We start from the raw sequence: 115,343 nt of genomic DNA, 5'->3' as shown, positions 1-115,343 counted from the left end.
ATCTGCGTAATAGCTTACTATAGCGTTTGCTCCGGCTCTTTTAAAAGCAATCAAGCTCTCTAACACTGAGTTTTTATCTATTAGACCTTTTTTGATACTATTACTTAATAGTGAGTATTCACCTGATACTTGGTAAGCAAGAACAGGAATTTTAAAATTATCTTTAACTGTTTTAATTATATCAAGATAGGGCATACCGGGTTTAACCATAACCATATCAGCTCCTTCTTTAATATCTAGCGCCACTTCTCTTATTGCCTCATTGCTATTTCTAAAGTCCATTTGATAATTTTTCTTATCACCCTTTAACAAACCTTTAGAACCAACTGCATCTCTGAATGGACCATAAAAACTTGAAGCATATTTTACTGCATAAGAAAGTAGTTGAACCATTTCATGACCCTCCTTATCTAAAGCTTTTCTTATTTTACCTATTCTTCCATCCATCATGTCTGAGGGAGCCAGAATATCACAGCCAATTTCTGCTTGTAACAATGATTGATTTATTAATACTTCAATAGTTTCATCATTTAACACGTAGCCTGATTTTATTAAACCATCATGACCATGTGAGGTATAAGGATCTAAAGCTACATCACACATAATACCAATTTCATTTTTATATCTTTTTTTAATATATCGAATAGCCTTACAAACAAGATTGTCTTCATTCAATGCCTCAGTTCCAATTTCATTTTTTTTTGTTTTATTTGTATAAGGGAACAATGCAACCATAGGTATTTTGCTTTTGATTGCTCTATCAACAATAATTCCAAGTTTATCTATTGTGTATCTATAAACATCAGGCATTGTTTTAATGGATTGTTTTATATTTTTTCCATCAATCAAAAATATAGGTAATATAAAATCGCTAGATGACAGGCTATTTTCTTGAACTAATCTTCTAGACCAATCATTTTTACGACTACGTCTAAGTCTTAAATTTGGGTAATTTCCTGTAATCATGTTTAAATCTGCTTTTAAAATGCGACAAATGTATTATACAAATATATATTAAAAAAGGTAGAAAACAACTGCATGAGCTTAGACAACAAAAACATAATTGACTTAGATCTAAAAAAAGATCAAAAAGTTTTAGATTTTAGTGATTTTCAAAAACAAGATATTAAATTTGATATTAATAAACTCCAAGAGGCTTATAACCAAATTGTTCAAACAAGAAAATTTGATGATGGCGGTGGTATTGCTCACTTTGGGGCTATTTGTTTAACACAAATTCCTGGAGATCCAGATTCTATTAAAGGAAGCAAGGCTAGAGGTTCTTACTGGACAAAACCAGACAAATCAGGAAAAGAAGTTACTAGAGATGTTTCAATAGATGAGGCCGCATACTCTGAATTTATACCAGACTATGAAAACACTTATTTCAAGGAAGTATTTGATGCACTTTCTTCAAAATACAAATTAGGTAGAGTTAGAATTTTACTTAAGGAGCCAAGATCAACATTGAGTTGGCACAGAGATCCAGAGCCAAGGTTACATATACCTATAATTACAAACCCTGGTTGCTTAATGGTTATTGATAATGTCGCAAAACATATGCCTGCTGATGGCTCAGTGTGGGTAACTAATAATGTAAAATACCATAATGCCTTTAATGGTGGTGAAGAAAACAGAGTTCACTTGGTAGCCTGTGTTTTAGATTATAAGTTTAATTAAATTGAAAAAAATATTTTTATCCTCTGATCACGCTGGCTATAAATTAAAAGAATTAATTAAACTTCATTTAGATAAAAAGAAAATTAACTATACAGACTTAGGTCCATTCAATAGTGAAAGTGTTGACTATCCAGACTATGCTCATAAAGTTGCTAAAAAAGTTAAAACAAACAATAATCATGCAGGCATACTCGTATGTGGCTCTGGTATGGGAATGAATATTGCTGCGAATAGACATAAAAATATACGCGCTGCTCAGTGTTTTAATTTGAAATCAACTAAATTATCAAGATTGCATAACGATGCAAATATCATTACATTAGGTTCAAGACTTCTTACTAAAAAAACTGCTATAAATTGTGTAAGCGTTTTTTTAAATACAAAGTTTGAAGGTGGAAGACACGCAAAAAGAATTAAAAAGATTTAATTATGTCTAGTGAAAAAAACTATTTAAATGAAAATTATAAAAGCTTTTTTGAAGACAGCTTATCTGTAACTGATCCAGAATTACATAAAGCCATAAGTGATGAGCTAAAAAGACAACAACAACATATAGAATTAATTGCTTCTGAAAATATAGTTTCTCAAGCTGTTTTAGAGGCTCAAGGCTCTGTATTAACAAATAAATATGCAGAAGGATATCCTGGAAAAAGATACTATAATGGATGTGAGCATGTTGATGTTGCTGAAAATTTAGCCATAGAGAGATTAAAGAAAATTTTTGATTGTAAATTTGCAAATGCCCAACCACATTCTGGGGCTCAAGCAAATGGTGCTGTATTTTTAGCGCTATTAAATCCTGGTGATACATTTATGGGAATGAGTTTAAATTCTGGTGGACATATTACTCATGGGTTAAAAATATCAATGTCAGGTAAATGGTTTAATCCCATAGGGTATGACGTTGATAAAGAGTCTGAACTTATTGATTATGATAATGTTGAAAAACTTGCATTAGAACATAAACCAAAACTCATAATTTGTGGTGGTAGCGCTTATTCTAGAGTAATTGACTTTAAAAGATTTAGAGAGATTGCTGATAAAGTAGGGGCATATTTGATGGTGGATATGGCTCATTTTTCAGGTTTAGTTGCTGGTAAAGGTTATCCTAACCCATGTGAACACGCACACGTAGTTACTTCAACAACTCATAAAGTTTTCAGAAGTGCTAGAGGTGGAATTATTTTAACTAATCATGAAGACCTAGCAAAAAAATTTAATACTGCAGTATTTCCTGGTTATCAAGGTGGACCGTTGATGCATGTCATCGCTGGAAAAGCTGCTGGGTTTTTGGAAGCTTTAAGACCAGATTTTAAAGATTATATCAAATCAGTTTTGGCAAATGCCAAAATTTTATCTGAGACACTTAAGAATAATGGTTTTAAGATTTATTCTGGTGGAACGGATACTCATTTAATGTTAGTTGATCTAAGACCTTTCAATGTTAAGGGTAATGCCGCTGCTGAAAGCCTTTCAAATGCTAATATTACCTGTAACAAAAATGGAATACCTTTTGACTCTGAAAAGCCAATGATTACTTCTGGGATAAGACTTGGAACTCAAGCTGCAACAACTAGAGGCTTTGGTTTAAAAGAGTTTGAGAAAGTAGGTGAATTGATTACTAAAGTTGTAAAAGGTTTGTCCGAAAACCCTGAGGATAACAGTAAAATTGAAGAAGAGGTTAGAAATGAAGTTATAGATATTACATCTAACTTTCCAATATATAAAAATTTAAAATAATGATTTGTTCAATTTGTAAAAAAGGTGAAACATCAGTAGTAGATTCTAGACCTACAGAAGATGGAACTGCCATAAGAAGAAGAAGACTTTGTGTGTGTGGAGCTAGATTTACAACTTTTGAAAGAGTACAATTTAGAGAAATAATGGTCGTCAAAAAGAATGGAAGAAAATCATCATTTGATAGAGATAAACTTTCTAAATCAATTTATATAGCATTAAAGAAAAGACCTATTGATACCGAAACAGCAGAAAAATTTATTAGTCGAACTTCAAGAGCTTTAGAAGAGCTTGGTCAAAGTGAAATTTCATCAAATACAATTGGCACAATGGTTATGGAAGGCTTGAAAGATCTTGATCCTGTTGCATACGTTAGGTTTGCATCTGTTTATAGAAATTTTAGAGAAGAAAAAGACTTTGTGCAATTTGTGGACAAATTAGATGTCTACAAAAAAAGATAAATTTTCAATTAAAGATAAAATTTTTATGGAGCTTGCCTTGAATTTGGCAAAAGCTCGTCATGGACTAACTGGAATTAATCCTTCTGTAGGCTGTGTAATTGTTAAAAATAATAAAATACTTTCAATTGGTCAAACAGGTTTTAAAGGCACACCTCATGCAGAATTTAATGCCATTAAAAATACACATGAAAATTTAGAAGGCTCAAAAATGTATGTGACCCTGGAACCATGTAGTCATTATGGAAAAACTCCCCCATGCACAAATATTATAATTAAAAATAAAATTAAAGAAGTTGTCTATGGAGTTGAAGATATTGATAAAAAAGTTAAAGGTAAAACTTTAAAAATTCTTAAGTCAAAAAATATTTTGGTAAAAAAAGATTTACTCAAAAAACAAATTAATAAATTTTATGCACCTTATTTTTTTAATAGAAAAAAAAACCTTCCTTATGTTACTGGTAAAATTGCAATTTCTAAAAATAATTTGATATATAGCAAAGATACTAAAAGAATTTCAGATATTCATACTGATAAATTTACACATTTTCTTAGATATAAAAATGACTCGTTAATGATTTCCTCCAAAACTTTAAATAAAGATGACCCAAAACTCAATTGCAGACTAGAAGGTTTGAGTAAATTTTCTCCTAAAAGAATAATTTTAGATAGAAACTTAGAAATTAAAAAGAATTCATATATTTTTAAAACAGCAAATAAAAACAATACTATAATTTTTTATCATAACGCCAAAGCTGAGGTGAAATTAATGTTAAAAAAAAAAGGTATAACTTTAATCAAAAGTAAATTAAATAAAAATAGCTTTGATATTAAATCAATTTTAATGAAACTCTATGTCCTTGGCTGTAGGAATTTATTAGTTGAAGGGGGAAATGATCTATCTAAAGACATTATTAAAAAAAAATTATTTAATGAATTTTATTTATACAAATGTACTAAAAGTTTATCAAAGTTAGTTAATCATAAAGAGATTGGTTTTCTTAAAGAATTAAAGAAAAATTATAAAAATAAATTGAAAATTAATAAAAAGTTAGGCAAAGATGTGATTACACTTTACAAATAATATTATGTTTAATGGAATAATTTTTAATCAAGGTTTAATTACTAAATTTGAAAAAAGATCAAAAGGTATTAATATTTTTGTTAAATCTGATTTAAAGTTAACACGTAAAGATCTGGGTGTATCAGTTGCTTGTGATGGTGTTTGTTTAACATTAATCGATATCAAAAATCAGATAATGGAATTTTATCTTTCTGATGAAACTATACAAAGATCAAAATTTAAATTTTTGAAAATAAATGATAAAATCAATCTTGAACTTCCTTTAAAATTTGGTCAAAAGATATCAGGACATATTTGCCAAGGCCACATTGATGCGGTAGGTAAAGTACAGAATATTAAAAAAATTGATAAATCGTATTTATTTGATTTTGAAATTGTCAAAAAAGAACGAGCAAATTTAATTGATAAAGCATCTATATGTATAAATGGAATTTCCTTAACAATTTCCAAAGTAACCAAAAAAGGTTTTCAAGTTTGGGTTATTCCACACACCTTTAAGCTAACTAATTTATCTTCGTTAAAAAAAGGCAGTCTAGTTAATATAGAGATAGATATCTTATCTAAATACGTTAGAAATTATTTTAATGAAAAAAAATAATTATGCATCCATTGAAAGTATAATAAATATTGCAAAGAAGGGCGGTATGTTCATCTTAGTTGACGATGAGAAAAGAGAAAACGAAGGAGACTTAATAATATCAACCACAGACTCAAGTGCTAAAAATATAAATTTTATGGCAAAATATGGTCGTGGACTAATTTGTCTGGCGCTAGATAGTGTACAAGCAAAGCGTTTAAATTTATCTTTGATGTCACCAATAAATCAATCAAGGAATAAAACTGCATTTACAATTTCTATTGAAGCAAAAAAAGGAATAACAACAGGTATCTCAGCAAAAGATAGAGCAAAGACAATTAAAATTGCTTCAAAAAAAAATGCAAATAAGAAAGACATAGTTTCACCTGGACATGTTTTTCCAATTATTGCGAAAGATGGCGGCGTTTTAGTAAGAGCTGGCCACACAGAAGCCTCTGTTGATATTTCAAAACTTGCTAAAAAAAATAACTCTGCAGTTATTTGTGAAATAATGAATGAAGATGGGACAATGGCCAAAGGCCAAGATTTATTTGATTTTGCAAACAAACATAATTTAAAGATAGGTAAAATCGAAGACCTTATTGCCTATCGTTTAAAAAAAGAAAAACTAATTAAACTTAAAAAACAATCAGATATTAAAGTAAAAAATCAAAAATATAAAATTCGAATTTATGAAAACCTTTTAGATGGATCTGAGCATTTTGCTTTGATTAAAGGAAATATTAAAAAAGGGATAATACCAAGAGTTAGAGTAATTTCTTCTAACGTAGTTCAAAATTATTTAATCAATCAACAATTACCAAATTCATTTGATAAAACTTTAAATTATTTTAAGAAATTTAATAACTGTGTTTTAGTTTTTATAAAAGATACAAATTTAAAATCTGTTACACAAACACTTAAGGATTATAAAAACAAAAATTTCTATAAAAAAGGAAATGATAAGCTTATAAGAAATTATGGTATTGGTGCTCAAATAATTAAAGATTTAAAGATTAAAAATATGATATTAATTACTAAGTCTCTTAAAAAAGTTATTGGTTTGGAAGGTTATGATATAAAGATTACTAAACAGGAAATTATTTAATGAAAAGAAAATATTTAATAGTTATTGCTGATTATTATAAAGATATATCAAAGGGTTTACTTAGTAGTGCAAAGAGCATATTACCCAAATCTAGTTTAATAAAAATTATTAATGTTCCTGGTATTTTTGAAATACCAGTCACGATTTCAAAGAATATTAAAAAATATGATGCTTTTTTAGCTCTTGGTTGTGTTATTAAAGGCCAAACACCTCATTTTGATTTTATTTCTCATTCTTCAACTGATGCAATAATGAAACTTTCTGTAGATAGCAAAAAACCCATTGGTAATGGAATTATTACCTGTCTTAATATGCGTCAAGCTATAGCTAGGAAGAAAAAGGGTAGAGAAGCAGCTCAAGCTGTAATATCTGTTCTATCTCAATAACAATGAGAACTCCATATAATCCCAATCAAAGTCCGAGGGTAATTATTATCCAAAAATTATATGGAAATTTTTTTAATGATGACACAGACTTAACTTTTCCCAAACATAGATTTAAAAAATTCATTAAGGATGTTGTTTTAGGTACCATTGAAAGAGATGAAGTTATTAAAGAAGAGGTTAAAAAATATCTAAGTGAGGACTTAGAGTTAACTAATTTAGATCAGGTTTTTCAAGTGATAGTAAAATCTGCTATATTTGAGTTTTTATACAAACCTAAAGTTTCTTCTAAAATAATTATCAAAGAATATCTTGATGCATCAAACTTTTTTTTAGAAGATGGTCAAACTAAATATTTAAATGCAATATTAGACAAAATAGCTAAAAAAATAAGAATCACTAATGCATGAATTTGAATTAATAAAAAATTATTTTCAAAAACTTTCTAAAAAATCACCAAGTGCCTTAAATTTGAATGATGATGTTTTTTTTGATAGAAAAAGTAAATTAGCAGTATCTGTTGACACATATATAGAAGATAATCATTTCATAGACTTTAAAAGGCCTGAACTTGTCATTAAAAAAATAATTAGATCATCAATTTCAGATTTAATATGCAAAGGTATTAAACCAAAATATTATTTTATTTCTGGTTCTGGTAATAAAAAAAGTTTTTCTAAATTAAATTTATCAAAAATCAGCAAATCACTTAATCAAGAACAAAATAAATATAAAATATTTTTAAGTGGTGGAGATACAGTTTTTTCTAACAAGTTAAGTTTTACAATTACTTCAATAGGTTTTGCAGACAATATTATCTATAGAAACAAAGCTAAACTTTATGATGATGTATATGTCTCTGGAAATATAGGAGACAGCTATTTAGGGCTATTAGTTTTAAAAAATAAAATTAAGCTTAATTCAAGGTTAAAAAGATATTTTACTAATCAATATTTTATGCCAAATATTCAATTAAAATTAATTGATCAAATTAAAAAGTTTGCCAATACCTCAATTGATATATCTGATGGACTTATAGCGGACCTTGATAAAATGATTAATAATCAGAAATTATCTTATAAAATTTTTTTAAAAGATATTCCAATTTCAAGTAATCTAAAGAAGATACTTGCTCTTAAAAAACTATCTAAGATTAATTACATTTCTAATGGTGATGATTATCAGGTCTTATTTACAGCTTCTAAAGATAAGATGAGAATCATAAGAAAAATAGCTACTAATTGTAGAGTTAAGCTAACTAAAATTGGCACAATTCAAAGCCATGTTAAAAAATCATCCATTGTAGATGATGAAAATCGGCAAATTACCCTTAAAAATAAAGGTTATTTTCATAAGTTTTGAAAAGTTAAATATTGCCTTTTATTGCTTTTTTTGTATTGTCCGGACTTTAAAGAATAAAATTTAACAACCAAACAACCAAAGGCAAAATGAACTCACTAATAGAAACAATATTATTATTTACCATAGCAGCTGGATCTCTTTCAATCGTTTATGGTTTTTTTACAGGAATGAATATCCTTAACTCAAGTGCAGGAAATGCCAAGATGCAAGAAATAGCATCAGCAATTCAAATTGGTGCTAAGGCTTATTTAGCAAGACAATATAAAACAATTGCCGTGGTTGGAGTTGTTGTTTTAGTCATTATTTTCTTTGTGTTCAGTCCATTAGTTGGTTTAGGTTATTTTATTGGTGCTACATTATCAGGTATAGCCGGTTATGTTGGAATGTTAGTTTCTGTTCAAGCTAATGTTAGAACTGCTGAAGCATCAAGAAAAGGTTTAGCAAGTGGTCTTGCAGTTGCATTTAAATCAGGTGCTGTAACTGGAATGTTAGTTGCTGGATTAGCTTTACTTGCAATCGCAGTTTATTACTATTTTTTATTAAAAGCAGGCATTGATGACAGAGAAGTTATTAATGCATTAGTAGCATTAGGTTTTGGTGCTTCTTTAATATCAATTTTTGCAAGATTAGGTGGTGGAATTTTTACAAAAGGTGCTGATGTTGGTGCTGACTTAGTTGGTAAAGTTGAAGCTGGTATTCCAGAAGATGATCCTAGAAATCCAGCTGTAATTGCTGATAATGTAGGAGATAACGTCGGTGATTGTGCTGGTATGGCAGCAGACTTATTTGAAACTTACGCTGTAACAATTGTTGCAACAATGGTTCTTTCTTCGATATTTTTCTATGGTGATATAAATATGATGATCTATCCTCTAACTATTGGTGGGGCTTGTATTTTAACATCAATCTTAGGAACTTTCTTTGTTAAACTTGGAAAAAGTAAAAATGTTATGAACGCTTTATATAAAGGGTTTGTAGTTTCTGCTGTTTCTTCATTAATAATTTTATACCCTGTTACTGATTATGTAATCGGATTTGTAAGCGAATATACTGTTAATGGTAAAAGTTTTACTGGTATGAGTTTGTATTACTGTGGAATAATTGGTTTAGTTATTACTGGACTATTAATTTGGATTACTGAATACTACACTGGTACTGAATACAGACCAGTAAGAAGTATTGCTAAATCTTCTACAACTGGTCATGGAACAAACGTTATCCAAGGATTAGCTGTTTCTATGGAAGCCACTGCTGTACCAGCTTTAATTATTGTTGCCGGTATATTAGCAACAAATTCAATCGCTGGTCTTTATGGTATCGCTATTTCAGTAACTACAATGCTTGCATTAGCAGGTATGGTTGTTGCTCTTGATGCTTATGGTCCTGTAACAGATAATGCTGGCGGTATTGCTGAAATGGCTAAATTACCAAATAGTGTTAGAAAAACTACTGATGCATTAGATGCAGTAGGTAATACGACTAAAGCTGTTACTAAAGGTTATGCTATAGGTTCAGCAGGTTTAGGTGCTCTAGTATTATTTGCAGCTTATGTTGAGGATATCAAACACTTTTCAGGTGTAGCAGGTTCAAAGCTTGAAGGAATTGTTGTAACTTTTGATTTATCGAATCCTTACGTCGTAGTTGGGTTATTAATTGGTGGAATGCTTCCATATTTATTTGGATCAATGGGTATGCAAGCCGTTGGTAGAGCAGGTGGTGCAGTGGTTGTCGAAGTAAGAAGACAATTTAAAAAATATCCAGGTATCATGAAGGGTAAACAAAAACCTGATTATGCTAAATTAGTAGATTTATTAACTTTAGCTGCAATTAGAGAAATGATTATACCTTCATTATTGCCAGTTCTTTCTCCTATTGTTTTATACTTTGTAATACTAGCTATAGGCGGTCAGGTTGCTGCTTTAGCTGCAGTAGGTGCAATGTTGTTAGGTGTAATTATTACAGGTTTATTTGTAGCTGTTTCAATGACTGCGGGTGGTGGTGCTTGGGATAATGCAAAAAAGTATATTGAAGACGGAAATCACGGTGGAAAAGGTTCTGAAGCACACAAAGCTGCTGTAACTGGTGACACTGTTGGAGACCCGTACAAAGATACTGCTGGTCCTGCTGTAAACCCAATGATTAAGATTACTAATATTGTAGCTTTATTATTGTTAGCTGTAATTGCTGGCTAAGAAAAGATTAATTTCTTTTTCTTTTACCTAAGGGGTCGTTAATTTTCTGTCTCATACTGGATAGAAAGTCGTATACAAATGTGTTTTTCTTGTATTGATTTTCAGTGGTTTGTTCTGCAAATTTCAATTCTTGCATATTAGTGAGATCTAGAAACTCTTTCGTTTCTAGAAGACCCATACTGTTGATTTCTAATAATAGAACATTGTTTACAATAATTCTTTCACTGCCAAATTTTGTAAGAGATGAATTATCTGTTTTTCTTTCAATATAAATCCATAAATCATTGTCAAAAGTACTTTTAGTTGATGGTGAACCTAATAATCTTAAAATATCGTTTTTATTTGACTGATTAACAGTAAGTTTTTCTTGTTTTTTATTTAAAAAATGAACACCGTGGTGTTTTTCAACTTTTTTTAAAGTACAAGCTGAAATAAATAATGATATTATAATAAATACAAATAATTTTCTCATGGATAAAAACTATATAAATATTTACAACAATTTAGTTCAATTAACTAGAAATAAAGATTTGTATAAAGATTTTAAAAACCAAGACACTTTTTCTGATAGATTAATATTCTTTTTACTTCATTTTGCTTTCTTTTTGAAAGTTTATAAGGAAAATAATGATAAAAAAATACTACAAGAGATTTATGATTTTACCTTCAGACAAGTTGAATTAAGCATCAGGGAAATTGGTTATGGTGATCAATCAATTAATAAAAAAATGAAAGATTACCTAAACTTATTCTATGGAATGATCGACAAAATTCACAGTTGGGATGAATTAGATATAGAATCTAGAAACTCTATTTTGGTAAATTTTTTAGATAATTCATCTAATATTGAGTATTTGGTTAATTATTTTGAAAATTATAGGTTAAATTTAAAAAATAATACTTTAAATTCTTATATAAAAGGTGTAGTTAAGCACTAATTTTATTATGGCTGTACCTAAACGAAAACAATCACCGTCAAGAACTGGAATGAGAAGAGCTCAGAATATGAAGTTCAAATCTACCAATATTGTTGAGGATAAGAAATCTGGAGAATACAGATTACCTCATCACTTAGATCTAAAAACAGGCATATATAGAGGTAGACAAGTTTTAGATCCTAAGGAATAAAAGTCCAAAATTAAATGAGCAAAATAATAAAAATTGCAGTTGATGCAATGGGTGGAGATAATTCTCCAAAAAAAGTTATTGATGGAATTAATCATCATTATAAAAGTAACGCTAATACTTTTTATCAAATTTTTGGTGATAAGGAAAAAATCCAAAACTATATCAATCAATTACCCACATCTTCTTTTGAAATAATTCATACTAAAGATCTGGTTAAAGGAACTGATAGTCCTTTAGAGGGAGCTAAAAGAGGAAAAAATACTAGTATGTGGTTAGCCATACAAAGTGTTAAAGAAAAAAAATCTGACATAGTTATTTCTGCCGGTAACACTGGAGCATTACTTGTTATTTCAAAACTTAATCTAAAGATGATTGAAAACATTGATAAACCAGCTCTTTCTGCTTTATGGCCAAATAAAAAGAATATGAGTGTAGTGTTAGATTTAGGAGCTAATATCGAATGTAGTCCAAAAAATTTAATTGATTTTTCTATAATGGGATCTTCGTTATTTAAATCGTTATATCCTGATGATACCGCTAAAGTTGCTTTATTAAATATAGGGTCTGAAGAAATTAAAGGTAATGAGACCATCAAAGAAACTTACCAACAATTAAATCAAAGAAATAACACTGACTTTGAGTTTATGGGTTATATAGAAGGTAATCAGTTAATGAATGGCGATGTAAATGTTATCGTTGCAGATGGATTTACTGGGAATATTGCTTTGAAGACAGCCGAAGGTACTGCAAATTTTATTACCAGTGAATTAAAGAAAGCCATGACAGGTAATATTATTGGTAAAATTTCATCTTTACTAAATATTTCAAATTTAAAAAAATTTAAAGAAAGATTAGATCCAAGACTTTATAATGGTGCAATTTTCATAGGTTTAGATTCTCCTGTTATTAAAAGCCATGGTGGAACAGATTATATAGGTTTTTCAAACTCATTAAGTGTTTGTACTAGAATTGTCACTGGAAATTTAATAGAAAAGATAAGAAACAACATAAGTTAATGAAAAGAACTAACTTAACAAAAAAAGATCTTATAAATTCAATTTATATGCAAATTGGTTTTTCAAAAAATATATCTGAAAATTTAATTGACGATTTTCTAATTACAATAGTAGACAATTTAAAAATAGAAAAAAAATTAAAGCTCTCTAAATTTGGTACTTTTTCTATAAGAGCAAAAAAAAGTAGAATTGGACGAAATCCCAAAACAAAAGAACAAACAACTATATCTAATAGAGATGTTGTTTTATTTAAAGCTTCTAAGGAATTTAAAGATTTGGTAAATTCTAAGAATGATTCATAAAAATAGTGATGCTTATAAGTCAATAGGTGAGGTTGCTAAAATTCTTGGTCTTGTAAACAAAAAAAAAGGAACCTTGAATACTCATACTATTCGATTTTGGGAGAAGGAATTTAAGCAAATTAAGCCAAAAATTTTAAATGGTAATAGAAGATATTATAATAATGATACTATTGAGGTTTTAAAAAAAGTTAAATATCTACTCAAAGATCAAGGAATGACAATTATTGGTGTTAAAAAAGTTCTTAATTCTGATAAATCATTAAAACTTGACGAATTACCAAATAATTCTATAAATGCTGATTATAATTTAAAAAATAAACTTAAGAAGATTTCTGATTTAATAAAAAAAATAAAAAGTTTAAAATAAAATGGCAAAAAAAACGCACGTTAAAGTTAGATTAGTACCAGAGGCTAAACCTGATAGTCCTTTTTTTTATTATGTTAAAAAACCTGCGGGTGGTGAAAAAGCTAAAGTTAAATTGTCTGCAAAGAAATATAACCCTTCTACAAGAAAACATGAAATGTTTGTGGAAAAAAAATTACCTCCACACAGTAAATAGTACTATTTTTTTCTAAAATTTCTTTTTTCGTAATCAATAAAAGACCAAATCATATTTTTCCAAATTCTATTAGTGATTTTTGGGTCAATATTAGTTTGTATTGATTTTTTTTTAATTTTTTTAAGTATAAAATTGATCCTTTTTTGATCAATTATTTCTTTTTTATGGATTTTTACTTTTAGCACTTCATTGACTAATGAAGATCTTTTTTTGATTAATTTAAGTAAATCATTATCAAGTTTATCAAGCTTAATTCTAATCTGATTTAGTTTTTTTTTATTTGTAGGCGACATTTATTCAATTGGTTATTAAGATAATTATTATAAGTATAATTTATGTTTGTAAATAGCGACAACTATATAAAATATTTAAAATTGTGGTTAATAACTTTATTTTCATTAATTGTTCTTATGGTAGCTGTCGGTGGTCTTACTAGACTAACAGACTCTGGTTTATCAATCACAGCTTGGGAGCTTTTTACTGGAATACTCCCACCTATGAATATTAATGAGTGGAATTTTTATTTCACAGAATACAAAAAAATTCCTGAATATAAAAATATTAACTACGGCATGTCCTTAGATGAATTTAAAGTGATTTTTTATTGGGAGTATGCTCATAGATTGTTAGCAAGATTTGTAGGTTTGTTTACTTTAGTGCCTTTGCTTTTCTTTACTCTCTATTTTAAAAAAACTCTGCATTATTCTAATAAATATTATTGGATTTTTTTCCTTGTGTGTCTTCAGGGGTTCATCGGTTGGTATATGGTATCTAGTGGATTAATTGAAAATAATGACGTTAGTCACTTTAGACTTAGCATTCATTTATCTTTGGCTTTATTTATTTTATGTTTAATTTTTTGGTATATTTTAGATATTCATAAAATTAAAAAATTTGAAAATAAAATTCCAAATTTATTTTTATTATTCATACTTAAATTGATAGTTTTGCAGATTGTATTGGGTGCTTTCTTATCAGGTTTAGATGGTGGTCTCATCTATAATTCATGGCCTGATATGAATGGTAGTTTTTTTCCAAATGATGTTAGTTATGGTGATTTAATTACTACTCAATTATTTAACAACCCATCAATTATTCAATTTTTGCATAGATCAACTGCATATTTGCTTCTTTTTTTTATAATCATTTTAAATTTTATCTATTTTAAAAAACAATATGATTTTAAATATGTATTATTTTTTGATGTTGCTATCTTGTTTCAAATTTTTTTAGGAATTATAACTTTGATTTCTGGTGTAGAGATTACATATGCTTCACTACACCAGCTAGGTTCAATATTAGTTTTGAGTTCTTATTTTTTGATATTATATAAAAACTCTAACTAACTGCTTTCAAATTCCCTTTAGAAGATTTATTTAAAGCTTGGTCTAAATCCTCAATAATGTCATCTATATGCTCAATACCAATACATAATCTTACGTATCCAGGAGTTACACCTGAGGCTAACAATTCTTTTTCTGTTAACTGACTATGAGTTGTTGTTGCAGGATGAATTGCTAAACTTCTTGCATCCCCAATATTTGCAACATGATAAAACATTTTTAAAGACTCGATAAATCTCTTACCTGCTTCAATACCACCTTTGAGCTCGATACCAACTAAACCACCATTTCCTTCATTAAGGTATTTTTTAGCACGATCAGCAATTTTACCTTCATGTTCTGTTGGATAGATTACTCTTGTTACTTCTTTATTTTTCTTTAAATAGTCAACAACTTTTGATGCATTTGAGCAGTGTTGTTTCATTCTGAGAGCAACTGTTTCGAGCCCTTGAATAATTCCAAATGCATTGTCAGGTGATAGGGCAGAACCAAGATCTCTTAGTAATGTAACCCGCGCTCTTACTGCAAAAGAAACATTAGCCCCAGTTAATTCTGGAACCACTTTTCCCCATATAGCTCCACCGTAACTTGCGTCAGGTTCGTTAAATAAAGGTTGCCTTTTGGGATCAGCTGTCCAATCAAAATTACCTCCATCAACCAAAGCTCCACCTACAACCGTACCGTGACCACCTATATATTTTGTTAGTGAATAAACTACTACAGCAGCACCATGTTCTAAAGGTTTGCAAATTACAGGAGCAGCTGTGTTGTCCATTATTAATGGTATATTGTATTTTTTACCAATATCAGAAACTTCTTTAATTGGAAAAACTCTCAAATAAGGATTTGGTAAAGTCTCACCATAAAAAGCTCTAGTTTTATCATCAACAGCTTTTTCAAAGTTTTTTGGGTCAGAAGGGTCTGCATATCTAACTTCAATACCAAGTTTACTTAATGTATGCGTGAATAACGAAATAGTACCTCCATATAAATCCGTAGAGCTGACTATATTATCTCCGGCTTGTGCAACGTTTAAAATTGCAAAAGTTGATGCGGTTTGTCCAGATGCTACTGTTAAACAGGCTAATCCTCCTTCTAATGAAGCAACTCTTTTTTCAAGAGCATCATTTGTTGGATTCATTATTCTTGTATAAATATTTCCAAATTCCTTAAGAGCAAACAAATTTGCAGCATGTTCAGTACTATCAAATTGATACGATGTTGTTCTATAAATTGGAACTGCTACTGCTTTGGTTGTTGGATCACTTCTATAATCACCACCATGTATAGCTATAGTCTCAGGGTTTTGTCTTTTTGTACTCATCTTAATACTCCTTTTTTAGTACTTTTGCTTTATGCAAGGCGTACAATACAGTTCAAATGCGCCTACCGATAATGTGGTTAAAAAATCCTTTTTAGCAATAACTAGCCTGCAATAGGAACAAATCGGCTATATAAAAATATCATTTAAGCAAGATATTGCAAGAGAAATATAAAATTGACATTATATCTAATAATAGTATTAATCCTCGCACTATGACAAAATTTCTAAAAAGTGGTGATTTAAACAGTAACTGGTTTGAGATAGACGCTAAAAATGCTGTAGTTGGCAGATTAGCTTCTATTATTGCTTTGATTGTTAGAGGAAAAAACAAAACAACTTTTACACCTCATATGGATGATGGTGATTTTGTTGTTGTTAAAAATGTTGAACAAGCAAAGTTCACAGGAAAAAAATTTAAAGATAAAAAATATTATAGACATACTGGTCACCCAGGTGGAATTAAAGAAATTACTCCTGAAAAGTTATTAGAAAAAAATAAACCTGGTGAGACATTAAAATTAGCTATTAAAAGAATGTTACCTGGGGGAGTTCTAGGAAGAAAACAGTTAACTAAAGTAAAAATTTATGCTGGTGAAGAACACCCTCATGCAGCACAAAACCCAAAACTTTTAGACCTAGGTAAATTAAACAGTAAAAATTTAATAAGAAATTAATATGGTAACAGCAGCTACACCAAATAAAGTATCTACAAAAAAACCTAAAATTAAATTAGATTTTAAAGATAGTAAATACGCAACTGGTAGAAGAAAAAAATCTATTGCAAAAATTTGGGTGAAAAAAGGTACAGGTAAAATTTACGTTAATGGCAGAACTATGGATGAGTATTTCACTAGCGGAAGTCACAAAATGCAAATCACAAGACCATTTGAGATTATAAACCAAGCAACTGATTATGATGTAAGATGTAGCGTAGCAGGTGGTGGTCACACAGGTCAAGCTGGTGCAATGGTTCATGGTATTGCTAAAGCATTAATCTTATTTGATTCAGAGAATAGAGCAGTACTTAAGACAGAAAAGCTTAATACTAGAGACTCTAGATCAGTTGAAAGAAAAAAACCTGGTCGTAGAAAAGCAAGACGAAGCTTCCAATTCTCGAAAAGATAATTCTTTTTTAACTCTAAACTGTTATAATAAAAAAATGCCTAAGCTTAATGTTTTAGTTGCTGGATCAACAGGTTATATTGGTGTTCAATTAATTAAATTATTAGTTAAACACAGCAATGTTAATATTAAATATCTTTGTGGTAATACGTCTGTTGGAAAAAATATTTCTAGTTATGAAAAATCATTAAGTTCAAAAAAATTACCTAAAATTATTAGATACAATAAAGAACTTTTAAAAAACATAGACCTTGTTTTTACAGCTCTACCTAATGGTGAAGCACAAGATATTTCAAATGATTTATTAAAATACAATATATTAATTGATTTAGCTGCAGATTTTAGACTTAATAAAGCATCAGAATATCTAAAATGGTACAAACAAAAACACAGATCTGTTAAAAATATTAAAAAATCAATTTATTCATTACCAGAAATCAATGGTGATAAATTAAAGAAGTTTAATATCATTGGATGTCCAGGTTGCTACCCAACATCAATACTTTTACCACTTATTCCTTTAGTTAAGAAAAATTTGATAAAAACAGATAATATTATTATAGACTCAAAATCTGGTTACTCTGGTGCTGGGAGAGGTGTACATAAAAAATATAAGGATAAAAATCTTTATGAATCCTTAAGCGCTTATGGTGTGGGTTTCCATAGACATAACTCTGAAATTCAACAAGAAATCGAAAACTACACTAAAAAGAAATTTTCTTTTACATTCACACCCCATTTAACACCAATGTTTAGAGGGATACTTAGCACAATTTATCTAGACCTTAACAAAGGTGTAGGTATTAAAAATTTAGAAAACACTTTAAAGAGCCAATATTCAAAAAACAGATTCGTTAAAATTTTAAAAACAAATTCATTGTTAAGTACAAATGACGTAATTAACACAAATAATTGCTCTATAGTAATTTGTAAAACTAAGTATAAAAATAGAGTAATTATTTTATCTGTTATTGATAATTTGATTAAAGGTGGGGCAGGTCAAGCAATACAAAATATGAATATCAAATATGGTTTTAATGAAACAAAAGGATTAATTTGAAATACTTATTTTTATATTTGATTGTATTTTTAACTTCGTGCTCATTAAACAAAGACTCTGCTTATTGGAATGAAGATCCAATAAAAAAATCTGCTGAAGATAAAAAATTATCTAAGATATCATTGAAAACCGGTGATTATAAATCTATGACATTTGATGAATTTAACCTTTTTCTTAAAGATTATTCAAATAATGCAGAATATCCAGATATTAACCAATAGATGAAAAATATAATTAACATTGCTGTAGTTGGTCTAGGACAAGTTGGCATCTATTTGTTAAATGAACTTAACACTAAAAAAAAAGATATTGAACTTAAGACGGGTAAAAAGATTAATGTAGTAGCTGTTTCAGCAAGAAGCATTTCTAAAAAGAGAAGATTTAAAGTTAATAAGAAAATGTTTTTTAAAAACCCATTAGAAATTTTTAATAAAACCAAAGTAGATATTTTATTCGAAGCCATAGGTATGTCGGATGGGATTTCTAAAAAAGTTGTAGAAACTGCCTTAAAAAATAAAATACATGTAATCACTCCAAATAAAGCGCTCATCTCTAAACACGGCGATTATTTAGGAAAATTAGCAGAAGATAATAATGTTAATTTAGAATTTGAAGCATCAGTAGCAGGTGGCATTCCAATATTAAGAACCATTAAAGAGGGTCTTGCAACTAACAAAATTTCTAAGGTTTATGGAATTTTGAATGGTACTTCTAACTATATTCTTTCAGAAATGAGAAATTCTAAAGATAGTTTTTCAAATGTTTTAAAAAAAGCACAAAAACTTGGGTATGCTGAACCGGGTAATCCTAAATTAGATCTTAATGGTTTTGATGCTTTTGCTAAAGTAAGAATTTTGTCTGCTCTTGCATTTAATACTAAGATTTCAAAACACAAATGTTTGATGGAAGGTATTGAAAAGATTGAGTTAAAAGATATAGAAATTGCTAATCAATTAAATTCACGCATTAAATTATTGGGTATTTCTGAAATTATTAATAATCAATTGTTTGAAACTGTTCACCCATGCTTAGTAAGTAAAAATTCGTATATTGGTAATGTTGGTGGAGTTATGAATGCTGTTATTCTTGAAGGAAAACCTGTTGGTGAAAGTATATTACAGGGAGAGGGAGCTGGTCCTGGTCCAACTTCATCATCATTATTATCCGATCTACTTTCAATATTAAATGGGAATGTTAAAAAACCCTTTGGTATTCCAGGTAGCAAACGTAAATCAATTAAATGTTATAATGTAAATAATTATACAAATTCTCTATATTTGAGATTTGAAGTTAAAGATAAACCTGGTGTTTTATCAACAATTACTAATAGACTAGCTAAGTATAAAATTTCAGTAAAAAGACTAATTCAAACTCCTGATAAAAAAAATAATAAAGCCACTATTGTTATTATTACCCATAAAACTAATGAGCTTAATTCTAAAAATTGTCTTTCTGTTTTCAAAAAAGACAAACTTATTCTTAAATATCCTACATTGATTAGAATTTATAATTAATGGAAATATATCTAAAACTCTTTGAGGTGATATTTCCTGTCTTTTTTGTTGTTGGTATTGGTTATTATCTAGGTAAAAATAATTCAAAAATTGATACAACTTTCATAACTAATTTTGCTGCCAATATTGGAACTCCAGCAATGATTATATATGCTCTAACTTCAACTGGTATATCCTTTGAAATATTTAAAGATTATTCCTGGTACTTCTTAATAGCAATTGTAGCTTTTACTTTTATCGGAATAATTTTTTTATTTTTTTTAAAAACAAAAGACATCATCCGTGAGCTTCCACCATTCATAATGCCAAATACTGGAAATATAGGTATGCCTATTTGCTTATTTGCTTATGGTAATGAAGGTTTAGGTGTTGCAGCATCAATTGGAGCTTTAATAGTTTTATGCCACTTTACCTTGGGGATTTTCCTTGCTGATAGAAAATTCAATATTAATGTTATTCTTAAAAATCCACCATTTTATGCAATTATAATTTCAGTGATTTTTCTATATTTCAAAATAGAACTTCCAGTCTTTGTAGAAAACACAACTTTCCTATTAATGTATGCTACAATTTTTTTAATATTAATGTCTTTAGGAATTGCCTTAACTCGTTTTAAAGTTTTTTCTTTTAAAAAGGCTGTGATATCATCAATTGGAAGAGTTATCTTAGGTCCCATTGTTGCGTTATTAATAATTAAACATTTTGATTTATCAGGGTTTGCAGCTGGTGTTTTATTAATTCAATGTTCAATGCCTAGTGCAGTTTTAAATTATCTTGTAGCTTCAATTTATTCGCCAAAAAAAATTGTTGATAGCGTTGCTAGTACCATCGTTGTTTCTACAGTTATGTCATTTGCTACTATTCCAGTAGTCGTATTCTTTGCTTTAAAGTACTTTAATTAAACTGTATCAATTGGCTTATGAAAGCCATCATATTTAACCTTTTAGCCTGGGTAATGCTGCCAATCATGGATGGTTTTGCTAAATATTTAAGTGCCGATATGCCTGTTTTACAGATCACTTGGGCAAGATACTTTTTTACAGTCGCATTTACACTTCCAATAATGTTCTTCTTTTATAATAAGCAACTTGTTTGGACTGATAAGCCAAAATTACAAATAATAAGAGGATTAATACTGCTTTGTGCAAATGTTTGCTTCTTCTATGCAATATCTGTTATCTCTTTAGCTAAAGCTTTAACGCTCGCTTTTGTGGCGCCCTTAATTGTTACTGCATTTTCTCCAATATTATTGGGTGAGAAGGTGGGTATTAGGAGGTGGACTGCTGTTATTATAGGGTTTATTGGCTCTCTAGTCGTTATAAGGCCAGGATTTGTAGAGATTAACTTGGCTAGTCTAGCTGCATTAGGAACGGGTGTAATGTATGGCTTCTATTTGATAATTACACGTAAATTGAGCACTTCAGATAACCCTTTATTAACCCTATTATTGACTGGATTAGTTGGATTGGTTGCTGTTTCTGGCTTAATGCCATTTGTTTGGGTTAATCCAAGCGTCTCCCAATGGTCTATGATGGCCTCTATAGGTGTATTTGCATGCGTTGGTCACTTATTTCTTATATTATCCCTTAAATATGCTGATGCTTCTAAATTAGCTCCATTTAGCTACTTTGAAATCATTACTAATATCATTATTGGTTATTACTTTTTTAGTGACTTTCCTGATAATTGGACATTCTTAGGTTTATCTATTATTATTATGAGTGGAATTTACATATCTAAAAGAGAATCTTATATTAAATCCAATTAATTAGGTAACACTTATTTACTAATACTTAATATTATACATTAATAAAGTACTTTAAACTACTGTAATTATTAATTTAAATACAATAGTATAAATTTATAAAATTATAGTTAAAATATAATAATGCTTAACAAATAGTTAAATTATAGTTAACTAAAATAGGCCTAAAATAAAATAAGCATAGATCTTTTTTATATAGTTGAAAAAGTGTGAATTGAGAAATTTTTATTTTTAGTAAATTAAATATAGTTTTTAAACTGGCTAAAATGGTGATTTAGTATTGATATTAAATGCTTATTTCTATTAGTGGGGTAATTTAGTGAAAATTAGATTATATATTGGGTAGAATAGGGGGCTAAAAAAGACAGTAAAATGGTTTTTTTTACTCCTTCTATAATCGTTGCTATTGTTGATAAGTAGAGCAATGCAGTATGAGAATATACTGTTTAAACGTCCATAGGATAGTCTATTTTAGCTAAAAGACCATTTGCAGTACAACTGAAGGATGCATTACAGCAATTAGACAAAAATATAGCTAAATACCTAAAAAGTGTTTAATACCAGGAGTTTTTTAGGTTTTTTGTGGTTAAAACTACTATTTTATGAAGACCTTTTCAAATCTCAATAAACGTCGTTTTTGTTGAATTCCACCTTTTCCAGAGTATCCTCCGAGACTTCCATCTGATCTGATTACTCGATGACAGGGTATTTTAGGTGGATAGGGGTTTTTACCCACTGCATTAGCAACAGCTCTGAATGCCTTGGGTTTTCCAATGGCTTTAGCAACTTCTAAGTAGGTCTTAACTTTGCCCTTGGGTATTTTCTTTAGGTAATTCCAAACTTTTAGCTGAAACTTAGTTCCCTTTAAGTTCATAGAGTTCAAATCCAGTGTTATTGGCTATTTTATCGTATAGTTTCTTTGCATTTTCATTGGAAGAGTGGGTGATCCAACGAATTCCATTCCAATTATTGGCTTTAGATAAGGATTTTAAATGACTTATGAGTTTTTGAGCTATTTTTTGACCTCTAAATTCTGGCTCTACGAACAAATCGTCTAAAAAGCAAATATATTGGCCCTTAATTGGTCTTGGCATTGTTCTATAATGAGCAATAGCAACGATTTTACCCTCTAATTCAAAGCAAAGACCATTAACATCATGGCTTTCATCGTGAATCCATGCCCAAAGAGTATCTAAAATTCCTATATTCATTGGGACTTTATAGAAATCAGCATAACTATTGTATAATTTAGCCCAATTTTCTTTATCATTGTGTTCTAATTTTCTAATCATTTAGTTTAATTTATTATTGTAAGTCATTGAAATTAATAACCAAAAACTATTGCACTATCAATATTAAGGTAGTTTTCCTCATAAAAAAAATTCTCAACTTTTTTACAAACACTTTTATATATGTTTTTTGTGTGACTGACTTCAATTGGAACAAACAGAAATAGGTGATTAGCTTCTTCACAAATATGACATTTGTAAATATCAAGTAAATCCATGTTATTTGTTGTTGTTTTACCTCTTTCAACTTCCATCAAAATCCCATTTTTTCCTATTTTCTTATAAAAATCTGGTCTAAGTCCTGAATCTTTATACTTCTTGAATAAGCCTTGTTTTTCATCTTTAAAACCCAAAGGAATAGCTATTTCCTCTATTATTTTCTGAATAACCTGGCTGTCAGTACCTTTAACATTTGAATTTTGAATTCTTTGGTTTACTTCTTTCTGGTTAAGATATTCTTCAATTATATTTGATATTTTAAAGATCTCTTTAAGCTCAGATTTATCAATTTTTTTTTTAATAAACTTAGAAACTTTAATTCTCATAAAGTTATAATATTGTTATTGACAATCAAAATCACTTAATATATTACTAACGATAATTAATGGTTATCAATAGTAATAAAGATGAATAATATAATTACAGACTTAAAGGCTTTACAAGAAGAAACATTATTAAACTTACAAAACTCTAAAGCTAATAACACTGTAAGAGCTTACAAGTCAGACTTCAATGATTTTGGAATATTTTGTGCACAAAATGGATTTAAGTCTCTACCATCAGATCCAAAAATTGTTTCCCTGTATTTAACATATTTATCAACAAAAAATGCTAAAATGAGCACTTTGAAACGTAGACTTGTTTCAATAGGTGTTATCCACAAGTTAAAGGGTCACTATTTAGATACAAAACATCCAGCAATTATTGAAAATATTATGGGAATAAAAAGAAGAAAAGGCAGTCTTCAAAAAGCCAAAAAACCTATATTAATCAATAGTTTAAAAAAAATAATTAATGTTATAGATCAAGAAAAGAAGGAAGAAATTAAGAAATTAAGAGATAGATCTATAATACTGATTGGCTTTTCAGGTGGATTTAGAAGAAATGAAATAGTCTCAATAGATTGTGATGATTTAGATTTTGTTCCAGAGGGTTTAAAAATAAGCATTAGAAGATCTAAAACTGATCAGTTTGGTGAAGGTTTCACAAAAGCTCTGCCCTACTTTGATAATTCTCAATATTGTCCTGTTGTATCATTAAAAAAATTACTAGATCTATCAAAAATAAACACAGGACCCGTTTTTAGAAGATTTATTAAAGGGTCAAAGTTGTCAGAATACAGATTAACAGACCAAACAGTAGCTTTGCTTATCAAAAAATATATAAATTTAGCTGGTATAGATAGCAGAAATTATTCAGGCCATAGTTTAAGATCTGGTTTTGCCACATCGGCTGCTGATTCTGGAGTTGAAGAAAGAAATATTATGGCTATGACGGGACATAAGTCCGCTGAAATGGTCAGAAGATATATTAAAGATGCAAATCTATTTAAAAATAATGCATTAAATAAATTAAAATTTTAAAAATGTTTAATTATCTTAAAAAAATTTATTATGAAAAATACACAAAAAAATCTTATTCAATAAGCAATGTTGATTTAGTAATTGAAAGAATATTTAAAAATAAGAATGATGGTATTTATATTGATGTTGGATGTAATCATCCAATTAAATATAATAATACTTATCTTCTATATAAAAAAGGTTGGCATGGTTTAAACATTGATTTAGATAAAAAATCAATTGATCAGTTTAACAAACTAAGAAAAAGAGATATTAATATACTAACTTTAGTAACTTCAACTGATAATGAAGAAAAAGAATTATATTATTATCACGAAAGATCAGCAATAAATACTATTAGTAAAGAATTGGCTAAAAGTAGGAATCAACGACATAAAGAAATAAAGAAAATAAAAGGAATATCATTGAATTCTATTATTGAAAACTCAAAATTTAAGGAGTCAAAGATAAATTTATTATCAATTGATATTGAAAATTATGAATATGAAGCATTAAAAAATTTTAATTTTGATAAATATGAAATTGATGTCATTGTTACAGAAATAACTGATATTAATGTTAAGAATTTAGAAATATATAATTTATCATTAGAAAATATTGTAGAAACAAATCTATATAAATTAATGTTAAAAAATAATTATAAATTAATTAACTGGGTAAACGCTGATTTAATATTCATTAGAAAAGCAAGTAGTTTATTTATTTAGATAAAAGTACCTGATAGTCTGTTTCATAAATAATTTTGAAATTATTTTCTTTAAAATAATTTATTGATAAATTAGTTTTAGATCCTTTGTCATCTAGCAAAATTAACGAATTAGCATGAAGTTTAGTAATTGCAATTTGAGCTTCTTTTAATTGATGATTTGAAGCAGCAATAGGGTCATGACCATCTAAGGAATCAAGGTATAATAAATCAATTTGATCTTTAAATTCTTTTAAAAAAATCAAGCTATCTTCAATATAAAACTCTATATAATTGGAAAAGTTACTAGTAAATTTTTTCGCATTGTTAATATTTTCTGCAGAAATATCACAAGTATGCAACTTACTATTAGTAAATTTAGCATATTCCGCAAACATTGGAGTGCTCATTCCATCTTTCCAATTATATTGTTTAATAAAAAAAAATTTTGTTTTTCCTCTCGCTGTTCCAGTTTCAACAATAGTTTTAAAATTGCGCTTGAAAGAAAGTTCCAAAGTTTTTTTAAACGATTGGTAACGAATGTTTTTAATATTGTTATATTTTTTTAAAAATTTCACAACAAATGTATTATTTCATTAGATAATTTATAAAATTTATCCCTGTACAAAAAATTGTAATTTCTAAAATGACTTGTCCATTTGCTGTAATTATAAGATTTATCTATAATGTCTATCTGTTTTATATTTTTTGCAGCTGCAACATGTGAAATAGCACCATGACAAGAAATTAAAGTATTTGAATTTATTGTAATTTTTTTAAGTTCTGTAAAATCTAATCCTTCATATAAATTTACTTTTAGTCCATCAAGTTTGGGTTTAATTTTTTTTATAATATTTGGTAAATTAAAGCCTGTAGTTATTATTAAATTTTTATCACTTTTTTTAATTAATTTTTTTATAAAATCAATTAATTCGTTTTCAGGTGGCTCGATATCTACAAATTTTTTTATATAGTCATTAGTAATCCATTTTTCATCGAAATGTAATTGTATATAATTTTCATTACACAATTTTTTATTTTCTATATGACTTAATGTGTTTAAAGAATCATGAACATAATCAATATTAATCTTTTGAAGAATATCTTTAATTATTTGAATATGTGTAATTTTATTTGAATTAGAAATGTTAATTTTATTCAATGATCTTAAAAAAAAAGAAATTAATTTAGACCTCTTTTTATCATCATGAATAATTATAGTTTCATATTTAAATTTAAATAAATTAAAAAAAACATTCAATTTACTAAATAAATTATTATTTAATTGTATAACTTGATCCACATAAGGGAATGTTTGAATGTATTTTGAATTTTTATTTGAACCTACGACTATTATATTAGCTGTTGGATCGCTTTTCTTGATACACTTTAAAAGAATAGCTGAAATCAAAAAATCTCCTATCCTATCTGTTCTAAATATGAGATATCTATTCATTGTGTTTTAAGTTTAGTTTTCCCAAATAAATTTATTTTTACTTCTATAATCAAAAGTTTTTGAAAGAATAAAATCAGCTACAATTGTAGAGTTAAAATTTTTTAAATAAGTGTCACGACCATTTTTTGCAATTATTTTAGCTTCTTTTTTGTCTTTTTTATATTTATTAATTTTATAACTCAGGTCATTTATGTCATTATAAAAGATAATTTCTTTATTTGAGAGAAAATCATTAAAACAAGTTTTTTTATTAATAAATGTTAATAAACCATTCCCCAAAAGTTGTGCAATACGGTCACTACTATAGTATTTAACGGGCTCTCCCCTACTCAAGTTAATACCCATGCTTGATTTTGAAATTGCTTTTATAAAATTATCACCCCATACAGGCTGAATATTGTTCATGCCATAAATATCAAAATCAATTTCTTTATTTAAATTTTTAAGTTTATTAATGAATAATTCTCTATCATCAAATTTCCCTTTTTTAAGTTCCCCTCTATGAACACCATGACTCATTGCAAAAAAAACATCATTTTCACATTTATTTTCATAATTTTTTAAAATTTCAAACGATTCATCTGAAGGATTAGGCATGAAATATGAATTTTTAATTTCCTTACGTAAAGCGCTCGGGCTTGAAGTTAAAAATGTGCTATCAATAAAATTAACTTTATCTAAAATTCTCTTATTATTTTTAATATAGTCTGGGCCTTTTTTACCAATAGGGTCTAAGAACCATTGACAAATTTTCAAATTTTTATTTTTATTTCTAATAACGTCTAAAGTTTCATTTGTAATTGAATCTGCGTGTCCCAAAACTAGGCAGTCTGCCTTGAAATTAATTGAATTTTCGATCAAATCTTTTTGTAATTTTTTTTTACCTTTAATATCAAATATATTCTTATTATCATGGGTCAAATCTCTATCACTTACCGTTAATACGTTGTGACCAAGTCTTACAAATCCATTATTAAGTCTCCTACTTGTATTATAATGAAGTCTACCGTTAAAACGTCTATTAAAGTTTGTTGCATGTATTATTTTTAAAACAATTTTCTTTTTGATATTGAATAATTTGATTGATTTATCATGGTAATCAATTTTTCTTAAATCATCTATAATTTTAGTAACATAAGTGTGGGTAAATTTAAAATTTTTGTAATTTTTTGTTTGTAATGATAATAGTCTTTTTTTATTAAGAATAAGGGTTTCAATTTCTTTGAAAATATTTTCTGAATTCAATGCCTTTAGCTTTATAGCGTGAAGTGCTGTTTCGGGAAGACCTCCTCTATTACTTATTATTACAGCAGATCCTCTACTAGCTGCTTCCAGACTAGTTCTTCCAAATGGCTCCTCCCATCTTGAACAAATAACTGAAATACTGGCTTTTTTTAAATTATTAAGAATAATATTATTATCTTTAAAACCAGAAATTTTTAGATTTTTATGATTAAAAATATGTTTTTCTCTTGGTTCATCACCATAGACCATTGATTTCCAATTAGGGTATTTGTCTAAAATTTTAATTATTGCTTTACCAAATAAGTCATAACCTTTTGCTCGATTTAATTTACCAATAAAAGTGATTATATTTTTTTTCTTTTTAAAATTAATCTTAACTTTAGATGATGATTGAAAACATATGGATGATTTTTTAATGTAATGCTGATATTTATCTAAATTTATAAAGAATCTACTTCTAGTCCACTCACTATTAAATATTATTTTATCAACATTATTGAGTAAACTCATGCGCTCTTTACTAGTTCTAGAGCCATTCATTTGTAACGGGTCATTATGAAAATATAAAAATAACCTATTTTTATATTTTGTCCTAATTTTTTTAATATAATTAGGTCTATTATGAACTTCGATTAAATCTGAATTTAATGTTTCTTTGTGTTTTAAAAAACTTTTTACGTACTGATTATTAGAACTAAAAAATATCTTCTTTTTAAAAGTAAGGTTGATATAATTGTTAGACAGAATTTTTTTATAAATTGTATTGCCAAAAATTTTTGTAGTTTTTTGATAAATACTATTTTTAGTAATATCATTAACAAATAATGATACAGCACCTGCTTTATTAGAAACAAAATTTTCTTTATAAGGTAGTAATATAGAAATATTCATTAAATAGACTTCTCTAAAAGCTCCTTTCTTAATATTTTATTTTTTTTAAGGCTGTACTCAAAAGACATTGCTTCATTTTTAGTTTTAAATTTTTTACTATATATCAGGATCCATTTATATCCTTTTGTTGATTTGGCGCCTTTATTAGAATTGTGTTTATTTAGTCTTAAATTCAAGTTGTTAGTATACCCAACGTAAGTTTTTTTAACTCCTCTAGAAATAGATTTGAGCATATATGTGTAATAAAACATATTTTTGGCGGTCCCTGGGGGAATCGAACCCCCCTTTGCAGGATGAAAACCAGCTGTCCTAACCGATAGACGAAGGGACCATGTTGTGATCTTTTATTTTAAAAGTCAATATTTATCAAGTCCAATTAACTATAAGATAAGGTCCTTTATAGTTAATTGATTAGATTTTTTATTATTCCATATATTTTCATTGATTTGACCTATCACGTCAATTTTATTTTTATAATTCATTAAATATTCACCAACTTTAGTATTAATAGAGTTAAATGATATTGATTTAATTGAAAACCCTGTTTTTGATTTTAGTATCAAAGATACATGTTTATTATTTAATATTGTAGACTTAATTATTTTTAAGTCTCTTAATAAAAAAGTTGGTACCGGGTTTCCTGTGCCAAAAGGTTCTAATTTCTTAATGTCATCATAAAAATCCTGATTAAATGCTAGAGATGAAATCTCTGACTCATATAAAAATATATTACTATTTAAAATATTTGATTTTAAAAAATCCTCTGAAATATAATTTTCAAAATTTTTAAGTTTTTCTTTATTTAGAGTAAATCCTGCAGCCATATTATGACCACCACCATTTAAAATTATCTTTTGATCTAAGGAATTTTTAATTACACGGCCAATATTATAGTTATAAACTGATCTAGCAGAACCTTTTAATAATTTATTAGAAGCAGTAATAACAATAGAGGGTTTATTAAAGTAATCCTTTAATCTTGCTGCAATAATTCCTATTAAACCTTCATTAATATTTGGATTATAGTAAATAATTACATCTTTATTTTCTATTTCAATTTTTTTAAAGTCAATTTCTTCTAATATTGAATTTTCAATTTCTTTTCTTTTATCGTTTAGTTTAATTAGGGATTTTGATCTATCATTTACAACTAGATCATTATTAGAAGATAATAATTCTGTGGCATATTGAGACTTTCCTAATCTACCACCAGCATTTAATATTGGACCAATTAAAAATCCTAGATCATTAATATTAATTCTATTTTTTTTTTCATTTAATTTAAATAAAGTATTAATCGGTGAATTTTTTGTTATATCAAAATTTTTGAGAGCTTTTATTGCAATTAATCTATTAAGTTTTCTTAAAGGCATAACATCACATACTGTAGCCAATAAAACATATATTAAATAATCAGATATAATTATTTCACTTTTGATTTTTTTAATCAGTAAATCTAAAAAAAAATATGTAAGTGTTGTTGCGCACAAATAATCGTACTCTCTATAACCATCATCTTTTTTTGGGTTTATAATTGAATTTGCATTTGGAAAAGGCTTATCAATTTCGTGATGATCAATGATTAAAGATTTTATTTCATTCTCATTTAAGAAATCTATTGCATCATTAGATGTTGAGCCACAATCCACCATAATAATTAATTTAGGGTTTTCTAAGATCAGTTTTTTGAATAGTTTTTTTGTAGCTCCATAACCATCCTTTTCTCTATCAGGTATATAATAAAAAAATGGATGATTTATATCTTCAAAAAATTTAACAAATAAAGATGTAGCTGCAGATCCATCAACGTCATAATCGCCTAAAATGCATATTTTTTCATTATTATTGATAGAATTTACAACAAGATTAATAGATTGACTGAAATCTTTATTATTTAAAAAAACGTTGTTTAAATCTAAATCTGTATTGATTGTTGCTATTTCATCATTGTCAAATCTTCTTGAAATAATTAATCTAGATAAAATTTCACTAAAATTATATTCTTGTTTTAATTTATCAACAATGTTTTGATTAATTTTTTTTTGTTCCCACTTCTTACCTGAGACAGAAATCATTCTGAAATAAGATTTGTGCTCTTTAAGATTTTTGTAAATTTTAAACTTTTATGTGTAACTAATGTTTCGGTTATATATTTGTTATTATGAATTTTTACACCAGCTAACATCTCACTTGTAGTAATTCCTGTAGAGCAAAATATAGAGTCTCCTCTTATAATTTCATTTAATTCATATTTTTTGTTTAAATCAGTTATTCCCATATTGTTTGCATCTTTAATATCCTTGTCGTTATCAAATATAAATCTCCCTTGAAAATGGCAGTCAAAAGCATCAAGGGCTGATGCTGCTAACACTCCTTCTGGACCACCGCCAATACCCAAAAATATATCAACATTATATTTTGGATTTGTCACATACAATGCACCAAGAACATCACCATCAGTAATTAATTTAATATTTATATTTAGCTGCTTTAATTCATCAATTATTTTTTTGTGTCTTGGTCTGTCCATTACACAAGCTGTCAGTGATGAAATATCTTTGTTTAGAAAGTCCGCAAGATTTGTTACATTTTTCTTTAATGGAAAATCTAGATCAACTAATCCTTTTTCAATTGGGCCGGTTGCAATTTTATCCATATACGTTTCTGGCGCATTAAAAAGATTTCCTTTTTCTGCAATAGCAATAACAGAAGTTGCACCAGGCAAATTATTTGCTGCAAAATTTGTACCCTCTAAAGGGTCAACAGCAATATCAAAATAAGGTCCTTTTTTATTTCCAAGCTTTTCACCTGTATAAAGCATGGGAGCCTCATCGAGTGAACCTTCACCAATAACAACTTCACCATTCATATCTGTTTTATTTAATTCTGATCGCATTGCGTCAACAGCTGCTTGATCTGCTGCAATTTTGTCTTTTTTTCCAACCAAATAAGAAGAGGCTAGTGCTGCTTTTTCAGAAACTTTAACAATTTGATCAACATATTTTTTATCAATAGCCATTAATCTTTTTGAGTAATTGATTCTGTGGTATTAATTTTAGATTCAAATTCTTTTAATCTTTTATAAACACTGGCTAACTCTATGATTGTAGGCCATGATCTGAAAATATATTGCATGGACCCCTCTACTCTGCCAAAAGCTCTTATAATTTGTTGCATTACCCCTAATGTCACAACGCCTGCTACTATTGCTGGAGCTAAAAAAACATAGGCCGAGAGAACATTAGCTTGAAGATAAGTTATTCGACCTAGATTAAAGTAAAAATATCTTAAGTAAGATTTAAAATGAATTTTTCTCACATCATTAAATAATTCATCAAGGTTCTTTGGTCTTATTGTTATATCATCTTCAGCTATAACTAATAATTTTCTATAAGAAGCCTCATTCTTTTGAAGATCATACTCAACACCAACTAATCTTAAAATTGAACCTAATATAATTAAGAAAAGAGTTCCACCTACAGTCCATATAAATGCACCTGTAACTAAACCATAATTCCAATCCCCAAAAAATAAAATAGGTATTCCAATACTTAAACCAAATAAAATAGGAGTGAATTCAACAAGCATCATTATTGCTTCTATAAAACTTGTACCAAGTCCTTCCATAATTCTTGAAAATTTTATTGTGTCTTCCTGAACCCTTTGTGAAGCACCTTCAATAGTTCGGGCTTTATCATAGACGCTGTGATACCAATCAATCATTGCAGTTCTCCATCTGAATAAATAATGTGAAGTAAAAAAAGCAACAACTGTAGCTAAAGCCACGTAAATACCCGCTAATGTAATAAATGATAACAAGCTTGCCCAGTACTCACCAATTGTGATTGAGTTCGGGGCTGCTAAGGCTTTTTGTATCATGTCATAGAACTGACCAAACCATTCATTTATTTTAACATCAATTTGAACCTGAACCCAAAGCGATGAAAGAATAATAAATGAACCAACCCATGACCATAATCGCCATTCTTTTTGAGTGAAAAATTTAAACATTATTATTTTAAAAAATTATCTGCGTAAGATTTTTTGACCATTTTTCTTTTTTGAGGTTCAATGATTTCAAAGTCAATTTTATTTTTTTTTGCATATTCTATTGCTAATTCTTTAGAAGAAAATTCTAAATTTAATTCTGAAAGAGTATTTGAGTTAGTTTCCCAGCCCATTAAAGGATTAATTCCTGTATCTTCAGTTTCAAATTCAATTAACCATTTGTCTGATTTACCTAAACCAGACTGCATTGAATTTTTAGTGGGTATATAAATTTTTGCTTTTTTCATAAAATGGTCGGGGCGGCAGGATTTGAACCTGCGACCCTCTGGTCCCAAACCAGATGCGCTACCAGGCTGCGCTACGCCCCGATTGAGGTACTAATACATTAGATATTGATAATTTCAAAGAATAAAGAACATCAAAAATAAGGCTTTTTTACAAGAATCAGATATACATCATTTATGATCATCACTTGCAATATTTGTAATAAAAAATTCGATGTAGACTCAAGTTTAATTCCCAACATGGGTCGTTTATTACAGTGTGCTAGCTGTGATCATAAATGGTTTTTTAAAAAAGTAGTTCCTGAAAACACAGTAAGTTCAGCTGATGAAGATATTAGTAATGATAATGTTAATATTTTTAAACAAAATAATTCACCGATTAATGATGTAGAAAGTGTATCAGATGCGTCTAATGACGAAGTAGAAGTTAACTTAGAAGAAAAAACTATAGAAAAAATTGAGATAAATAAAGCTGAAAGCACACAAGTAAACAGAAAGCCAAAAAAACAAAAGAATTTTAAAATATTAAATATTTTCGTTGTATCAATTATTTCTTTCATTGCTTTTATAATTATTGTGGACACGTTTAAATATCCTATAGGGAAAATTGTCCCAAATATCGAATTTATACTTTATAATCTGTATGAAAGTATTAAAGATATCTCATTATTTATTAGAGATTTAATATAAAATTATGATTAAAAATCTTTCAAAGCCTTTTAAATGGTTTTTTCAATTAGAAGCAGCAAGTGGTCTTGTATTATTAATTGCAGCAATTATTGCTCTGGTAATAAGTAATTCTAGTTTAAGTAATTTATATTTTGATACATTAAACCAATACCTATTTATAGGTATTAATGATTTCGGTTTAAAACTTTCCGTACATCACTGGATTAATGACTTATTAATGGCAATTTTCTTTTTCTTTGTAACACTAGAAATAAAACGAGAGTTTATTCAAGGTGAGCTTTCTAATTTAAAAAAAGCATTGCTGCCAATTATAGGAGCTGTAGGAGGAATGGTGGTCCCTGCTCTAGTCTATGTTTTTATAAACCTTGATAATTCTGAAACATTGAATGGTTGGGCAATTCCATCTGCTACAGACATAGCATTTTCATTGGGAATTTTATCCTTACTTGGTTCAAGAGTTCCAATTTCTTTAAAAGTTTTTTTAACAGCTCTTGCTATAATCGATGATCTTGGTGCAATATTGATTATAGCCTTTTTCTACTCAGGTGACTTAAGCATAAGTTATTTAAGTTTAATCTTAATTTCATATATTTTATTACTTACATTAAATAAATTTGGCGTTAAAAAGTTTATTCCCTATTTAATAATTGGTGCCTTCATGTGGTTCTTCACATATAAGTCTGGAATTCACGCAACAATAGCAGGTGTTCTTTTAGCTTCAACCATACCTCACAGAATTAAAGAAAAAGATTTCTCTTTATTAATTAAATTAGAACATGCAATCAGTCCTTATGTTGCTTTTATGATAATGCCTATATTTGCATTTGCTAATGCAGGCGTATCTTTGGAGGGGCTATCATTAACTTCATTATTAGAACCTGTTCCATTAGGCATTCTTTTAGGGCTATTCGTGGGTAAACAGGTTGGGGTTATGCTTGTTTCTTTTATTGCTGTTAAATTTGGTGTAGCTCAAATGCCAGATAAGTCTACCTGGTTAAGCTTATACGGAGTTTCAATATTAACAGGGGTTGGTTTTACTATGAGTTTGTTTGTTGGAAACTTAGCCTTTGCCGAAAATATTCAATATATTGATGGAGTAAAAATTGGTGTTCTTGCTGGATCTTTACTGTCTACTGTATTTGGATATTTTATATTATTGTATGCTTCTAAAAAATAAGCAATGGTTTATAAAAATAATTTATTAATTCTATTAATTCTATCTATGTTTACATTTTTTGAAAAAGTTGATGCTAAATATGAAAAGCTATTTTTTGATCATTCAATAAAAAATATAAATAATGAAACTATTGATTTAAATCAATATAAAGGAAAAACTATACTTTTGGTAAATGTTGCTAGTAAGTGTGGATTTACAAAGCAATATACAGGCCTGCAAGAACTTTATGAAAAGTATAAAGACAGGGGCTTCTATGTAATTGGCGTTCCATCAAATCAATTTGGTGGTCAAGAACCAGGCACTAATTCAGAAATTAAAGATTTTTGTGAAACTAATTTTAATATTACTTTTCCAATAACAGACAAAACTGATGTTAAAGGTAATAATGCACATGACTTATATAAATGGGCAAAAAAAAATTATGGTAATTCTACTGTTCCTAAGTGGAACTTTCATAAGATTTTAATTAATAAAGAAGGAAAAATACAGGACACGTTCAATTCTTTTATTACACCAATGTCAGACAAGATAACAAAACAAATAGATTTAATTCTTTAAACTAACGGTCAAACCATCAAAACCAGGAATAATATTTTTAGGTAATTTTTTCTTAAGTTTTATATAATCTAAATCGCTATGCATGTTTGTTAATATAGTTTTTTCAGGAGTAAGGATTTTAACCATTTCTAAAACTTGATCTAAATTGAAATGGGCTGAATGATTTCGGTACCACAGACAATCAATAATCAAATATTCTAAATTTTTTAATTTTTTGTAATCTTTTTTAAAGAACAAGCTAATATCACTTGCATAGGCTAATTTATTATTAATTAGGTAGCAAATACTTTTAATCTTACCGTGTTGAACGGGTATTGATTCAATTTTAATTTTTTTATCTTTAATTGTAAATTCATGTTTTTTTTTAAGGCTATTAATATTTAAAGTTGATGGATAACCAAAAGATGATTTAAAACAATATTTAAAAGTTGAAAGCAAATATTTCTTAGTATTAATGTCCGCATAGACTGGAATTTGTTTCTTGTTTATCAAAAAAAATGGGCGCAAGTCATTAATACCATGTGTCTGGTCAGCATGAAGATGGGTATAAAAAACTTTACTAATAGATTTAATTTTATTTTTTAGAAGTTGTGACCTCAAATCTGGCGATGTATCTATTAAAATATTTTGATCATTAAATTTAATTAGAGCAGAACACCTTGTTCTAAAATTCTTTTTATTTTTTAAATCACAATCTCCAGAATATCCATCTGCTCTAGGTACACCCATGGAGCTACCACTACCCAAAATGACAAATTTAAGAGACATTATAGATTAAAAAGTTTATTAAAATTTTGAGTGGTTAAATCGGACATTTCTTGATCAGTTTTTTCTTTTAAAATAGATAATTTTTCTAAAGTATATTTAATAAAACTTGGTTCATTTTTTTTCCCTCTCATTGGTATGGGCGCTAAAAACGGACTATCTGTTTCAACAAGCAGTTTATTTAAGGGAATATTCTTAAAAGTTTCCTGAAGCTCTAAACTATTTTTAAAAGTAATTATTCCACTTGCTGAAAAAAAAGCATTTAATTCTATTAATTTATTTGCAAAATTTAACGAACCAGTAAAACAATGCATTAAAATTTTAAGTTTTTCTGATTTATATGATTTTAAAATTTCATATGTTTCTTTCTCTGCATTTCTAGAATGTATGATAATAGGCATATTAAGCTCTATAGAAGCCTCTATATGAGCTTTAAAGCTATCAATTTGCCTTTCTTTATTACTATGATTATAAAAAAAATCTAAGCCGGTTTCACCAATACCAATAATTCGTTCATTTTGATTTACTTGACTTGTTATATAATTTTTATCAATTAAATGACTTTTATCAGTCTCATGAGGATGGATACCAAAAGTTCCATAAATCATCGGGTCGGTTTTAATAATTTTTTTTATCCTATCAAAACTTTCAGGTGTCGTGCATATGGTTAATAATTTTGAGATTCCGACTTCTTTAGATCTTTTTATAACTTCATTTAAATTTTCAAGTAAAGGTTCATGATCTAAATGACAATGAGAATCAATCATGCTTCTTTTCAATTTTTTTAAACAAAATATCTATTTTGTTGATTGGTTTACCAGATATTAGATAGTCATGTTTTGCGATAGATTCTAAATTAATTGAATCAACATTTAAATCAAAAATCTTTAACGCTTTTTCTATTGAGCTTGGAATTATTGGATAAAGCATAAATGAAATTTTTCTAATCATTTCTAAAGATGTATAGACAATGGTATTTAATCTATCTTTATCATCTTTTTTTTTCCAAGGTTCTTGATCGTTAAAATACTTATTTGCTTCAAATAAAGCGCTAACAATGAAATTAATATAATAATTAATATTTTGATTATCAATTTCAGTTCTTATTAGATCTAAATTATCAGTAAATTTATTTAGCATCACTAAATCTTCATCATTAAATTTTGTATTAACTGGTACCAATGAAGAGCAATTCTTCTCAGCAAATGCAGTCACTCTTTGACATAGATTACCATAATTATTAGCCAAATCACTATTGATACAATCCTCTAATCTATCTTGTGAAATATTACCATCATTTCCAAATGAAACTTCTTTAATCAAATAATATCTTAATGGGTCAAGTCCATAAATTTCAATAATATCTAAGGGATCAAGAATATTTCCTTTTGATTTTGACATCTTTTCATCACCAGATAAAATCCAGCCATGACCATATACTTTCTTAGGTAAAGGTATTTTTGCAGCCATTAAAAATGCTGGCCAATACACAGAGTGAAATCTTAATATATCCTTACCTATTAAATGAACAGATGCAGGCCAAAATTTTTTAAACAGCTCATCATTTGTGTCTGGGTAGTTTAAAGCACTTATATAATTGGTTAGTGCATCAAGCCAAACATAAATTACATGATCTTGACTATTAGGAACCTTGATGCCCCAAGAGAATGCTTTACGGCTTATGGATAAGTCTTTTAAACCACCTTTTACAAAACTAATTACTTCATTTTTTCTGGATTTTGGTGAAATAAAGTCTGGATTTTTTTCATAATAATTTAGTAGTTCATCTTGCCACTTTGATAATCTAAAAAAATAAGACTCTTCCTCTATCCATTCAACCGAAGAACCAGATGAAATGGCTATTTTAACGTTTTCTTTCTCAATAATTTCTTCATCACTGTAATAAGCTTCGTCAGAAACAGAATACCAACCAGAATATTTTGATAAATAAATATCGTCATTTTTTTCAAGTTCATTCCACAGATGTTGAACTGTTTTTTTGTGTCTTTCTTCAGTAGTTCTAATGAAATCAGTATTAGATAAATTTAATGTTTTTGAAAGATCTCTAAACGTTTGACTAATTTCATCACAAAAAGTTTGAGGATCAATTTTTTTTCTCTCTGCTGCTCGTTGTATTTTTAAACCATGCTCATCCGTACCTGTTAAAAAATGAACATTGAACCCATCTATACGTTTAAATCTTGCAAAAAAATCAGCAACAATACTTGAGTATGCATGACCAATATGGGGTCTCGCTGAAGGATAATAAATTGGTGTAGTTATATAGTAATTTTTATCCATTTATAACAATTTTGATTTAAATTCTAAAAATAAACTTTCTTCATCTAGATTAAATTTTTCCGTATTATAAATTTTTTTTATAAATTTTTGATAAAAATTAATTAATGTAACCTTTGAATTTGTTATCAGATATTTTTTCAAAAAGAATAGCTCGATTAAATTTATTAATAAAATTTTGACAGGTTTATTTTTCTTATAGTAATTATTTTCTATTATCGAACTTATAAAACTTGAAATAGTGTGATCCTTTAAATTAATAGATTTTTCTTCTGCAAAATTAAACAAACTAATAATTTCACCGGGTGAATTATAAAAACTTAGTAAGTCGTAATTAATAAAATCAAGTACATTTTTATCCAGTATTAAATTTGAAATACTTAAGGACTCATTAAATGTAAAATTAATCTTGAATGTTAAACATCTTGATTTTAGTGTGGGTAGTATATTTTTTTCACTATTATTTATTAAGATAAAAAAAACATTTTCATTTGGTTCTTCAATAATTTTAAGTAATGCGTTGACAGAATTCTTATTTAGATTTTCAACATTATCTATTAAAATAAATCTTGCCATATTATTAAATGTTGATTTATTTGTGTAACTAATCATTTCACGTATTTGACCTACATCAATGCTTTTTTTTTCTGCTAATAAATCTATTAAATAGAAATTTGGATGGGAGTTATTTTGCAAAAGTTTATAAGATTTATTGTCCTTATGGATGCAAAAATTTTCTAAATTATATTTATAATCCTCATTTTCGGATAAAATATAGTTGATTAAATGATAGGCTAATGTTGATTTTCCTAATCCTTTTTTCCCAGACAGTAAAATTTTATTAGGCAATTTTTTGTGCTTATATAGTCCACTTAATTCATGAAAAAAATTATCCATACCATAAATTTTAGTGTTTTCAGATGGTTTTAAATTCATAAATCTAAATTAAGTCGTTAATCTTATTTAATATTATATTTTCATTAAGATCTATATCTAGATTTGAATTTATTCTAATATATTTTTTAGGATTTTTTTTTAATATCTTTATAAAACCATTTTGTACTTTTTCATAAAATTTACTGTTAAATTTATCATATCTGTTAAGCTTTTTTCTTAGTTTAAGCCTTTTTTTCATATTTGATAAATTTACTGTATTTAAAAAAGTAAAATCAATTTTAATATTTTTTAAAAGATGGTCGTTAATATTTTGTATTAACTTAAGGTTTACACCCATACCATAATGCTGATAGGCAATCGTTGAATCTGAAAACCTATCTATCAATATTATTTTTTTACCAAAATTTTTTCTTATAATTTCCATATTTTCACTTCTTGCCGAAAGATAAAGTAGTAAGTCAGTTTCTTTATTAAATGTAGATTTGTTATTAAGAATAAGATTTCTTATTTTTTCTGAATTTGTACTGCCGCCAGGTTCTCTAATTTGAATAAATTTAATCCTTTTACGTGTTAAGTAGTTAGCAACATTTTTAATATGATGAGATTTACCTGTGCCCTCTATACCTTCAAATACAATTATTGGTTTTTTAGACATCGCCCCAAATTAAAAAATTAATTGATTTCATTAACCTTGAAAAAACATTTAATTTCTTAATATCTTCATAAGCAAGTAGATCATATTCTTCAATAAGTTCACCATCAAAGATTAGCTTTAATTTTCCTAAGATATCATCCTTTTTAATAGGTGCTTGAATTGGACCATTATAATTCAATGATACCTTCAATAATCTTTTTTTTGCTTTAGGAATAGTTTTGTAGATATCATTTTTTATATAAGTTTTAACAGTATCCTTTTTACCCAACCAAACATCAATGTCTTCTATTGGTGTGTTTGCTTTTGTAATTTCAACCAGGTCAAAATTAGTTAAACCCCATGTTAAAAGTTTGGCACTTTCACGAGATCTATCATTTTTAGTATTGAAGCCACTACCTACAGCTATTAGTCGTCTTCCATTTCTTTCAACAGATGATGCCAGTGAATATTTTTCAACAGCTAAATAACCAGTTTTAATTCCATCGGCTCCAAGGCTTTTATATAATAACGGATTTCTATTACCTTGAGTAATGGGATCACCCCCTGTTCTATCCCAAGTAAATTCTTTTTCTGCAAAATACTTATATTCTTCAGGAAACTCTTTAATAAGATAATTAGACATAAGCATAATATCTCTTACAGTCGATAAGTTTTCAGTATTATTAATACCTGATGAATTAGCAAAATTTGTATTATTCATTCCTATTTCTTTAGCTTTAGCTGTCATCATCACTGCAAATTCATCCTCTGTTCCAGCTATACCTTCAGCTAACGCAACACAAGCATCATTACCAGATGCAACAATTATTCCCCTTAGTAAATTTTCCACACTAACTTCATCACCAACCATTATAAACATTGAAGAATAGCCAGCTGATGAAAGTCTCCAGGCATTCTCTGATACTAAAAATTTTTCATCTAAACTTAGATCACCGCTTCTAATTAAATCAAACGCAATAATGGTTGTCATAATTTTTGTCATTGATGCGGGATAAATTGATTTATCAGCATCTTTTTCAAATAATATTTCACCAGAAAGATAATCTTGTAATATTGCTGTTCTAGCCTTTACATCAAATGCTGCATTAGCATTAGTTGTTAGTAAGAGCGTCAATAAAATCGTTATAAATCTTAATTTAATCATTTTTAAAAATCTCAATATTTTCAAATTCAAGTATGCTTATATCATTAAATGATTTTTGTAGAGAGTTAATGTTATTAAAAGGACCTGCATATACTCTATATTTTTTTTCATTAATTTTTTTGATTTTGACATTTTTAATCATGGTTTCTTTTACGATTCTATCAACTAGCAATGATGCTGTATCATTAAAATAAAAATCGGCTATTTTTATTTCATAAGAAAATTTTTTACTTAATTCATTTTTAATATTTGTTTGTTTAGTGTTAAGATCACTAATATTAATATTGTTAACGGGTGCTTTGTTAGCAACTTTTTTTTCTTCTTCAAATGTTTTTGCTCTTTTTGCAACAAATATTGCATCTTCTAGGACCTGTAAAATCTCTACATAAGGTTCATTTTCATTCAAACCAATTTCATCTGCTATTCTCAATGATAATACTGCATTGTTAAATAAAGGATAATCAGCATTACTACCAACAGTACCTATAATTGATTTGTTATTTAAAATATTAGTAATTTTAACAATTGTATTTTTTTTTAAATTTTTTTGAAAAACAACTAAACTTCGTTCATCAATTTTTTTGGAAATAACCTTATCATAATAAAGTTTATCATTATATATAAGACTAAATCCTTTATTTATAAATGGATTTTCTAATGAATTAAGATTTTTATTTTTGGTTGTGGTAGTTGCTGTACAGTTATTTAATAAAATTAAACAGCATATAATTAATAGTTTTTTATAAAGCATTTTCAAACTTTTCTTTTAATGTGCATACTGCGAGGCTGAATCTTAAAGATCTATTCCATTGTAGTATTTTTTCATAATTATCAAAAACTATGTAGGCCGGATCTAAGTTTTGTGCATCTGGTATTATATCTTTGTCTGGCGTTATTATTGATGCAATCAAATTTTCATTAATAGAATTAAAACTATCTTCATTAATTATATATTTCTTTAAAAGCTTAAATTTAATTTTATGGTGAAGTTTTTTTGCAGATGTATTTAATATATTGCTAGGTATATTTTCTTTTAATTTTACTTTAATGAAACAAGGTTGGTTTTTTTTCCATCCAATTTTATTTATGTAGTTAGCTGCAGATGCAAATGAATCTTTAGTTGATTTAAGCTCAATAATGTCATTTTTATCATAGTCTATTGCATAGTTGTCTATTGTTGATGGCATAAATTGAAAAAAACCAAAGGCACCTGCCCATGATCCATATAAAATGTTATGGTCTATTTTCCCCTCATCTATTAATTGAAGAATAGTAATTAATTCTTTGGTAAAGAAATCAGATCTACGTTGATCATAACTTAAAGTTGCAAGTGATGATAATATATCCATTTTTCCAACATAAGTTCCAAAATTAGTCTCTATACCCATTAATGCTAAAAGCAACTCTTTCTCAACAGAAAATTTATTGTCGACAGAATTTATGAAATCTTTATTTAATTCATAAAGTTTAATGCCCGCACTTACTTTTTGTTTAGAAGTTCTTTTGGATATGTAAGTTTTGGTATCTTCATAAAACTCAGGCTGAAAACGGTCATATTTTATTACATCAGGTAAAAACGCAACATCAGACATTGCTAAATTGAATGTCTTTTCTGAGATTTTTTTTTCTAAAGCATAAGCTTTGAAATTAACCAACCACTCCTTAAATTCTTTTTCATTGGCATATAGTGTTCCGTGAATAAATGTAAAAATTATAATTATAAAATATTTAATTATGTTCATATAAATCTTTTAAATAAATAATTACAGCAATCCATATTAAAATGAAACTTAATGATTTATCGAAAGAAAAAGCTTCATCATAATAAAAAAAGCCCAATAAAAATTGAAATGTTGGGGTTATGTAGAAAATCATTCCAGTGGGTCCAAGGCCACACAACTCAACACCTCTTACATATAGAAATAGAGGTATAACAGTCATTGGTCCAGCTAACATTAGTATAAACATCAATGAAGGCTCATTAATACTAAAAATATTTAAATTATTTTTAAAAAGTAAAAAAAAAGCAAATAACGCAAATGGTAATATAAAAAGACTTTCTATTAAAAGTCCAACATCGGTATCAACATTTATTTTTTTTCTAAGAAGATTATAAAAACCCCAACTTAGAGCTACAATTATTCCAACCCATGGTATTGAATGAAAACTTTTAAATAAAAGAAATGATATAGACAGCAAAACAAGAAGTATGGAAAGACCTCTTCTTTTATTAATTTTTTCACCATAAAAGATATACCCCAGGAATACACTTAAGATTGGCATGATAAAATAACCAAAGCTTGCATCGATTATTTTTTCTGTGCCCACTGCATAAATCCAGGTTGCCCAATTTATAAAAATTAGTAAGCTTGAAAAAAATAAATAAACTATATTTCTTTTATTTTTTATAATTTCAAAAAAAATATCCCATTTAGAAAAATAAAAAGTAGTTATTATTAAAGCTACAGATGTCCACACACAACGATGGATCACTACCTCTATAGAGCCTGCAAATGAAATATATTTGAAGTAAATAACACCAATAACACCCCACCAAAAAGAACCTAGTGCAGTTAATCCTATACCTGTATTGAATTTTTGCTTTTCCACAGTAATAAATTTATACCTATTAAATGATTATCTGTTTAATTTATCAATTTTATTGTTGAATTAAAAATTTATAATAATAAAACGTTGCTAACGGAGAGATGGCAGAGTGGTTGAATGCACCGGTCTTGAAAACCGGCAAAGGGGCAACTCTTTCCTGAGTTCGAATCTCAGTCTCTCCGCCACTATTCACTTGCATAATTATAATTTTTAAACATCTCTGAAACTTTGTTTAATTCAATTTGTATTGTTGTATTTTGACCTTGATTAAATTTATAAAGATTCTCATCATCAAAGTCTAACAAATCACACAAAAGGGTTAGCTCCTGTTCATTAAACTGATCAATATATTTTTTAGTAAATGAACCTAACAACTTATCCATTTCTTTAGTGCCTCTATAGTTAGCTCTATAAGTTATTTTATTTTTTAAATCCTTTATATTAATGGTCATAATAATTAATATATTACAACTAATATGAAAAATAAGAATAATTATGAATATTTATTAGCTGATCTAACCAAATTAAATGGTGTGGGTAAAAAAACCATGGAAATTTTGAAGAAAAAAAAAGTAAATAATATTTTTGACTTGCTGTGGAGACTGCCTAAATCTTATACAGACAGAACGCTCGTTAGTAAAATTTGCGATCTTCAAATAGGTGTAATCCAAACTATCAGAATTGTTCCATTAAAATATCAATTTCCAAGAGTTAGAAACTTACCTAATAGAGTTAATTGTATTGATGAAACTGGAAAGATTGAATGTATATTCTTCAATAGTCATGAAGGATATGTAAGAAAAATTTTACCACTAAATGAAGAAGTGACAATTAGCGGTAAGATAGGCAATTATAAAGGACGATATCAAATAACAAATCCCACATATATTTCTCAAGACAGTTCTTTAATTGAAAATATTGATAATAAATACTCATTAACAGAAGGTATTACTGAAAAAACCTATAATAAAATTATTAATCAAATTTTAAAAAACTTACCTATTTTACCAGAGTGGCACGATAAAGGTATTCTAAAAATTTTTAATAATGAAAGTTGGAATGAATCTATAATAAAATTACATGATCCAAAAAATATTGAAAATTATAAATCTGATTTTTATAAAAGACTTGCTTATGATGAAATATTAGCATCTTTTTTAGTTAATTCAGAAATTCGAAAAAAAATTAAGAAAATTAAAAAAATTTCGAAAAACTTCAGTGAAAAAGCTCATAAGAATATAGTTAATAAATTAAACTTTACACTTACCAATGATCAAAAAAATTCATTGGATGATATTAATAAGGATCTAAATTCTAAAAGTAAAATGTTTAGACTTTTACAAGGTGATGTTGGGAGTGGTAAAACTATTGTCGCATTGATTTCTTCATTGAATGTCATTAATTCAGGGTTCCAAGTTGCATTAATGGCTCCTACAGAAATATTGGCAAGACAGCATTATACTTTAGCAAAAAAACTATTTCCTAAAGATATCAAAATTGAATTACTTTCTAGTAAGAGTGAAAATAGTGAAAAAAAGAGAATTATAAAAAACCTGGAAAACAATGAAATTCAAATGGTGTTTGGCACACATGCAATTTTTCAAAAAAAAATTATTTTTGCAAACCTTGGTTATATTATAATTGATGAACAGCACAAATTCGGTGTTAGACAAAGAAAACTTTTATCAGATAAAGGGGGTGATAATTGTGATGTTCTTTTAATGTCAGCGACACCAATTCCGAGAACTCTAACTATGTCAGTTTATGGTGATATGGATGTTTCTATTATTAAAGAAAAACCAAGTAATAGAAAAGAAGTTAAAACTTATAGCAAATTAGAAAGTAAAATAGACGATGTTATCAACTTTGTAAAAAAAGAAATAAAGGAAGGAAACCAAATCTTCTGGGTGTGTCCTTTGATAGAGGAATCAAAAAAATTAGATCACCAATCATCAGTTACGAAATATAAATTTCTTAATGAAATTTTTCCAAATAAAGTTGCACTACTACATGGAAAAATTGAAAATGAAGAGAAGGAAGAAATATTAAATAAATTTCTTAATAAGAAATATTCAATTTTAGTTTCGACAACAATTATAGAAGTTGGTATTGACTTTCCTAATGCTAATGTAATCATAATAGAAAATGCTAACAAATTTGGATTATCTCAGCTACATCAGTTAAGAGGAAGAGTTGGACGTGGAACAAAACAGGCAAGCTGTATATTAATGTTTAAGTCAAATTTAAGTGTGAATGCTAAAAAAAGAATTAATATTTTAAAAAACTCAAATGATGGTTTTGAAATTTCAGAAGAAGATATGAAGTTAAGAGGTTTTGGTGATTTACTTGGTTTTAAGCAAAGTGGAATTAAAAATTTTAGGTTAGCAGACCCCATTCAAAATGAAGATTTATTTTTAATGGCAGAAAAACAAATTAAAAAGATAGAATTAGAAAATACTGATATTAAAAAATATAAAGCTTTACTCAAGTTATATGATCAAGCAGATATAATTAATGATATGGTTTAGCTTTTAGGCTTAGAGGTTCCAGCTGAGACTATAAATTTTGATGCTTCTTCAAATGTCATATCTAAATAGATCAAATCGTCTTTTGGTATCATTAATAAAAAACCACTTGTTGGGTTAGGAGTTGTTGGAACAAAAACATTAACTAAGTTAATATTTGTTTTGGCTTTAATTTCACCTGAATTTTCTTTCGTAGCAAAACCTACTGCCCAAGATCCTTTTCTTGGATACTCAACTAGTACAACACTTTTTTTATTGCCTTCTTGCTCCCGAAAGGAATCTGTCATTTGTCCAATGGCAGAGTAGATTGTTCTTAATATTGGCATTCTTTTAAACAAATCATCAATTATTTGTAAAAATTTTTTACCTATAAAAGTTAAAGAAAGACCACCAACAACTGTAATAAAAATAATTGTTAAAATTATTTCAATACCTGGTATCGCATAAGGAAGATAAGTATTAGGATTTAGACCTGATGGTACTAATTTAGTAGAAAAATTAATTAAAAATTTGCTTAAATAAAGGGTAAAACCAATTGGAATTAAAACAATTACACCTGTAAAAAAATAGTTTCTTAATCTTAAAGCAAATGATTTTTTCTTCTTAATAGACATAAAAATTTAATGATAGCTAGAATAAATTACAAAAGATACAGCTATAACAAAAAGCACAACTAAGATTTTATTGTTTAAATTCATAAAAGTATATATTTATATGATTATCAAAATTTTAATAAAATGAATAGAAGAAAATTTTTAAATTATATTGGATGTGGATGTTCGGGCTTAATGCTCGGTGCTTGTTCTACAGCCCCAATAACAGACAGAAGACAATTGAAAATTATACCTGAATCAAAATTAAATGCTCAGGCAGCTCAAATTTTTGAAAAAGTTAAAGAAAAAGAAAAAATGAGTGATGACACTAAAACACTCAATGAAATTAAAGATATTGGAAAAAGAATGGAAGACGCTATATCTGAGTATTTTTATAGAGCAGGTCAAAATGATCCAACTATTAATTTTGATTGGGAGTATATTTTAATAGATAATAAAAAAGTAAAAAATGCTTGGTGCATGCCTGGTGGTAAAATCGCTGTGTACACAGGAATACTTGATGTAACAAAAAATACAAACGGTCTTGCCTCAGTTATGGGTCATGAGATTGCACATGCTGTTGCTAAACATTCAGTTGAAAGAGCCAGTAGAAGTGCACTTTTACAAACTGGAACTTCTTTAATCGATATTTTTTCAGGTGGAAAGTTAGGGCAAATCAATCAAGCTACTGGCATGAACACCGTAGGTCTATTATCGCAAATAGGAATAATGAATCCTTTCTCAAGGACTCAAGAAAGTGAAGCTGATTACCTGGGAATGATTTTTGCTTCTTTATCTGGCTTTGATATAAGGGAAACTAAAAAGTTATGGGAAAGGATGAAGGCAGAAAATAAAGGCAAAGAACCACCTCAATTTATGAGCACCCACCCATCATCCTCAAAAAGAATAAAAGATTTATCAGAATGGGAAAATAGTGTCATATTAGACTATCCACCGATTACAATTAGCTAACATTTAAAAGATTATTTTAGTGGTGAGCCCTGATGGACTCGAACCATCGACCCATTCCTTAAAAGGGAATTGCTCTACCAACTGAGCTAAGGGCCCACATATAAATTATTAAAGTTGAGATAAATGTTTTTTTTTATTTAATTTTAAAAAAAAACTTTTGGTGAAGTCTTCTTTAAAATTTTTAAATTTCTTTACACTTAAAAATTTAAACAATAAAAAAATATCAAACTTGAATAATTTTTATTACCAAAAAACAATTATTTATTCCATAACATCGTAAATTGCAAATATTTAAATTACAACTTATCAATGTATTCATCATGAAATTTATCAAATGTACCTTTTTTAATATTTTCTCTAATAGAAGACATTAATTCTTGATAAAAGTTGATGTTATGTAAGGTTAAAAGTGTAGAACCTAAGATTTCATTCGTATTGAAGAGATGATTTATATAGTTTTTTGAATACTTATTAAGATTTAAATTTGAACAATTTGGATCAAGAGGTTCATTATCATTTTTATATTTATTATTTTTGATATTCACACGACCATTCCAAGTAAAAGCTAAACCGGTTCTTCCAGATCTCGTAGGCATTACACAATCAAACATATCAACACCTCTCTTAACAGCTCCAAGAATATCAGCTGGTGTCCCTACTCCCATTAAATACCTAGGTTTGTCATCTGGCATAATATTTTTTAAATCATCTAAAACACTAAACATTTCATTTTGACTTTCTCCTACAGCAAGTCCTCCAATGGCATATCCATCAAAGCCAATTTTAATTAACTCATTAAGAGATTTTGTTCTTAGATCTTTAAATAAACCACCCTGGACAATTCCAAATAAAGCTTTATGTGGGTTTAATCCAAAAGCTATTTTAGATCTTTCAGCCCAATATATGGATAGTTCCATGGATTTATTAATTACTTTATAGTCAGTAGTTTTCTTAGGACACTCATCCATAATCATAACAATATCAGAGTCTAAACCCTTTTGAACTCTTATGCTTTCTTCTGGACTTAATATAAATTTTTTACCATCTACATGAGAGTTAAATATTGCACCCTTTTCTCTGTCTACTTTGTTTAATTTAGAAAGAGACATAACTTGAAACCCACCAGAATCTGTAAGTATGGGAAGTTTGCAATTCATAAATTTATGTAAACCACCAGCAGAAATAATTCTATCAACACCTGGTCTGATCATTAAGTGATAGGTATTTGATAAAATTATTTCAGATCCTGTTTTAATAACATCGTCAATAAGGCAAGCTTTTACAGTTGCCTGTGTTCCAACAGGCATAAAAGCAGGTGTTTGAATATTGCCTCTATGAGTTTCGATTACTCCAACTCTAGCAAATTTATCCCTTTCTATGACATTAAATTTGAAATTCTTTAACGCCATGAAATTTGTGAACTAAAATTATTTAAAGCTAATGATTTTATCTGGGTTAGAAACAGAACCGTTATTGTTTTGATCTCCTCTTTTGATTTTATCAACAAGATCCATGCCTTCAATAACTTTACCAAATACCGTATATTGTCTATCTAGAAAAGACGCTTCTTTAAAACATATAAAAAATTGGCTGTTTGCACTATTTGGATCTTGTGATCTAGCCATAGATAGTGTTCCTCTTTCATGAGGTAAATCACTAAATTCCTCTTTAAGATCAGGTAAATCAGAGCCACCCATTCCAGCTCTTCTTAAATCAAATTGATCATTAGAAGAGTTACCAAACTGAACATCACCAGTTTGCGCCATAAAGCCATCAATCACTCTGTGAAATACAACACCATCGTATTTACCATCTTTTGCTAATTGCTTAATTCTTTTGACATGATTAGGTGCCACATCTTCAAAAAGTTCTATTTTAACGTCTCCATCTTTAAGCTTTAAAATCATAATATTCTCCTCTGCGATTGTGTTGTTGGTTAGTATAAAAAATAAAATTAAAAATTTTGTTATAAGTTTATTCATATTTTTCTTTTAAAGATTTTATTGTGCTTTTTGTAGTAAATTTTTTGATATCGCCTTTTAGTCTAACTATTTCTTTAACAAATCTTGATGAAATGATTTGATTTTCAACATCAGACATTAAAAAAATTGTTTCTATATTATTGTTCAATTTTCTATTCATTCCAGCTAGTTGAAATTCATATTCGAAATCAGATACTGCTCTTAAACCTCTTAAAATAATATTAGATTTATATTTTTTGCATAAATCAGTTGTTAATGATGTAAATGAAATAACTTCAATCTTCTTTTTATCGAACTTTAAATCAACAAATAAGGCTTTTTTAATTAATTGTACTCTTTCAAGTGAATTGAAAAGATAATTTTTATTAGCACCATCAGAAGCAGCAATAATAACTTTATCAAATAATTTTAAAGCTTTATTTATAACATCAATATGACCAAAGGTAATTGGGTCAAATGTTCCGGGATATACGGCAACTTTTTTCATTACTCCAAGTTATCATCAATTTTTATTGCTGAAACAACTTTTTCATCACCAGATAATTTGATAATTCTTACACCTTGAGTATTTCTTCCCGCTGTTCTGATTTCTTTAACGGCAACTCTAATCACTCTACCTTTATTTGTTGAAATCATCACATCATCTCCCTCTATAACAGGAAATGACGAACATATACTGCCATTTCTAGGTGAGTTAACAATTCCAATTATGCCTTTACCACCTCTATTGGTAACTCTATATTCATTGTTTAATGTTTTTTTGCCGTATCCATTTTCTGTAATTGATAAAACAAACCTTCCATCAGATTTAGTATCTTTTTTTATTTTTTCTTTATTTGTTATTGAAAGAGAAACAATCTCATCATTAGGAGATAGCTCTATACCCTTTATACCTTTTGAGGATCTACCCTTAAATATTCTTAGTTTTTTTGATTCAAATCTAATGCATTTACCATTTTTTGTACTTAGCATTACATCTTGGTCATCTTTACAAATTTCAACTCCTACGATTTTATCATTGGGATCTAATTTTATTGCAATTTTTCCAGCTGAATTAATGGAAGAAAAGTCTTCGAGACTGTTTTTTCTAACCTTACCCTTTGCAGTTGCAAAAACAATTTGAAGATTTTTCGTATCACTTTCATCATCAGGGAATGGCATAATTGAACTGATTGATTGATGATTTTTTAAAGGTAAGATATTAAATAGAGATTTACCTTTTGATGTAGTTGATCCCTCAGGTATCTTCCAAGCTTTAATTTTGTAGACAAGTCCTTCTGTCGAGAAGAAAAGAACAGAAGTGTGTGTGTTAACTGATAAAGTTTGTACTACAGAATCTTCATCTCTCGTTGTAATCCCAGATTTACCCTTGCCACCTCTTTTTTGTTGTTTAACGCTGCTTAATGCTCCCCTTTTAATATATCCCTGAAGTGTAACTGTAATAATAACAGACTCTTTTTGAATAGTTTCTTCAATATCATAGTTTAAAATAGCATCTATAATTTTAGTTCTTCGTGGTACAGCAAATTTTTCTTTAATAGTTTTAAGCTCTTCACTTATTACGTTTAAAAGTTCTTTTTTGGAATTAATTATTTTCTTATATCCCTTAATTAAATCAGCTAATTTTTTAATTTCGACTTCTATTTCATTAATACCAAGAGCTGTAAGTTTTTGAAGTCTAAGTTCTAAAATAGCAATTACTTGAGGGTCAGATAATGAGTATAAATTTTTCCCCTTCTTATCTTCGACAAGTGAAATTAACTTTAAAGATTTATTAATTTTCCACTTAGTGTTTAATAATGATTTTTTAGCATCATCAGGAGTTTTTGAAGACCGTATAATTTTTATAATCTTATCTAAATTCTCAACAGATACAGATAACCCAATCAAAATATGAGCTCTGTCCTCTGCTTTTTTTAAGTCAAATTTAGTTTTCTTAATAACAACATCTTCACGAAATGTTAAAAAATTTGTTAAAAACTCTTTTAAATTACATATTTTAGGTTTGCCATCAACGATTGCTAAAGTATTAAAACCAAAAGAACTTTCTATCGAAGTATTTTTATAAAGTAATCGCTTAATAGTTTCTGGCTCAACACCATTTCTTAAATCAATTGCTACTCTAATCCCCTCTCTATTAGACTCATCCCTAATATCTTTTATTCCTTCAATTTTTTTCTCTCTAACAAGTTGGGCAATTCTTTCATTTAAAACTGATTTATTTACTTGATAAGGTACAGAAGTAATAACCAATCTTTCTCTACCATTTTTTTGTGCTTCAACACTTATTTCACCTCTAATTTTAAATGACCCACGACCTACATTATATCCTGCCTTAATAATTTCTTTCCCAATGATGACACCACCTGTAGGAAAATCAGGACCTGGAATGTGTTTCATTAATTCTTTAATCTTAATATCTTTATTTTCAATTAAGGCTAATGTTCCATCAATGATTTCACCTAAATTGTGTGGAGGTATGCTTGTTGCCATTCCAACTGCTATACCACCAGCTCCATTAACCAATAAATTAGGATATTGAGCGGGTAAAACTGATGGTTCTTTTTCTGTTTCATCGTAGTTACTCTTGTATTCGATGGTATCCTTTTCAATATCGTCTATTAAGTATTGCGAAACTTTAGCTAATCTAGTCTCAGTATATCTCATAGCCGCAGCTGGATCTCCATCAATAGATCCAAAGTTACCTTGGCCCTGAACAAGAGGTAAACTCATAGAAAAATCCTGAACCATTCTAACTAGAGCATCATAAACAGACTGATCTCCATGTGGGTGATATTTACCAATAACATCTCCAACTATTCTTGCGGATTTTCTGAATTGTTTTGACCAATCGTAACCACCTTTATACATGGCAAATAATATTCGTCTATGAACAGGTTTAAGCCCGTCCCTAACATCAGGAAGAGCCCTACTCACAATTACGCTCATCGCATATGACAAATATGATGAACTCATCTCATCATGCATTGAGATAAGTTTAATATTTTTATCTTTAGGTATTTCTGTGTCTTTCATAGAAACTAAAATGGAATTTCGTCATCCATATCATTTGAAGTTTGTGGACTATCTTCAAAATTATTAGCAGGCGCTTGTGTGTTATCATTTTGGATTCCACCACCTGTATTTCCTCCACCTAACATTGTTAGTGAAGAGTTATATCCTTGAATTACTATTTCTGTAGAATATTTGTCTTGTCCAGATTGTTCATCTTTCCATTTTCTAGTAGCTATTTGTCCTTCAACATAAATTTGAGCTCCTTTTTTTAAATATTGCTGCACAACATTTACTAATCCATCATTGAATACAACTATTCGGTGCCACTCCGTCTTTTCTTTTTTTTCACCTGTTGTCTTGTCTTTCCATGATTGACTTGTTGCTAAACTCAATCTTGCAACGCTTTTGCCGTTTACCATTTGTTTAATTTCAGGGTCTGCGCCTAAACGCCCAATTAATAATACTTTATTTAAACTTCCAGCCATAATATTTTATAAGTGTTTATTTATTTATTTAGTTTTTATATCACAATATAAACTCAATATTAATTTTATTAATTTAAAGCAACTAAAATTATGATCAAAAAGATAGTTATCAAGGGTGCAAAGGAGCATAATTTAAAGAATGTTTCTGTAGAAATACCCAAAGATCAATTTGTTGTTATTACTGGACTTTCCGGTTCTGGAAAATCTTCATTAGCTTTTGACACTATCTATGCAGAGGGACAAAGAAGATATGTTGAAAGTTTATCTGCTTATGCTCGACAATTTTTAGATAAAATGAAAAAACCTAACGTTGATCTTATTGAAGGATTGAGTCCAGCAATAGCTATTGAACAAAAAAATACATCAAAGAACCCAAGATCAACTGTTGCTACAGTTACAGAAATTTATGATTATATGCGAGTGCTCTATGCGAGAGCTGGTGTGCCCTATTCACCCTTTACTGGAAAACCAATAACATCACAAACAATTACACAGATTGTCGATTTAATAAAAAAACTTCCCAAAAAATCTACAATTTATATATATGCGCCAGTGGTCCGTGGCCGTAAAGGTGAATATAGAAAAGATATTTTAAGCTATAAAAGAAGAGGCTTTAGAAAAATTAAAATTGATGAGGTTCTTTATGACATAGATAAAGCACCTGAATTAGATAAAAAACTTAAGCATGATATATCTGTTTTAATTGACAGAATTGTTTTGAACTCAAATCTAGGAAATCGTTTAGCTGAAAGTATTGAAACAGCTGTAAATTTATCAAATGGTCTTGTATTTGTTGAGTACGAAGACGAAACTTTACCTCAAAAATTTAGAAAAATTGAAAAATTAATTTACTCGACAAAATTTGCATGTCCAGAAAGTGGTTTTACAATCGAAGAAATTGAACCAAGACTTTTTTCTTTTAATAGTCCATATGGGGCCTGTGCTGAATGTGAAGGTATTGGTATTAAATTAAATGTAGATCCAAATTTAGTGGTTCCCGATGAAAAAAAAAGTATAGCTGATGGTGCTATAGAACCATGGGCTAAATCGACCACACTATATTATGCTCAAACATTAGCCTCTATTGCTAAACACTATGGATTTTCTTTAGATGAAAAATGGAAAAAATTACCCAAAAAATTTAAAGATGTAATTTTATTTGGATCAGACGAAGAAGAAATAAAATTTGTCTATGATGATGGATATGAAAAATACTCTCATAAAAAAACTTTTGAAGGTGTTATAAACAATCTTGAAAGAAGATTTCTAGAATCTGACAGTGAGTGGAAGAGAGAAGCTATAGCGGAATATCAATCGGATTCTGCATGTGAAGGTTGTAATGGTAATAGACTAAAAGAGGAAGCTTTATGTGTTAAAATTGATAATCAAAATATAAGCGATGTTACAAAAAAATCTATTTTAGATGCTGCTAACTGGTTTAAAGGGTTGGAACAAAATCTTGATAAAAGACAATTTAAAATAGCAGAACATATTCTAAAAGAAATTAATGAGAGGTTAACGTTTCTTTTAAATGTTGGACTTGAGTATTTAACTTTATCAAGAGAGTCTGGGACTCTTTCCGGTGGAGAAGCACAAAGAATTAGGCTTGCTTCGCAAATTGGTTCAGGATTGACAGGAGTATTATATGTTCTTGACGAACCTTCTATAGGTTTGCACCAAAAAGATAATGTTAAACTAATTAATGCATTGAAAAGACTAAGAGATCTTGGAAATACAGTAATCGTTGTTGAGCATGACACTGAAACTATGGAAAATGCTGACCACATAATAGATTTAGGACCAGAAGCTGGTACTAACGGTGGTGAGATCATTGCACAAGGAACTTATAACGAGATACTTAAAAATATAAATAGTATCACCGGTCAATACCTATCTCATAAAAAATATATAGAAATTCCGAGAACTAGAAGACTTGCTAAGAATGGTAGATTTGTAGAAATTAATGGAGCTAGTGGAAATAATTTGAATAACGTTAATCTTAAAATTCCAACAGGAAGCTTTACTTGCGTTACTGGAGTTTCTGGCAGTGGTAAATCTACATTGATATTGCAAACATTATATCATGCATTAAATTTAACCTTAAATAACAAAGCTAGAAAAGTTCCAAAAGCATTTAAAGGTTATAAAGGTGTTGAGCTTATAGATAAGATAATTGATATAGATCAATCACCAATTGGGAGAACACCGAGATCAAATCCGGCAACCTATACCGGGGCCTTTGGGCCTATTAGAGATTGGTTTACGGCACTACCTGAGTCAAAAACAAGAGGATATAAACCTGGAAGATTTTCATTTAATGTTAAAGGTGGGAGATGTGAAGCTTGTGAAGGCGATGGCGTAATTACATACGAGATGCATTTCTTACCTGATGTTTATATACAATGTGATGAATGTAAGGGAACTAGGTATAACAGAGAAACTCTTGAAATAAAGTTTAAGGATAAAAGTATAGCTGATGTTTTAAATATGTCTGTTGATGAAGGGTGTGAATACTTTGAAAATATTTCAAATATAAAAACCAAACTATTAACATTAAAAAAAGTTGGGCTTGGTTATATAAAAATTGGACAACAGGCTACAACATTATCTGGTGGAGAAGCTCAGCGTATTAAGTTAGCCAAGGAACTATCGAAAAGATCTACAGGAAGAACTATGTATATTTTAGATGAACCAACTACTGGACTTCACCAGCATGATATTAAAAAATTATTAGAAATACTACATACGTTTGTAGCACTAGGAAATACCGTTGTTGTTATTGAGCATAATTTAGATGTAATTAAAACAGCCGATTATATTGTTGATATGGGTCCTGAGGGTGGTGTCAAAGGAGGAAATATTATCGCAGAAGGCAAACCTGAGGATATTATAAAAATAAAAGGTAGTTATACTGGGGAATTCTTAAAACCTATGCTGGAAGAAAAATTTAAAAAGAAGTTAAAGATTTAAAAAATTAGTGTATAAGTGATTCTAATTATGGGTAATTTACTATCATCGCTTCCAAAGACAATTCATGCATCATTAGCTTTAGCTATTATTCTTTTTCTAGGATTATTTTTTGGTAATGGTGGTTTTGATTTTGATACAATTTTTTGGAGTTGGTTAACAAGATTTATTCACGTAACAGTTGCTATTATGTGGATTGGACTTCTTTGGTATTTTAACTTTGTTCAAATTCCAAACATGCCTAAAATTCCTGACGAACAAAAACCTGCTATAGGTAAAGTTATTGCACCAGCAGCTTTGTTTTATTTCAGATGGGCAGCCTTACTAACAGTATTGTCTGGATTAATTTTAGCTTATTTAAATGGTTATTTACATGATGCTATGACTTTAGGTGGTGGTGGAAAAAGTACAGCTATTGGTATTGGAATGTGGCTTGGCTTATACATGGCTTTTAATGTTTGGTTTATAATTTGGCCAAATCAAAAAAGAGCATTAGGTATTGTTGAGTGCGAACCTGATGTTAAGGCAAAATCAGCAAGGACAGCAATGTTGTTTTCAAGAACAAATACTCTTTTATCGTTACCAATGTTACTCTCAATGGTAGCAGCTCAAAATCTTTATTAAATCTATTCCGTATCTTCTTTTAGGATTGTTTTTTGGGACACTCTAAGTTTCACAAGTATAGGATTAGCTATATAAATTGAAGAATAAGTTCCAAATACAACACCCATTATCATAGCTAGAGAAAAACCTTTTAATATTTCTCCACCAAATAAGTAAATTGAAACTAAAGCAAGCAATGTTGTGGCTGATGTAATTATAGTTCTAGAAAGTGTTTCATTGATTGAGATATTTGTAAGTTCATAAATCTTGATATCAGAAAACTTTCTTAAATTTTCTCTAACTCTGTCATAAATGACAACAGTATCGTTCATTGAATAGCCTACTATAGTTAAAACGGCGGCAACTATTGATAGATTTATTTCCAAACTAAATAATGAAAAAAGACCAAGTGTTATAATGACATCATGAAATAGGGCTAAAATAGCACCTAAGCTAAATTGCCATTCAAATCTTATCCATATGTAAAATAACATTGCAGCTAGAGATAGTGCAATTGCAATAATACCAGACTTTAATAATTCAGAACTAACTTTTGGACCTACATTTTCAACTCTTCTGAAATTAAAAGAACTCCCCAATGAAGATGTTAAATCTTTTTTTATAACTTCTATAGCGTTTGCGCTTGTATCTTTTTTCTCTATTTTGATTAAAAAATCATTTTCATTGCCAAATTTTTTAATATTAAAATCTCCTAAATTCATTTTGTTAAAAGATTGCCTTAAAGAAGTAACATTAATATTTTTATCGTTAGACCTTAGTTCTATTAAAGTACCACCTTTAAAATCTACACCAAAATTAAGTCCTTTAAAAAATAATAATAGAACAGATGCAACAACTAAACTTAAAGAGATTAGATTAAATAGTTTATAAAATTTATTAAAATTAATCATTATATTAGTTCAGTCTTTTCTTTATTTCTTACGACATAAAGACCTGTAAGCATTCTAGCAATAAAATAAACTGAAAACAGTGTTGTAAAAATCCCTACAGCTAAAGTCACAGAGAAACCTTTAATAGGTCCAGAGCCCATAAAGAATAAGATTACAGCTGCAATTAATGTGGTTATATTTGCGTCTATAATTGCAGTTTTTGATTTCACATAACCTGCATCAAAAGCTATAATATTATTTTTTTCTTTCTTGCATTCTTCTTTAATTCTTTCAAAAATTAATACGTTAGCGTCAACTGCCATACCAACAGTTAAAATGATACCTGCTATTCCAGGAAGTGTTAATGTTGCTTCAAATAATGTTAAAATACCGACTAAAAAAAATAAGTTAATTAATAGTGTTATGTTAGCAATTAGACCAAAAATTCTATATTTAACAAACATAAAAATTATCACCAATAAGAAACCAATCATAAGGGCGATAACTCCTGCATTAATTGAATCTTGGCCAAGGTCAGGTCCAACTGTTCTTTCTTCAATAATGTTAAGTGGCGCTGGTAACGCTCCTGATCTTAGAAGTAATGCCAAGTCTGTTGCAGATTGAAATGTAAAATTTCCACTGATCTGACCATTTCCACTTGCTATAGTATCCCTTATTACTGGAGCACTAACAATTTTACCATCTAGAACAATTGCTAATTGTTTGCCAATTCCTGTACTGGTTGCTTTACCAAATCTTTTTGCCCCCACTCTATCAAGTGTAAATGATACTACTGTTTCGTTGGTTTGATTATTCATTTGTGGTTGAGCATCCAATAAATTCTCCCCATTTAAGATTATTCTTTTGCTAACCATTGCTTCGCTAGTTCCATCTTCAAATTGAAGCATTTCAGTACCAAAAGTGTCATTATTATTTTGAGTGACAAATCTAAATGTTAAATTTGCAGTTTTTCCTAAAAGTGACTTGATACGCATGGGATCATCAAGACCAGGAAGCTCAACTAGAATTCTATTATTACCTCTTTTCAGTATATTGGGTTCATTTGTACCAACTTCATCAACTCTTCTTCTAACTATTTCTATAGCTTGATCTTGTGAAGATGTTTTAATTTCGATAAGTCCATATTTTGATAGAGTTAGCGTAAATTCATTATCTTGAATATTTACATCAAACTGATGTGATTTATATTGAAAATAATAAGGGTTAATATCACTTTCTTTATCAAGAAAAAAAGATTGAACCAACTCAATATTATCATTGGGTGTACTGAATATTATTTTTTTATCTTCAATTCTTAGATCATTAAAAGATATTTTTTTATCTTTTAAAAAATTTCTAATAACAGTTGTTGTATTTTGTAATTTTTGAATTTCAACAGGTTCATTATCAATTTCTAGCAAAAGATATGATCCACCTTGTAAATCTAAACCTAGATTTATCTTTTTAGAAATAAAACTGTCTTCAGGGTTTTGAAAATTTGATGCAGCAATAAAAATAAAAAAAATTGATACTAAAGAAACTAAGGTAATTCTTAATTTAGAAAAGTATAACACTTTAGTAAAATGTTATTTTTTTACTTCAGGGGAGTTAAGTAATCCTTGAATACCTGTAGATTTGATAATTTCTACTTTAACGTTGTCAGCAATTTGCACTTCAACTTTTTCATTATCAATAATTCTTTCAACTGTCCCAATAATACCAGCAGAAGTTACAACCTTGTCTCCTCTTGATAAGTTTTCTACCATGGCTTTATGCTCTTTAACTTTCTTTTGTTGAGGTCTTATTAAAAAAAAGTAAAAAATAACAAAAATTAAAATTAGTGGTATAAATTGGCCTATTCCTTGATCCATAATTCTCCTTAATTAAAATGAATTCTTACAACATCTATCTAATTAAAACAACTTTAAATCTTAACGATTTTTTCAATATTATTCATGTAAGGCTTTAAAGCTTCTGGTACTAGAATAGACCCGTCTTCTTGTTGATAATTTTCTAATATGGCAACTAATGTTCTACCAACTGCTAAACCACTGCCGTTTAAGGTGCCAACAAGCACAGTTTCTTTCTTTTCGTTTTTATATCTGGCTTTCATTCTTCTAGCTTGAAATGATCCACATGAAGAACAACTTGAGATTTCCCTATATTTATCTTCTGATGGAAGCCACACCTCAATATCAAAAGTTTTTTCAGCACTAAAACCCATATCACCAGTACATAAAACAATTTTTCGGTATGGAAGTTTTAGTAAATCTAAAATTTTAGTTGCACAATGAGTCATTCTATCAAGTTCAGGTAAGCACTTATCAATTTCAACAATACTCACCATTTCAACCTTGTAAAATTGGTGCTGTCTAATCATTCCCTTAGTATCTTTACCATAACTTCCTGCTTCTTTTCTAAAACAGGGTGTTGAGGCAACCATTCGCATTGGAAGTTTTTTTTTATCAATAATTTGGTCTTTTACAATATTGGTTAAAATAACTTCAGCAGTTGGAATTAAAAATTTTCTGTCACTAGAGTCGTCTAATTTAAGTTCAAACTGGTCATTATCAAATTTGGGTAATTGTCCCGTACCATACATAGTAGCATCTGTTGCAATTAGTGGCGGGGATATTTCTTCATAACCATTAGTATTCACATGTATATCAAGCATAAAATTTGATAAAGCTCTTTCTAGCATGGCCAATTTATCTTTTACAAAAACAAATCTTGATCCAGTAGTTTTCGTTGCTAGATCAAAATCAAGCATATTTAAGTTTTCACCTAATTCATAATGCGATTTAGGTTTAAATTTAAAATTTGGTATTGTTCCTGATTTAGAAATTTCTACATTTGAGTTTTCATCTTTACCTGTAGGAACATCTGGATGAGGTATATTTGGTATTGATGACAAAATTGTTTCCAATTCATTTTTAACGCTAGCTTGTAATTTACTAATATCATCTATTTGAACAGTTATCTTTTTTGATTTTTCAAAAAGTGATTGATCTTTAGATTTTGAAATATCTTTTTTTTCTTTTTCAAGTAATTCTCTTTGTTGGATGTACTCTCTATTATTTTCATCCAATGATAAAATCTTATCTACATCTATTTCTATAAATCTTTTATTCAAAGCTTTTTTAAAAGCCTCAACATCATTTCTAATTTCTTTTATATTATGCATTTTTTTTATTTTTCTTATCAATAATGTTTACAGAAAATATAGATAATTCATATAAAATCAATAATGGTATTGCTAGTCCAATTTGAGTTATGGGATCAGGTGGTGTTAATAGTGCAGCTGCAGCAAAAATCATTACAACGACATATTTTCTTTTTTTTCTAAGAAATTCAGCATCAACAATACCTACTCTAGCTAATAAGCTAAGGACAACTGGTAACTGAAAACTTATACCGAATGCAAAAATTAATTTCATAACCAGAGAAAGATATTCGCTAACTTTAGCTTCCAATTGAATGGGTAATCCTGTTGAAGCTCCTGTGCTTTCAAAAGAGAGAAAAAACTTAATAGCTAGCGGCATTATTAAATAATAAACAAGCATGCCTCCTAGAAAAAATAATATAGGCGTTAAAACTAGATAAGGAACGATTGCAATTTTTTCATGCTTATAGAGTCCTGGTGCAATAAATTTCCATATTTGTACCAATATATAGGGACATGTAACAAAGAATGCTGCAAAAAAAGAAACCTTTAAGTATGTTAAAAATGTTTCCTGTAAAGCTGTAAAAATTAACCTTCTATCAGTTCCACTTTCATTTACTGCTTTAGCAAAAGGTTCAACTAAAAAACCATATAAATGTTCTGAAAAAAAATAACATCCAATAAAAAAAATGAATAAAAAAATAAAAGAATGAATTAATCTTTTTCTAAGTTCAGTTAGATGGCTTACAAAACCGCTTTCATTTTCAGATTTTGTCATTATCTTTTTTTTCTTCTATAGGTTTTTCTATTTCATTAGAATTGATATCAAGGTCAGCTACTTCATTTTGTATATTGCTAATATATCTTTTTGTGGTTCCAATCCACGAACCAACTTTTTTTAACATATAGGGGAAGTCCTTAGGTCCAATAACAATGATTGCAACAGCAACTACTATTAAAATCTCAAACCAGCCAATAGTGGGCATTTAATCTACTCTTTGTCTTTGCTATCTTGATTATTTTCTGAAACATTTTTAGGCTCAGGTTCGTCTGTAATGTCTGTAGCCATACCTTTTTTAAAACTTTTTATACCTTTGGCTACATCGCCCATTAAGCTAGATATCTTGCCTCTACCAAATAAAAGTACAACAAGAATAACTACTATTGCTATTTGCCAAATTCCAATGCTCATAATATTTTATACCTCTTTTAAATTTATTTTTAAAGTAACTTTTTACTTTTCTTCATCAGGACTTAGTGTTCCACCTAACATCTCATCGATATTTTCATAAATATCCTCTTTTTTTTCAACTTGTTTCTCTTTGTAAAATTTACCAGTACCAAATATTGCATTATCAATATTTGAGCTATCAATAAGACCGGCAGATCCCAATTCTTCAACTGTAGGTAAATCAGACAATTTTTGAAGACTAAAATGACTTAAGAAATCATCAGTTGTTCCATACTGAATTGGTTTACCAGGTACATCTTTACGACCTTGTGGTTTTACCCAATTTAGCTCCATTAAAATCTCAAGTGTGTTTGTTCCAAAAGCAACACCTCTTATTTCTTCTATTTCAGCTCTAGTAACAGGTTGGTGATAAACAATTATTGCTAATGTTTCAACTGCAGCTCTTGACAATTTTTTTTCTACAGTTTTTTCTTGAGACATAAGGTTCGATAAATTTTCAGAAGTTCTAAAAGACCATTTATTAGAAATACAAACTAAATTAATTCCTCTTGATGAATATTCTTTTTGTAATTTCTGTAATGATTTTAAAACATCAATTTTTTTTGAAATTTTAGATTCGATAGTGTCAATATCTAATGGTTCAGCAGCAGCAAAAATTATTGCCTCAACTTCTCTTTCACCATCATTCATTTTTGATGGGAAAGTAACTATATTGTTATTTGTTTTTTTTTTTACTTTTGTCATTTTAATTCTTTAATATAAATATCATCAAATAAGTTTTCTTGCTTTATAGTTAGATTGCCCTCTTTAACCAGCTCTAAGGAGCCAGCAAAAATTCCTGCTTTACCAGTTGTTTTATATTTTGAGCCACTTTTAAATGAAGAAGGTATTAGTTCATTAATATTTCTCCAATCAATTAACTTACCAAAGAATTCTTTTATTCTTTTGATGCCATCTTCAGTGGTAAAAACTGGAAGTTTAGGAATATTCATCCTTTGAAAATCTTTGGTCATAATAATTGAGGAATAAGATTTTAAAAGTTCGTAAAGATTTAGTTTATATTCAGTACTATATATAGATCGTATATTTCCTTTAATTCCTCTAGTTCTTATTTCTCTACCAAGTCTTTTTCTTTGTAACATTTGGTCAGAAAGTAATCTAATCAATTCTAATTTTTTTAATTGTAATTTTAATTTTTCAGCAACTTCTAAAACTTTAAATTCTTCTTCTGGATTTCCTGGCAACAAAAGTTTTGATTTAAGATAAGTTAACCATGTAGCCATCAACAAGTATTCCGATGCAGATTCTAGATTTAGATTCTTTTCATTAGTAATATAATTGTGAAATTGATCAGCCAGTAATGTTATAGAAATATCCTCAAGATTAACTTTTTGAGCTTTTGCCAAATCTAATAACACATCAAGTGGGCCGTTATAATTATCAAGATCTACACTAAAGTTTTTAGAATCAGAATCAGACATGACAAATATTAGCTTATAATCTTATAAAATTGTGATGTTTTTTTTTTAATAAACTTACTTATAACTGGTGAATATAGGGCCACATCATTCATTTCTTTTAAATTTCCATTACAATGAAGAACTAAATCACAACCTGCACTAAAAGATTTCTTTGTATTAATTGCTATAGAGCCCTTTAAACTTTTCATTGATATATCGTCAGACATCAAAATATTTTTAAATTTAATTTGATTTCTTATTAATTTTATAATTTTCTGCGAATGTGTTGCGGTATTAACTTTATCAATTTTTTTATAAATAATATGTGCTGTCATTGCAAACAAACTGTTTTTATTTTTAAATGCCATAAAGTCATGATTATTCAAATATCTTAATTCCCTATTGATTGTAGGAGTTTTTTTATGACTATCTACCTTTGCTAAGCCATGTCCTGGTATATGCTTTATCACAGTGGCAATTTTATTATTATGGAACTCTTTAATACAAATATCTCCAATTTCTGAAACAATCTTTGTATTGTCTGAAAAGGCTCTGTCACCAATTATTGCACTTGATCCTTTGGATCTAACATCAAGGACTGGTAGAGTATTTATATTAATTCCTACATTTTTTAATAATAAGACAGTTTTATTGATAAACTTTTTGTATTCGATATAAAATTTTTTTTTATCTTTATGATAAAGATTACCAAAAAATTCTCCTGTAAACTTATCTGCTTTAAAAAATTTTTTTAATCTATTAACTCTACCACCCTCTTGATCAATTAAAATAGGGTATTTCTTATCATTGAATATTTTTCTAATTTGATCTGTTAGTTTTTTTAATTGTGTAATATTTTTAATATTTCTTGAAAAAAGTATTATTCCCCAAGGCTTGTGTTTAATTAGAAATTTTTTTTCACTAGTCAATAATTTAGTAGATTTTAAACCAACTATGAAACTTTTACGATTATCCATCATTATTAATTAGTTCCCAAAACTTGTAATTCTTTTTATTTTTATCTATGCTTTTTTCAACATATTCAACAATATCAACAGTATCACTTTTGAGTAAAATCAGATTACGCGAATAATTTTCAGTTTTATCCTCAATATTTTTCAAAGATCGGTATGAATTTTTTTTATTTTCATTTGAAAAATAGTATTTGAAGGATAGAAAAAAAAATAAAACTATAACAACCAAGAATAAAAGATATTTAAGTTCTTTTAACATTACATTTTTTGAGGAGTATCTACTCCAACAATATTCATTCCAGATTTGATAACATTAGATATAACTTTTAAAAAAACTAATTTATCATTTGAAATTTTCTTTTGTTCGTTAATAAATCTTTTTGATTGATCATCTTTTCCCATATTCCAATAAGAATGAAATTCTGATGATAATTCATAAAGATAAACTGGTATTCTGTGGGGTTCAAGCCTTAGACTTGCAGCTTCAATACACTTGGGCCATTCTGCTATTTTTTTTAATATCTTTATTTCATCACCAGTATATTCAAATTCGTAATCTTTTATATTCAAATCATTTTCTATATTTAGATTTACGTGTCTAAAGACAGATGATATTCTGGCATAACAGTATTGGACATAATAAAGTGGGTTATCTTTAGATTTTTCTTTAACTTTTGTAAAATCAAAATCTAACTCTACATCGCTACTTCTATTAAGCATAATAAATCTTGTAGCATCTTTACCAACTTCGGCTATCAAGTCTTCAACTGTTATATAGTCACCTTTTCTTTTTGACATTTTAAAAGGTTTTCCATCTTTAATTAATTTGACGAGTTGACTTACTTTACAAATCAATTTTTTTTTATCTCCTGATAGAGCTTCAACGACAGAAGTTATCCTTTTAATATAACCAGCATGGTCAGCCCCTAATATATTAATAAGTGTATCGTAATTTCTATTTAATTTATTATCATGATAGGCAACATCACTAGCAAAGTAAGTCCATGATTTATCAGACTTTTGTAGTGCTCTATCTTTATCATCACCAAAATCTGTTGATTTAAATAAAAGTTGCTCCCTTTCTACCCAGTTTTCATCATTTTCACCTTTGGGAGCCTTAATTTTTCCACTATATACTAGCTTTTTTTCTTTTAATTTATCAATTGCTTTCTGAACTTCATTATTTAAGACAATATCAGTTTCACTTGTAAATCTATCGTGCACTATTCCAAGATTTGATAAATTATTTTTAATCAATTTTAAAGATTCTGAAACCGATAATAAAGTTAGTTCTTTTGAAACATTTTCAAATTTATCAAATTTTAAAACTTTATTAGATTTTATAATATTTTTAGCAATACCAACTAAGTAATCACCAGGATATAAATCAGAGTTTTCAATTGGGAATTTTTCATTAAAAAGTATTTCCCTAATTCTAAAAAAAACAGATTTTGTAAAATTTATGATTTGATTACCATAATCGTTAACATAATATTCTTTTGAAACATCATGCTTGTTAAAAATTAATATATTTGAAATAACATCTCCCAATATTGCTCCTCTACAATGTCCAACATGAAGAGGGCCAGTGGGATTAGCTGAAACAAATTCTATAAGATATTTTTGTTTTTTTTCTTTATTATTGACACCATAATCCTTGTGATTTTGAGTAATACTTTTAATAAAATTATTCCAATATATTGTCTTAAATTTAATATTAATAAATCCTGGTTTTGCTACAGAAATAGATTCTATTTTTTCATCTTCATTTTTAATTAATTCAATTAAAATATTTGCAATATCAATTGGAGATTTTTTATTAGCCTTAGAGAGAACCATGGCTACATTGGTTGATATATCGCAGTCAAAATTTGATGGTGGTATATCTACATTAATTCCATTTAAAGATTCAGGTAATTCTAAAGAACCATCTTTATTAAGCTTTTTAATCAAGATTATTATTTTATCCAAGTAGAGATCAAAAATGTTCATTAAATACCTTTATTTAAATTGATTGCATATCTATCTGTCATACCTGAAATAAAATCAGCTATTGCTCTATTTGGGTCATTCATTAATTGATCATCGTTTAAAAATTTTTTGGGCTTATTCTTAATTTTATAAAAGAGTTTATTAATAATTTTTTTTCCATGATTATTTTTTAATAATACTTTTTTATTGTTATACATTTTGCTTCTTAGGAAAAACCTAACTTCTTTTTCAATTTTAAGAAATTTACTTGAAAAACACACTATAGGATCATCTAAGTTATAAACATCTTTTAAAGATTTGACTTTATTATTTTTTAAATTATTTTTAGTATTCTTAATTAAATCTCTAACCATTAAATCAATTGAATCTCGTATTATTTGATATATCAAAATATCTTTATTGTTGTTTTTAATATTATTTTTGTGTGATTTATAAATATCTTTAAAAAAATTAATTTCAATCAAGTCGTTTAAATTAAACATTTTGGCTCTAATTCCATCTTGTATGTCATGATTATTATAAGCAATGTCATCTGAGATTGCTGATATTTGAGCTTCCAATGAACCAGAGTTAGTAAAGTTTATTTTATTCTTAAAACTTTTTAATCCAATCAACCTATTAACAGTAAAGAGATCATCAATTGTGCCATTGTGCTTTAATAATCCATCTAAAGTTTCTAATGTTAAGTTCAGGCCTTTAAATTTAAGGTATTTATGTTCAAGAAACATAACAATTCTTAAGGTTTGAAGATTGTGGTCAAAGCCTCCAAAGTTAACCATACATTCATTAAGAGCATCTTCTCCAGCATGTCCGAACGGTGTATGCCCTAAGTCGTGAGCCAAACTTAAGGTTTCAGCTAGATCATCATTTAAACCTAAATGTTTAGCTATTGATCTTGCAATTTGCGCAACCTCAATTGAATGGGTAATTCTAGTTCTAAAATGATCCCCTTCTGTGTTAACAAAAACTTGTGTTTTATGTTTTAACCTTCTGAATGAGGCACTGTGAATAATTCTATCTCTGTCTCTTTGAAATGGAGTTCTGTAAAGTGAATTAGCTTCTTTAAAAATACGACCTTTGCTTTTAGATAAAGCTAAATTTGAGTAATTATTCATACTTTAAATTTAATAAATTGATATTATATTAGTATTATCAGTGTTGTTATATGATTAAAGAAATTAAATTTACAGATAAAGCTATAAAACAGATTAATAATTTGTTGTCTCAAAAAGATCCAGGGTCATTTTTTAGAATCGCTATTAAAGGCGGTGGTTGCTCAGGTTTTCAATATGAGTTTACTTTTGACAAAAAATTAGAAGCAGACGACTTAAAACATGAAAATATTCTTATAGATAAAACTTCAGCAGACTTATTAAAAGGTTCAGAAGTGGACTTTGTTTCGGAACTAATTGGCGATCAATTCAAGATCACTAACCCACAAAGCAAATCTTCTTGCGGTTGTGGTGTTTCTTTCTCTATATAATGATTATTACATCTTGGAATGTTAATTCTGTTAGAGCAAGAATTGAAAATATTAAAGAATACCTTCAAAAATTTTCTCCTAATGTTGTTATGATGCAGGAAATTAAAACGCAAGATGAGACCTTTCCCTATGATGATTTTTCAGCATTAGATTATGAGAGTCATGTATTTGGACAAAAAAGTTATAATGGTGTTGCTATTATATCCAAACATAAACTAGAAAATGTTAGAATAGATTTGATTAAAGATAAATTGAAACAATCTAGAATTATTTCAGCAGAACTAAAACATAAGAAAAAAAATGTTCAACTGATTAATATTTATACTCCAAATGGTAATCCTGTAGATACTGATAAATACACTTATAAAAAAGACTGGTTAGATAAATTAATTAAACAATTAAAAACTCTTTCAAAGAAAAATGAAAATATTATCTTAGCTGGTGATTTTAATATTCTTCCTTCAGCTGAAGATGCTTATAATATTAAAGGGTTTGAAGATGATGCTTTATACAGACTTGAGATAAGAAAAAAATTTAGAGAAATGATTAATCTAGGTTTTCATGATGCCTACCGTCACATTCATGGTGAAAAGGAAGGCTATACTTATTGGGATTATATGAGAGGTGCTTGGCAGAAAAATAATGGATTAAGAATTGACCACTTCTTAGTTTCAAATTCTTTATTAAATATAGTAAAAAATGTTAATATTAATAAAGACCCAAGAGGAAAAGAAAAACCTTCTGATCACACACCTATTGAAATTGAATTAGCTTAAAGATTTAATTTTATTAAAGAGTTCTTCATTAATATTTCTTGGTCCTTTATTTAATCTATTTTTATGTCTTCTTTCTCCAGGAAGCCTAACACCCTCCATAGCTGACATTTTACTAAAAAATTCATCTGCATGTTTATCCCAACCTTTACCAGAAATTTTATCTGGTGAGATTGCTATGATAAATTCACCTCCACTTGGGGGACCACCATCGTTAGTATCTTTTGCAGCAGTTTCAAAACTAAAATTTTCACCTATTAATGCTCCAGCTAATAATTCAACCATCATTGCAATACTAGATCCTTTATAGCCTCCAAAAGGAAGTATAACTCCACCATCAGCTATTTCTCCAGGATCGGTTGTTTCTTTGCCCTCTTTAGTTAAACCCGTTCCAAGGGGAACTTTGTGCCCTTCTCTTTTTGCAATTTGAACTTCACCCATTGCCATTGAAGCAGTTGCCATATCATAGACAACAGGAGTTTTACCAGGTCTAGGCCAAGCAAAAGAAATTGGATTTGTCCCATATAAAGGTTTAGTAGCACCCGCTGGTGCAACAGCTGGCTTATAAGATGTGCAAGCAATACCAACAAGTCCAGCTTCAGCAATAGCTTCAGTTTCAGGCCAAAGGGCTGCCATGTGATGTGAATTTTTTATGGCAAGAACTGCTACACCATTTTTTTTTGCTAATTCAATAACTGCAGGTAATCCTAAACTTAAAACCATAGGAGCAACTGCATTGTTGCCTAGTACTTTAATAATACTTGGAGCAACATTTTCTAATTCGGGTCTTGCCTTACCATTAATCTTTTTACTTTTTAAGCCTGCTACATAAGCTGGTAATCTAAACAAACCATGAGAAACAGAACCATCTCTTTCAGCTCTCATAATAGTATCCGCTAGAATACTAGCATTTTCCTCATCACAACCATTAGCTAATAGTGTTTTTTTGGCTAGTTCTAAAATTTCTTTTAATGTTAAGGGAACTGTACTCATCCCAATATTAAATATTATTTATGCTTGCTTTTCAAATCTTTTTTTAGATCTTCATGATCACCAACAACATTATGGTATTGGCTTTTCGTTACATATTTTTCTAAAAAAGGTACCGCTAATAAAGGTAAGAAGCCACCAAGAACAATTCCAAAGGCAGCACTTTTTAAATTTGGATCAAGTAATGCTGCTATAAAGTCTGCTATAATATGAGCTAAAACTATTCCAATTATTCCAGCAATTGCACCATTAGAAACTAATTTCAAAAAACGGTTTATGCTCCAACCTGAATAAAAACCAATTAATGGTATTAACGTATGAACAAAACCAAATACAAATCCTCTTAATATTCCATATTCCTCTATAAGTTCTTCTAAAAAGTGAAGAAATTCTGGTAATTCATGTGCGTGTTCCATTAGTTACATCTCCTACATTTTGTTGAGACTTCAAGCTGAAAATCACTGAAGTCATATTTTTTGATTGGGTTTTTTTTAAATATTGTTTCAAATAATTCTGATTTAAGCTCTTCTGTGTCTCCACAATCTCTACAAATAGCTATAGATGGATTATGCTTAACATGCTCATGACTACACAATACATAGGTCTTATTTTGATTAGATTTATGTATCTTATCTTCTTCAATTAGTTTTTTTAAAGATCTGTAAACAGCCATTGGCTGTATCTTTTTAAATTTTTGAAATTTATCTAATATTTCATAAGCCGTTAAATGCTTTTTAGATTTCTTAATTATATCAAAAACTATGTCGTGATTATTCATTTTGTTATGTTATAACATAACATTTTTTTATGTCAATACCCCAGTAATAAAGGTTTTTGCTTGTTCTATAATTGTAATAAATTCCTAACAAAACTTACATTTAAAGGAGACTATGCTTATAAAAAAATACCTAAAATGGATCAGCACTGCTTTAGTATTAACTGGAATATTATTAACTAACTTAAATATCTACCCTATTAACATCTACTTCCATGGTCTTGGAGTTATTGGTTGGACAATAGCTGGTTTTATATCAAAAGATAAAGCCATATTAACAAACTTTGGGTTACAGATACCATTATTTTTAATTGGAATTTATAAAATTATATTTTAGGATTAATTGAATAGAACAAGCTGTATCTTACATCTTTATGTAGCTGTATTAATATTATTAAGTACGACCATACACATCTTGAAACCTGACAATATCACCTTCTTTTAATATCGATCCAACTTGTGCTTCAATAATTTTAACAGGCTTTGTGCCTTTATTTTCAATTCTATGAATTGCTTCTAATGGAATGAATATATGATCATTTTTTTTTCTAAAAAAACTATCTTTATTAAGTGTAATTTTAGGCGTTCCTTGAGTTACAAACCAATGTTCTGATCGATGATGATGTTTTTGTAAACTTAAAACACCTTTAGGCTTAACAAATAGTTCTTTGATTAAAAAACCTTTACCTTCGAATAAATTAACGTACCTACCCCAAGGCCGGTAATAAACATTTTTTTTCTTATAATATTTATTCTTATTTTTATCATACATTTTTAAGATCTCTTTCCAGCTGCCAAGATCTGACCAAGGAATGTCTAATTTAATAGCATTAATTTGTTTGGTTTTTTCTAAAATTGCATAATCAAAAGATTTTGCTGTAGCTTTTTCAAATGAAGCTTTATTTAAATAATAAGTGTTATCTTTAAGTTTAGCTTTTGAAACAGCATTAAGACAATTTTTATACATTGTAGGTTGGTATTTCTTAAAGTTATTTATTATTGAGTCTTTTCTCAAAAAAAACATACCAGAATTCCAATAACCTTTTTGTTTAATGACTTGTTTAGCTTTAGCTTCTTTAGGTTTTTCAATAAATTTTGTTACTTTATTAATATTTCCTTTAACTTTTTTTGTTAAAAAATAACCATATTCACTTGATGGAGATGTTGGTTTAATTCCAAAGATGAATATATTTTGGTCTGTTAAATTAGTTTTATTTTTATTAATAGCTTTATTAAAAATATTAGCTTTTTCTATTAAGTGGTCTGCTGCAAAAAACATTAAGGGTTGTTCATTTGGAATATCTTTAATTAATGCTGATGCAAGAATTGCTGGTGCTGTATTTCTTTTTGCGGGTTCTAAAACAATTTTATATTTACTTATCTTATGTTTCTTAAGATGTTTTTTTACCTCTTTTAAATATTTAAGATTTGTACTTATGATCGGTACATCAAAGGTCGAAGATTTAACTCTTTCAAGAGTTTTTCCTAATAAAGTCCAATTACCAAAATCAATAAATTGTTTTGCTTGATAATTTTTAGAATTAGGCCAAAGTCTAGTTCCTGCTCCGCCACATAATATAACGGGTCTAATTTTCATTAAATATCAGCGTAAACTTTTACTTCTTTTCTTTTACCGGGATGTGTTGGTGCACCTAAATAAGCGGGACCTACTGTTTGAGCATATTTCCAAATAGTACCCGATCCAAAGCTTGATTTTTTTGCTTTCCACTTCTTATGTCTTGTGGCTAATTGTGATTTAGTTAATCTAACGTTAATAGTCCCTTTTTTGGCATCTATATCAATTACATCTCCATTGCGTAAAAGAGCTAAAGGGCCGCCTAAGGCCGCCTCAGGGCCAACATGACCCACACAAAAACCTCTTGTAGCCCCAGAAAATCTACCATCTGTAATTAGAGCAACCTTCTCACCCATACCTTGACCATAAATAGCACCTGTTGTTGAAAGCATTTCTCTCATACCAGGACCGCCAACTGGTCCTTCGTAACGAATAATAATTACATCACCTGCTTTATATTTTTTCTTTTGCACACAAGCCATTGCTGCTTCTTCATTATCAAAACATCTAGCTTTTCCAGTGAATTGTAATTTTTTTAAACCAGCAATTTTAACAATTCCACCATCAGGAGCTAAGTTACCTTTAAGACCTACAACACCGCCATCTGGTGATAAAGGATTATCATATGCTCTTAATACTTTTTGCTTAGGATTAAATTTAATATTTTTTAAATTTTGTTTCATTGTTTTTCCAGTAACAGTCATGCAATCACCATGTATAAAACCACCATCAAAAAGAGTTTTTAATAACATAGGTACTCCACCAGCTAACCACATATCTTTTGCAACATATTTTCCACCTGGTTTTAAATCTGCAAGATATGGAGTTTTTTTAAAAATTTTAGCTACATCCATTAAATCAAACTTAATTCCAATTTCATTAGCTATAGCTGGTAGGTGTAAAGCAGCATTTGTCGATCCACCAGTAGCCGCTACAATTGTTGCAGCATTTTCTAAAGATTTTTTTGTAACAATGTCTCTTGGACGAATATTTTTTTGTAATAAATTCATTACAGTCTTGCCACTTAATAATGCATACTTATCACGTTCTTCGTATGGAGCAGGTGTTCCAGCTGAATAAGGTAATGCTAAACCAATAGCTTCAGAAACGCAGGCCATAGTATTTGCAGTAAATTGACCTCCACATGCACCTGCACTTGGGCAAGCAACTAACTCTAATTTTCTTAATTCCTTTGCAGACATTTTTCCAGCTGAGTGTTTTCCAACTGCTTCAAAAACATCAACAACAGTTACATCTTTACCTTTATATTGACCTGGAAGTATTGAGCCACCATAAATAAATACACTTGGAACATTTAATCTAACCATTGCCATCATTAAGGCAGGTAAAGATTTATCACAACCAGCAATACCAACAAGCGCATCATAACAATGACCACGCACAGTAAGTTCAGTTGAATCAGCAATTACCTCGCGAGAGATTAAAGATGACTTCATTCCTTCGTGACCCATGGCAATACCATCAGTTACTGTTATCGTACAAAATTCTCTAGGGGTTCCACCTGAAGCTCTAACGCCTTTTTTGACAGATTGAGCTTGTCTCATTAAAGCAATATTACAAGGAGCAGCTTCATTCCAAGTTGACACAACACCAACAAATGGCTTTGCTACATCTTTTTCTGTTTCACCCATTGCATAGTAAAATGATCTATGTGGAGCTCTATCAGCACCTAATGAAGTATGTCTGCTTGGTAATTTTTTTTTATTAAATTTTGCCATTATAAACCCTTTATAGTTATCGATATTCTCTCAACATCATTTTTTAAATTATTATAATTAGTTTTTTCCTGATCAACAATATCTTTTGGTGCTCTATCAACAAAGCCTTTATTAGCTAATCTTTGTGATATTTTATTCATTTCTTCTTGGTATTTATTTTGCCTTGTAGTTAAGTTTTTTTTAATTAATTCTAAATCGACATCTTCATCAAAATACACTTTGAATAAATCTCCAGAAACCATCAATGTAGCAGTTGGTTTATCCAGATCTTTATTATATAAATTTTTGATACGACCAAGTTTTTTTAGAATAATTTCATTTTCAGTAAAAAATGATTGTTCTTTTTTACTAACTGTCTCTATTGAAATATCTATAAATGACCCAGGGCTTACACTTAATTCATTTTTAAATGATCTTAATTCAGAAACTATACTGATAATTTTTTCAACTTGATTAATGGATGTATCTCTTTCAAACTCTCCAGAAGGCCAATTAGCTAACATTAAAAAGTCTTTACCTGTGTTATCAAATTTATTATTTAGCCAAATTTCTTCAGTCACAAATGGAATAAATGGATGTAATAATATTAATATCTGTTTAAATACGTAAGCTGATACCTGTCTTACTTCATCTTTTGCCTTTTCATCTTCTGAAAATAGGATTGTTTTAGATAGCTCTAAATACCAATCACAATAAGAGTGCCAAGTAAATTGATAGGCATTTTTTGCAGCTTCATCAAACCTGTAATCTTTTAGATTTTTTTCAATTTTATTTTTAGTTTCTATAAGTTCAGCATAGATCCATTTGTTAATATTAATTGATAAAATTGGTTTTTCATCAATTTTAGAAAAATCACAATTATTGGTAATTAAAAAATTGTTTGCATTCCATAATTTATTTAAAAAATTTCTATAACCCTTAACTCTATCTTCAGAAAGTTTTACATCTGTTCCGGGTGACGCCATTGACAGTAGAGTAAACCTTAAAGCATCTGCACTATATTTTTCAATTAGGTCTAAGGGATTAATTACGTTTCCTTTAGATTTAGACATTTTTTGTCCCTTCTCGTCTTTAACAAGGGCGTGAACGTAAACATCTTTAAAAGGCTCTTTGTCTAGAAACTCCATTCCAAACATGATCATGCGTGCTACCCAAAAAAATATAATGTCAAACCCTGTAACCAGTACTGATGTCGGGTAAAATTTATCTACATATTCTTTATTGTCAGGCCAACCCAATGTAGCAAAAGGCCATAGACCTGATGAAAACCAAGTATCCAATACATCTGGGTCACGAATTAAATCTACATCTTTATTATAGAATTTTTTTGCATCCAATTTTGCTTCTTCTTCATTTATTGCAACGAAGATTTTTTTATCTGGTCCATACCAAGCAGGTATTTGATGTCCCCACCAAAGCTGTCTTGAGATACACCATGGCTCAATATTGTTCATCCATTGAAAATAAGTTTTTGACCAATTAGCAGGAAAAAAATTAGTTTTTTTAGAGTTAACTATATCTTTAGCTTTAATTGATAATTTTTTTGCATCGACAAACCATTGTTCTGTTAAAAAAGGCTCAATTATTGAATTAGACCTATCCCCATAAGGAACTTTATTCTTTATGTTCTCTTCCTTAACAAAAAACTCTTTTTCTTTAAGTTCTTTTATAATTCTTTTTCTAGCTTCAAATCTATCAAGTCCAATATATTCTTTAGGAGCGTTTTCGTTTACTTTGCCACCTTCAGTAAAAATATTTATGATTTCTAAATTATTTCTTTGTCCCACTTCATAGTCATTAAAATCATGTGCTGGTGTTATCTTTAAAGCACCCGTTCCCATCTCAGGATCAGCATATTCATCTTCAATAATTTTTATTTTTTTTCCAACAATTGGTACTGTTACAAACTTACCAACTAAATGTTTAAATCGATCATCCTTTGGATTTACAGCTATCGCTGTATCACCCAACATGGTTTCAGGTCTTGTTGTTGCTATAGTTATAAAATCACTAGAAGCTTCTATAGGATATTGAATATAGTAAATCTTAGAATTAACTTCTCTTTGATCCACTTCTAAATCAGATATTGCTGTTTTTAAAACCGTATCCCAGTTTACTAGTTTTTTATCTTTATAAATTAAACCTTTTTTGTGAAGCTCTACAAAAACTTTTAAAACTGATTTTGAAAGGTTTTCATCCATTGTAAAAGCATTTCTTGACCAATCACAAGAGCAACCTAGTTTTTTTAGTTGATTTAAAATGATATCACCATGTTCTTCCTTCCATTCCCAAACCTTTTCTATGAACTTTTCTCTTCCAATTTCATTTTTATCAATACCATCAGCGGTTAATTTTTTCTCAACTAAGGCCTGTGTGGCAATACCTGCATGATCTGTTCCAGGTTGCCATAAGGTTTCATAATTATTCATACGGTGGTATCTAACCAAAAGATCTTGAATTGAATTATTCAAAGCATGACCCATATGAAGGCTACCAGTTACATTGGGCGGAGGTATAACCACTGAAAATTGTTTCTTATTTTTAGTGGGTTTAAATAAATTGTTTTTTTCCCAATAAGAATAAATCTTATCTTCAACGTCTGTATGTATATATTTATCGTTACTCATAGGTGATAATAAGTTTATAATTTAATAATATTAATTAACAATAATCATTTTGAAGGCTTATTTGGTAGACTAATTTTATATATTTAATATATAAAAGGCTCTCTATTTAATTTAAATTGAGAGGAGAGGGCATCGTGGCGGAATGGTTACGCAGAGGATTGCAAATCCTTGTATCCCAGTTCGATTCTGGGCGATGCCTCCAAAAAAAAATCTTGTTTTACTCTTAAAAAAAAGTAAGTTGTGTTTTTGATATTCCTCGGTAGCTCAGTTGGTAGAGCAGTTGACTGTTAATCAATTGGTCGCAGGTTCGAGTCCTGCCCGAGGAGCCAAAATCTTTATCTTTTAGATTTATCGAATTATACAATTGGGATTGAAACCAATTAGATCATCTATCCCATCAGGCGTATGCATTTTTCTTTTTCGTAAGTATATCGGATCATGTTCCAATTTTATACCTGTCACTATTTCCATAAGAGTGTCTATAGCTATAGCCATTTGATGTGTATGAGGTGTTGCTTTTTTTGGATCTGTAATTCTATTTCTCGCTAGACCATTAGGATTTTTTCTTTCTAAAAACTTTTCAGGATCAGTAATCGCTAAATTTACTACTTTTACTGAATTAAATAGTTTCTCATGTATATTTTTTGGAACATTAGCTCCCCATAATTCAGCAATATAAATATATCCTAGGGCAATATCAACTCCATATGAATGGTACCATTGCCCTCTGAGACCCCTGAAAGAGTTATCGTTAATGTATCCATCATCATAAAATAGTTTGTCTATTTGTTTTAATGTGTGATTAATTTCTTTAGCAGCAAGTTTTTTATCTTCTGTCCATGATGCATAAACTAATGTTGATAATCCTCCATTAGCCATTGCATAAAACCCTTTGTCATTTTTTTTAAATTGAATTGGTTTTAAGAACTTTTTGTACATTTTTTTAATGTAATTATTCACAATCTTAAACTCCTCTTTATTCAATTCAGATTTAAGCATTACTGCACTAATCATATAATTTCCAAACCATTGACCTGCAAATTCATATTCATGGTACCAACAAGGAGCTTTGGGGTTATTATCTTTCCAACACTTTCCTTTTTTTTTAATTCTTCATAACTTATGCTGTTATATAAAGTATTTGCCTTAGCTATTTCTAATAATAAACCTTTGGCTATATTGATGTTAGTTTGATTTTTATCACCAATAGCCATGTGGGTTCCTGCAATCATAACTTTTATAGGTTTCGTGATTGCTGCATGTTCTACCAAAATAGAATTACTATATTTCTCATGGTAAGCTGACCAATCAAAACCAACTACACTGTTAACGGTATCAATAGTTGATTTATTACTAAATGATTTATCCTTAGGAATTGCTGAACAAGTCTTAATTTCTTTAGTATAATATTTGCCTGGAAAATTAATGTCTTTAGATTTTACTTTTGCAAAAGCATTTCCACTTAATAATATAAATAATAAAAAAACTTTTAATAAACTTTTCATTACAAATATGAAATTATAAAAAATTTTTTTAAAAATGATTTTCAAAATTTATAGGGGTCATTAATTTAATAAAAATTAAACTGCTTTTGAAATCCCAATATTTGAAGACTGTAAAGATTTACTAAACTTTAACTTTTGATCGTTATTAAGTTCAGAATATAATTTAACTAAAAAATTATAATTTACATTCATGTGACCTACTTGAGATCTTTCTAGATTTATTAAATATTCTGAAAAATCTTCAAAAAAATAATTTACTGGAACTTTTAAATAATTTGCTAATTGAAGAAGTCTTATTGAGCTAACTCCATTAGTTCCTTTTTCATATTTTTGAATTTGTTGAAATGTAACATTAATTGCTTTTGCTACTTTTGTTTGTGTGAGACCTAAAGCTAATCTTCTTAGCTTTAATTTGTTACCTAAATGTTTGTTGAAATTATCTTCCATTAAGACCCCTCTTAAAGTTTGTTTTTAAAAACATATTGAACTAATTTTTGACTGTTATCGCAACACAAAAATTTATTTATTTTATAAAGTTAAGTAGAAAATAACAAAATGTGTCAAGAACTTATAATATAAAATGAAAAAATAAAATTGTTGAACTATAAGCTTTAAAAAGACTTATAAAATTTGGCTTAAGAAAAGTTTAGTACGATCACTTTTAGGATTAGCAAAAAAGTCTTTAGTAGTGGCCTTTTCTACAATCATTCCTTCATCCATAAATATCATTTGGTCAGCTACCTCTTTAGCAAAGCCCATCTCATGAGTTACAACAATCATTGTCATACCTTGTTTTGCTAAATTAACCATAACATCTAGTACCTCTTTAATCATTTCAGGATCTAACGCAGAAGTAGGTTCATCAAATAACATAATTTTAGGTTCCATACAAAGTGCTCTTGCAATAGCAACTCTTTGTTGCTGTCCGCCTGATAATTGACCTGGAAACTTTTGGGCTTGATCTAAAATTTGTACTTTTTCAAGGTGTTCTAAAGCTAATTGTTCTGCATCTTTTTTTGGCATTTTCTTTACCCAAATTGGAGCTAACGTACAATTGTCTAAAATAGATAAATGAGGAAATAAATTAAATTGTTGAAAAACCATCCCAACTTCAGCTCTAACTTGTTCTATATTTTTTGTATCTTCTGAAATTTCAGTACCATCAACAATGATTGATCCTTTTTGATGCTCTTCTAGTCTATTAATACATCTAATTAGTGTAGATTTTCCAGATCCAGATGGTCCACACACAACGATTTTTTCTTTAGGTTTAACTTCAAGATTTATTTCTTTTAATACTTGAAAATCCCCAAACCACTTGTTTACATTTTGAATTTGAATAATTGAATCTGACATAATTTATCTATCTGTTTTATATTTTAATTCTAATTTCTGGCTATATTTACTCATACTATAACAAATAATCCAGAATATTATTCCAGCAAATACATATCCTTCCATCGAAAATCCTAGCCATTCGGGATTAGTTTTAGCTAAATTTAACATACCAACTACCTCTAAAAGACCTACTACAAAAATTAGTGGTGTATCTTTTACAAGTGCTAAGAATGTATTCGCAATTCCTGGAATTACTAATTTTAAAGCTTGTGGAAGGATAACAAAAATATGAAGTTTCCAGTAACCCATCCCAAGTGACTTAGCTGCATCATATTGGCCTCTTGGAAGAGCTTGTAGTCCTCCCCTTATAACTTCAGCTGTATAAGCCGCTTCAAATAAAGTAATTGCTACAACAACTCTAATTAGTTTATCTACATATGTTCCATCAGGTAAAAACATTGGAAACATTACAGCTGACATAAATAAAACTGTAATTAAAGGAACACCTCTCCAAAATTCAATGAATGAAAGAGATGAATATTTAACAACCGGTAAATCAGATCTTCTACCAAGAGCCAACATCATACCAATTGGAAAGCAAAAAATTAGAGAGAAAAAAGAAACTATAAAGGTTAAAGATAAGCCACCCCACGCACCTGTTTCAACCCACTCAAGTCCAAAAGAACCTCCTGAAATCAAATAGTAGATTAAGATAAAAGAAATAATTGGTAATATAAGGGTGTAATAAAGAGAAAGATAATTTCTAAATTTAGCAGGTACAAAAAATCCAGCTGCCATAAAGGATAATACAGCAATAAATGTAATATTAATTCTCCATTGTTCTGCATTAGGATACATTCCATACATAAATCTATTAAACCAAACTTTGATATAAACCCAACAAGCGCCACCACCAGTACACGCTTCTTTAGTGTCACCAGAAATATTAGCATCAAAAATGAACCAATTTAATAATGGAGGAAGTGAAAATATTATAAGAAAAATAATACACAAACTTAAAGCTGCATTAAAATTACTTGGGTTAATATTTTTATTAAGGCTATCTAAAATTTTAATACCTGAAAATTCAATTCTAATAAAATGAAGACCAATTACCCCAAAGATTAAAGGGGTAAAAAAATTAATAAACCTAGGTAAGAAAGAGGTAATATTTGTGCCTAAAAAATTATTTAAACAAAAATCAAAAATACCTAAGAAAAAAAATAAAATTCCAATAATCAGAGAAGTATTTCTATTTATTTGAATTTTAGATTTTGATAAATCAAGATTTTTTGAATTCATTATTTTTCCTTTATCGCTATTCTTTGGTTGTACCAATTCATTAGTAATGAAATTGCTATACTAATAGTTAAATATGTGGCCATTGTAATACCAACAATTTCAATTGCCTTTCCTGTTTGCATCATTGCAGTACCCGCAAAAACTAAAACTAGATCTGGATAAGCAATTGCTGCTGCTAAAGAAGAGTTTTTGGTTAAATTTAAATATTGATTAGTAGTAGGTGGTATAATTATTCTTAACGCTTGAGGCATAATTACTAATTTCAAAACTTGGCTTGGTGTTAAACCAATTGATGCAGCAGCTTCTTTTTGCCCTTTACCAATACCTTGAATACCTGCTCTTACATTTTCTGCAATAAAAGTTGCCGTATAGAGAGTTAAGGCTAAAGTTAGCGCAATTAGCTCAGGTGGTATACCCATACCCCCATCAAATGTGTAAGAAGATTGAGACATTTTTCTTAATTCTGGAAAGCTAAAAGATAAATCAACACCACCCACTAAAAATGTTAACAGTGGTAGACCTATAAAAATAGCTAATGAGATAATTAATACTGGCAATTGTTTTCCTTCTTGTTCTTGTTTCTTTTTCGCAAATTTGACAAAAAAGAAAATTAAAATCATTGCTACAATTAACGTTGTAAAAAAAATATCGAAATTTGTCCAAATTGGAGCTGGTGTATAAAGTCCCTTTATGGTCATAAAAGATGAACCTAATAATAATGTAGCATCTTGAGGCATTGGCAGAGCTCTTAGAGCTGCAAAATACCAAAAGAAAATCTGTAATAATAATGGAACATTTCTAAAAAATTCTATGTAAAAAGAAGCAGTTTTTCTAATCAAATAATTTGGAGATAATCTTGCAACACCAACAATAAGACCCAATAATGTAGCTAAAATAATTCCAATGAAAGCTACTAAGAGTGTATTTAATAATCCAACAAGATATGCTCTTGCATAGGAGTGTGACCCATCATAATCAATTAAAGAAAATTGTATATCAAATGATGCCTCTTGAGTTAAAAAACCAAAACCAAATTCGATACCTCTTGTATCCATGTTCTCTTGAGCATTCATGGTAAAGAAACCAAATATTAAAACTATAAATAATAATGTTAATAGTTGAGGTAAGATTTTTTTTAATTTCATGTGATGAGTATTATAAAAAAAGGGCTAGATAAATCTAGCCCTTTTTATGTTTTGTTAGATAATAATTATCTTGCTGGTGGTACGTATAGTAGTCCACCTTTAGTCCAAATTTGGTTTGGACCTCTGTCAGGTAAAATACCAGTATCAGCGATATTTCTCTTGTAGCTTTCTCCATAATTACCAACTTGTTTGATAATTCTTAAGCTCCAATCGTTATCTAAACCAAATGCTGCACCTAATTCACCTTCAGAACCAACAAGTCTTTTGATTTGTGGGTTTTCAGAAGTTTTCATCATGTCAGCGTTTGCAGAGTTAATACCGTACTCTTCAGCTTCGATCATTACGTTTAGTGACCATCTTACGATGTCTTCCCAAACTGCATCACCTTGACGTACAACAGGTCCTAGAGGCTCTTTAGAAATAGTCTCTGGTAACACTACGTGATCATCAGGGTTAGTCATTTTTGTTCTTTGTGCTGCTAGACCAGATTTGTCAGTTGTGTAAGTATCACATCTGCCTGAGTCATAAGCTGCAACAACTTCATCAGCTTTTTCAAAAGCAACTGGCTCATAAGAAATTCCTTTTGAATTAAAGAAGTCTCTCATGTTTAGTTCAGTTGTAGTACCAATGTTAGTACATGCTGAAATTCCATTTTTGAATTGGCTCGTAGAAGTAATTCCTGAGTCTTTTCTTACCATGAAACCTTGGCCATCGTAGAAGTTAACTCCAACGAATGTTAAACCAATGTCAGCATCTCTAGAAAGTGTCCAAGTTGTGTTTCTTGATAAGATATCAATCTCACCAGAAGTTAGAGCTGTGAATCTTTCTTTAGCACTTAGTGGAGTGAACTTAACTTTGTTCGCATCACCTAATACTGCAGCAGCAACCGCTCTACATACATCAACGTCAACACCAGTCCAATTTCCAGCAGCGTCAGCATTTGAAAATCCAGGTAGACCTTGAGATACACCACATCTTACGAAACCTTTTTTCTGAGTGTTCTTAAGAGTTTTTGACTTCTTAGCGGCCATTGTTTCTGTTGTAAAAGTAAACAGAACTGCAACCATAGCAACTAGAGAAGTTAATTGTTTTACGTATTTAAACATATTTTATTCCTCTGTTTTATTTATTTATTTGTTAACAAATAATTCAAAATGATTTGAATTAAGTCAGATGTTTAACATTTTATAACTAGCATCAAAATAAAAATTTAGTTTTTAGAATTGTTCTAACTATATGTAGTGCTCCATTAAAGACAATATGTTACATATAGTGATGGTGCGCTCTGGTGGACTCGAACCACCGACCCTCGGTTTAGAAAACCGATGCTCTATCCAGCTGAGCTAAGAGCGCAAATTAATAATAGTATATTTATAGTACGAATTTAATTTTTAAAAAGAAATTTTTTACAAATAATTAATAAAGTTAGAAGCTCTAGTCTACCAATAATCATAAAGAAAATTAGATAATACTTAGTGATAAAATGTAGATCATAAAAACTAAAATCAGCCAACCCAAACAATGATGAATTTACTGTATTCATTATGGTTAATATTGAGAGTTTAAAAGAGCTTTCAAAATCAATTCCACTTAAAGTTAATAGAAAGGTTAAAATTAATAAAGAAATTATAAAAACTATAACAGATAAAAAATATTTATAAATTTCATCTAATTTAAATGTATCTTTTGAAAACAAGTGTTTATTTATGTAAATATTTTTAGGTCTACTGTAAGAAAGAATTTCGTTAATTGAATATTTAAATAAAGAATAAATTTTTAAAAACCTAATACCAGAACTTGTCGAAAAAAAAGATCCTCCAATAATAACAAGTATTAGAAAAACAAAAGATAAATTACTAGAAGAATTATTAAGAGAAAAACCTACATTAGAAATACTACTTGTTAAGGATAAAAATAATTCACTAAAATTATTTTCAAAATTTAAAAATACAAAAAAAATAATCAACAAAAATAAGAAATAAAATAACAAATGAATATCTTCATTAAAGAAATTGAGGTTATGGTTTTTTGTAAAGATTAAATTGTAAATTAAAAAAATACTAAAAAAAGAAGATAGCAATAAAATTGATATAATAATAACTTGGGAATTATTGACCAATATATTAGACAAATTATTAGATGGTAAAAAACCACCTGATGAAATTATGGTCATTGCTAAATTTAGAGAATTAAATAACCTAATATCAAATAAACTTAAAATTATAAAAATTGAAAGTGTAATTAATGAATAAAATAAAAAAATTTTGAATGCTTGTTTGAATGTTTCAGATTTATTAAAAGATAAAAAATTAGTTAAAGATTTTTTAAAACTATGATCAAAAATATCAATTAAAAGTATTATAGAAAATAAAAAATAAAGACCCCCTATCCATTGAGAAGCAGATCTCCATAATATTAAGCTTTGATCAATATGATTAATATTGTTAAAAATAGTAAAACCTGTTGAAGTGAATCCAGAAATTGACTCGAAGAAAGCGTTAACAAAAGTTAAATTATAAATACTAAAATAAAAAGGTATAGAAATAACTATTGGTAATAAAAAATAACCAAGAAGTATTGTTAATATTTTATCATATATAGTTATTTTTTTTTCATCATTATTTTTTGAATAATAAAATAATATTGTTAAAAGAATAGAGACTATAAATGTAATTATGTAGGTATTTAGATTTAGATAGAGGTTTAGATAGTAAGAGTAAGTGATATTAAAAAAAGCTAAAATTGAAACTATTCCAAAAAAAACACTCAAATAAATGAGTTTAAAGTATTTCATTAAATTAAATAGAGCTTATACGAAACATGTTTTCTACAACATGTAAGAAATCTTTATTAGCCAAAAGAACAACAATATCCTCTTTTTTAAATACAAAATTTGATCTAGGGATAATTACTTCTTCACCTCTTAAAACTGCACCTATTCTTATTTCATCTGGTAAGTTAGAATTTTTTAACTCTTTATTTACTAACTCTGAAGTTTCAATAATTTCAGCTTCAATAATCTCATATTCACCATTCAAAATACTATAAGCATTTTCAATAGTGCCTTTGTGAATATGTTTTAAGATACTTGATACAGTATTCATTCTAGGGTCAATAAAATCATCAATTTTTAAAGAAGATTGTAAAAGAGAATAATTGGGCTTGTTAATTAAAGCCATAGTTCTTTTGTCACTTAATTCATCATTGTCTTTAGCAAATTTTTCAACCAATACACTTATCATTAAATTATCTTCGTCGTCATTTGTTAAAGCCAAAACAGTTTGAACCTCTTCTAAATTTGCCTCCAATAAAACTTCTTCATCTAATGCATCTCCATTTATAACAATTGTGTTATTTAATTGACTTGCAATAAGTTCTGCTCTTTCCTTATCTTTTTCTATTATTTTAACTCTTGCAGAATCAAAACTTTCTTCTAAATTTTTTGCTAAGTTAAATCCTATATTTCCTCCTCCGATAATCAAAATTTTATTAGAAATTTTTTCTGTATGACCGAAGGCTGCTAAAGTTTCATTCATTTGTGAGGCGTTAATTACAACATAAGCTTTGTCTTCTTTAAGCATTACATCCGTTTTTTTTAATAAAACAAATTTTTCATCTCTAATTACTCCCATTATATTAGAATTAAGTTTTGGAAATTTTTTTGTTAGCTCATTAAGCTTGATGTCTTTTATTGGACAATTTTCATCTATCAAAATCTCAAGCAATCTAATTTTATTATTAGCAAAAGGAACATTATCTAGTGAACCAGGGGCTTCTAGTTTTCTTTGAAGTGACTTTGCTATCTCAATCTCAGGTGATATTATAACATCTATTGGTAAATTTTCTTTATTATAAACTTTTGTGAATTTTGGATTTAAATAATCTTGTGATCTGATCCTTGCTATTTTTTTTGGAACATTAAATATTGAAAATGCAATTTGACATATCAACATGTTAATTTCATCATTACGTGTTACTGCAATAATCATATCAGCTTCGGTTGCGTTTGCCTTTTCTAATATTGATGGATAAGTAGCTTTACCCACAATAGATTTTACATCAAGTGTGTCATCAATCTTTTGTATATCTTCACTTGATTGATCAATTATAGTTATTGAGTGTCCTTGCTCACTTAAAATTTTTGCGATAGTAAAGCCTACTCTACCTGCTCCACAAATTATAATATTCATTTAGTTTAATTCCTTGATCCCTAAACCTTTAAGCTTTCTATGTAAGGCAGATCTTTCCATTCCAATAAAATCAGCAGTTTTTGATATATTGCCATTAAATTTTTTTAATTGTGTAGTTAAATACTCTTTTTCAAAATTTTCTCTAGCTTCTTTTAATGGTATAGATAAAGAGTTTTCTGATGGTGTATTTTTAATATCAGGTGTTTTTAGAGATTCTTTAATAATATTTGAAATTTTATCAGTACTATCGGGCGAAAGTATTGCTATTCTCTCTATTAAGTTTCTTAATTCTCTAACATTACCTGGCCAATCATAATTGAGTAAATATTTATTATTTGTATCAATACTTAGTTTTTTTAAATTATAGTTTGTTGAAATTTTTTCAGAAAAATATTCAACTAACAAAGGTATATCTGAAACCCTGTCTTTTAAAGGGTCGATGTTAATTTCAAATACATTAAGTCGATGATATAAGTCCTCTCTAAAATTACCATTTTCTATTTCTTTTTTTATATCTTTACTAGAAGAACATATAATTCTTACATCAACATTAATATCATGGCTGCCATTAATTCTTCTAAATTTTTGATCTATTAAAACTCTTAAAATTTTAGATTGAGTATCAAGTGGGATTTCAGAAATTTCATCTATTAAAAGTATACCCTTTGTTGATTTCTCTAAAGCTCCATAAGTTATGGAGCCATTATCTTTTTCTTCGCCAAATAATTCTAATTCATATTTTTTAATATCAAGTAATGCGCCATTCAAAATAACAAAAGGACCCTTCTGTCTTTTGGATTCTTTATGTATTTTTCTTGCTATCAATTCTTTACCTGAGCCAGTAGGACCATTGATAAAAATTCTACTTTCGGAAACTGATATTTTATCTATTTGATCTTTTATTTTTTTAAAATTGTCACTAGCACCAATTAATTCATAAGAATAAAAAAGTTTACTTTCAAATTCTTTATTCTTATTTTTAAGATTTAAATTTTCAACAGCCCTATTAATAAAATTTAATAATCTTTCCTGATTAAAAGGTTTTTCAATAAATTCGAAAGCACCGGCTTTTAAAGCTTTGATTGCCATTTCAACATTTGCATGACCTGTAATTATTATAACTGGAATATTTTTATCCTTAGTTTTGATGTGTGATAATAGCTCTAAACCATCATTATCACTCTTGTCTAACTTAACATCTATTATTGCAACATCTGGGAGTTTTTTATCAATCTCATTTAATGCTTGATAATAGTTTGCAGCTAATCTTGTTTTGTGACCAGCTTCAATTATTAGATCATTAATAATGTTTCTAATATCTGCATTATCATCAATAATTAATATTTCAGTACTCATTATTTTGTAAATGTAATTTCAATTTTTGCACCCTTTTCAAGTGATATAAAATTTATTTTACCATTATGATCATTTATTATTTTATTAACAATAGACAAGCCTAAGCCTGTACCTTTTTTTTTGGTTGTAAAATAAGGATTTAGAATGTCTTTTATATTGTTTTTAAATATTCCAAATCCTAATCCATTATCGATAATTTTGAAGTTAATTATTTCCTCATTCTCATTTATAGAAATATCGATTTTTCCATTAAAATTAACATTATCAATTTTCTTATCCTGTATACTTTCAATAGAATTTTTAATTAAATTGAAGAAAACTCTGCTTAATTGTTCACTATCAGAGTTTAAAAGAATTTTAGATTTACTTGATTTAAAATCAATTATGATTTCATTATCTAGTTCATTTATTAATTTAACATTATCTTTTATCAAGGAAACTAAGTTATTATTTTTGAGAATTGGTTTTGGCATTCTTGCAAAATCCGAAAATTCATTAACTAGATTTTCAATTTGTTTAATTTGCTTTCCAATAATCAATAAACTTTTAGAAAAGTCTTCTTTTTCATTATCTTCTACTTTTTCTGAATATTTAGTTTTCAATTTATCAATGGTTAATTGAATAGGTGTGAGTGGATTTTTAATTTCATGAGCTAATTTTCTAGCTAGATTTTCCCAAGCTTCGTGTCTTTCTTTGATTATAATTTTTTCTTGTTGTGATTTTAGTTTATCTATCATTAAATTAAAATTTTGATTTAAAATCTCCATGTCTTTATCAGTTTTAATTTCTGGTACTTTAATATCTAGATTACCTTTTCCAATATTAGAAGATGCAATAATTAAATTATTAATAGACCTAAAAAATCTTGATGAAAATCTTATGGCTATTGATATGGATAAAAATAATAATAGTGAAACTATAACTAGATAAATAAATACAAATGATATCTTAATCCCAGTTTGTTTATTTAAAACTGTGTAGTAAAAATTAAGAGCTTCTTGAGACTCTATTAAATATTGTGAAATTTTTTTATCTAAATACTTTACTATATATAAATACTTACCTTCAAAGTTTTCAAGCTTTATAATGGATGCTGTTTGATTTTTATAAGCATTAATAATTTTAAGTGGTCTTTTATCGTTTTGGACCATTTCTAAAGCATCACTTAAAGGTGGTGTATATAAAGTAGTATCTTCTAAAGTTGATAAATATAAATTTCCATTACCTTCAATAATATGAACTTCATCCATACCTCTAATTAGTTTTTGAGTTTTAAGAAAACTTTTAAATTGATTAATATTTGTATTTAAAAAATTGATACTTTTGTTTAAATCAAATGCTATTAAAATTATTTCTGATTGTGTTTTTGTTCTAACTTCCTCAGTATAGCTTTTTGCAATTTCATAAGAATTATTAACAGCTGTTGTTATTTTTTTATCTAAATATTTATCAAGAGCAAATGAAAGGAGAAATAATGAAAATAAAGAAATTAAAATCGAAGGAATTAAAGTAAATAATGCAAAGAATGTTATATATTTTCTATTGGCTTTAGAGCCACTTACATCAACATCTATCTTTAAAGAATTTCTTACTTCTGAAAAAATCATAAAAAAAAGAAGTATTAACAATGCAATATTTCCAATTAATAATAGTTGGAGATTGTCATCAGATAATTTTAAAAAACTTTTATCAATAAACGTTAAAAAAGTTATAAAACCTATAAATAAAGTAATTAAAAATACTACAATGATGAATATATTTTTTTTAATAAAATCAATCATTTTGAACTATATAATGTGTTATATATTTTTATCATGAATAGTTGCTTTATAATACTTGCTGGAGGTGAAAGTAAAAGATTTAATTCAAATACTCCAAAACCCTACACAAATTATAAAGGTAAACCTTTATTATTGCATTCAATTGATAAAGCTAAAGTTTTTAATAAATTTAATAAAATTGTTCTGGTAGTAAATAAAAAACACAAAAATTTTATCAAGAAACTTAATATTAAAAACATCAAAATTATCACAGGTGGAAAAACAAGAGCAGAGTCTGCTTATAATGCCTTAAAAAGTATTAAAGAAAATAATTTTAAAAATGTAATAATTCATGATGCTGCAAGACCAAATTTTTCTTTAAAACTTTTAAATAAATTAATGAATGAATTAAAATTAAATGATTGTGTAATTCCCGCAATTCAAACTGCAGATACAGTTAAGCAGAAAATATCGAATAATGTTAAAAATTTAAAAAGAGAAAATATTTACTTAATCCAAACACCTCAAGCATTTAACTATAAAAAACTTTTTGAACTTCAAAATAATAAAAGTGAGGAAGTTACTGATGATGCTAACTTATTTGTAAGAGCTGGTAAAAAAATAAAGATTATAAAGGGCGAAACTACTAATAATAAAATTACAATAAATTCAGATATTAAATTTAATAATTTAATAAAATTTGGAATAGGTTTTGATGTTCATAGGTTGGTTCCTAATAAGAAGCTTTACATAGGTGGAATTAAGATACCCTCACCTATTGGTACATTAGGTCATTCAGATGGAGATCCTGTGTTACACGCTGTAACAGATGCTATACTTGGAGCTTGCTCTATGGGTGATATTGGTGAAAAATTCTCTGATAAGAATAAGAAATTTAAAAATATCAGATCTACAATTCTGTTAAGCAAAATAATAAAGCAAACTGTAAAAAAAGGTTATCTAATAAATAATCTTGATATTAATATCATTACTCAAAAACCTAAAATTCAAAAATATAAAAAACAAATATTAAACTGTATTGCAAAAATTTGTAATATCTCTCCCACTCAAATTAATATAAAAGGTAAAACAACTGAAAAGTTAGGTGTAATTGGTAAAGAAAAAGCTATAGCTTGTGAAGTAATAGCCTCAGTTATTAAAAATGATTAAATTCTTCAACTCATTATTAGTTACTATGTTTGGTCTTGGTAAGATTAAATATATGCCCGGAACATTTGGGTCACTGGCGACTGTAATTATTCTTTATTATCTATTCCACACTTTAAATATTTCACCAAATATAATTTTATTTGGATTGATAATAGTATTTATTTACTCATTTTATGCTGTTTCAAGTTATATAGAAAATAGTGAAAATAAGGATCCTGGTGAAATAATAATTGATGAATTTTTAGGTCAATCAATACCCATATATCTTTATGAGATATCTCATGGAACAACAAAAGACGCTGGTGAAGCTATTGTTTATTATGCTCTATTTTTTATTCTTTTTAGATATTTTGATATCATGAAGCCATTTCCTGTAAACTTTTTTGATAAAAACTTTAAGAATAGTTTTGGTGTAATTATGGATGATATCTGTGCTGGTTTTTATGTGGTTCTAACCCTTGTGTGTTTCATGATTTTAAAGAATTATATTTTATAATGAAAAATATTGTAAAAAAATTAATTAAAAAAAAACTTAAAATATCTTTTGCCGAGTCATGCACAGGAGGGATGTTAGCTGCATCTATTACTTCTATTAGTGGTGCATCTAAAGTATTTAACATAGGTCTTATTACCTATTCTAATCAAGCAAAAATCAATATTTTAAAAGTAAATAAAAATATTATTAAAAAATATGGTGCTGTTAGTGCTGAATGTTGTGAGGCTATGGTTAAAAATTTAACAAAGATTTCTAAAGCTCAAATAAATGTATCTGTCACTGGAATTGCAGGTCCTAATGGCGGAACTAAAAACAAACCCATCGGATTAGTCTATATAGGAGTAAAAAGTTCCAATAAATTGGTGATAACAAAAAATATTTTTAAACAAAAAACAAGAAACTCAATTCAAAAAGCTTCAGTTAAAAGGGCCTTGGATATTGTTAGCTCTTTAATTTGAGCAGTTTTTTAAATTTTTTATACTGTTTCAGCTCTTTTTTGAAAAGCATCAGCAATTTTATTTAAACCAAATTCAAAAGATTTTTCCATTAACAAATTTAAAAACTTATTTTTAATTTCAAAATCAACATCAAAATAAACCTCAGTGATGTTATTATTTTCTATAAATTTCCAATTATTTTGTAAGTGTTTTAGTGGTCCATCTAAATTAGTAACATTAATCGTGTCATCTTTTTTATTAAATCTAACGTCACTTTTATAAGTATCGCTAAAAGGACCCTTTCCAATTGTTAAATCTGCTATGATTAAAATTTGATTATTTTCATCTTTTCTATCGTAGACTTTTGAGTCTAGGCAAAAAGGGATAAATTCTGGATATTTTTCGATATCCAAAACAAACTCAATAAGTTTATTTTTTTTTTTATTTATACTTCTTTTAACTGATGCCTTAGGCATTAATGATTGTTAATTCTATTATGTTGAAGTTTAGCAAAATCTTCATCTGCATGATAGGAAGATCTAGTTAAAGGTGTCGATGAAACTAATAAAAATCCTTTTGATTTTGCAATAGTTTCTAACTCTTTAAATTCATCAGGATGGTAATAACGATCTAAGGGGTGATGTCTTACAGAGGGTTGCAAGTATTGACCAATAGTTAAAAAATCTACATCAGCTGCTTTTAGATCATCCATCACTTGAATGATCTCCTCTTTATTTTCACCTAATCCAACCATTAATCCTGATTTTGTGAAAACATTTTTATTAACTAATTTTGCATTCTTTAAGAGTTCTAATGATGAAAAATATCTAGAGCCTGGTCTTACTTTTAAATAAAGTCTAGGCACAGTTTCAATGTTATGATTAAAAACATCAGGATTAGCTTCTAGTACTTTTTTATAAGCATCTCCTTTTCTTAAAAAATCAGGTGTTAAAACTTCAATAGATGTATTAGGATTTTTTTTTCTTGTTTGATCAATTACCTCAAAAAAATGATTTGATCCTCCATCGTCGAGATCATCTCTATCAACGGAAGTGATTACGACATGTTTTAAATTTAATTTTTTTACGGCTTCAGCTATTTTAACGGGTTCTAATGAGTCTAGTTTTCCTGGCTTGCCTGTTTTTACATCACAAAAAGCACATGCTCTTGTGCAAGTATCACCCATTATCATAAATGTTGCATGTCTTTTGCTCCAACATTCTGTGATATTTGGACAGTTAGCTTCCTGACATACCGTTACTAAATTATTATTATTAACAATTGTTTTTGTTAGAAAAAACTCTTTACTATTAACAAGTTTAGATCTTATCCAATCAGGTTTTTTTTTGATTGGATTTAAAGGTTTGTTAACTTTTTCTGGATGTCTTGGCTTAGTTGTCATTCTTTTTAATTATATAAAGGGTCTCTCCTTCTTTGCCAAACATAAATTTTTCTCTAATTAAGGTTTCAACATAATCTAGGTCTAATTTAGTACTTAATAGAGAGTTTTTAAATTCAAGCTCTTTTATTTTATTAGATAAATTAGCTTCTTCAATTTTTAAATTAACTAAAATTTCTTTTTTTTTAAAATAAGAAAAAAGACCTCTTTCACCATCTAGAAGGTTAAAGAAAAAATAAAGTATTAAAAAAGTAGAGATTAATAAAAAATAATTTTTTTTTAATTTCCCCAGCATTAATGAATTTTACTCATTGATGCTTTTTTTCCAAGCTCTTCTTCTATACGTAATAATTGATTATATTTTGCAACACGTTCTGATCTAGCTAAAGATCCAGTTTTTATTTGATTTGAATTTGTACCTACAGCCAGGTCTGCTATAAAAGTGTCTTCGCTATCTCCAGATCTATGAGAAATTATTGTTTTATATCCAATGATTTGTGCAAACTTTATAACTTCAAGTGTTTCAGATACCGTACCAATTTGATTGAGTTTAATTAATATAGAGTTTGAAGAATTATTTAAAAAGCCTTTTTTAAGTCTTTCTAAATTAGTTACATACAAATCATCTCCAACTATTTGCACATTATTAGTATTTTTCATTAATTTACTCCATGCCATCCAATCATTTTCTCCAAATGGATCTTCAATAGATTTAATTTTGTATTTATTTATTATTTTCTTATATTCTTTAATAGATTGATCTACCGAAACAAATTTTTTTGAATGAATAGAATACTTATCTTTCTTCATTAATTCATTTGCCGCCACATCTAAGCAAATCGAAACATCTTTGCCATTTTTAAAACCAGACTTATTAATTGCAGCAACAACTAAATCTAAAGCTTTTTCATTACTATTGATCATTGGAGCAAAACCACCTTCGTCACCAACAGATGTTGACAACCCTTTCTTTATAATTAGCTTTTTTAAGTTATTAATTACAACAAAGCATATTCTCATAGCTTCTGAAAAACTCTTAGCTTTATCGGGTCTAATCATGAACTCTTGAATTCTTAATCCGTTATTAGCATGTGCACCCCCATTAATAATATTCATTAATGGATATGGTAATTTATAATTATTTTTTACTAAAAAAGTTTTATACAGTGGAATATTCTTAATCTTTGCTGAAAGCTTTTTAGCAGCCATTGATACAGCTAAAATTGCATTAGCACCTAAATTTGTTTTTTGTCTAGTACCATCAAGATTAATTAAGATTGTATCAATACGTGTTTGATCATGAATATTTGTACCTATTAATTTTTTTGAAATTTTCGTATTAACTAAATTGACTGTACCTAAAACACTTTTACCTAAATATTTTTTATTGTTATCGTCTCTTTTTTCAAATGCTTCATAAGTTCCGGTTGAAGCACCCGATGGACAAATGGCAGACGCACTTAATTTTTTTGAATAAACTTCAGCTTCAATTGTGGGGTTTCCTCTACTATCAAAAACTTGACGAGCTTTAATCTTTAAAATCTTACTCATTTATTTTTTAATCAGATTATCTATTTCAAATAATTGAGATAATAATTTTTCTAATTTATCTAATGGAACCATGTTAGGTCCATCAGATGGAGCATTATCTGGATCTTGGTGTGTTTCAATAAAGACACCTGCAACACCTACAGCTACTGCAGCTCTTGCTAAGTATTCTACAAACTCTCTTTGACCACCACTTGTTTCACCTAAACCTCCAGGTTGTTGCACTGAGTGCGTAGCATCAAAGATAACTGGATATCCATTTTTTGCCATTATGGGTAGAGATCTCATGTCAGAGACAAGAGTATTATAACCAAAGCTTGCTCCTCTTTCGGTAACTAAAATATTATTATTACCAGAGTCAGCAATTTTTTTTGTAACATTAACCATATCCCATGGTGCTAGGAATTGACCTTTTTTAACATTTATAATTTTATTCGTTTTTGCAGCAGCGATTAACAGATCCGTTTGCCTACATAGAAATGCAGGTATTTGCAAAATATCAACATGATCTTTTAATAATGAACATTGTTCTGCGTTATGAATGTCGGTTAAAATTGGAACGTTGAGTTCTTTTTTAATTTTATCAAATACGGGAAGGGAAGCTTCTAAACCGGCCCCTCTTTGCCCTTTTAAACTGGTTCTATTCGCTTTATCAAATGAAGTTTTATAGATAAATCCAAGACCTAATTTTTTTGTAATTTCTTGAATTTTACCTGCCATGTCCATTGCATGTTGTTCAGTTTCAAGCTGACAAGGTCCAGCAATAATACAAATCTTATTATCGTTTGAAATTTCTATATTTCCGCAATTAACTTTTTTACTACTCATTTATGATTTTTAGCTGCCTTGATAAATGAAGAGAATAAAGGATGAGGAGCTAAAGGTCTAGATTTAAATTCAGGGTGAAACTGAACCCCTATAAACCATGGGTGATTTTTTAACTCTATAATCTCAGGTAACTTATTATCAGGCGATAACCCTGAAAAAATCATCCCTTTTTTTTCAAATTTATCTTTAAAAGCAATATTGACTTCATATCTATGTCTGTGTCTCTCTTTAATTAATTTGGATTTATAAATTTTACTGATTTTTGAATTATCTTTTAGTTTTGCATCATAAGAACCCAGTCTCATTGTGCCTCCTAAATCTTTATCGGTTCCTTTAATCTTTTTACCATCTTTGGTCCATTCATTGATTAATCCAATAATAGGTAATCCTTTTTTATCAAACTCACTTGAGGTAGCATTTTTTAAATTCAATTGATTTCTTGCAAATTCAATGATGGCCATTTGCATTCCATAACAAATTCCAAGGAATGGAATTTTATTTAGTCTGGCGTGTTTGATAGCTTCAATTTTTCCATCTGTGCCTCTTTTACCAAATCCACCGGGAATTAATATGCCTGAAATATTTTTAAGCTTCTTCTTAATTTCAGAAATTTTTAATTTTTCAGAATCTATTCTAACTAAATTGACTTTAACTTTATTATCAATTCCTCCATGGGTTAATGCTTCATCTAAAGATTTATAAGCATCTTTTAACTCCACGTATTTTCCAATGATTGCAATATTAACTTGTTTTTTATTATGTAAAATTATTTTAGTTATTTTTTTCCAAGGATTTAAGTTTGCAGGTTTTTTTGATTTTAATTTAAAATAATTTAAAACTTGCAAATCTAATTTTTCTTTAAAAAAGCTCATTGGAGCTTCATAAATAGTTCTTACATCTACTGTCTCAATAACATTTTTAATATCCACATTACAAAATAATGATATTTTTTTTCTATGATCTAATGGAATAGGTCTTTCTGATCTACAAATGATGATATCTGGTTGAATACCTATACTTCTTAATTCTTTAACTGAGTGTTGGGTTGGTTTTGTTTTTATTTCATCCGATGCTTTTAAGTAAGGAACTAAGGTTAAATGAATGAATAATGCATTTTTTTTACCCACATCATTTGCAAATTGTCTAATCGCCTCTACAAATGGCAGGCTTTCTATATCCCCTACTATTCCACCTATTTCACAAATAACAAAATCTTCTTTGGATGAATCGTGTTTGATAAATTGTTTTATACGATCAGTAATATGTGGAATAACTTGGACAGTTTTTCCTAAATATTCTCCTTTTCTTTCTTTTCTAAGAACATCGCTATAAATTTTTCCTGTTGTAATATTATCTGATTTTTTTGCAGACACTCCTGAAAATCTTTCATAGTGACCTAAATCTAAATCTGTTTCAGCTCCATCATCGGTTACAAAAACTTCTCCATGTTGAAATGGGCTCATAGTTCCTGGATCTACATTTAAATACGGATCTAGTTTTCTAATTCTAACTTTGTAACCTCTTGATTGTAATAGATAAGCTAATGATGCTGAAGAGAGACCTTTACCAAGGGAAGAAACCACACCGCCGGTGACAAAGATATATCGCGCCATGGTAGTATCTTATAGACATTAAATATGAAAATGGAAAGAAGTATTTTATGTTAATTATTTATCCATTTTAAGAAAACATATAAATTTTCAATAGATATCAAATTCGTATTCTATCACTTTATCACGACATTTAGTTATTAGATACAGTTGTCCCTCTGACTGCCAATTATTGCTTAATTCATTTCCACTACTATCTCTTTTTAGAAGAGATACACTACCTCTCATATCATATCTATCTCCATCATAAATTTCCCTCCTTGCAGTACCACCAGAAACAGCACCAGAACCAGTGTAGGGATTAGTCATCGTTTTAAGTGTTGTTCTTGAACCTATATTTGAGTCTGGTTTTCTATGACTATCTTGACTAGAAATATCTCTTACAGTAAGACTGACTAATTGTTCAGTTGTCGTGTACCCATACTGATACACAACTGACATGCCGTTATAGAACATAGTATCACAATCAAATTCCCAAGATTGTTCATTATTCCACAAAAAATTAATTGTTGGGTTAAGCTCACACCACATTATATTTTCATAAACAGCTTTAACTATGGTTCTAAAATTACCTTTGCAAGCTGATTCTTTAGCCCCAGCTGTATACCCATTATAAGCAACAACCCCGACAGATGATAAAATACCAATGATGGCAACTACCACTAATAATTCAATTAAGGTAAAACCTTTTTTATTATTTATAACTTTCATTTTTAAAATTATAATTGATTTGATGTATCTTTTTATATCAAAAGACGTCCATTTTAGGTTTAATAAACTAATGATATTTAAAAACCACTTTCTCTTACAAGAATAGCAATAATATTTTTAAACAATTTTGTAAAAGGGCTGTATCGACTCCCTTCAATATGAACAAAACCAGGTAATTCGAATTGAATTTTACTACGTTTCGCAAGTTTGAAGTCTGCAATATAATGTGCTGTTTGTGGACGATATTGAAATTTTCCTCCTGTAAAATTTCTTATAGCAACTGGACCATTATGAATTGAGCTTAATGAAATGTAAGGAAGATTATTAACAGCAGATAAATCTAGTGATTTTGAAACTAAATAAACTTTATCATGAATTCCATCGTTTGGAATAAAGACAGCTGGGTTTTCTTCTAAAAATCGATCTATTTGTTCTTCTTTAATAAATCCTTTTACTTTTCCAGTACCAAAATGAACAATGCCTAAAAGTTGATCTAAATTACTTACCCACATATCTTCAGATAAATTATAAAAATCTTTTATCTTTCCTTTAATGGGTGCTTTAATTAAAAGCTTATTTTGAACTTTTGTAAGACCAGATAATTCAGTTTGTAGAGCAATTAGTCTTTGTTGTAACGTTAAGTATTGATCCATATTTCCTGCTGAATTACTTAATCGATTAATCTTTGTCTTGATTAGTTTTATATTTCTTCTTAATGAAATAATTTCATTCTCTAAATCAGGCGAATAAAGTTCAATAAGATTTTGTCCTTTTTCAACTTCATCATCTTTTTCAACTAATATTCTTTTAATCATTGAAGGATAAGGTGCGTAAATTTTTGAATACTGCTCAGAAATATATACTGCAGGTATTTTTAAAGATGACTTCCAGGGTAAGAATAAAACCATTAATAAAGCAGTAATAATGATTAAAGTTCTTTTTGTTTGTTTGTTAAATTTTATTTCAGATTTTAATTTGTACCAATTATTCACTTCACGAATTACCGGTAACATAATGAACCAATAAATTTCAACTGCAAACAGTATGATTCCTAAAAATTTAAATGCTAGGTGATAAACTAAAAGTGCAATACCTAAAAATAGAAAAAATCGATACAGCCATGTCGCCCAAGCATAAACGATAAAAGTCCATCTTCTTGAGGGGTTAATTTCTTCTGGAGGACTATGATTAAGACCAAATAAAGTTTCCCTTATTTTCCACCTTGCAAGAGCAAATGAACGAGGTTGTAAATTTTCAGCTTTTAACCAATCGGAAAAAACATAGTAGCCATCAAATCTCATGAAAGGACTTACATTAATTGTTAAGGATGAAATCCATGATGTTGTTGCAATGAAAAAGGCTGCACTTTTAAATCCACCTTCAGGTAAAATTCCCCAAATAAAAGTTGCAAATAACGCTAGATGTAATTCTGTAAGTATACCACCAAAGTTTATTAATAATCTTTCTTTGTGATTTCTAAGTCTCCAGGCATCAGTTGTATCGGTATATAAAAATGGAAAAAAAACTAAAAAAGCTATTCCAATCGCAGATACTCTGCAACCATAGTGTTTTGCAATATAAGCATGTCCTAATTCATGAAGACATTTTACAAAAACTAAAGTTAAGAAATAAAGCATTAACCCTTGAAAAGAAAAGAAATAAAGAAAAGTGCTTTTAAAGGTTTCAAATTGTTGAGCGACTAAAAATAAACCAACAAAACCAAAGAAGTAAGTAATATTTCTAAATCGTTTTGAACCAAAATATTTTACATATTTTAAAGTTTTAGAAAGCCAATTGTCTGGTTTAAATAATGGAATTTTAAAAAATAGATAACTGTGTATTAAATATAATAACCAGCTCTTCTTCATGCTATTTTTTTGTTGTAGTAAATAGCTAACGTTTTGACCGGAAGGTTGGACAATTAAATTATTTTGGTGAAGAAAACTAATAAAACTTTTTATTTCATCTTCACTGGTTTCAATTCCTGATGAATTAATTTTCTTTTCAAAGTTTTTAATATCTTCACCTCCACTCCAGTTTTTAATAAGTTTAAAAGCAGTTAAACCAAGTGTGAAGTATTTATTTCGAATTGCATCATACAAAAGCCATGCGGGCGAACCATCTTCACGGCTATTACCACGAAAAACTTCTAAATCTTGTCTTAGATAAGGAACGATCATATTCCTATTAATTGTCTTACAAAAGTAATTGGTTTTCTAAGAACATAATAGAATAGAAAAACTCTTGAACCATAAACTTTAGCCGTTCCTCTCAATCCTATTCTTGGAGGTTTTTTTCCCTCAAAACTAGCTCCTAATTTATAAGATAATATTTCTTCAGGAGACAAAGAAGGTTCGTAAGAAGATCTTAAAAGTTTTCCTTTTAACGAGCTAATTGGATTAATGTCTAAAAACACTTTAACTTTAGAATTTTCTTTAATAACTAACGAGTCTTTAACCGGCAACCATATCAAAAACTCAACTTCATCAGGATTTGCAACAGTCATAATTTTTTCACCCACTGCAACGGGTCGTCCTTGCCAATCATTTTTTTGATCTACAATTGCAATTCCTTTTTGTTTTGCAAATAATTTTGTATTTTTTAGCTTTTCTTGTGCTGATGCTACTTCTACTTTTTTTAATTCTACTTGTGCCACTAATTCTGCTAATCGAGCTTTTTCCTCATTATTCGTAAAGGATGATTGTCTGCTTCGAAGAAGTTCTTTTTGAGCTACTTGAAGGGATTGGTTTGTAATATTTAAATTATTTTTAAGTTCGATATCTTCTAATAAAACCAATAAATCACCTTGCTTAATTTTATCGTTATTACTTGCTACAATATTTTTAACCACCCCATCAAATGGTGAAGTAACTAAGCTTGGATTTTTTGCTATAACCTCAACTGGAGCCGTACTAGTTATTCGAATAGGTAAAATTAAAATTATAAAAATAGCTGCATAAATTTTCCATGATTTTTTTCCAGTTAAATATTTTTTATAATGATTTTTAATTGAAAAATCTTTTAAGAACGAATTAAAAGCATGACCATAAGTTGAAGACAAATGTCCGGCAAGTTCAATTTCGTTTTCAGAAAATTTTTCACTTCTTACTAATAATAAATAACCTTGTAGGCCTTTTTGAGGTGAAATAATTGGAATAAATAAAATGTTTTCGGGTAAATTTTTTGGTTTCTCAGAATTAATATTTTTAGCAATTTTGTCTAATTCTAAATTTTGAATTTCTTTATCACTTAACGATTTATCGTTGTTCACAAAGTTTTCTATAAAAGTAAGTAAAGGTGACGTTCTATCAACTGTAGCTAAATCAGAGGTTGCTTTAATATTAAATTTATCCGCTGGTGTTTTTAATAATAAAAACGCACTGATATAATCGATAATTTGTCTTGTCTCATTTGCGATTACAAAATGTAGTTCGTCTTGAGATCTTGCTTCTCTTGCTTTTTTTTCTAAACCAAATAACCGAGCAACTTTTATGTTTTTATCTTCGCTCAAAATTTAACGATCCCACTCATTCCAGGTATTAATGAATCGTATTTTTCATTAAACTGTGCTTTTAATTCTATTGTTTGACTAATTGCATCCACTGTAGCTCCTAAACTAATAACGGTTGCATCTAACGTTTCTCCAGTTTCATCAATAATGATTTTTACGTTATGTCCTTTTTTTAACCATTTAAGCCAATTACTTGGAGCAACAATTTCAGCTTCTAATAATCCATCCCCAACAATGTCCATTAAGGGTTGTCTTTGTTCTATACTGGTAAAAATAGTTGTATAAACATCCATCACTTTTCCATCATAAGGAGCAATGATTTCACATCGATCCACATTTAAAGTTGCAATACTCAATTCTGCTTTAGCCTTTTCATAATTTGAAACTGTTAATTGGTATTGGAGTTTACCAATTGATCTTAGTTCTAATAACTCTTTATCATTTTCTAATTGTATTCTTGCACTCTCATGTTCGGCTTTAATTACATCTTTTTGTGCTTTATAAATTTCACAATCAAAACTAATCAGCACATCCCCTTCTTTAAAAGCATCTCCTAATAAAAAATTAATACTTTGAACTCTTGCAGCAATTTCACTGGAAATGGAAACTTTCTCCGTTGCGCTCACTAAACCTCGAGCTTCCCTTTCTTCAGAATGAACAGGGTTTAAAAATGATAAATAAATGAATAATATAAATAGTAATTGTTTCATGAGGCTAAGTTATTTTATAGTCTATTAATAAGGTCATTACCATAATCTTCCCAATCATTAAATTCTTTATCTAATTGGTCGCTTAAAGTAACAAATCTATTATTTTCACCCCCATCAAAATTTTGGGATACATTTTGCTCTTGTAATTCAACTTCTAAATCTTTTACAATAATTTTTCCATCTTGCTCAATAATAAGTTTTAATTCTAATTGAGAAACATCTTCAGGTGGATTTTCTGCAATAATTTGACCCGTTACAGGATCATACTCAAGCCAGTCAGGTACTTCGGTTCCATCTTTAAGAACAAGTTTAGTATTATTAAAATTACCTTTTAGCTCATTGGGTAAATCTATAATTAAATCATTTCCAATATTTAAAGGTTTAAGTTGAAAAATTGTTTCTGGTTTAAACGTTTCAATAATTTCATTGATATCTGCTGGATTGTTAAAATTTAATGTTTTGTTAAATGATCTTTCAACTAATCCATCTTCATTTTGTTTTACAATATTAACCGTACCATCTTCATTAACAGTAATTGAAGAATTTGTTCTTTTTGCTTGTTTGATAATTTTTCTATCTTGTTTTATTTTTTCAGGATCAATCTCAACTGCAATTTCTCGAGTTTCATTGTTTTTATCCGTTGCAATAATCATAATTTCAACTTTATCTACACCTTCTGGAATATTTGTGGTTGTTTGACCTGTTTTAGGATTAATTTTAATCCACTCAGGTAATGCAGAACCATCACTCATTTTTCCATCAAATTTAACAATCTCATTGTCGGCTTCATTCATGACACCAAATTTCAATTTTAAACCTTCTTGTTTGTCTTTAACTTTAAGGTTTGAAAGTTCTCCTTCAGAAATTTGAAGAGAGTCTGTTTCGGCAACTAAATCAACTAATTTAAGACCTTGGGAATAATCTGTTTTTCTTGCAGTTTGTTCAAATTCAAAATTATTTAAATCAAATTCTGTTGATTGATTTAGTTCTGTGAAAGTATTTTCAACTTGAACTCTTGCTTCCATTCTAGCTTGATTTATAATAATTCTTTCAGCTTTCTTTTCTCTAATTTCTTTAACAACACCACCACCATTTTGTAATTTTAATACAATTGAACTTGTATCCGTAACACCACTACCATCTCTAACTGTATAATTAAAATATTCATAAACTATTTCACCTGGATCCAATGTATCTTTTAAACCTTCATTAACTATATATGTGTAACTACCATTTGAGTTCATTATCAAAGAACCATAAGTTCCAATTAATGCCTCCCCTAATGTTCCAGCAGTACCTGAGCCTTCAGTTGATCCTGTTCTTATCTCGGTTACTATTGATGTATCATTTGAATCTGGATCAGTATCGTTAGTTAACACATCTTTTTCAGAGTCATTTGTGACTGTTAAAGTTGAAGTTGCTGCTATATCAATTGTATTACTATCATTAACACCAACTGGGGCATCATTAGCACCTGTAACCGTTATAGTAAGTTGTCCTGTATCTGTTCCACCATTACCGTCTGAAACTGTATATGTAAAATAATCTATTCCAGTTTCTCCACTACCTAAAACATCATTAGGCGTATAACTATATGTTCCATCTGAATTAATTGTTAAAGATCCATAAGTACCAGTTAAAGGTGTAGCTATTGCTCCAAATGTTCCAGAGCCAGACTCTGTTCCTGTTCTTATGCCTGATATTTCTAATGTATCTCCCTCTGTATCTGTGTCGCCATAGAGAATATCTGAAGTCCCGTCTGTGACTGTTGTAGTAGTGCCTTCTGTTGCGGTATTCGTTTCATTATCAGCAACTGGATTATCATTTATAGCGGTTACGTTAATTGTCATAGTGTAACTTGAAGCACTATCTGCATCGCCATCATTTACAGAGAAACCAATTGTTGTATAAGGAGATCCATTTTCATCTGCAGTAGGATTTAATCTTAAATAACTATTTGAGATATCTGTTGCAGTTATTACTTGATTTAAGGTTACATCTACCCAGTTTGATCCATTGTAATACTGCAACGCACCAGCGTCTTCTAATGTTGTAATTTTTACACTTACTAATGCATCGTCATCATCTGCATCTGTGTAGCCAAAATCAGATGTTGAAAATACATATGGTGTATCCTCTTCTGTTGAAACTGCATTGTTTGATGCTGTTGGCACATCATTAACACCAGTTACTGTAAAGATTAATGTTGCAGTGTCTGTCGCATTACTATCTGAAACTGTGTAAGTGAAACTATCTGTTGCAGTATCTGAGGCATCTAAATCGTCTGACGCTGATTGATCTGCAACGTAAGTGTATGTTCCGTTAGCTCCTATTTTTAATGTTCCATAAGTTCCAGTAACTGAGGTAAAATTGCTGTTATAAGTACTACTTCCAGCAACTGAACTATTGGATCCACCTGTTACTGCAATTTGAGTTACTGTTAAAGTGTCACTATCAGCATCCGTATCTCCATGTAAAACATCTGAAGTTCCATCGGTGACTGTGACCGTTGCATCTTCATTCACTGAATTAATTTCGTTGTCAGCTACTGGAGCATCATTTGTATTGATTACATTAACGGTCATTGTATACGAAGATGAACTGTCCGCATCTCCATCATTTACAGAAAAACCAATTGTTGTATAGGGTGAGCCTGTTTCATTTTCAGTAGGATTTAATCTTAAATAATTATTTGAGATATCGGTTGCAGTTATTACTTGATTTAAGGTTACATCTACCCAAGCGCTACCATTATAATATTGTAATGCACCAGCACTTTCTAATGTTGTAATTTTTACACTTACTAACACATCATCGTCATCTGCATCTGTGTAGCCAAAATCAGAAGTTGAAAATACGTAAGGGGTATCCTCTTGTGTTGAAACTGTATTGTTTGATGCTGTTGGAATGTCATTAATTCCAGTTACTGTAAAGATTAATGTTGCAGTGTCTGTTGCTGTTCCATCCGATATTGTATAAGTGAAACTATCTGTTGCAGTATCTGAAGCATCTAAATCGTCTGAAGCACTTTGATCCGCAACGTAAGTGTATGTTCCATCAGCACCAACAGTAAGTGTACCGTATGTACCTGTAACTTGAGTCCCACTTGAATTATAAGAACTTGAGCTTGCAACTGAAGAATTAGAAGCTCCTGTTACTGCAATTTGAGTTACGGTAAAACTATCATCATCATCAGCATCACTATCATCATCCATTAATAAACTTGATCCTGAACTTCTTGTAACTGTCGCATCTTCGTTAACAGCATCAGTATCATTGACTGCAACTGGAGCATCATTGATACCTGTCACTGTTATTGTAATTGTTGCAGTATCCGTTGCCGTTCCATCTGAAACTGTATAAGTAAAACTATCTGTTACTTGGTCGTTTAAATCTAAATCATCAGCAGCACTTTGATCGGCTACATATGTATATGTTCCATCACTTGCTAAAGTTAAAGTTCCATAAGTACCAGTTAAACCAGAACCAATTGAGCCTGCAGTTCCACTTCCGCCTTCCGCTCCAGTTCTAATTGCTGAAACTGTTAGAGATGCGCTGTCATCTGCATCCGTATCTCCATGTAAAACATCTGAAGTTCCATCTGTGACTGTAAGTGTTGCATCTTCATTTACTGAATTTGTTTCATTATCCGCAACTGGAGCATCGTTAATTCCTGTCACTGTAAAGATTAATGTTGCAGTGTCAGTAGCTGTTCCGTCTGAAACTGTATAAGTGAAACTATCTGTTGCAGTATCTGAAGCATCTAAATCATCAGCAGCACTTTGATCTGCAACGTAAGTGTATGTTCCATCAGCACCAACTTTTAATGTTCCATAAGTTCCAGTAATTGAAGTAAAATTGCTATTATAAGAACTTGAGCTTGCAACTGAAGAATTAGAAGCTCCTGTTACTGCAATTTGAGTTACGGTAAAACTATCATCATCATCAGCATCACTATCATCTGCCATTAATAAATTATCACCTGAAGTTCTGGTAACTGTTGCATCTTCGTTAACAGCATCAGTATCATTGACTGCAACGGGAGCATCGTTAACACCAGTAATAGTAATTGTAATTGTTGCAGTATCGGTTGCTGTTCCATCTGATAGTGTATAGGTAAAGACATCTGTTGCAGTATCTGAAGCATCTAAATCATCAGCAGCACTTTGATCTGCTACATATGTATATGTTCCATCAGCACCCACTGTTAAAGCACCATAAGTTCCAGTAATTGATTGACCATTTAAATAAGTGGTGCTCGATGTAACGCTTTCTGTGTTTCCATTTGTATGAGCAACGTTAGTTAAAGTTAAAGTATCTGATGAATCTGGATCTGTATCATTGTCATCTATTACTCCACTTGATGCAGATGAAATGGTTGTAGTAGCATCTTCATTAACACTAGCTGTATCATCAGTAGCTGTTGGAGTATCATTAACTGCTGTTACATTTACCGTAATAGTATTAGGTGTTGAACTACTTGCATCCCCATCATTTACTGTAAAATTAAAAGTAGTGTAAGGAGATCCATTCTCATCTGCAGTAGGATTTAATCTTAATTTATTAGCAGCAATGTCTGTTGCTGTTATCACCTGATTTAAAGTTACATCTACCCAAGCGCTACCATTATAATATTGTAATGCACCAGCATCTTCTAAAGTTGTAATTTTTACACTTACTAATGCATCATCATCATCTGCATCTGTGTATCCAAAATCTGATGCTGAAAATACATAAGGGGTATCTTCGTTTGTAGTAACTGCATTATCAGATGCAGTTGGCACATCATTAATTCCGGTTACTGTAAAGATTAATGTTGCAGTGTCAGTAGTATCACCATCTGAAATTGTGTAAGTGAAACTATCTGTTACAGAATCTGAGGCATCTAAATCATCAGCTGCACTTTGATCGGCTACATATGTATAAGTACCATCAGCACCAACAGTAAGTGTACCGTATGTACCTGTAACTTGAGTCCCACTTGAATTATAAGAACTTGAGCTTGCAACTGAACTGTTTGATCCACCTGTTACTGCAATTTGAGTTACTGTAAATGCATCATCATCATCAGCATCACTATCATCTGCCATTAATAAACTTGAGCCTGAACTTCTGGTTACTGTGGCATCTTCATTTAATGCATCAGTATCGTTGACTGCAACGGGAGCATCATTGATACCTGTCACTGTAAAGATTAAAGTAGCTGTATCCGTAGCTGTTCCATCTGAAACTGTATAAGTAAAACTATCTGTTGCAGTATCACTTGCATCTAAATCGTCTGACGCTGATTGATCTGCAACGTAAGTATAAGTACCATCAGCACCAACTTTTAATGTTCCATAAGTTCCAGTAATTGAAGTAAAATTACTATTGTAAGAACTTGAGCTTGCAACTGAACTGTTTGATCCACCTGTTAGTGCAATTTGTGTAACAGTAAAACTATCATCATCATCAGCATCACTATCATCTGCCATTAATAAACTTGAGCCTGAAGTTTGTGTTACTGTTGCGTCCTCATTAACTACATCGCTATCGTTAACTGCTACAGGAGCATCATTAATTCCTGTAACTGTAAAGATTAATGTTGCAGTGTCTGTCGCTGTTCCATCTGAAACTGTATAAGTAAAACTATCTGTTGCAGTATCTGAGGCATCTAAATCATCAGCTGCACTTTGATCTGCAACGTAAGTGTAAGTACCATCAGCACCTATAGTTAAAGTACCATATGTACCCGTTACTGATCTACCATTAGAATTATATGAACTTGAACTTGCAACTGAACTATTTGATCCACCTGTTACTGCAATTTGAGTTACTGTTAAGGTATCACCACTATCAACATCAGTATCTCCATGTAAAACATCTGAGGTTCCATCAGTCACAGTTACTGTTGCATCTTCATTCACTGAATTAGTTTCGTTGTCAGCTACTGGAGCATCATTAACAGCAGTAACGTTTACCGTAATTGTATTTGGAGTTGCGCTATCTGCATCACCATCATTTACAGAAAAACCAATTGTTGTATAAGGAGATCCATTCTCATCTGCAGTAGGATTTAATCTTAATTTATTAGCAGCAATGTCTGTTGCTGTTATCACCTGATTTAAAGTTACATCTACCCAAGCGCTACCATTATAATATTGTAAGGCACCAGCGTCTTCTAATGTTGTAATTTTCACACTTACTAATGCATCGTCATCATCTGCATCTGTGTATCCAAAATCAGAAGTTGAAAATACGTAAGGGGTATCTTCTGCAGTAGAAATTGTTTTATCTGAAGCTGTTGGTACATCATTAACACCAGTTACTGTAAAGATTAATGTTGCAGTGTCTGTCGCTGTTCCATCTGAAACTGTGTAAGTGAAACTATCTGTTGCAGTGTCTGAAGCATCTAAATCATCAGCAGCACTTTGATCGGCTACATATGTATATGTTCCATCTGCACCAACTTTTAATGTTCCATAAGTTCCAGTAACTGAGGTAAAATTATTGTTATAAGTACTACTTCCAGCAACTGAACTATTGGATCCACCTGTTACTGCAATTTGAGTTACTGTAAATGCATCATCATCATCAGCATCACTATCATCTGCCATTAATAAACTTGAGCCTGAACTTCTGGTTACTGTGGCATCTTCATTAACAGCATCAGTATCATTGACTGCAACTGGAGCATCGTTAATTCCTGTTACTGTAAAGATTAATGTTGCAGTGTCTGTCGCTGTTCCATCCGATATTGTATATGTGAAACTATCTGTTACTTGGTCGTTTAAATCTAAATCATCAGCAGCACTTTGATCTGCTTCATATGTATATGATCCGTCAGCTCCAACAACTAGAGTACCGTATGTTCCAGTTACTGAAGTTCCATTAGAATAAGTAGTGCTTGAGTTTACACTTGAATTTGATCCACCTGTTACTGCAATTTGAGTTACTGTAAATGCATCATCATCATCAGCATCACTATCATCTGCCATTAATAAACTTGAGCCTGAACTTCTGGTTACTGTGGCATCTTCATTAACAGCATCAGTATCATTGACTGCAACTGGAGCATCATTGATACCTGTCACTGTAAAGATTAATGTTGCAGTGTCTGTTGTTGTTCCGTCTGAAACTGTGTAAGTGAAACTATCTGTTGCAGTATCATTTAAATCTAAATCATCTGCAGCACTTTGATCAGCTACATATGTATAAGTACCATTTGCGCCAATAACCAGTGTACCATAAGTTCCCGTTACAGAAGTTCCATTAGAATAAGTAGTACTTGAAGTAACACTTGAGTTTGAACTTCCAGTAACAGCTATTTGTGTAACTGTTAAAGATGAAACTGTATCATCACCATCTACATCTGTATCGTTATCTTGTGTAACTCCACTTGAAGCTGAGGAAACTGTCAAGGTTGCGTCTTCATTTACTGAACCAGTATCGTTATTAGCAACGGGAGCATCGTTTGCTCCAAGAATTGTAATTGTAATTACTCCAATATCTGTTGCTGTTCCATCTGATAATGTATAATTAAATGAGTCTGTGACTGAGTCACCTGCATCTAATGCATCCGCTTCATCTTGATTGGCTACATAAGAATAAGAACCATCTGCTGCAATGGTTAATTGACCATACGTTCCCGTTAAAGCAGATCCAATGGATCCTGCTGTTCCTGAACCTTCACTTGAGCCTACTCTAATTGCAGTAACAGTTAGAGATGCACTATCATCAGCATCACTATCTGTATGAGAACTTGAACTAGTATCAATAATATCACCAGAGTGTTCACCTGTTGCATCATAACTTCCTGATAAATTGGCATTAGCACCATTTGAAACTGTTAAAGTTCCATCTTCGACAATAACTCCTACATCATTTTGTGCAACTGGAGCATCGTTAATTCCTGTCACTGTAAAGATTAATGTTGCAGTGTCTGTTGCCGTTCCATCCGATATTGTATATGTAAAACTATCTGTTACTTGGTCGTTTAAATCTAAATCATCAGCAGCACTTTGATCAGCTACATATGTATATGTTCCATTAGCACCAACAGTAAGTGTACCATAAGTTCCTGTTACTGTTTCTGGTGAACCAGAATTATAAGTACTATTTGCAGTAACTGCGTTATCAGAGCTACCAGTAACTGCTATTTGAGTTACTGTGAAACTATCATCATCATCAGCATCGCTGTCATCAGCCATTAATAAATTATCACCTGAAGTTCTGGTAACTGTTGCATCTTCGTTAACTGCATCAGTATCGTTGACTGCAACTGGAGCATCGTTAATTCCTGTTACTGTAAAGATTAATGTTGCAGTGTCTGTCGCTGTTCCATCTGAAACTGTGTAAGTGAAACTATCTGTTGCAGTGTCTGAAGCATCTAAATCATCAGACGCTGATTGATCAGCTACATAAGTATATGTTCCATTAGCACCTATTTTTAATGTTCCATAAGTTCCAGTAACTGAAGTAAAATTGCTGTTATAAGCACTGCTTCCAGCAACTGAACTATTTGATCCACCTGTTACTGCAATTTGAGTTACTGTTAAGGTATCACCACTATCTGCATCCGTATCTCCATGTAAAACATCAGACGTTCCATCTGTGACTGTGACTGTTGCATCTTCATTAACTGAATTAGTTTCATTATCTGCAACAGGTGCGTTATTTACATTTGTAACATTTACCGTAATTGTATTTGGAGTTGCGCTATCTGCATCCCCATCATTTACTGTAAAATTAAAAGTAGTGTAAGGCGAACCATTTTCATTAGTAGCTGGATTTAATCTCAACTTATTAGCAGCAATGTCTGTTGCTGTTATTACTTGATTTAAAGTTACATCTACCCAGTTTGATCCATTATTATATTGTAATGCACCAGCATCTTCTAAAGTTGTAATTTTTACACTTACTAACGCATCATCATCATCTACATCTGTATATCCAAAGTCAGAAGTTGAAAATACATAAGCTGTATCCTCATTTGTAGTTACAGTTTTATCTGCAGCTTCTGGTACATCATTAACACCAGTTACTGTAAAGATTAATGTTGCAGTGTCAGTAGTATCACCATCTGAAATTGTGTAAGTGAAACTATCTGTTGCAGTGTCTGAAGCATCTAAATCATCAGCTGCACTTTGATCGGCTACATATGTATAAGTACCATCAGCTCCAACAGTAAGTGTACCATAAGTTCCTGTTACCGTTTCTGGTGAACCAGAATTATAAGTACTGCTTGCAGTAACTGCGTTATTAGATCCACCCGTTACTGCTATTTGTGTAACTGTAAATGCATCATCATTATCAGCATCACTATCATCATCCATTAATAAACTTGAACCTGAACTTCTGGTAACTGTCGCATCTTCGTTAACAGCATCAGTATCATCAACTGCAACTGGAGCATCGTTAATTCCTGTAACCGTAAAGATTAATGTTGCAGTGTCAGTAGTATCACCATCTGAAATTGTGTAAGTGAAACTATCTGTTGCAGTATCATTTAAGTCTAAATCATCAGCTGCACTTTGATCGGCTACATATGTATAAGTACCATCAGCACCCACTTTTAATGTTCCATAAGTTCCAGTAATTGAAGTAAAATTGCTATTATAAGAACTTGAGCTTGCAACTGAAGAATTAGAAGCTCCTGTTACTGCAATTTGAGTTACGGTAAAACTATCATCATCATCAGCATCACTATCATCTGCCATTAATAAATTATCACCTGAAGTTCTGGTAACTGTTGCATCTTCGTTAACTGCATCAGTATCGTTGACTGCAACTGGAGCATCGTTAATTCCTGTCACTGTTATTGTAATTGTTGCAGTATCCGTTGCGGTTCCATCTGATAGTGTATAGGTAAAGACATCTGTTGCAGTGTCTGAAGCATCTAAATCATCTGCAGCACTTTGATCAGCTGCATAAGTATAAGTTCCATCCGCTGCTAAAGTTAATGTACCATAATAACCTACGACAGCATTTGTTCCTGCTGTTCCACTGTTTCCGTTTGCAGATGATGCATTTCCACCACTTTGATTTGTAGCTGATGTATGAGAATAAGTTGTAGCTGTTAAAGTATCGCCACTATCAACATCGGTATCTCCATGTAAAACATCTGACGATCCATCGGTAACGGTTAATGTTGCATCTTCATTGACTGAATTAGTTTCGTTATCTGCAACAGGTGCATCGTTAACTGCTGTTACATTGACTGTAATTGTATTAGCTGAGGCACTATCTGCATCGCCATCATTTACTGTAAAATCAAAACTAGTGTAAGAAGATCCATTTTCATTTGCAGCTGGGTTAAATCTCAATTTATTATTACCGATATCCGTTGCTGTTATCACTTGATTTTCAGTTACATCTACCCAAGCACTACCATTATTATATTGTAAAGCACCAGCATCTTCTAATCCTGTAATTTTTACACTTACTAACGCATCATCGTCATCTGCATCTGTGTAGCCAAAATCTGATGCTGAAAATACATAAGCTGTATCCTCATTTGTAGTTACAGTTTTATCTGCAGCAGTTGGTACATCATTAATTCCTGTTACCGTAAAGATTAATGTTGCAGTGTCTGTTGTTGTTCCATCCGATATTGTATAAGTGAAACTATCTGTTGCAGTGTCTGAAGCATCTAAATCATCAGACGCTGATTGATCTGCAACGTAAGTATATGTTCCATTAGCACCAACAGTAAGTGTACCATAAGTTCCTGTTACCGTTTCTGGTGAACCAGAATTATAAGTACTGCTTGCAGTAACTGCATTATTTGATCCACCTGTTACTGCAATTTGTGTAACGGTAAAACTATCATCATCATCAGCATCACTATCATCTGCCATTAATAAATTATCACCTGAAGTTCTGGTAACTGTTGCATCTTCATTTACAGCATCAGTATCATTGACTGCAGCTGGAGCATCATTGATACCTGTCACTGTTATTGTAATTGTTGCAGTATCCGTTGCGGTTCCATCTGATAGTGTATAGGTAAAGACATCTGTTGCAGTGTCTGAAGCATCTAAATCATCTGCAGCACTTTGATCAGCTGCATAAGTATAAGTTCCATCCGCTGCTAAAGTTAATGTACCATAATAACCTACGACAGCATTTGTTCCTGCTGTTCCACTGTTTCCGTTTGCAGATGATGCATTTCCACCACTTTGATTTGTAGCTGATGTATGAGAATAAGTTGTAACTGTTAAAGTATCACTATCTGCGTCTGTATCTCCGTGTAAAACATCTGAGGTTCCATCCGTAACAGTTAATGTTGCATCTTCATTAACAGCTCCTGTTTCATCATCTGCAACAGGTGCATCGTTAACTGCTGTTACATTGACTGTAATTGTATTAGCTGAGGCACTATCTGCATCGCCATCATTTACTGTAAAATTAAAAGTAGTGTATGAAGATCCATTTTCATTTGCAGCTGGGTTAAATCTCAATTTATCATTACCGATATCCGTTGCTGTTATCACCTGATTTAAAGTTACATCTACCCAAGCACTACCATTATTATATTGTAAAGCACCTGCATCTTCTAATCCTGTAATTTTTACACTTACTAACGCATCATCGTCATCTGCATCTGTGTAGCCAAAATCATTTGCTGAAAATACATAAGGAGTATCTTCGTTTGTAGTTACAGTTTTATCTGCAGCTTCTGGTACATCATTGATACCAGTTACTGTAATTATTAATGTAGCTGTATCAAACCATGTATTATCTGATACGGTATAAGTAAAACTATCTGTCACAGTATCACTTGCATCTAGCGCATCAGCTGCTGCTTGATCTGCAACATAAGTATAAGATCCATCAGCTCCAACTTTTAATGTTCCATAAGTTCCAGTAACTGTTGTAAAATTACTATTATAAGTACTACTTCCAGCAACAGAACTATTTGATCCACCTGTGACTTTAATTTGTGTCACCGTTAAAGATGAACTATCATCTGCATCTGTATCATCAGCAACTAATAATTCTGATCCTGAGCTTTCAGTTATAGTTGCATCTTCATTTACAGCATCTGTATCATTAACTGCAACTGGTACATCATTGATACCAGTTACTGTAATTATTAATGTTGCTGTAGATGTTGCTGTTCCATCTGAGACTGTATAAGTAAAACTATCTGTCACATTATCACCAACATCTAGTGCATCCGCTGCAGCTTGATCTGCAACATAAGTATAAGATCCATCAGCACCAACTTTTAATGTTCCATAAGTTCCAGTAACTGTTGTAAAATTACTATTATAAGTACTACTTCCAGCAACAGAACTATTTGATCCACCTGTGACTTTAATTTGTGTCACCGTTAAAGATGAACTATCATCTGCATCTGTATCATCAGCAACTAATAATTCTGATCCTGAGCTTTCAGTTATAGTTGCATCTTCGTTAACACTATCTGTATCATTAACTCCAATTGGGTCATCGTTCACTCCTGTAACAGTAATTGTAATATTGGCAGTATCTGTTCCACCATTTCCATCTGAAACTGTATAAGTAAATACATCTGTAACAGTGTCGCTTGCATCTAATGCATCCGCTGCATCTTGATCAGCTACATAAGTATAAGTTCCATTAGCACCAATGACTAATGTCCCATAAGTTCCTGTAACCGAAGTTCCGTTGCTATGATTGGTTCCTCCACTAACTGAACTATTTGATCCACCATCTTTTTTAATTTGAGTAATAACCAATGATGATGCGCTATCATCGGCGTCCGCATCTGTATCATTATCTTGAGTTACACCACTTGATGCTGTTGAAACTGTTAAAGTTGCATCTTCATTAACTGACCCTGTGTCATTTGTAGCTGAAGGTGCATCATTAACACCTGTGACTGTAATAGTTAAATTTGCAGTATCTGTTCCACCATTGCCGTCTGAAATAGTATAAGTAAATACATCTGTAACAGTGTCGCTTGCATCTAAAGCATCAGCTGCAGCTTGATCCGCAACATATGTATAAGTTCCATCAGCTCCAACCGTTAATGTTCCATAGGTTCCTGTGACTGATGTTCCGCTTGAATTATATGAGCTTCCTCCAGATACGGATGAATTACTTCCACCATCTTTTTTAATTTGAGTAACCGTTAAACTATCACCATCAGCATCTGAATCATCTGCATTTAATAAACCTGAACCTGAGCTTTGAGTAACTGTTGCATCTTCATTAACACTATCAGTATCTGCAACAGCTGAAGGAGCATTGTTACTACTATTAACTGTAATTGTTAAAGTAGCTGTATGTGTTGCTGTTCCATCTGATAATGTGTAAGTAAAAACATCGGTACCAGTACTTGAACCTGCAATGTATTGATAAGTACCGTCTGCACCAACTCTCAAAGTTCCCTTACTGCCAGTAACTGATGTGTAACCTGAATTATAAGCAGTTCCTGGATTAACAGCAGTTGCGCTTCCACTTGCTGTGGTTGCAACAATACTCGATACACTTAATGAAGCACTAGCATCTGCATCCGTATCCCCATGTAAAAGATCTGAAGTACCATCAGTGACTGTTAAAGTTTGAGTTGTATCAACTGAACCTGTTTCAGCATCTGCAACAGGTGTATCATTAATTCCATTAACAGTAATAGT

The 115,343-nt window shown here is 29.4% G+C and carries 112 protein-coding genes, 7 tRNA genes and 1 riboswitch (2 of these 120 cut by a window edge); of the genes, 43 read left to right on the top strand and 76 right to left on the bottom strand.

Annotation, left to right across the window (positions count from 1 at the left end):
- Positions 1 to 966, bottom strand: partial view of a porphobilinogen synthase gene (gene hemB / locus AC5SL0_RS03290; RefSeq protein WP_020169453.1) — the 5' portion only. Its footprint begins 24 nt before the window's first position; the window shows 966 of its 990 coding nt (coding positions 1-966); it begins with the start codon at positions 964 to 966; its stop codon lies beyond the left edge, outside the window.
- A gap of 72 nt (positions 967 to 1,038) precedes the next feature.
- On the opposite strand from hemB, the gene AC5SL0_RS03285 reads away from it, so the two are divergent.
- The 11 genes from AC5SL0_RS03285 to AC5SL0_RS03235 all read left to right on the top strand — a co-directional run bounded on the left by AC5SL0_RS03285 (position 1,039) and on the right by AC5SL0_RS03235 (position 10,581).
- A complete protein-coding gene (locus AC5SL0_RS03285) occupies positions 1,039 to 1,680 on the top strand; it encodes an aspartyl/asparaginyl beta-hydroxylase domain-containing protein (RefSeq protein WP_011282136.1) in 642 nt (213 codons plus the stop codon).
- A gap of 1 nt (position 1,681) precedes the next feature.
- Positions 1,682 to 2,107: a ribose 5-phosphate isomerase B gene (gene rpiB, locus AC5SL0_RS03280; RefSeq protein WP_271726250.1), complete on the top strand. Its 426-nt coding sequence runs from the start codon at positions 1,682 to 1,684 to the stop codon at positions 2,105 to 2,107.
- A gap of 2 nt (positions 2,108 to 2,109) precedes the next feature.
- Entirely contained in the window at positions 2,110 to 3,420 is a 1,311-nt protein-coding gene (glyA, locus tag AC5SL0_RS03275; protein WP_494618724.1) for a serine hydroxymethyltransferase, read from the top strand.
- A complete protein-coding gene (gene nrdR / locus AC5SL0_RS03270; protein WP_006996878.1) occupies positions 3,420 to 3,878 on the top strand; it encodes a transcriptional regulator NrdR in 459 nt (152 codons plus the stop codon). Before glyA ends, nrdR begins: the two co-directional genes overlap by 1 nt.
- A complete protein-coding gene (gene ribD, locus AC5SL0_RS03265) occupies positions 3,859 to 4,959 on the top strand; it encodes a bifunctional diaminohydroxyphosphoribosylaminopyrimidine deaminase/5-amino-6-(5-phosphoribosylamino)uracil reductase RibD (RefSeq protein WP_494618723.1) in 1,101 nt (366 codons plus the stop codon). The genes nrdR and ribD overlap by 20 nt, the downstream gene beginning before the upstream one ends.
- Positions 4,960 to 4,963: 4 nt before the next feature.
- Positions 4,964 to 5,557, top strand: coding sequence for a riboflavin synthase (locus AC5SL0_RS03260; RefSeq protein ID WP_494618721.1), 594 nt, complete (start codon positions 4,964 to 4,966; stop codon positions 5,555 to 5,557).
- Positions 5,544 to 6,644 (top strand): 3,4-dihydroxy-2-butanone-4-phosphate synthase, encoded by a 1,101-nt coding sequence (gene ribB / locus AC5SL0_RS03255; protein WP_006996881.1) that lies wholly within the window; start codon positions 5,544 to 5,546, stop codon positions 6,642 to 6,644. Before AC5SL0_RS03260 ends, ribB begins: the two co-directional genes overlap by 14 nt.
- Positions 6,644 to 7,030 carry a 6,7-dimethyl-8-ribityllumazine synthase gene (gene ribH / locus AC5SL0_RS03250; protein ID WP_494618720.1) on the top strand — a complete coding sequence of 129 codons (387 nt, stop codon included), beginning with the start codon at positions 6,644 to 6,646 and terminating at the stop codon, positions 7,028 to 7,030. The genes ribB and ribH overlap by 1 nt, the downstream gene beginning before the upstream one ends.
- Positions 7,031 to 7,032: 2 nt before the next feature.
- Positions 7,033 to 7,437 (top strand): transcription antitermination factor NusB, encoded by a 405-nt coding sequence (locus AC5SL0_RS03245; protein ID WP_271627391.1) that lies wholly within the window; start codon positions 7,033 to 7,035, stop codon positions 7,435 to 7,437.
- Positions 7,430 to 8,389: a thiamine-phosphate kinase gene (gene thiL / locus AC5SL0_RS03240; protein WP_494618719.1), complete on the top strand. Its 960-nt coding sequence runs from the start codon at positions 7,430 to 7,432 to the stop codon at positions 8,387 to 8,389. Before AC5SL0_RS03245 ends, thiL begins: the two co-directional genes overlap by 8 nt.
- Positions 8,390 to 8,475: 86 nt before the next feature.
- On the top strand, positions 8,476 to 10,581 hold the full coding sequence (locus AC5SL0_RS03235; protein WP_494618718.1) for a sodium-translocating pyrophosphatase: 2,106 nt from the start codon (positions 8,476 to 8,478) through the stop codon (positions 10,579 to 10,581).
- 7 nt (positions 10,582 to 10,588) lie between these two features.
- Here the strand turns inward: AC5SL0_RS03235 and bamE are convergent, their stop codons facing one another.
- A complete protein-coding gene (gene bamE / locus AC5SL0_RS03230) occupies positions 10,589 to 11,053 on the bottom strand; it encodes an outer membrane protein assembly factor BamE domain-containing protein (protein ID WP_494617627.1) in 465 nt (154 codons plus the stop codon).
- On the opposite strand from bamE, the gene AC5SL0_RS03225 reads away from it, so the two are divergent.
- From AC5SL0_RS03225 to AC5SL0_RS03200, 6 genes are read left to right on the top strand one after another with little or no spacing between them, the layout of a single operon-like run.
- A complete protein-coding gene (locus AC5SL0_RS03225; protein WP_006996887.1) occupies positions 11,052 to 11,519 on the top strand; it encodes a ubiquinol-cytochrome C chaperone family protein in 468 nt (155 codons plus the stop codon). The two genes, bamE and AC5SL0_RS03225, sit on opposite strands and share 2 nt — an antisense overlap.
- A 7-nt stretch (positions 11,520 to 11,526) precedes the next feature.
- Positions 11,527 to 11,709 carry a 50S ribosomal protein L32 gene (rpmF, locus tag AC5SL0_RS03220; RefSeq protein WP_494618716.1) on the top strand — a complete coding sequence of 61 codons (183 nt, stop codon included), beginning with the start codon at positions 11,527 to 11,529 and terminating at the stop codon, positions 11,707 to 11,709.
- A gap of 14 nt (positions 11,710 to 11,723) precedes the next feature.
- Positions 11,724 to 12,725, top strand: coding sequence for a phosphate acyltransferase PlsX (gene plsX / locus AC5SL0_RS03215; RefSeq protein ID WP_494618715.1), 1,002 nt, complete (start codon positions 11,724 to 11,726; stop codon positions 12,723 to 12,725).
- Positions 12,725 to 13,027: an HU family DNA-binding protein gene (locus AC5SL0_RS03210; protein WP_018414148.1), complete on the top strand. Its 303-nt coding sequence runs from the start codon at positions 12,725 to 12,727 to the stop codon at positions 13,025 to 13,027. Before plsX ends, AC5SL0_RS03210 begins: the two co-directional genes overlap by 1 nt.
- Entirely contained in the window at positions 13,017 to 13,394 is a 378-nt protein-coding gene (locus AC5SL0_RS03205; protein WP_271563510.1) for a MerR family transcriptional regulator, read from the top strand. The genes AC5SL0_RS03210 and AC5SL0_RS03205 overlap by 11 nt, the downstream gene beginning before the upstream one ends.
- Position 13,395: 1 nt before the next feature.
- Positions 13,396 to 13,587, top strand: coding sequence for a 50S ribosomal protein L33 (locus tag AC5SL0_RS03200; protein WP_006996892.1), 192 nt, complete (start codon positions 13,396 to 13,398; stop codon positions 13,585 to 13,587).
- Positions 13,588 to 13,589: 2 nt separating this feature from the next.
- Here AC5SL0_RS03200 and AC5SL0_RS03195 read toward each other — a convergent pair whose 3' ends face one another.
- Positions 13,590 to 13,880: a chorismate mutase gene (locus tag AC5SL0_RS03195; protein ID WP_006996893.1), complete on the bottom strand. Its 291-nt coding sequence runs from the start codon at positions 13,878 to 13,880 to the stop codon at positions 13,590 to 13,592.
- Between the two features lie 42 nt (positions 13,881 to 13,922).
- On the opposite strand from AC5SL0_RS03195, the gene AC5SL0_RS03190 reads away from it, so the two are divergent.
- A complete protein-coding gene (locus AC5SL0_RS03190; RefSeq protein WP_011282124.1) occupies positions 13,923 to 14,933 on the top strand; it encodes a COX15/CtaA family protein in 1,011 nt (336 codons plus the stop codon).
- Here the strand turns inward: AC5SL0_RS03190 and AC5SL0_RS03185 are convergent.
- A complete protein-coding gene (locus AC5SL0_RS03185) occupies positions 14,926 to 16,254 on the bottom strand; it encodes an O-acetylhomoserine aminocarboxypropyltransferase/cysteine synthase family protein (RefSeq protein ID WP_006996895.1) in 1,329 nt (442 codons plus the stop codon). The two genes, AC5SL0_RS03190 and AC5SL0_RS03185, sit on opposite strands and share 8 nt — an antisense overlap.
- A 4-nt stretch (positions 16,255 to 16,258) precedes the next feature.
- Positions 16,259 to 16,327: riboswitch (SAM riboswitch) on the bottom strand.
- Between the two features lie 139 nt (positions 16,328 to 16,466).
- Here AC5SL0_RS03185 and rplM point away from each other — a divergent pair.
- The 7 genes from rplM to AC5SL0_RS03150 are packed head-to-tail and all read left to right on the top strand — an operon-like array spanning position 16,467 to position 21,718.
- Positions 16,467 to 16,928 carry a 50S ribosomal protein L13 gene (gene rplM / locus AC5SL0_RS03180; RefSeq protein ID WP_027306975.1) on the top strand — a complete coding sequence of 154 codons (462 nt, stop codon included), beginning with the start codon at positions 16,467 to 16,469 and terminating at the stop codon, positions 16,926 to 16,928.
- Between the two features lies 1 nt (position 16,929).
- Positions 16,930 to 17,379: a 30S ribosomal protein S9 gene (gene rpsI, locus AC5SL0_RS03175; RefSeq protein WP_027306974.1), complete on the top strand. Its 450-nt coding sequence runs from the start codon at positions 16,930 to 16,932 to the stop codon at positions 17,377 to 17,379.
- 34 nt (positions 17,380 to 17,413) lie between these two features.
- Positions 17,414 to 18,436 carry an N-acetyl-gamma-glutamyl-phosphate reductase gene (gene argC / locus AC5SL0_RS03170; protein ID WP_494618713.1) on the top strand — a complete coding sequence of 341 codons (1,023 nt, stop codon included), beginning with the start codon at positions 17,414 to 17,416 and terminating at the stop codon, positions 18,434 to 18,436.
- Positions 18,433 to 18,657, top strand: coding sequence for a hypothetical protein (locus AC5SL0_RS03165; protein WP_494618712.1), 225 nt, complete (start codon positions 18,433 to 18,435; stop codon positions 18,655 to 18,657). The genes argC and AC5SL0_RS03165 overlap by 4 nt, the downstream gene beginning before the upstream one ends.
- Positions 18,658 to 19,950 (top strand): homoserine dehydrogenase, encoded by a 1,293-nt coding sequence (locus tag AC5SL0_RS03160; RefSeq protein ID WP_027306971.1) that lies wholly within the window; start codon positions 18,658 to 18,660, stop codon positions 19,948 to 19,950. It abuts the gene before it with no gap.
- Positions 19,950 to 20,852 (top strand): AEC family transporter, encoded by a 903-nt coding sequence (locus tag AC5SL0_RS03155; protein ID WP_494618711.1) that lies wholly within the window; start codon positions 19,950 to 19,952, stop codon positions 20,850 to 20,852. Before AC5SL0_RS03160 ends, AC5SL0_RS03155 begins: the two co-directional genes overlap by 1 nt.
- A gap of 17 nt (positions 20,853 to 20,869) precedes the next feature.
- Entirely contained in the window at positions 20,870 to 21,718 is an 849-nt protein-coding gene (locus tag AC5SL0_RS03150; RefSeq protein ID WP_027306969.1) for a DMT family transporter, read from the top strand.
- A gap of 592 nt (positions 21,719 to 22,310) precedes the next feature.
- On the opposite strand, the gene AC5SL0_RS03145 is transcribed toward AC5SL0_RS03150, so the two are convergent.
- Genes AC5SL0_RS03145 through AC5SL0_RS03135 form a run of 3 tightly spaced genes read right to left on the bottom strand, consistent with a single transcriptional unit; the run spans position 22,311 to position 23,549 of the window.
- Positions 22,311 to 22,589: a methylated-DNA--[protein]-cysteine S-methyltransferase gene (locus AC5SL0_RS03145; RefSeq protein WP_196228218.1), complete on the bottom strand. Its 279-nt coding sequence runs from the start codon at positions 22,587 to 22,589 to the stop codon at positions 22,311 to 22,313.
- Positions 22,570 to 23,007: a GNAT family N-acetyltransferase gene (locus AC5SL0_RS03140; RefSeq protein WP_494618709.1), complete on the bottom strand. Its 438-nt coding sequence runs from the start codon at positions 23,005 to 23,007 to the stop codon at positions 22,570 to 22,572. Before AC5SL0_RS03140 ends, AC5SL0_RS03145 begins: the two co-directional genes overlap by 20 nt.
- Before the next feature lie 32 nt (positions 23,008 to 23,039).
- The gene (locus AC5SL0_RS03135) at positions 23,040 to 23,549 is read right to left on the bottom strand and encodes a hypothetical protein (RefSeq protein ID WP_494618707.1); all 510 of its coding nucleotides are present in this window, start codon (positions 23,547 to 23,549) and stop codon (positions 23,040 to 23,042) included.
- 81 nt (positions 23,550 to 23,630) lie between these two features.
- Between AC5SL0_RS03135 and AC5SL0_RS03130 the strand changes: the two genes are divergently transcribed.
- Both AC5SL0_RS03130 and AC5SL0_RS03125 read left to right on the top strand, forming a co-directional pair.
- Positions 23,631 to 24,587: a site-specific integrase gene (locus AC5SL0_RS03130; protein ID WP_494618705.1), complete on the top strand. Its 957-nt coding sequence runs from the start codon at positions 23,631 to 23,633 to the stop codon at positions 24,585 to 24,587.
- A gap of 2 nt (positions 24,588 to 24,589) precedes the next feature.
- A complete protein-coding gene (locus AC5SL0_RS03125) occupies positions 24,590 to 25,294 on the top strand; it encodes an FkbM family methyltransferase (RefSeq protein WP_494618704.1) in 705 nt (234 codons plus the stop codon).
- On the opposite strand, the gene AC5SL0_RS03120 is transcribed toward AC5SL0_RS03125, so the two are convergent.
- From AC5SL0_RS03120 to AC5SL0_RS03075, 10 genes are all read right to left on the bottom strand, one after another.
- Positions 25,287 to 25,850 (bottom strand): class I SAM-dependent methyltransferase, encoded by a 564-nt coding sequence (locus AC5SL0_RS03120; protein ID WP_494618703.1) that lies wholly within the window; start codon positions 25,848 to 25,850, stop codon positions 25,287 to 25,289. The two genes, AC5SL0_RS03125 and AC5SL0_RS03120, sit on opposite strands and share 8 nt — an antisense overlap.
- Positions 25,847 to 26,728 carry a glycosyltransferase family 9 protein gene (locus AC5SL0_RS03115; RefSeq protein WP_494618701.1) on the bottom strand — a complete coding sequence of 294 codons (882 nt, stop codon included), beginning with the start codon at positions 26,726 to 26,728 and terminating at the stop codon, positions 25,847 to 25,849. The genes AC5SL0_RS03120 and AC5SL0_RS03115 overlap by 4 nt, the downstream gene beginning before the upstream one ends.
- Positions 26,729 to 26,740: 12 nt before the next feature.
- Positions 26,741 to 28,864 carry a glycosyltransferase gene (locus tag AC5SL0_RS03110; protein ID WP_494618700.1) on the bottom strand — a complete coding sequence of 708 codons (2,124 nt, stop codon included), beginning with the start codon at positions 28,862 to 28,864 and terminating at the stop codon, positions 26,741 to 26,743.
- Positions 28,864 to 29,115: a GIY-YIG nuclease family protein gene (locus AC5SL0_RS03105; protein WP_494618699.1), complete on the bottom strand. Its 252-nt coding sequence runs from the start codon at positions 29,113 to 29,115 to the stop codon at positions 28,864 to 28,866. The genes AC5SL0_RS03110 and AC5SL0_RS03105 overlap by 1 nt, the downstream gene beginning before the upstream one ends.
- Positions 29,116 to 29,120: 5 nt before the next feature.
- Positions 29,121 to 29,195 (bottom strand) — tRNA-Glu (locus AC5SL0_RS03100).
- Positions 29,196 to 29,244: 49 nt separating this feature from the next.
- Positions 29,245 to 30,939 (bottom strand): single-stranded-DNA-specific exonuclease RecJ, encoded by a 1,695-nt coding sequence (recJ, locus tag AC5SL0_RS03095; RefSeq protein ID WP_494618698.1) that lies wholly within the window; start codon positions 30,937 to 30,939, stop codon positions 29,245 to 29,247.
- A complete protein-coding gene (gene glpX, locus AC5SL0_RS03090) occupies positions 30,936 to 31,883 on the bottom strand; it encodes a class II fructose-bisphosphatase (protein WP_494618697.1) in 948 nt (315 codons plus the stop codon). Before glpX ends, recJ begins: the two co-directional genes overlap by 4 nt.
- Positions 31,883 to 32,875 (bottom strand): putative transporter, encoded by a 993-nt coding sequence (locus tag AC5SL0_RS03085; RefSeq protein ID WP_494618695.1) that lies wholly within the window; start codon positions 32,873 to 32,875, stop codon positions 31,883 to 31,885. The genes glpX and AC5SL0_RS03085 overlap by 1 nt, the downstream gene beginning before the upstream one ends.
- A gap of 2 nt (positions 32,876 to 32,877) precedes the next feature.
- Complete coding sequence (locus AC5SL0_RS03080) at positions 32,878 to 33,159, bottom strand: ETC complex I subunit (RefSeq protein WP_271622870.1); 282 nt, start codon at positions 33,157 to 33,159, stop codon at positions 32,878 to 32,880.
- 4 nt (positions 33,160 to 33,163) lie between these two features.
- Positions 33,164 to 33,240: transfer RNA gene (locus tag AC5SL0_RS03075), tRNA-Pro, on the bottom strand.
- A 93-nt stretch (positions 33,241 to 33,333) separates the two neighbouring features.
- On the opposite strand from AC5SL0_RS03075, the gene AC5SL0_RS03070 reads away from it, so the two are divergent.
- The 3 genes from AC5SL0_RS03070 to AC5SL0_RS03060 are packed head-to-tail and all read left to right on the top strand — an operon-like array spanning position 33,334 to position 35,581.
- A complete protein-coding gene (locus AC5SL0_RS03070) occupies positions 33,334 to 33,846 on the top strand; it encodes a zinc-ribbon domain-containing protein (RefSeq protein WP_494618694.1) in 513 nt (170 codons plus the stop codon).
- Positions 33,847 to 33,850: 4 nt separating this feature from the next.
- Positions 33,851 to 35,023: a Na+/H+ antiporter NhaA gene (gene nhaA, locus AC5SL0_RS03065; protein ID WP_494618693.1), complete on the top strand. Its 1,173-nt coding sequence runs from the start codon at positions 33,851 to 33,853 to the stop codon at positions 35,021 to 35,023.
- Between the two features lie 45 nt (positions 35,024 to 35,068).
- Positions 35,069 to 35,581: a glutathione peroxidase gene (locus AC5SL0_RS03060; protein WP_006996916.1), complete on the top strand. Its 513-nt coding sequence runs from the start codon at positions 35,069 to 35,071 to the stop codon at positions 35,579 to 35,581.
- Here AC5SL0_RS03060 and AC5SL0_RS03055 read toward each other — a convergent pair.
- The 9 genes from AC5SL0_RS03055 to rarD are packed head-to-tail and all read right to left on the bottom strand — an operon-like array spanning position 35,570 to position 43,950.
- Positions 35,570 to 36,349, bottom strand: coding sequence for an MBL fold metallo-hydrolase (locus AC5SL0_RS03055; protein WP_494618691.1), 780 nt, complete (start codon positions 36,347 to 36,349; stop codon positions 35,570 to 35,572). The two genes, AC5SL0_RS03060 and AC5SL0_RS03055, sit on opposite strands and share 12 nt — an antisense overlap.
- Positions 36,349 to 37,113 (bottom strand): TatD family hydrolase, encoded by a 765-nt coding sequence (locus tag AC5SL0_RS03050; protein ID WP_494618690.1) that lies wholly within the window; start codon positions 37,111 to 37,113, stop codon positions 36,349 to 36,351. The genes AC5SL0_RS03055 and AC5SL0_RS03050 overlap by 1 nt, the downstream gene beginning before the upstream one ends.
- On the bottom strand, positions 37,106 to 38,647 hold the full coding sequence (metG, locus tag AC5SL0_RS03045) for a methionine--tRNA ligase (RefSeq protein ID WP_494618689.1): 1,542 nt from the start codon (positions 38,645 to 38,647) through the stop codon (positions 37,106 to 37,108). The genes AC5SL0_RS03050 and metG overlap by 8 nt, the downstream gene beginning before the upstream one ends.
- Positions 38,648 to 39,580, bottom strand: coding sequence for a DNA polymerase III delta subunit-related protein (locus AC5SL0_RS03040; protein ID WP_494618687.1), 933 nt, complete (start codon positions 39,578 to 39,580; stop codon positions 38,648 to 38,650). It abuts the gene before it with no gap.
- A gap of 4 nt (positions 39,581 to 39,584) precedes the next feature.
- Positions 39,585 to 40,196, bottom strand: coding sequence for a dTMP kinase (gene tmk, locus AC5SL0_RS03035; protein WP_494618686.1), 612 nt, complete (start codon positions 40,194 to 40,196; stop codon positions 39,585 to 39,587).
- The gene (locus AC5SL0_RS03030) at positions 40,189 to 41,340 is read right to left on the bottom strand and encodes a D-alanyl-D-alanine carboxypeptidase family protein (RefSeq protein ID WP_494618685.1); all 1,152 of its coding nucleotides are present in this window, start codon (positions 41,338 to 41,340) and stop codon (positions 40,189 to 40,191) included. The genes tmk and AC5SL0_RS03030 overlap by 8 nt, the downstream gene beginning before the upstream one ends.
- Positions 41,333 to 42,091: a hypothetical protein gene (locus tag AC5SL0_RS03025; protein WP_494618684.1), complete on the bottom strand. Its 759-nt coding sequence runs from the start codon at positions 42,089 to 42,091 to the stop codon at positions 41,333 to 41,335. Before AC5SL0_RS03025 ends, AC5SL0_RS03030 begins: the two co-directional genes overlap by 8 nt.
- Positions 42,081 to 43,082 carry a lytic murein transglycosylase gene (locus AC5SL0_RS03020; RefSeq protein WP_494618682.1) on the bottom strand — a complete coding sequence of 334 codons (1,002 nt, stop codon included), beginning with the start codon at positions 43,080 to 43,082 and terminating at the stop codon, positions 42,081 to 42,083. Before AC5SL0_RS03020 ends, AC5SL0_RS03025 begins: the two co-directional genes overlap by 11 nt.
- Positions 43,069 to 43,950 carry an EamA family transporter RarD gene (gene rarD, locus AC5SL0_RS03015; protein ID WP_494618681.1) on the bottom strand — a complete coding sequence of 294 codons (882 nt, stop codon included), beginning with the start codon at positions 43,948 to 43,950 and terminating at the stop codon, positions 43,069 to 43,071. Before rarD ends, AC5SL0_RS03020 begins: the two co-directional genes overlap by 14 nt.
- A 92-nt stretch (positions 43,951 to 44,042) precedes the next feature.
- Between rarD and AC5SL0_RS03010 the strand changes: the two genes are divergently transcribed.
- Positions 44,043 to 44,132 (top strand) — tRNA-Ser (locus tag AC5SL0_RS03010).
- On the opposite strand, the gene AC5SL0_RS03005 is transcribed toward AC5SL0_RS03010, so the two are convergent.
- Positions 44,133 to 44,399, bottom strand: a complete 267-nt coding sequence (locus AC5SL0_RS03005) for a succinate dehydrogenase assembly factor 2 (protein WP_494618680.1) — start codon at positions 44,397 to 44,399, stop codon at positions 44,133 to 44,135. It abuts the tRNA gene before it with no gap.
- A 24-nt stretch (positions 44,400 to 44,423) separates the two neighbouring features.
- Here AC5SL0_RS03005 and AC5SL0_RS03000 point away from each other — a divergent pair, with 24 nt between their 5' ends.
- Entirely contained in the window at positions 44,424 to 46,475 is a 2,052-nt protein-coding gene (locus AC5SL0_RS03000) for an ATP-dependent DNA helicase RecG (protein WP_494618678.1), read from the top strand.
- Here the strand turns inward: AC5SL0_RS03000 and AC5SL0_RS02995 are convergent.
- The gene (locus tag AC5SL0_RS02995) at positions 46,472 to 47,086 is read right to left on the bottom strand and encodes a DUF502 domain-containing protein (protein ID WP_020169412.1); all 615 of its coding nucleotides are present in this window, start codon (positions 47,084 to 47,086) and stop codon (positions 46,472 to 46,474) included. The two genes, AC5SL0_RS03000 and AC5SL0_RS02995, sit on opposite strands and share 4 nt — an antisense overlap.
- A 123-nt stretch (positions 47,087 to 47,209) precedes the next feature.
- On the opposite strand from AC5SL0_RS02995, the gene AC5SL0_RS02990 reads away from it, so the two are divergent.
- Positions 47,210 to 48,037 carry a M48 family metallopeptidase gene (locus AC5SL0_RS02990; RefSeq protein WP_494618676.1) on the top strand — a complete coding sequence of 276 codons (828 nt, stop codon included), beginning with the start codon at positions 47,210 to 47,212 and terminating at the stop codon, positions 48,035 to 48,037.
- A gap of 20 nt (positions 48,038 to 48,057) precedes the next feature.
- Here the strand turns inward: AC5SL0_RS02990 and AC5SL0_RS02985 are convergent.
- The 6 genes from AC5SL0_RS02985 to ssb all read right to left on the bottom strand — a co-directional run bounded on the left by AC5SL0_RS02985 (position 48,058) and on the right by ssb (position 53,519).
- Positions 48,058 to 48,133: transfer RNA gene (locus tag AC5SL0_RS02985), tRNA-Lys, on the bottom strand.
- 200 nt (positions 48,134 to 48,333) lie between these two features.
- A complete protein-coding gene (gene tgt, locus AC5SL0_RS02980; protein ID WP_494618675.1) occupies positions 48,334 to 49,446 on the bottom strand; it encodes a tRNA guanosine(34) transglycosylase Tgt in 1,113 nt (370 codons plus the stop codon).
- Between the two features lie 18 nt (positions 49,447 to 49,464).
- A complete protein-coding gene (locus AC5SL0_RS02975) occupies positions 49,465 to 50,019 on the bottom strand; it encodes a peptidylprolyl isomerase (protein ID WP_011282086.1) in 555 nt (184 codons plus the stop codon).
- On the bottom strand, positions 50,012 to 50,506 hold the full coding sequence (gene coaD, locus AC5SL0_RS02970) for a pantetheine-phosphate adenylyltransferase (RefSeq protein ID WP_011282085.1): 495 nt from the start codon (positions 50,504 to 50,506) through the stop codon (positions 50,012 to 50,014). Before coaD ends, AC5SL0_RS02975 begins: the two co-directional genes overlap by 8 nt.
- Positions 50,506 to 53,055, bottom strand: a complete 2,550-nt coding sequence (gene gyrA / locus AC5SL0_RS02965; protein ID WP_271486805.1) for a DNA gyrase subunit A — start codon at positions 53,053 to 53,055, stop codon at positions 50,506 to 50,508. The genes coaD and gyrA overlap by 1 nt, the downstream gene beginning before the upstream one ends.
- 5 nt (positions 53,056 to 53,060) lie before the next feature.
- Entirely contained in the window at positions 53,061 to 53,519 is a 459-nt protein-coding gene (ssb, locus tag AC5SL0_RS02960; protein WP_006996934.1) for a single-stranded DNA-binding protein, read from the bottom strand.
- Between the two features lie 90 nt (positions 53,520 to 53,609).
- Between ssb and uvrA the strand changes: the two genes are divergently transcribed.
- Together uvrA and AC5SL0_RS02950 are read left to right on the top strand one after the other, a co-directional pair.
- Positions 53,610 to 56,489: an excinuclease ABC subunit UvrA gene (gene uvrA / locus AC5SL0_RS02955; protein ID WP_494618673.1), complete on the top strand. Its 2,880-nt coding sequence runs from the start codon at positions 53,610 to 53,612 to the stop codon at positions 56,487 to 56,489.
- Between the two features lie 27 nt (positions 56,490 to 56,516).
- Positions 56,517 to 57,110, top strand: coding sequence for a urate hydroxylase PuuD (locus tag AC5SL0_RS02950; RefSeq protein WP_494618672.1), 594 nt, complete (start codon positions 56,517 to 56,519; stop codon positions 57,108 to 57,110).
- A gap of 2 nt (positions 57,111 to 57,112) precedes the next feature.
- Here AC5SL0_RS02950 and secF read toward each other — a convergent pair whose 3' ends face one another.
- The 13 genes from secF to AC5SL0_RS02885 are packed head-to-tail and all read right to left on the bottom strand — an operon-like array spanning position 57,113 to position 67,875.
- Entirely contained in the window at positions 57,113 to 58,000 is an 888-nt protein-coding gene (gene secF, locus AC5SL0_RS02945; protein WP_020169406.1) for a protein translocase subunit SecF, read from the bottom strand.
- Complete coding sequence (gene secD / locus AC5SL0_RS02940; RefSeq protein WP_494618670.1) at positions 58,000 to 59,553, bottom strand: protein translocase subunit SecD; 1,554 nt, start codon at positions 59,551 to 59,553, stop codon at positions 58,000 to 58,002. The genes secF and secD overlap by 1 nt, the downstream gene beginning before the upstream one ends.
- A 12-nt stretch (positions 59,554 to 59,565) precedes the next feature.
- A complete protein-coding gene (yajC, locus tag AC5SL0_RS02935; RefSeq protein ID WP_420887231.1) occupies positions 59,566 to 59,853 on the bottom strand; it encodes a preprotein translocase subunit YajC in 288 nt (95 codons plus the stop codon).
- Between the two features lie 50 nt (positions 59,854 to 59,903).
- Positions 59,904 to 61,163, bottom strand: a complete 1,260-nt coding sequence (gene serS, locus AC5SL0_RS02930) for a serine--tRNA ligase (RefSeq protein WP_494618668.1) — start codon at positions 61,161 to 61,163, stop codon at positions 59,904 to 59,906.
- Positions 61,156 to 61,920 carry a twin-arginine translocase subunit TatC gene (gene tatC, locus AC5SL0_RS02925; RefSeq protein ID WP_020169403.1) on the bottom strand — a complete coding sequence of 255 codons (765 nt, stop codon included), beginning with the start codon at positions 61,918 to 61,920 and terminating at the stop codon, positions 61,156 to 61,158. Before tatC ends, serS begins: the two co-directional genes overlap by 8 nt.
- Positions 61,907 to 62,128: a Sec-independent protein translocase protein TatB gene (tatB, locus tag AC5SL0_RS02920; protein WP_020169402.1), complete on the bottom strand. Its 222-nt coding sequence runs from the start codon at positions 62,126 to 62,128 to the stop codon at positions 61,907 to 61,909. The genes tatC and tatB overlap by 14 nt, the downstream gene beginning before the upstream one ends.
- A gap of 5 nt (positions 62,129 to 62,133) precedes the next feature.
- The gene (tatA, locus tag AC5SL0_RS02915; protein ID WP_006996943.1) at positions 62,134 to 62,334 is read right to left on the bottom strand and encodes a twin-arginine translocase TatA/TatE family subunit; all 201 of its coding nucleotides are present in this window, start codon (positions 62,332 to 62,334) and stop codon (positions 62,134 to 62,136) included.
- A 42-nt stretch (positions 62,335 to 62,376) separates the two neighbouring features.
- Positions 62,377 to 63,078, bottom strand: a complete 702-nt coding sequence (gene scpB / locus AC5SL0_RS02910; protein ID WP_494618666.1) for an SMC-Scp complex subunit ScpB — start codon at positions 63,076 to 63,078, stop codon at positions 62,377 to 62,379.
- A complete protein-coding gene (locus AC5SL0_RS02905) occupies positions 63,075 to 63,815 on the bottom strand; it encodes a segregation and condensation protein A (RefSeq protein WP_494618664.1) in 741 nt (246 codons plus the stop codon). Before AC5SL0_RS02905 ends, scpB begins: the two co-directional genes overlap by 4 nt.
- Positions 63,816 to 63,823: 8 nt before the next feature.
- Positions 63,824 to 64,774: a beta-N-acetylhexosaminidase gene (gene nagZ / locus AC5SL0_RS02900; protein WP_494618662.1), complete on the bottom strand. Its 951-nt coding sequence runs from the start codon at positions 64,772 to 64,774 to the stop codon at positions 63,824 to 63,826.
- On the bottom strand, positions 64,764 to 65,027 hold the full coding sequence (locus tag AC5SL0_RS02895; protein WP_006996947.1) for a hypothetical protein: 264 nt from the start codon (positions 65,025 to 65,027) through the stop codon (positions 64,764 to 64,766). The genes nagZ and AC5SL0_RS02895 overlap by 11 nt, the downstream gene beginning before the upstream one ends.
- Complete coding sequence (argS, locus tag AC5SL0_RS02890; protein ID WP_494618660.1) at positions 65,027 to 66,760, bottom strand: arginine--tRNA ligase; 1,734 nt, start codon at positions 66,758 to 66,760, stop codon at positions 65,027 to 65,029. Before argS ends, AC5SL0_RS02895 begins: the two co-directional genes overlap by 1 nt.
- Entirely contained in the window at positions 66,760 to 67,875 is a 1,116-nt protein-coding gene (locus tag AC5SL0_RS02885) for a deoxyguanosinetriphosphate triphosphohydrolase (RefSeq protein WP_494618659.1), read from the bottom strand. Before AC5SL0_RS02885 ends, argS begins: the two co-directional genes overlap by 1 nt.
- A gap of 50 nt (positions 67,876 to 67,925) precedes the next feature.
- Here AC5SL0_RS02885 and AC5SL0_RS02880 point away from each other — a divergent pair, with 50 nt between their 5' ends.
- Both AC5SL0_RS02880 and xth read left to right on the top strand, forming a co-directional pair.
- Positions 67,926 to 68,243, top strand: coding sequence for a HesB/IscA family protein (locus AC5SL0_RS02880; protein WP_006996950.1), 318 nt, complete (start codon positions 67,926 to 67,928; stop codon positions 68,241 to 68,243).
- Positions 68,243 to 69,019 (top strand): exodeoxyribonuclease III, encoded by a 777-nt coding sequence (xth, locus tag AC5SL0_RS02875; protein ID WP_006996951.1) that lies wholly within the window; start codon positions 68,243 to 68,245, stop codon positions 69,017 to 69,019. The genes AC5SL0_RS02880 and xth overlap by 1 nt, the downstream gene beginning before the upstream one ends.
- On the opposite strand, the gene AC5SL0_RS02870 is transcribed toward xth, so the two are convergent.
- From AC5SL0_RS02870 to AC5SL0_RS02860, 3 genes are read right to left on the bottom strand one after another with little or no spacing between them, the layout of a single operon-like run.
- Positions 69,011 to 70,009: an Ldh family oxidoreductase gene (locus AC5SL0_RS02870; RefSeq protein ID WP_494618657.1), complete on the bottom strand. Its 999-nt coding sequence runs from the start codon at positions 70,007 to 70,009 to the stop codon at positions 69,011 to 69,013. The genes xth and AC5SL0_RS02870 overlap by 9 nt on opposite strands.
- Positions 70,010 to 70,023: 14 nt before the next feature.
- Entirely contained in the window at positions 70,024 to 70,422 is a 399-nt protein-coding gene (locus AC5SL0_RS02865) for a hypothetical protein (protein ID WP_006996953.1), read from the bottom strand.
- A complete protein-coding gene (locus AC5SL0_RS02860) occupies positions 70,422 to 70,784 on the bottom strand; it encodes a Fur family transcriptional regulator (protein ID WP_006996954.1) in 363 nt (120 codons plus the stop codon). Before AC5SL0_RS02860 ends, AC5SL0_RS02865 begins: the two co-directional genes overlap by 1 nt.
- 112 nt (positions 70,785 to 70,896) lie before the next feature.
- Here AC5SL0_RS02860 and AC5SL0_RS02855 point away from each other — a divergent pair, with 112 nt between their 5' ends.
- On the top strand, positions 70,897 to 71,118 hold the full coding sequence (locus AC5SL0_RS02855; RefSeq protein WP_006996955.1) for a DUF6552 family protein: 222 nt from the start codon (positions 70,897 to 70,899) through the stop codon (positions 71,116 to 71,118).
- Between the two features lie 57 nt (positions 71,119 to 71,175).
- Here AC5SL0_RS02855 and AC5SL0_RS02850 read toward each other — a convergent pair whose 3' ends face one another.
- Genes AC5SL0_RS02850 through AC5SL0_RS02840 form a run of 3 tightly spaced genes read right to left on the bottom strand, consistent with a single transcriptional unit; the run spans position 71,176 to position 76,723 of the window.
- Positions 71,176 to 72,378, bottom strand: a complete 1,203-nt coding sequence (locus tag AC5SL0_RS02850; RefSeq protein WP_494618656.1) for a sugar phosphate nucleotidyltransferase — start codon at positions 72,376 to 72,378, stop codon at positions 71,176 to 71,178.
- Positions 72,378 to 74,096, bottom strand: coding sequence for a dihydroxy-acid dehydratase (gene ilvD / locus AC5SL0_RS02845; protein ID WP_011282068.1), 1,719 nt, complete (start codon positions 74,094 to 74,096; stop codon positions 72,378 to 72,380). The genes AC5SL0_RS02850 and ilvD overlap by 1 nt, the downstream gene beginning before the upstream one ends.
- Entirely contained in the window at positions 74,096 to 76,723 is a 2,628-nt protein-coding gene (locus tag AC5SL0_RS02840; protein ID WP_011282067.1) for a valine--tRNA ligase, read from the bottom strand. The genes ilvD and AC5SL0_RS02840 overlap by 1 nt, the downstream gene beginning before the upstream one ends.
- 128 nt (positions 76,724 to 76,851) lie before the next feature.
- Between AC5SL0_RS02840 and AC5SL0_RS02835 the strand changes: the two genes are divergently transcribed.
- Both AC5SL0_RS02835 and AC5SL0_RS02830 read left to right on the top strand, forming a co-directional pair.
- A tRNA-Cys gene (locus AC5SL0_RS02835) sits at positions 76,852 to 76,925 on the top strand.
- A gap of 51 nt (positions 76,926 to 76,976) precedes the next feature.
- Positions 76,977 to 77,052, top strand: a tRNA-Asn gene (locus tag AC5SL0_RS02830).
- 19 nt (positions 77,053 to 77,071) lie between these two features.
- Here AC5SL0_RS02830 and AC5SL0_RS02825 read toward each other — a convergent pair.
- From AC5SL0_RS02825 to AC5SL0_RS02770, 12 genes are all read right to left on the bottom strand, one after another.
- Entirely contained in the window at positions 77,072 to 77,683 is a 612-nt protein-coding gene (locus tag AC5SL0_RS02825; RefSeq protein ID WP_494617577.1) for a hypothetical protein, read from the bottom strand.
- A gap of 50 nt (positions 77,684 to 77,733) precedes the next feature.
- Positions 77,734 to 78,228, bottom strand: coding sequence for a hypothetical protein (locus AC5SL0_RS02820; protein WP_494574324.1), 495 nt, complete (start codon positions 78,226 to 78,228; stop codon positions 77,734 to 77,736).
- Positions 78,229 to 78,303: 75 nt separating this feature from the next.
- On the bottom strand, positions 78,304 to 78,675 hold the full coding sequence (locus tag AC5SL0_RS02815) for a helix-turn-helix domain-containing protein (RefSeq protein WP_494618654.1): 372 nt from the start codon (positions 78,673 to 78,675) through the stop codon (positions 78,304 to 78,306).
- A 174-nt stretch (positions 78,676 to 78,849) separates the two neighbouring features.
- The gene (locus tag AC5SL0_RS02810; protein ID WP_271616787.1) at positions 78,850 to 79,584 is read right to left on the bottom strand and encodes an amino acid ABC transporter ATP-binding protein; all 735 of its coding nucleotides are present in this window, start codon (positions 79,582 to 79,584) and stop codon (positions 78,850 to 78,852) included.
- Between the two features lie 3 nt (positions 79,585 to 79,587).
- The gene (locus AC5SL0_RS02805) at positions 79,588 to 80,868 is read right to left on the bottom strand and encodes an amino acid ABC transporter permease (RefSeq protein WP_011282066.1); all 1,281 of its coding nucleotides are present in this window, start codon (positions 80,866 to 80,868) and stop codon (positions 79,588 to 79,590) included.
- Positions 80,868 to 82,013, bottom strand: coding sequence for an amino acid ABC transporter permease (locus AC5SL0_RS02800; protein WP_011282065.1), 1,146 nt, complete (start codon positions 82,011 to 82,013; stop codon positions 80,868 to 80,870). Before AC5SL0_RS02800 ends, AC5SL0_RS02805 begins: the two co-directional genes overlap by 1 nt.
- Positions 82,014 to 82,078: 65 nt before the next feature.
- Complete coding sequence (locus AC5SL0_RS02795; RefSeq protein ID WP_011282064.1) at positions 82,079 to 83,119, bottom strand: amino acid ABC transporter substrate-binding protein; 1,041 nt, start codon at positions 83,117 to 83,119, stop codon at positions 82,079 to 82,081.
- 170 nt (positions 83,120 to 83,289) lie between these two features.
- Positions 83,290 to 83,366, bottom strand: a tRNA-Arg gene (locus AC5SL0_RS02790).
- A gap of 31 nt (positions 83,367 to 83,397) precedes the next feature.
- Positions 83,398 to 84,807, bottom strand: coding sequence for a TrkH family potassium uptake protein (locus tag AC5SL0_RS02785; protein WP_494618653.1), 1,410 nt, complete (start codon positions 84,805 to 84,807; stop codon positions 83,398 to 83,400).
- Between the two features lie 4 nt (positions 84,808 to 84,811).
- Positions 84,812 to 86,203 carry a Trk system potassium transporter TrkA gene (gene trkA / locus AC5SL0_RS02780; RefSeq protein WP_011282062.1) on the bottom strand — a complete coding sequence of 464 codons (1,392 nt, stop codon included), beginning with the start codon at positions 86,201 to 86,203 and terminating at the stop codon, positions 84,812 to 84,814.
- Complete coding sequence (locus tag AC5SL0_RS02775; RefSeq protein WP_494618652.1) at positions 86,204 to 87,559, bottom strand: sigma-54-dependent transcriptional regulator; 1,356 nt, start codon at positions 87,557 to 87,559, stop codon at positions 86,204 to 86,206.
- Complete coding sequence (locus AC5SL0_RS02770; RefSeq protein WP_494618651.1) at positions 87,559 to 89,340, bottom strand: sensor histidine kinase; 1,782 nt, start codon at positions 89,338 to 89,340, stop codon at positions 87,559 to 87,561. The genes AC5SL0_RS02775 and AC5SL0_RS02770 overlap by 1 nt, the downstream gene beginning before the upstream one ends.
- A 33-nt stretch (positions 89,341 to 89,373) precedes the next feature.
- Here AC5SL0_RS02770 and ispD point away from each other — a divergent pair, with 33 nt between their 5' ends.
- Genes ispD through AC5SL0_RS02755 form a run of 3 tightly spaced genes read left to right on the top strand, consistent with a single transcriptional unit; the run spans position 89,374 to position 91,443 of the window.
- Positions 89,374 to 90,489: a 2-C-methyl-D-erythritol 4-phosphate cytidylyltransferase gene (gene ispD, locus AC5SL0_RS02765; protein ID WP_494618649.1), complete on the top strand. Its 1,116-nt coding sequence runs from the start codon at positions 89,374 to 89,376 to the stop codon at positions 90,487 to 90,489.
- Positions 90,482 to 90,985, top strand: coding sequence for a phosphatidylglycerophosphatase A family protein (locus AC5SL0_RS02760; RefSeq protein WP_494618648.1), 504 nt, complete (start codon positions 90,482 to 90,484; stop codon positions 90,983 to 90,985). The genes ispD and AC5SL0_RS02760 overlap by 8 nt, the downstream gene beginning before the upstream one ends.
- Positions 90,952 to 91,443 carry a CinA family protein gene (locus AC5SL0_RS02755; RefSeq protein WP_494618647.1) on the top strand — a complete coding sequence of 164 codons (492 nt, stop codon included), beginning with the start codon at positions 90,952 to 90,954 and terminating at the stop codon, positions 91,441 to 91,443. Before AC5SL0_RS02760 ends, AC5SL0_RS02755 begins: the two co-directional genes overlap by 34 nt.
- Before the next feature lie 17 nt (positions 91,444 to 91,460).
- Here the strand turns inward: AC5SL0_RS02755 and AC5SL0_RS02750 are convergent, their stop codons facing one another.
- The 11 genes from AC5SL0_RS02750 to AC5SL0_RS02700 all read right to left on the bottom strand — a co-directional run.
- Positions 91,461 to 91,898: a type II toxin-antitoxin system RatA family toxin gene (locus AC5SL0_RS02750; RefSeq protein WP_006996973.1), complete on the bottom strand. Its 438-nt coding sequence runs from the start codon at positions 91,896 to 91,898 to the stop codon at positions 91,461 to 91,463.
- The gene (lipA, locus tag AC5SL0_RS02745) at positions 91,898 to 92,824 is read right to left on the bottom strand and encodes a lipoyl synthase (RefSeq protein ID WP_494594152.1); all 927 of its coding nucleotides are present in this window, start codon (positions 92,822 to 92,824) and stop codon (positions 91,898 to 91,900) included. The genes AC5SL0_RS02750 and lipA overlap by 1 nt, the downstream gene beginning before the upstream one ends.
- Positions 92,814 to 93,116, bottom strand: a complete 303-nt coding sequence (locus tag AC5SL0_RS02740) for an FtsB family cell division protein (RefSeq protein ID WP_006996975.1) — start codon at positions 93,114 to 93,116, stop codon at positions 92,814 to 92,816. The genes lipA and AC5SL0_RS02740 overlap by 11 nt, the downstream gene beginning before the upstream one ends.
- On the bottom strand, positions 93,116 to 94,372 hold the full coding sequence (gene eno, locus AC5SL0_RS02735; protein WP_494618645.1) for a phosphopyruvate hydratase: 1,257 nt from the start codon (positions 94,370 to 94,372) through the stop codon (positions 93,116 to 93,118). The genes AC5SL0_RS02740 and eno overlap by 1 nt, the downstream gene beginning before the upstream one ends.
- On the bottom strand, positions 94,373 to 95,197 hold the full coding sequence (gene kdsA / locus AC5SL0_RS02730; RefSeq protein WP_494618644.1) for a 3-deoxy-8-phosphooctulonate synthase: 825 nt from the start codon (positions 95,195 to 95,197) through the stop codon (positions 94,373 to 94,375).
- On the bottom strand, positions 95,194 to 96,810 hold the full coding sequence (pyrG, locus tag AC5SL0_RS02725) for a CTP synthase (protein ID WP_011282053.1): 1,617 nt from the start codon (positions 96,808 to 96,810) through the stop codon (positions 95,194 to 95,196). The genes kdsA and pyrG overlap by 4 nt, the downstream gene beginning before the upstream one ends.
- A gap of 87 nt (positions 96,811 to 96,897) precedes the next feature.
- Positions 96,898 to 97,518: a pilin gene (locus AC5SL0_RS02720; RefSeq protein WP_494618642.1), complete on the bottom strand. Its 621-nt coding sequence runs from the start codon at positions 97,516 to 97,518 to the stop codon at positions 96,898 to 96,900.
- 77 nt (positions 97,519 to 97,595) lie between these two features.
- Entirely contained in the window at positions 97,596 to 99,698 is a 2,103-nt protein-coding gene (locus AC5SL0_RS02715; protein WP_494618641.1) for a site-2 protease family protein, read from the bottom strand.
- Positions 99,695 to 101,029, bottom strand: a complete 1,335-nt coding sequence (locus AC5SL0_RS02710; RefSeq protein ID WP_006996984.1) for an efflux RND transporter periplasmic adaptor subunit — start codon at positions 101,027 to 101,029, stop codon at positions 99,695 to 99,697. Before AC5SL0_RS02710 ends, AC5SL0_RS02715 begins: the two co-directional genes overlap by 4 nt.
- The gene (locus AC5SL0_RS02705) at positions 101,026 to 101,739 is read right to left on the bottom strand and encodes an efflux RND transporter periplasmic adaptor subunit (RefSeq protein WP_011282050.1); all 714 of its coding nucleotides are present in this window, start codon (positions 101,737 to 101,739) and stop codon (positions 101,026 to 101,028) included. The genes AC5SL0_RS02710 and AC5SL0_RS02705 overlap by 4 nt, the downstream gene beginning before the upstream one ends.
- A 14-nt stretch (positions 101,740 to 101,753) precedes the next feature.
- Positions 101,754 to 115,343, bottom strand: the 3' portion of a protein-coding gene (locus tag AC5SL0_RS02700; protein ID WP_494618639.1) for a cadherin-like domain-containing protein. The gene runs 8,361 nt beyond the window's last position; only the last 13,590 of its 21,951 coding nucleotides appear in the window; its start codon lies off the right edge, out of view; its stop codon occupies positions 101,754 to 101,756.

The organism is Candidatus Pelagibacter sp. PS_16 (genome assembly GCF_059417965.1).
The sequence above is the reverse complement of the archived record's forward strand: the minus strand, read 5'-3'. Positions and strand labels throughout refer to the sequence as shown.

What these genes read in the sequence shown, in the direction of transcription:
- AC5SL0_RS03145 (WP_196228218.1), bottom strand. Translation starts at nt 22,589, where the DNA reads ATGAACTTAAAGGGAACTAAGTTTCAGCTAAAAGTTTGGAATTACCTA.
- AC5SL0_RS03115 (WP_494618701.1), bottom strand. Translation starts at nt 26,728, where the DNA reads ATGAATAGATATCTCATATTTAGAACAGATAGGATAGGAGATTTTTTG.
- AC5SL0_RS03150 (WP_027306969.1), top strand. Translation starts at nt 20,870, where the DNA reads ATGAAAGCCATCATATTTAACCTTTTAGCCTGGGTAATGCTGCCAATC.
- glyA (WP_494618724.1), top strand. Translation starts at nt 2,110, where the DNA reads ATGTCTAGTGAAAAAAACTATTTAAATGAAAATTATAAAAGCTTTTTT.
- AC5SL0_RS02720 (WP_494618642.1), bottom strand. Translation starts at nt 97,518, where the DNA reads ATGAAAGTTATAAATAATAAAAAAGGTTTTACCTTAATTGAATTATTA.
- AC5SL0_RS02705 (WP_011282050.1), bottom strand. Translation starts at nt 101,739, where the DNA reads ATGAAACAATTACTATTTATATTATTCATTTATTTATCATTTTTAAAC.
- AC5SL0_RS03195 (WP_006996893.1), bottom strand. Translation starts at nt 13,880, where the DNA reads ATGTCGCCTACAAATAAAAAAAAACTAAATCAGATTAGAATTAAGCTT.
- AC5SL0_RS02950 (WP_494618672.1), top strand. Translation starts at nt 56,517, where the DNA reads ATGGGTAATTTACTATCATCGCTTCCAAAGACAATTCATGCATCATTA.
- AC5SL0_RS03080 (WP_271622870.1), bottom strand. Translation starts at nt 33,159, where the DNA reads ATGAAAAAAGCAAAAATTTATATACCCACTAAAAATTCAATGCAGTCT.
- AC5SL0_RS03205 (WP_271563510.1), top strand. Translation starts at nt 13,017, where the DNA reads ATGATTCATAAAAATAGTGATGCTTATAAGTCAATAGGTGAGGTTGCT.
- AC5SL0_RS02750 (WP_006996973.1), bottom strand. Translation starts at nt 91,898, where the DNA reads ATGCCTAAGGCATCAGTTAAAAGAAGTATAAATAAAAAAAAAAATAAA.
- scpB (WP_494618666.1), bottom strand. Translation starts at nt 63,078, where the DNA reads ATGACAAAAGTAAAAAAAAAAACAAATAACAATATAGTTACTTTCCCA.
- tatA (WP_006996943.1), bottom strand. Translation starts at nt 62,334, where the DNA reads ATGAGCATTGGAATTTGGCAAATAGCAATAGTAGTTATTCTTGTTGTA.
- AC5SL0_RS02770 (WP_494618651.1), bottom strand. Translation starts at nt 89,340, where the DNA reads ATGATTGATTTTATTAAAAAAAATATATTCATCATTGTAGTATTTTTA.
- argC (WP_494618713.1), top strand. Translation starts at nt 17,414, where the DNA reads ATGCCTAAGCTTAATGTTTTAGTTGCTGGATCAACAGGTTATATTGGT.
- AC5SL0_RS02905 (WP_494618664.1), bottom strand. Translation starts at nt 63,815, where the DNA reads ATGTCTGATTCTGATTCTAAAAACTTTAGTGTAGATCTTGATAATTAT.
- AC5SL0_RS03235 (WP_494618718.1), top strand. Translation starts at nt 8,476, where the DNA reads ATGAACTCACTAATAGAAACAATATTATTATTTACCATAGCAGCTGGA.
- ssb (WP_006996934.1), bottom strand. Translation starts at nt 53,519, where the DNA reads ATGGCTGGAAGTTTAAATAAAGTATTATTAATTGGGCGTTTAGGCGCA.
- AC5SL0_RS03085 (WP_494618695.1), bottom strand. Translation starts at nt 32,875, where the DNA reads ATGTTTAAATTTTTCACTCAAAAAGAATGGCGATTATGGTCATGGGTT.
- AC5SL0_RS03130 (WP_494618705.1), top strand. Translation starts at nt 23,631, where the DNA reads ATGAATAATATAATTACAGACTTAAAGGCTTTACAAGAAGAAACATTA.
- AC5SL0_RS02860 (WP_006996954.1), bottom strand. Translation starts at nt 70,784, where the DNA reads ATGAATAATCACGACATAGTTTTTGATATAATTAAGAAATCTAAAAAG.
- AC5SL0_RS03155 (WP_494618711.1), top strand. Translation starts at nt 19,950, where the DNA reads ATGGAAATATATCTAAAACTCTTTGAGGTGATATTTCCTGTCTTTTTT.
- AC5SL0_RS02805 (WP_011282066.1), bottom strand. Translation starts at nt 80,868, where the DNA reads ATGAATTCAAAAAATCTTGATTTATCAAAATCTAAAATTCAAATAAAT.
- AC5SL0_RS03105 (WP_494618699.1), bottom strand. Translation starts at nt 29,115, where the DNA reads ATGTTTTATTACACATATATGCTCAAATCTATTTCTAGAGGAGTTAAA.
- nrdR (WP_006996878.1), top strand. Translation starts at nt 3,420, where the DNA reads ATGATTTGTTCAATTTGTAAAAAAGGTGAAACATCAGTAGTAGATTCT.
- AC5SL0_RS03245 (WP_271627391.1), top strand. Translation starts at nt 7,033, where the DNA reads ATGAGAACTCCATATAATCCCAATCAAAGTCCGAGGGTAATTATTATC.
- nagZ (WP_494618662.1), bottom strand. Translation starts at nt 64,774, where the DNA reads ATGATGGATAATCGTAAAAGTTTCATAGTTGGTTTAAAATCTACTAAA.
- trkA (WP_011282062.1), bottom strand. Translation starts at nt 86,203, where the DNA reads ATGAATATTATAATTTGTGGAGCAGGTAGAGTAGGCTTTACTATCGCA.
- recJ (WP_494618698.1), bottom strand. Translation starts at nt 30,939, where the DNA reads ATGATTTCTGTCTCAGGTAAGAAGTGGGAACAAAAAAAAATTAATCAA.
- AC5SL0_RS02820 (WP_494574324.1), bottom strand. Translation starts at nt 78,228, where the DNA reads ATGAAAAGTTTATTAAAAGTTTTTTTATTATTTATATTATTAAGTGGA.
- ispD (WP_494618649.1), top strand. Translation starts at nt 89,374, where the DNA reads ATGAATAGTTGCTTTATAATACTTGCTGGAGGTGAAAGTAAAAGATTT.
- AC5SL0_RS03005 (WP_494618680.1), bottom strand. Translation starts at nt 44,399, where the DNA reads ATGACCATTAATATAAAGGATTTAAAAAATAAAATAACTTATAGAGCT.
- gyrA (WP_271486805.1), bottom strand. Translation starts at nt 53,055, where the DNA reads ATGAAAGACACAGAAATACCTAAAGATAAAAATATTAAACTTATCTCA.
- tatC (WP_020169403.1), bottom strand. Translation starts at nt 61,920, where the DNA reads ATGACAAAATCTGAAAATGAAAGCGGTTTTGTAAGCCATCTAACTGAA.
- AC5SL0_RS03225 (WP_006996887.1), top strand. Translation starts at nt 11,052, where the DNA reads ATGGATAAAAACTATATAAATATTTACAACAATTTAGTTCAATTAACT.
- AC5SL0_RS02870 (WP_494618657.1), bottom strand. Translation starts at nt 70,009, where the DNA reads ATGAGTACAGTTCCCTTAACATTAAAAGAAATTTTAGAACTAGCCAAA.
- nhaA (WP_494618693.1), top strand. Translation starts at nt 33,851, where the DNA reads ATGATTAAAAATCTTTCAAAGCCTTTTAAATGGTTTTTTCAATTAGAA.
- AC5SL0_RS02810 (WP_271616787.1), bottom strand. Translation starts at nt 79,584, where the DNA reads ATGTCAGATTCAATTATTCAAATTCAAAATGTAAACAAGTGGTTTGGG.
- AC5SL0_RS02885 (WP_494618659.1), bottom strand. Translation starts at nt 67,875, where the DNA reads ATGAATAATTACTCAAATTTAGCTTTATCTAAAAGCAAAGGTCGTATT.
- AC5SL0_RS02895 (WP_006996947.1), bottom strand. Translation starts at nt 65,027, where the DNA reads ATGTTAAAAGAACTTAAATATCTTTTATTCTTGGTTGTTATAGTTTTA.
- AC5SL0_RS02880 (WP_006996950.1), top strand. Translation starts at nt 67,926, where the DNA reads ATGATTAAAGAAATTAAATTTACAGATAAAGCTATAAAACAGATTAAT.
- AC5SL0_RS03030 (WP_494618685.1), bottom strand. Translation starts at nt 41,340, where the DNA reads ATGATTAAATTAAGATTTATAACGATTTTATTGACGCTCTTACTAACA.
- coaD (WP_011282085.1), bottom strand. Translation starts at nt 50,506, where the DNA reads ATGAAAAAAGTTGCCGTATATCCCGGAACATTTGACCCAATTACCTTT.
- tatB (WP_020169402.1), bottom strand. Translation starts at nt 62,128, where the DNA reads ATGCCCACTATTGGCTGGTTTGAGATTTTAATAGTAGTTGCTGTTGCA.
- AC5SL0_RS03040 (WP_494618687.1), bottom strand. Translation starts at nt 39,580, where the DNA reads ATGAATTTAAAACCATCTGAAAACACTAAAATTTATGGTATGGATAAT.
- AC5SL0_RS02990 (WP_494618676.1), top strand. Translation starts at nt 47,210, where the DNA reads ATGAATAGAAGAAAATTTTTAAATTATATTGGATGTGGATGTTCGGGC.
- AC5SL0_RS03200 (WP_006996892.1), top strand. Translation starts at nt 13,396, where the DNA reads ATGGCAAAAAAAACGCACGTTAAAGTTAGATTAGTACCAGAGGCTAAA.
- AC5SL0_RS03110 (WP_494618700.1), bottom strand. Translation starts at nt 28,864, where the DNA reads ATGAATATTTCTATATTACTACCTTATAAAGAAAATTTTGTTTCTAAT.
- pyrG (WP_011282053.1), bottom strand. Translation starts at nt 96,810, where the DNA reads ATGGCGCGATATATCTTTGTCACCGGCGGTGTGGTTTCTTCCCTTGGT.
- rplM (WP_027306975.1), top strand. Translation starts at nt 16,467, where the DNA reads ATGACAAAATTTCTAAAAAGTGGTGATTTAAACAGTAACTGGTTTGAG.
- rpmF (WP_494618716.1), top strand. Translation starts at nt 11,527, where the DNA reads ATGGCTGTACCTAAACGAAAACAATCACCGTCAAGAACTGGAATGAGA.
- AC5SL0_RS03125 (WP_494618704.1), top strand. Translation starts at nt 24,590, where the DNA reads ATGTTTAATTATCTTAAAAAAATTTATTATGAAAAATACACAAAAAAA.
- kdsA (WP_494618644.1), bottom strand. Translation starts at nt 95,197, where the DNA reads ATGAGTAGTAAAAAAGTTAATTGCGGAAATATAGAAATTTCAAACGAT.
- AC5SL0_RS03055 (WP_494618691.1), bottom strand. Translation starts at nt 36,349, where the DNA reads ATGTCTCTTAAATTTGTCATTTTGGGTAGTGGTAGCTCCATGGGTGTA.
- metG (WP_494618689.1), bottom strand. Translation starts at nt 38,647, where the DNA reads ATGGATAAAAATTACTATATAACTACACCAATTTATTATCCTTCAGCG.
- AC5SL0_RS02800 (WP_011282065.1), bottom strand. Translation starts at nt 82,013, where the DNA reads ATGAAATTAAAAAAAATCTTACCTCAACTATTAACATTATTATTTATA.
- ribH (WP_494618720.1), top strand. Translation starts at nt 6,644, where the DNA reads ATGAAAAGAAAATATTTAATAGTTATTGCTGATTATTATAAAGATATA.
- ribD (WP_494618723.1), top strand. Translation starts at nt 3,859, where the DNA reads ATGTCTACAAAAAAAGATAAATTTTCAATTAAAGATAAAATTTTTATG.
- AC5SL0_RS02795 (WP_011282064.1), bottom strand. Translation starts at nt 83,119, where the DNA reads ATGTTTAAATACGTAAAACAATTAACTTCTCTAGTTGCTATGGTTGCA.
- ribB (WP_006996881.1), top strand. Translation starts at nt 5,544, where the DNA reads ATGAAAAAAAATAATTATGCATCCATTGAAAGTATAATAAATATTGCA.
- AC5SL0_RS03000 (WP_494618678.1), top strand. Translation starts at nt 44,424, where the DNA reads ATGAAAAATAAGAATAATTATGAATATTTATTAGCTGATCTAACCAAA.
- AC5SL0_RS03135 (WP_494618707.1), bottom strand. Translation starts at nt 23,549, where the DNA reads ATGAGAATTAAAGTTTCTAAGTTTATTAAAAAAAAAATTGATAAATCT.
- xth (WP_006996951.1), top strand. Translation starts at nt 68,243, where the DNA reads ATGATTATTACATCTTGGAATGTTAATTCTGTTAGAGCAAGAATTGAA.
- AC5SL0_RS03190 (WP_011282124.1), top strand. Translation starts at nt 13,923, where the DNA reads ATGTTTGTAAATAGCGACAACTATATAAAATATTTAAAATTGTGGTTA.
- AC5SL0_RS03260 (WP_494618721.1), top strand. Translation starts at nt 4,964, where the DNA reads ATGTTTAATGGAATAATTTTTAATCAAGGTTTAATTACTAAATTTGAA.
- AC5SL0_RS03020 (WP_494618682.1), bottom strand. Translation starts at nt 43,082, where the DNA reads ATGAACATAATTAAATATTTTATAATTATAATTTTTACATTTATTCAC.
- AC5SL0_RS02815 (WP_494618654.1), bottom strand. Translation starts at nt 78,675, where the DNA reads ATGGAAGATAATTTCAACAAACATTTAGGTAACAAATTAAAGCTAAGA.
- AC5SL0_RS02855 (WP_006996955.1), top strand. Translation starts at nt 70,897, where the DNA reads ATGCTTATAAAAAAATACCTAAAATGGATCAGCACTGCTTTAGTATTA.
- AC5SL0_RS03185 (WP_006996895.1), bottom strand. Translation starts at nt 16,254, where the DNA reads ATGAGTACAAAAAGACAAAACCCTGAGACTATAGCTATACATGGTGGT.
- AC5SL0_RS02840 (WP_011282067.1), bottom strand. Translation starts at nt 76,723, where the DNA reads ATGAGTAACGATAAATATATACATACAGACGTTGAAGATAAGATTTAT.
- rpsI (WP_027306974.1), top strand. Translation starts at nt 16,930, where the DNA reads ATGGTAACAGCAGCTACACCAAATAAAGTATCTACAAAAAAACCTAAA.
- AC5SL0_RS03060 (WP_006996916.1), top strand. Translation starts at nt 35,069, where the DNA reads ATGTTTACATTTTTTGAAAAAGTTGATGCTAAATATGAAAAGCTATTT.
- AC5SL0_RS02775 (WP_494618652.1), bottom strand. Translation starts at nt 87,559, where the DNA reads ATGAGTACTGAAATATTAATTATTGATGATAATGCAGATATTAGAAAC.
- AC5SL0_RS02865 (WP_006996953.1), bottom strand. Translation starts at nt 70,422, where the DNA reads ATGGAACACGCACATGAATTACCAGAATTTCTTCACTTTTTAGAAGAA.
- AC5SL0_RS03070 (WP_494618694.1), top strand. Translation starts at nt 33,334, where the DNA reads ATGATCATCACTTGCAATATTTGTAATAAAAAATTCGATGTAGACTCA.
- thiL (WP_494618719.1), top strand. Translation starts at nt 7,430, where the DNA reads ATGCATGAATTTGAATTAATAAAAAATTATTTTCAAAAACTTTCTAAA.
- AC5SL0_RS02740 (WP_006996975.1), bottom strand. Translation starts at nt 93,116, where the DNA reads ATGCTGGGGAAATTAAAAAAAAATTATTTTTTATTAATCTCTACTTTT.
- AC5SL0_RS02715 (WP_494618641.1), bottom strand. Translation starts at nt 99,698, where the DNA reads ATGATCGTTCCTTATCTAAGACAAGATTTAGAAGTTTTTCGTGGTAAT.
- AC5SL0_RS02785 (WP_494618653.1), bottom strand. Translation starts at nt 84,807, where the DNA reads ATGAAATACTTTAAACTCATTTATTTGAGTGTTTTTTTTGGAATAGTT.
- argS (WP_494618660.1), bottom strand. Translation starts at nt 66,760, where the DNA reads ATGAACATTTTTGATCTCTACTTGGATAAAATAATAATCTTGATTAAA.
- AC5SL0_RS03285 (WP_011282136.1), top strand. Translation starts at nt 1,039, where the DNA reads ATGAGCTTAGACAACAAAAACATAATTGACTTAGATCTAAAAAAAGAT.
- plsX (WP_494618715.1), top strand. Translation starts at nt 11,724, where the DNA reads ATGAGCAAAATAATAAAAATTGCAGTTGATGCAATGGGTGGAGATAAT.
- tmk (WP_494618686.1), bottom strand. Translation starts at nt 40,196, where the DNA reads ATGTCTAAAAAACCAATAATTGTATTTGAAGGTATAGAGGGCACAGGT.
- ilvD (WP_011282068.1), bottom strand. Translation starts at nt 74,096, where the DNA reads ATGGCAAAATTTAATAAAAAAAAATTACCAAGCAGACATACTTCATTA.
- AC5SL0_RS02760 (WP_494618648.1), top strand. Translation starts at nt 90,482, where the DNA reads ATGATTAAATTCTTCAACTCATTATTAGTTACTATGTTTGGTCTTGGT.
- AC5SL0_RS03050 (WP_494618690.1), bottom strand. Translation starts at nt 37,113, where the DNA reads ATGATTGATTCTCATTGTCATTTAGATCATGAACCTTTACTTGAAAAT.
- AC5SL0_RS03160 (WP_027306971.1), top strand. Translation starts at nt 18,658, where the DNA reads ATGAAAAATATAATTAACATTGCTGTAGTTGGTCTAGGACAAGTTGGC.
- tgt (WP_494618675.1), bottom strand. Translation starts at nt 49,446, where the DNA reads ATGGCGTTAAAGAATTTCAAATTTAATGTCATAGAAAGGGATAAATTT.
- serS (WP_494618668.1), bottom strand. Translation starts at nt 61,163, where the DNA reads ATGCATAATATAAAAGAAATTAGAAATGATGTTGAGGCTTTTAAAAAA.
- glpX (WP_494618697.1), bottom strand. Translation starts at nt 31,883, where the DNA reads ATGGCTATTGATAAAAAATATGTTGATCAAATTGTTAAAGTTTCTGAA.
- bamE (WP_494617627.1), bottom strand. Translation starts at nt 11,053, where the DNA reads ATGAGAAAATTATTTGTATTTATTATAATATCATTATTTATTTCAGCT.
- AC5SL0_RS02995 (WP_020169412.1), bottom strand. Translation starts at nt 47,086, where the DNA reads ATGTCTATTAAGAAGAAAAAATCATTTGCTTTAAGATTAAGAAACTAT.
- lipA (WP_494594152.1), bottom strand. Translation starts at nt 92,824, where the DNA reads ATGACAACTAAGCCAAGACATCCAGAAAAAGTTAACAAACCTTTAAAT.
- AC5SL0_RS03210 (WP_018414148.1), top strand. Translation starts at nt 12,725, where the DNA reads ATGAAAAGAACTAACTTAACAAAAAAAGATCTTATAAATTCAATTTAT.
- AC5SL0_RS03140 (WP_494618709.1), bottom strand. Translation starts at nt 23,007, where the DNA reads ATGATTAGAAAATTAGAACACAATGATAAAGAAAATTGGGCTAAATTA.
- AC5SL0_RS03025 (WP_494618684.1), bottom strand. Translation starts at nt 42,091, where the DNA reads ATGCTTTATAAAAAACTATTAATTATATGCTGTTTAATTTTATTAAAT.
- AC5SL0_RS02850 (WP_494618656.1), bottom strand. Translation starts at nt 72,378, where the DNA reads ATGAAAATTAGACCCGTTATATTATGTGGCGGAGCAGGAACTAGACTT.
- uvrA (WP_494618673.1), top strand. Translation starts at nt 53,610, where the DNA reads ATGATCAAAAAGATAGTTATCAAGGGTGCAAAGGAGCATAATTTAAAG.
- AC5SL0_RS02975 (WP_011282086.1), bottom strand. Translation starts at nt 50,019, where the DNA reads ATGAATAAACTTATAACAAAATTTTTAATTTTATTTTTTATACTAACC.
- eno (WP_494618645.1), bottom strand. Translation starts at nt 94,372, where the DNA reads ATGAGTAAGATTTTAAAGATTAAAGCTCGTCAAGTTTTTGATAGTAGA.
- secF (WP_020169406.1), bottom strand. Translation starts at nt 58,000, where the DNA reads ATGATTAATTTTAATAAATTTTATAAACTATTTAATCTAATCTCTTTA.